The organism is Streptomyces sp. NPDC045967 (genome assembly GCF_056430495.1).
This window is the reverse complement of sequence record NZ_JBWKLE010000015.1, coordinates 46,051-161,393: the sequence shown is the minus strand read 5'-3', so window position 1 is coordinate 161,393 and position 115,343 is coordinate 46,051. Positions and strand designations below refer to the sequence as shown.

Sequence of the window (115,343 nt, the reverse complement as noted above, 5' to 3'; positions counted from 1 at the left end):
GCTCCAACACGACCACACCCACGCCCTCGGCCCAGCCCGTGCCGTCGGCCGCCGCCGCGAACGCCTTGCAGCGCCCGTCGGCGGCCAGGCCGCGCTGGCGGGAGAACTCGACGAAGGCGGCGGGCGTCGCCATGACCGTCGCGCCGCCCGCGAGGGCCATGGAGCACTCGCCCTGGCGCAGCGCCTGCGCCGCCAGGTGCATCGCGACCAGCGAGGAGGAGCACGCGGTGTCGACGGTGACGGCCGGGCCCTCGAGGCCCAGCACGTACGAGACGCGGCCCGAGGCCACGCTCGACAGCGTCCCGGTGACTCCGAAGCCCTCGGCCTCCGGCGCGTCCGCGCCCGCCCCGTAGCCCTGGGTGGAGGTCCCGGAGAACACCCCGACATCGCTGCCCTTCAGCGAGACCGGGTTGATTCCGGCGGCCTCCAGGGCCTCCCAGGAGGTCTCCAGCAGCAGCCGCTGCTGGGGGTCCATGGCCAGCGCTTCACGCGGCGAGATCCCGAAGAACCCCGCGTCGAACCGCGGAGCTTCGTGGAGGAATCCGCCCTGGCTGGTGTAGGAGGTGCCCGCGTTGTCGGGGTCCGGGTCGAAGAGGCCTTCGAGGTTCCAGCCGCGGTCGTCGGGGAAGGGCGTCATCGCGTCCCCGCCCTCGGACACCAGGCGCCACAAGTCCTCCGGCCCCGCGACGCCCCCCGGCAGACGGCACGCCATGCCCACGATCGCTATCGGCTCGCGGGAAGCACCGAGGAGCTGGCGGTTCTGCTTCTTCAGCGAACCGACCTCTTCGAGCGACTTCCTCAGCGCCTCGACGACCTTTTCATACGACGCACTCACTTCACTGCCCCAATCATTTCGCGGTTTCGAAGGACTTCAGTCGCCGAGCGCCATCTGGACGAGGTCGTCGACATCGAGATCGGCGATCGCCGTCTCCGCGTCGGCCTCGTCGAGGGCCCCGGCTTCCGGATCGCCGTCGCCGAGGGCGACGAGCTTGACCAGGGCATCCATCAATCCGGCTTCCCGGAACCGGGCCAGCGGCAGGGAGGCGAGCGCGTTGCGCAGCCGCTCCTCGTCCACGTCCCGGTCCATCGCGTCTCCGTCGGGGAGCAGTTCGTGGTGCAGGTGGCGGGCGAGGGCCTGCGGGGTCGGGTAGTCGAAGATCAGCGTGGCCGGGAGCTTCAGCCCGGTCGACGCGCACAGCCCGTTGCGCAGGGCCACCGACGTGAGGGAGTCGAATCCCGCTTCCTTGAACGCGGTCTCCGCCCCCACGCCGTCCGGTCCGGCATGGCCGAGTACGGCCGCTGCCTGGGCGCGGACCAGGTCGAGGAGCAGTGCCTCCTGGTCCGCCGTGCTGAGGCCGGTGAGGCGGCGGAGCAGTCCGCCGTCCGTGGCGGAGGCCGTCCGTGCCACCTGCCGGCCCGCACGTACCAGGCCGCGCAGCAGGTGCGGGACGTCCCCGCCGGCCGCCGCCTGGCCCCGCAGCGTGCGCAGGTCCAGCTTGATCGGCACCAGCAGCGCCTCGCCGGAACCGGTGGCGGCGTCGAAGAGCTCCATGCCCTCCGCGGCCGCGAGCCGCAAACCCTTCGAACCGGCCGTCTGCTGCCACTGGCCCCAGGCCAGCGACTGCCCGGGCAGGCCCGCGGCGCGGCGGGCGGCCATCAGGCCGTCCAGGAACGCGTTCGCCGCGGACTGGTTGCCCTGACCGGCCGAGCCCATGAGCGAGGCGGCCGAGGAGAACACGACGAACGCGTCGAGGTCCAGGTCCCGGGTGAGCTCGTCGAGGTGGTGTACCGCGTCGACCTTCGGGGCGAACACCGTCGCCAGCCGGTGCGGGGTGAGCGCTGTGATGACGTCGTCGTCCACCACGCCCGCGGTGTGGACGACGGCGCGGAGCGGGTGCTCGGCGGGGATCGAGGCCAGCAGCGCGCGCACCTGGTCGCGGTCGGACACGTCGTAGGCGACCACCGCCACGGCGGCGCCCAGCGCGCTGAGTTCGGCGACCAGTGCCTGCGTCGCCTCGGCCTCCGCGCCGCGACGGCCGGCCAGTACGAGACTGCGTACGCCGTGCCGGGTGACCAGGTGCCGGGCCACGAGCGCGCCCAGCGCCCCCGTGCCACCGGTGATGAGGACCGTTCCTTCCGCCCCGAACACCACGGAGTTGTCGGTGCTCTCACCATCGGCCCGGACCAGCCGGGGCGCGGAGAGGGTGGTTCCGCGGACGGCGACCTGCGGCTCACCGCCGGCCAGGACCGCGCCGAGGACCAGCTCGACGTTGCCCTCCGCGGCCGGGTCGGTGTCGAGCAGGACGATGCGGTCCGGGTTCTCGACCTGTGCGGCGCGCAGCAGGCCCCACACGGCGGATCCGGCCGGGTCGGTGACCGTGCCGTCACCGGCGGGGACCGCGCCCCGGGTGGCCACGACCAGCCGCGACTCCTCCAACCCGGTCCCGGCCAGCCACGCCTGGACGACCTCCAGCACGCGGGAGGTCAGCGCCAGTGCGGCGTCCTCACCGTCACCGCCGACCGCTTCCAGCAGCGCCACCGGCGGCACCTCGGCACCCTGCGTCAGCGCCACCACGTCCTCGGCCGTGGTCACCGGCACCCACCAGGGCGAGGGGTCGGCCCCGTCCGTCAGGGCGAGTTCGGCCCACTCCACCGCGAACAGGGAGTCGGCGAGTGCCGCGTCCGCCGCGGTGTCCAGCTGCTCGACGGACACCGCCCCGATCGCGACGGAGTCCAGCGTCAGAACCGGCCCGCCGGTCTCGTCGGCCGCCTCCACAGACAGCGTGTCCGCACCCGCCGGCACCCACCGCACCCGCAGCGCCGAGGCACCCACGGCGTGCAGCACCACACCGCTCCACTCCAGCGGCTGCCGCAACCCGCCGCCCACCGCGTCGATCAGTGCGGCCTGCCCGGCCTGCACCGCCGACTCCAGCAACGCCGGATGGACACCGAACCCACCGGCCTCCTTGCGCAACTCCTCCGGCAGCGCGACCTCGGCGAAGACCTCCTCGCCGCGCCGCCACACCGCCCGCAGACCCTGGAACGCCGGACCATAGCCGTACCCCTCCTCCACCAGACCGGCATAGAACTCCCCGACCTCCACCGGCTGAGCGCCGGCCGGCGGCCACACGGTGAAGTCGAACCCGGAACCGGACACCGAAGCCGACTCCGCCAGCACACCGCTCGCATGCCGCGTCCACACATCCCCGCCCGCGGCGTCCTCACGCAGCGCGTACACCTCCACCGGACGGCCACCGCGCTCACTCGGACCACCGACCGCAACTTGGATTCGGACCCCGCCCTGCTCGGGCACCACCAACGGAGCCTCGATCAGGAGCTGTGCCAAGACCCCGCACCCGGCCTCGTCACCCGCGCGCACCGCCAGCTCCACGAACCCGGAGGCCGGGAGGAGCGTCTTGCCGCCGACGATGTGGTCGGCGAGCCAGGGGTGCGTGCGCAGCGACAGCCGCGAGGTGAAGACCAGCCCGTCCGACTGCGGCAGCTGCACGACCGCGCCGAGCATCGGGTGGTCGGCGGTCACCTGCCCCAGGGACGCGGCGTCGGAGGCCGACGCGGTCGTCTGGAGCCAGTAGTGCCGGTGGTCGAAGGCGTATGTCGGCAGGTCCACGCGCCGCTTCGTCGCCGTCTGCGGGAGCACGGCGTTCCAGTCCAGCGCGACGCCACGGACGAACAGTTCGGCCATGGAGGCGAGGAGACGGCGCAAGCCGCCGTCCTCGCGGCGCAGGGATCCGGTCACCACGACATCGGCGTCGGTGGCGTCGACGGTCTCGGTGATGGGCTGGAGCAGCACCGGGTGGGCGCTGACCTCCACGAACACCCCGTGAGCCTGACCGGCCAGCTCCGCCACCGCCGGGCCGAAGCCGACCTGACCGCGAAGGTTGCGGTACCAGTAGTCACCGTCCAGGACACCGGCCTGCGCCACCCAACCGCCGGTGACGGTCGAGTAGAAGGGGATCCGCGGCGCCTGCGCCTCGATCCCGGCCAGCGTCTCGGCGAGCGCCTCGCGAATGTCCTCCACGTGCCGGGTGTGGGAGGCGTAGTCCACCGCGACCCGGCGGACCCGCACACCGTCGGCGGACAGGGCTGCCAGGGCCTCGTCCAGCGCCTGCGCGTCACCCGCGATGACCACCGACGACGGCCCGTTGACCGCGGCGACCTCCACCCGGCCGGCCCACGGCAGAATCCGCGCGACCGCATCGGCCTCGCTCAGCGCGACCGAAGCCATACCGCCCCGACCCGCCAGATCCTTCGCGATGGCCTGACTGCGCAGAGCCACCACCCGCGCCGCGTCCTCCAGGGAGAGCGCACCGGCCACGCACGCGGCCGCGATCTCACCCTGGGAGTGGCCGAGCACCGCATCGGCCTTGACACCGACCGACTCCCAGACCGCCGCCAGACCCACCATCACCGCGAAACTCGCCGGCTGGAGCACATCCACCCGCTCCATCAGCGCCGGATCCGTCTCCCCGCGCAACACCTCGACCAGCGACCAGTCCACGAACGGCTCCAAAGCCGCCGCACACTCAGCGATCCGTGTCGCGAACACCGGCGAGGAATCCAGCAGTTCACGGCCCATGCCCGCCCACTGCGCACCCTGCCCCGGGAACACCCACACGACCTTGCCCGGCCCACCCGAACCGGCGCTGCCGGAGACGACATCGGCCGCGCTCTCGCCCCGGGCCAGCGCCCGGAGCGCGGTCAGTGCCGCCTCGCGGTCGCCCGCGTCGGCCACGACCACCGCACGCTCACCGAAGACCGAACGCTGCGAGAGCAGCGCCCCGGCGACGTCCGCCGGCGTCACGGATTCCTCGGCGCCCCCGAGGAACGCCGCGAGCCGCTCCGCCTGACCGGCCAGCGAACCGGCGCTGCGCGCCGACACCACCAGCGGCACCGCCCCGGCGGGCGTCTGCTCCACCGCGAGGGACTCCGGCGCCTCCGGCGGTGCCTCCTCCAGAATCAGGTGCGCGTTCGTCCCGCTGATGCCGAACGAGGAGACGCCGACCCGGCGCGGACGGCCGCTCCGCGCCCATTCCCGGGCCTCGGTGAGCAGCTCGATGGAGCCCTCGGACCAGTCCACCTTCGTCGAGGGCTCGTCCGCGTGCAGCGTGGCGGGCATGATTCCGTGGCGCAGCGCCTGCACCATCTTGATGACACCGGCGACACCCGCGGCGGCCTGCGTGTGGCCGATGTTCGACTTCAGCGACCCGAGCCACAGCGGCTGCTCGGGGTCGCGGTCCCGGCCGTACGTGGCGAGCAGCGCCTGGGCCTCGATCGGGTCGCCGAGCGCGGTGCCGGTTCCGTGGCCCTCGACCACGTCCACCTCGGACGGGGAGAGCCCGGCGCTGGCGAGCGCCTTGCGGATGACCCGCTGCTGGGCGGGGCCGTTCGGCGCGGTGAGCCCGTTGGACGCGCCGTCCTGGTTGACGGCGCTGCCGCGCAGCACCGCCAGCACCCGGTGACCGCGCTCACGCGCCACCGACAGCCGCTCCAGGACCACCAGGGCGACGCCCTCGGAGAGGACCGTGCCGTCGGCGCCGTCCCCGTACGCCTTGACGCGTCCGTCGCCGGCCAGGCCCCGCTGCCGGGACATGCCGAGGACTCCGATCGGCGAGCCCATGACGGCGACACCGCCGGCGAGCGCCATGGAGCACTCGCCCTGGCGCAATGCCTGCGCGGCCAGGTGCATCGCGACGAGTGAAGAGGAGCACGCGGTGTCCACGGTCACGGCGGGACCTTCGAAGCCGAAGGTGTACGAGACGCGGCCCGAGGCCACGCTGCCCGCCGTGGCGGTGGTGACGAAGCCTTCGAGTTCGGCGGGGACGCTGGTGAGGGATTCGACGTAGTCGTGGATGGAGACGCCGGAGAAGACGCCGATGTTGCTGCCCTGTGCCGTGGTCGGGTCGATGCCCGCCCGCTCCAGCGCCTCCCAGGAAGCCTCCAGCAGCAGCCGCTGCTGCGGATCCATGGCGAGGGCCTCGTTGGGCGAGATGCCGAAGAACGCCGCGTCGAACCGGGCGGCTTCGTGGAGGAATCCGCCCTTGGTGGTGTAGGAGGTGCCTGCGCTGTCGGGGTTCGGGTCGTACAGGCCCTGGAGATCCCAGCCTCGGTCGTCGGGGAAGTCCGACATTCCTTCGCGGCGTTCCGCGAGCAGCTGCCACAGGTCTTCGGGGCCGGCGACGCCGCCCGGTAGCCGGCAGGCCATGCCGACGATCGCGATCGGCTCGTCGGGGTCGGCGACGGCCACCGCGGTCGTGCCGGCGGCGGGGGCGGTGTCCTGCGCGGCCTCGCCGAGCTCCTCGCGCAGGTGGCGGGCGAGGACCACCGGGGTGGGGTAGTCGAAGATGAGCGTGGCGGGCAGCTTCACGCCGGTGGCGGCACTCAGCCGGTTGCGCAGCTCGACCGCGGTCAGCGAGTCGAAGCCGATGTCGCTGAACCCCTTGGTTCCCTGCGCGAGTTCGGGGCCGCTGAAGCCGAGTACGGCGCTCGCCTCGTCCTGGACGATCGTCAGCAGGATGCTCTCCTGCTCGGCCTGGGGCAGTCCGGCGAGGCGGCGGACCAGGCCGCTGCTGTCACCGGAGGCGGCGCGGGCCGTGCGCCGGCCCGCGCGGACCAGGCCGCGCAGCAGGTGCGGGACTTCGCCGCCGGCCGCCGCCTGGCTCCGCATGGTCTTCAGGTCCAGCTTGATCGGCACCAGCAGGGCCTGGTCGGCGTGCAGGCCGACGTCGAGGATGTGCAGGCCCTCGGCGGGCGTCAGCGCCAGGACGCCGCCGCGGCTCATGCGCGCCTGGTCGACGGCGCTGAGGTGGGCGGTCAGGCCGCCCGCCTGCTCCCACAGGCCCCAGGCCAGCGAGAGGCCCGGCAGGCCCGCCGCGCGGCGGGCGGCCATCCGGCCGTCCAGGTAGGCGTTGGCGGCCGCGTAGTTGCCCTGACCGGCCGACCCCATCAGCGAGGCGGCGGACGAGAACACGACGAAGGCGTCGAGGTCCAGGTCGCGGGTCAGTTCGTCGAGGTGGCGCACCGCGTCGGCCTTGGGCGCGAAGACCCCGGCGAGCCGCTCGGGGGTGAGGGTGGCGATCACGCCGTCGTCCAGCACACCGGCCATGTGCACGATGCCGGTCAGCGGGTGCTCGGCCGGGACGGAGGCCAGCACGGCCTCGACCTTGTCGCGGTCGGACACGTCGCAGGCCGCGACGGACACCGCGGCGCCCTGCCCGGCGAGTTCGGCGACGAGTTCCGCCACGCCCTCGGCGTCCGGACCCCGACGGCTGGCCAGCAGCAGGTGCCGCACGCCGTGCCGGGTGACCAGGTGGCGGGCCACCAGGGCGCCGAGGGCGCCGGTGCCGCCGGTGACCAGGACGGTCCCGTCGGCGCGGAACACCGCGGGGGCCTCGGGGACCTCGCCACCGGCCCGGACCAGCCGGGGGGCGTACAGGGCCGCGCCGCGGACCGCGACCTGCGGCTCGCCGGCGGCGAGCACCGGGCCGAGGACGGCACGCAGGACGGTGTCCACCGGAGCGGCGGACGGTGAATCAGCGGACGCCGGGTCGGTGTCGATGAGGATGATCCGGTCCGGGTTCTCGGCCTGGGCGGCGCGCACCAGGCCCCACACCGCCGAGCCGGCCGGGTCGGTGACCGTGCCGTCGCCGGCGGGGACCGCGCCCCGGGTCAGGACGACCAGCCGCGACTCCTCCAGCCCGGTCCCGGCCAGCCACGCCTGGACGACTTCCAGCACGCGGGAGGACAGGGCGAGTACGGCGTCCTGCCCGTCGGTGTCGGCCACGGCCCGCAGGACGGCGGCCGCGGGCACCGCCGCGCTGCCGGCCAGGGCCGCCACGTCACCGGCGGTGGCGACCGCCGCCCAGGAGGGCGCGGGCTGCGTGCCCCGGGCCGCGGGCAGTTCGGTCCACTCGACCCCGAACAGGGAGTCGCGGCCGTCGTCCCCGGCCGCGGCGCCCAGCTGGTCGGTGGAGACGGGCAGGGACACCAGCGAGTCCATGGTCAGGACCATGTCGCCGGTCTCGTCGGCGGCCTGGAACGACAGGGCGTCGGGGCCGCAGGGGGCGACGCGCACCCGCAGGGCAGAGGCGCCGACGGCGTGCAGCAGCAGCCCGTTCCAGGCGAACGGCAGCACCTGGCGGTCGTCGTCGGGGTTGGCGAAGGCGTTGGTGTGCAGGGCGGCGTCCAGCAGCGCCGGGTGCATGCCGTACTTGCCCGCCTCCTCGCGCTGCTCCTCGGGCAGGACGGCCTCGGCGAAGACCTCCTCGCCGCGCCGCCACACCGCCCGCAGGCCCTGGAACGCCGGGCCGTAGGCGTAGCCGCGCTCGGTGAGGTCGGAGTAGAACGTCGCGATCTCGACCGGCTCGGCGCCGGCCGGCGGCCAGGCGGTGAAGTCGAACGTCGGGGCCGGGGCCGGCTTCGCCGAGGACTCCCCGAGGAGTCCGGTGGCGTGCCGGGTCCACTCGCCCGTGCCGTCCTCGCCGGCCGCGTCCTCGCGCTGCGAGTACACGTCGACCGTGCGCGAGCCGGTCGCGTTCGGGCTGCCGACGGCGACCTGGAGGCGTACGCCGCCCTGCTCGGGCAGCACCAGCGGCGCCTCGATCACCAGCTCTTCCAGGACGCCGTAACCGAACTCGTCACCGGCGCGCACCGCGAGGTCGACGTACATGGTGCCGGGGATGATCACCATGCCGCCGATCGCGTGGCCGGCCAGCCAGGGGTGCGTGCGCAGCGACAGTCGCGAGGTGAAGACCAGCCCGTCGGACTGCGGCAGCCGGACCACGGCGCCGAGCAGCGGGTGGTCGGCTCCGGTGAGGCCCAGGGACGCGGCGTCGGTGGCCGAGGCGGCCATCTCGATCCAGTAGTGCTGGTGGTCGAAGGCGTAGGTGGGCAGGTCCACGCGCCGGGCGGCCGCGCCGCCGGGCAGGACCAGGGTCCAGTCCAGCGCCACGCCGCGGACGAACAGCTCGGCCATCGAGGCGAGCAGGCGGCGCAGGCCGCCGTCCTCTCGGCGCAGGGAGCCGGTCACCACCACGTCGGTGGCGCCCTCGGCCCGGTCGACGGCCTCGGTGATCGGCTGGACCAGCACCGGGTGGGCGCTGACCTCGACGAAGACGCCGTGGCCCTGGTCGAGCAGGTCGGCGACGGCCGGGCCGAACCGGACCTGGCCGCGCAGGTTTCGGTACCAGTACGCGGCGTCGAGGACATCGGCGTCCTCGACCCAGCCGCCGGTGACGGTGGAGTAGAACGGGATCTTCGGGGCCTGCGCGCCGACTCCGGCCAGTGCCTCGGCGAGCGCCGCGCGGACGTCCTCCACGTGCCGGGTGTGCGAGGCGTAGTCCACGGCGACGCGGCGGACGCGGACGCCCTGGTCCTCCAGGGTGTCCAGGGCGTCGTCCAGCGCCTCGGCGTCACCGGCGATCACCACGGAGGCCGGTCCGTTGACGGCGGCGACCTCGACGCGGTCCGCCCAGCGCTCCAACCGCGCGACGGCCTCCTCCTCGGTCAGCGCGACCGAGGCCATGCCGCCGCGCCCGGCCAGCTGCCCGGCGATGGCCTGGCTGCGCAGGGCCACCACGCGTGCGGCGTCCTCCAGGGACAGCGCCCCGGCCACGCAGGCGGCCGCGATCTCGCCCTGCGAGTGGCCGAGCACCGCGTCGGGCTCGACGCCCACGGAGGCCCACACCGCGGCCAGACCGACCATCACCGCGAAGCTGGCCGGCTGCAGCACGTCGACCCGGTCCAGGAGTGCCGGTTCGGCGTCGCCGCGCAGCACGTCGATCAGGGACCAGTCGACCCAGCGCTCCAGCGCGGTGGCGCACTCGGCGATCCGCTCGGCGAACACCGGGGAGGAGTCGAGCAGTTCGCGGCCCATGCCCGCCCACTGCGAGCCCTGTCCCGGGAAGACCCACACGACCTTGCCGGGCGTGCCGGAGCCGGTGACCAGGCCGGGTGCGCTCTCGCCGCGTGCCAGGGCCCGCAGCCCGGTCAGCGCCTCCTCGTGGGAAGCGGCGAGCACCACCGCGCGCTCGCCGAGGACGGCGCGGCCGGCGATCAGCGTGGCGGCGACGTCGGCCGGCGGCACCGCGGCGGCGTCCTCGACGAACGCCGCCAGCCGCCCGGCCTGGGCACAGAGCGAGGTGGCGGTCGCGGCGGACACCACGAGCGGTACCGTCCCGGCCGGCCGGGCCTCCTCCGCGGCGGGCGCGGCCTCTTCGGCGGGGGCCTCTTCGATGATCATGTGCGCGTTCGTGCCGCTGGCTCCGAAGGCGGAGACGCCGGCGCGGCGCGGACGGTCGGTGCGCGGCCAGTCCCGCGCCTCGGTGAGCAGCTCGACCGCGCCCGCGGACCAGTCGACCTGCGGGGTGGGGGCGTCCACGTTGAGGGTCTTGGGCAGGGTCTCGTGCCGCAGCGCCTGGACCATGTTGATCACGGCGGCCACGCCGGACGCCGCCTGGGTGTGCCCGATGACGGACTTGACGGAGCCCAGCCACAGCGGCTGCCGGGGGTCGCGGGCCTGGCCGTAGGTGGCCAGGAGGGCCTGCGCCTCGATCGGGTCGCCGAGGACGGTGCCCGTGCCGTGGCCCTCGACCGCGTCCACGTCGGCCGGGGAGAGCCCGGCGCTGTCGAGCGCCTTGCGGATGACCCGCTGCTGCGAGGGGCCGTTGGGGGCGGTCAGACCGTTCGACGCGCCGTCCTGGTTGACGGCGCTGCCGCGGATGACGGCCAGGACCTGGTGGCCGCGTTCGCGCGCCACCGAGAGGCGCTCCAGCAGGACCACGCCGACGCCCTCGGCCCAGCCGGAGCCGTCGGCGCCGGCGGCGTAGGACTTGCAGCGTCCGTCGAAGGCGAGGGCGCGCTGGCGGGCGAAGCCGACGAAGCCGCCGGGGGTGGCCATCACCGTCGAGCCGCCCGCGAGCGCCATCGAGCACTCGCCGCGGCGCAGCGCCTGGGCGGCGAGGTGGATCGCGACGAGCGAGGAGGAGCACATGGTGTCGACGGTGACCGCGGGGCCTTCGAGGCCGAGGGTGTAGGAGACGCGCCCGGAGGCGACGCCGCCGGCGGTGCCGAGGGCCCGCTCCAGGCTGAGGTATCCCTCGAACCCGCTGAGGTCGGGCGCGTAGTCCTGGTGCACGACGCCGGCGAACATCCCGATGTCGCTGCCCCGGACCGAGTGGGGGTCGATGCCGGCCCGCTCGAAGGTCTCCCAGGAGACTTCGAGGAGCTGCCGCTGCTGCGGGTCCATGGCCAGGGCCTCACGCGGCGATATGCCGAAGAAGCCGGCGTCGAACTGCGCCGCGTCCTGCAGGAAGGCACCTTCGCGGACGTACGTCGTACCGGGGTTGTCCGGGTCCGGGTGGTAGAGGCCCTCGACGTCCCAGCCGCGGTCCTCGGGGAACGTGGAGTAGACGTCGGCGCCCTCGGACACCACCCGCCAGAAGTCCTCCGGGCCCCGGATGCCGCCGGCGTACCGGCAGGCCATGGACACGATCGCGATGGGCTCCGAGGCTGCCGCGACGAGTGTGCTGTTCTCCTGCTGGAGCCGGGCGTTCTCCTTCAGCGAGGCACGCAGTGCCTCGACGACCTGCTGGTCGGGCGCCGACATATCCATCCTCCACGATTCGTTCACAGGCGATCAGCTCGTCTTGCCCAGGGCCCGTTGCACCAGGTCGGCAACGTCCATGGCGTCGATCAGTTCCACGTCGGCGGCTGCCGCCGACGGTTCCGCTCCCGGCGCGTCCGCATCCGCGTCCGCGTCCGTCTCGGCGAGGCCGAGGAGGGTGTCCAGTACGCCGGCCTCCTTGAACCGGGCGAACGGCACGGACGCCAGGATGTTCCGGAGCTCGTCCTCCCGCCCGTCCAGGCCGTCGTCGGCCTCTTTGAGGAGTTCGGTGCGCAGGTGGCCGACCAGCGCCTCCGGCGTGGGGTAGTCGAAGATCAGCGTCGCGGGCAGCCGCAGTCCGGTGGCCCCGTTCAGGCTGTTGCGCAGGTTGACGGCGGCGAGCGAGTCGAAGCCGACCTCCTGGAACGCCTGGCGCGGGCCGATGCCCTCCGCGCCGCTGTGGCCGAGGACCGTCGAGGCGTGGCCGCGTACCAGCCGCAGCAGGATCCGGTTCTGCTCGCTCTCCGCCACCCCCCGCAGGGAGTCGGCGAGGGACGAGGCGGCCTCGCTGGTCCCGCCGTCGCCCTGCAGGGCCTGCAGCGCTTGCCTCGCCTCGGGCAGGTCGGCGAAGAGGGGGCTGGTGCGGACCGAGGTGAACGCGGGGATGAAGGCGCTCCAGTCCATGTCGGCCACGGCGACGAACTTCTCGTCGGCCCGCACCGCCTGCACCATCGCGGTCACCGCCAGCTGGGGTCCCATGGGCAGGACACCGCGGCGGCGGAGCTGGGCCAGGGCCGCCTCGTCCATGCCCACGCCGATCTGGTCGAGGGCTCCCCAGGCGATCGAGGTCGCCCGCAGGCCGCGGGCGCGGCGCCACTCGATCAGGGCGTCGAGGACGGCGTTGGCCGCCCCGGACGGGCCCTGGCCGCCGCCGCCCCACACTCCGGCGATCGAGGAGAACACGACGAACGCGTCGAGCGGCGTGCTCTCGAACAACTCGTCCAGCCAGACGGCCGTGTCCACCTTGGCCGCGAACACCCCGGCGAGGTCCTCCTCGCCGGTGTCGTCGACGGAGCTGGTCTGCTGGACGTCGGCGGCGTGCACGACGGCCGTGAGCGGCTGCTCCGCGGCCGTTTCGGCGACCAGTCGCGCGATCGTCTCCCGGTCGGTGTCCGCGCAGGACTCCACGATGGTGGCGAGGCCCAGCGAGGCGAGTTCGGCCCGCAGCTGCGGCACGCTCCCGTCGGCCGCCTGCTCGGTGGTCGTGACGAGCAGCCGTTCGGCACCGGCCTGGGCGAGCCAGAGCGAGACGTGCCGGCCCAGCCCCTCAGCGCCGCCGGTCACCAGGACGGTGCCCCGCGGCTGCCAGCCGCTGTCGCCGGTGGAGTCCGGTGCGGGCTTGCGCACCAGCCGCCGGCTGTACACGCCCGACCGGCGGACGGCGAGCTGGTCCTCGCCCGCGGCGGAGTTCAGCACCCCGAGCAGGTTCGCGGCCGTTCGCGGGTCCGCCACCACGGGCAGGTCGATCAGACCGCCCCAGCGGTCGAGGCGTTCGAGTGCGGCGGCCCGGCCCAGGCCCCACAGCGACGCCTGCGCCGGTGAGGCGAGCGTGTCGTGGATGCCGATGTTCACCGCGCCCCGGGTCAGGCACCACAGCGGCTGCGCGGCGTTGTTGTCGCCCAGCGCCTGGATCAGCGCGAGGGTCGGCGCCGCCACCCCGGTCGGGTCCTTCGGACCGCTTCCCGTCTGCTGGTCCAGGGCGAGCAGGGACAGCACACCCGTCAGGTCGTGCTCGGCCAGGACGCCGGCCAGCCGCTCCGCGAGCCGCTTGCGGGTGAGGTCGGCCTCGCCGGCCTCCAGCAGGACCGTGCCCAGTCCGAGGCCGGCCAGCTCCCGCAGCAGGGTGTCGGCCGGACCGCCGTCCGCCCGCCCGGACGGTACGACGACCAGCCAGCGGCCGCTCGGTACGCCGGCGGCCTCGCGGTCGAGCGGCTGCCAGGTGATTTGGTAGCGCAGTTTCTCCGCCGTGGACCGCTCGCGGCGCCTGCCCCGCCACTCGGCGAGCATCGGAACGACGGTGCCGAAGGCGGTGCGTTCGTCGGCCGAGGCCGTCTCCAGCAGCTCGCCGAGCGAGTCCAGGTCGGCTCCTTCGACGGCGGCCCAGAAGTCGGAGTCCGCGCCTTCGGCCGCGTCCGCGGCCCCGGTCGCCGATTCCGCTTCCCGCAGCCAGTAGCGCTGGTGGTCGAAGGCGTAGGTGGGCAGGTCCACCCGCCGTTCGGCGGAGGTCTGCGGCAGGACCCCGGTCCAGTCCACGGCCACGCCGCGGACGAAGAGTTCGGCCATGGAGGCGAGGAGACGGCGCAGGCCGCCGTCCTCGCGGCGCAGCGAACCGGTGACCACCGCGTCCGTATCGGTGTCGTCGGCGGTCTCCGTGATGGGCTGGACCAGCACCGGGTGGGCGCTGACCTCCACGAACACCCCGTGGCCCTGACCCATCAGGTCGGCCACGGCCGGACCGAAGCCCACCTGGCCCCGCAGGTTGCGGTACCAGTAGTCGCCGTCCAAGACGCCTGCGTCCTCGACCCAGCCGCCGGTGGCGGTGGAGTAGAACGGCACCTGCGGCGCCCGCGCCCCGATCCCGGCCAGTGCCTCGGCCAGGGTGTCGCGCATGTCCTCGACGTGCCGGGTGTGCGAGGCGTAGTCCACCGCGACCCGCCGGACCCGGACGCCGTCGGCGGTCAGGGCCGCCAGGGCCTCGTCCAGCGCCTCGGCGTCACCCGCGATCACCACGGAGGCCGGCCCGTTGACCGCGGCGACCTCGACGCGGTCGGCCCACGGTTCCAGCCGGGCCACCGCCCCGTCCGCGCTCAGCGCCACCGAGGCCATACCGCCCCGCCCGGCTAGCTCCGAGGCGATGACCCGGCTGCGCAGGGCCACCACGCGCGCCGCGTCGTCGAGCGAGAGCGCCCCGGCCACGCAGGCGGCCGCGATCTCGCCCTGCGAGTGGCCGAGCACGGCGCCCGGCTCCACTCCCACACTGCGCCACACCGCTGCCAGGCCCACCATGACGGCGAAGCTGGCGGGCTGGAGCACGTCCACCCGCTCCATCAGCTCCGGATCCGTCTCCCCGCGCAACACCTCGACCAGCGACCAGTCCACGAACGGCTCCAAAGCCGCCGCACACTCAGCGATCCGTGCCGCGAACACCTGGGATGAATCCAGCAGTTCACGGCCCATACCCGCCCACTGCGCACCCTGCCCCGGGAACACCCACACCACCTTGCCCGGCGCACCGGAACCGGCGCTGCCGGAGACGACACCGGGGGCGCTCTCACCGCGGGCCAGCGCCTTCAGACCGGCGAGGGCCTCCCCGTCCGAACCGGCCACGACGACCGCCCGCTCCCCCAGCGCCGCACGGCCCGACACCAGCGTCCCGGCCACGTCCGCGAGCGGCGCCTGCCCGGCGCCCTCGACGAAGGCCGCGAGCCGCCCGGCCTGGCCGGCCAGGGACGCGGCGCTGCGGGCCGACACCACCAGCGGCACCACTCCGGTGAGCGCCGGCTCCCGCGGGGCCGGCTTCTGAGGGGCGGGCTCCTCCTCGGCGGGCGCCTCCTCCAGGATCAGGTGCGCGTTCGTGCCGCTGGCTCCGAAGGAGGAGACCGCGGCCCGGCGCGGGTGGCCGTCCCGCTGCCATTCCCGTGCCTCGGTCAGCAGTTCCACCGCGCCCGCGGACCAGTCGACCTGACCCGTGGGCTCGTCCACGTGCAGCGTCGCGGGCATGACCCCGTGCCGCATCGCCATGACCATCTTGATCACACCGGCGACACCGGCCGCGGCCTGGGTGTGACCGATGTTCGACTTCAGGGAGCCGAGCCACAGCGGCCGCTCCGGGTCGCGGTCCCGGCCGTACGTGGCCAGCAGCGCCTGCGCTTCGATCGGGTCGCCCAGGGCCGTTCCGGTCCCGTGGGCCTCCACGACGTCCACGTCCGCCGGCGCCAGGCCGGCCTGGGCCAGGGCCCGGCGGATGACCCGCTGCTGCGAGGGCCCGTTCGGCGCGGTGAGCCCGTTGGAGGCGCCGTCCTGGTTGACCGCGCTGCCGCGCAGCACCGCCAGCACCCGGTGACCGCGCTCGCGCGCCACCGACAGCCGTTCCAGGACGACCACACCGACGCCCTCGGCCCAGCCCGTGCCGTCGGCCGCCGCCGAGAACGCCTTGCACCGGCCGTCGGCGGACAGGCCGCGCTGGCGGGAGAACTCCAGGAAGGCGTCGGGGGATGCCATCACCGTCGCGCCGCCGGCGAGCGCCATCGAGCACTCGCCCTGCCGCAGCGACTGGGCGGCCAGGTGGATCGCCACCAGGGAAGAGGAGCACGCCGTGTCCACCGTGACCGCCGGGCCCTCGAGACCGAAGACGTACGAGACGCGGCCCGAGGCCACGCTCGCGGCCGTACCGGTCATCAGGTAGCCCTGGACGTCCTCGGGCACCTGGCGCAGGCGCGTCACGTAGTCGTGGTGGACGATCCCGGTGAAGACGCCGATGTCGCGGCCCCGGACGGACAGCGGGTCGATGCCCGTCCGCTCCAGCGCCTCCCAGGAGGTCTCCAGCAGCAGCCGTTGCTGGGGGTCCATGGCGAGGGCTTCCCGCGGGGAGATCCCGAAGAGTCCGGCGTCGAACTGCGCGGCCTCGTGCAGGAACCCGCCTGAGCGGGTGTAGCTGGTCCCCGGGTGGGCCGGGTCCGGGTGGTAGAGCCCTTCGAGGTCCCAGTCACGGTCGAGCGGGAAGCCGGACACCGCGTCGCGCCGCTCCAGCACCAGCTTCCACAGTTCCTCGGGGCTGTCCGCTCCGCCCGGCAGGCGGCTGCTCATCGCGACGATCGCGATCGGCTCGTCGTAGACCGCCGCCGCCGTGACCGCAGCGGGCACCTCGGCCTGCTCGCCGAGGAGTTCGGCCCGCAGGTGGCCGGTGAGGACGGCCGGGTTCGGATAGTCGAAGACGAGCGTGGCGGGGAGGTCGATCCCGGTGAGGTCGCGCATGCGGGTGCAGAACTTGACCGCGGTGAGGGAGTCGAAGCCGAGGCTCTTGAACGACTGCTCCGGGTCGAAGCCGTCCGCGTCGCGGTGGCCGAGCACGAGAGCGGTGCTCTCCCGGACCAGGTCCAGCAGGATCCGCTGCTGCTCGGCGGCCGGCAGTCCGGCCAACCGGCCGGCGACGGCCTCGGCGGCGCCTTCACCGCGCGAGACCACCCGCCGGGTCGGCGCCGCGGAGACGGGCCGCGGCGCTTCGGCAGCGGCGGTGTCGGCGACGGCCGGGGTCGCGGTCGCGGTGGCGGCCAGGGTCAAGGGGCCCAGGACCGCGACGGGTTCACCCGCCGCGTCCGCGAGTTCGAGCAGATGGCGGCCGTCCTGCGCCGGGCTGATCCGCAGCCGCAGCACGGCGGCGCCCTCCGCGTACACGGCCAGGCCGGAAGCGGCGGCCAGGTCGCGGTGGCCGCCGGCGGCGGTCTCCGGGTCCGAGGACGTACGGGAGTCCAGAAGGCGCAGGGCGGTGTCGACGAGCACGGGGTGGAGGGCGAAGCGGGCTGCCTCGTCGGCCGGTTCCTCCGCGAGTGCGATCTCCGCGAAGACCTGCCCGTCCTGCTCCCACACCAGGTGTTCGCCCGGGAGGGGCGCATCGTGCTCCGCGGGCCGCGACCAGCTGCGCAGCTCGAAGGCCGGCTGCGGCATGCCGGGGACCAGCACGGCCCGTGCGTGACGGATCCAGGGGCCCGGCTCCGGGTCGAGGGACCTGGCGTAGACGGCCGCCGTCCGGCGCCCGTCCGGACCGGGACCCTCCACCGGCACCCGGACCTGCGTGCCGCCCCGCCCCGGCGCCGTCAGGGGCGTCTCGACCACGATCTCTTCCAGGCTTCCGCAGCCCACCGCGTCGCCGGCCCGGACGAGCATCTCCAGCAGGGCGGCGGCCGGGACCCCGCTCGCGCCGTCGGCGATCGCCCGGTCGGCGAACCGGCCCAGACTGCGCGGCGAGAGCTGCCCGGTGAGCACCACGCCGTTGTCGCCGCCCTCGCCCGGGATGTCGATGACGGTACCGAGCAGCGGGTGGCGGGCGTCGGCGGCGCCCAGGGCCTCGGCTCCGCCCGCCGGGTTCTCGTCGCCTTCGATCCAGTACCGCTGGTGCTGGAACGCGTACGTCGGCAGTTCGGTGCCGGCCGGCGTGCCGGGGACGCCGAGGACGGCCGCCCAGTCCAGGGCCACGCCCCGCACGTGCAGCTGCGCGAGGGCGGTCATGACGTCCGCGGCTTCCGCGCCGTTCCTGCGCAGGGTGGCGACGCAGCTCTGCTCCGGTGCGCCGAGCGTGCCGAGCGCCATCGCGGCGAGGGCCCCGCCCGGGCCGATCTCGAGGAATGTCGTCGCTCCCTGGCCGCTGAGCGAGGTGACGGCGTCGCCGAACCGCACCGCGTGGCGTACCTGGTCGACCCAGTACTCGGGATCGCCCAGGCGCCCGTCGCGGACGAGTTCGCCCGTCAGGGTGGAGACGACCGGGAGGGTGCCCGGCTGGTACGAGATGCTCCGCGCGACCGTGCGGAACGCGTCGAGCATGGGCTCCATGAGCGAGGAGTGGAAGGCGTGGCTGACGGTCAGCCTGCGCGTCTTGCGTCCGAGGCCCGCCAGTTCGGCGGCTGCGGCGAGCACCGCGTCCTCGGCGCCGGAGAGCACCAGCGTGTCGGGGCCGTTCACCGCCGCCACGCAGACCGCGCCGCCCGCCCGGGCCAGCAGGGGTTCCACGTCGGCCTCGGTGGCCTGGACGGCGACCATCGCACCGCCGTGCGGCAGGGCCTGCATCAGCCGGCCGCGGGCGGCGACCAGCTTGCCCGCCTCGGCCAGTGGGAGGACCCCGGAGACGTGCGCGGCCGTGATCTCGCCGATCGAGTGGCCGGCGAGGAGGTCCGGCCGGACCCCCCAGGACTCGAAGAGCCGGAACAGCGCGGTCTCCAGGGCGAACAGGGCGCCCTGCGTGTACACGGTCCGGTCGAGCAGTTCGCTGTCGGGCGTACCGGGCGCGGCGAACACGACCTCGTGCAGCGGCCGCGCCGTGTGATCGCCCAGGTGCTCCTCCACGGCGGCGCAGGCGGCGGTGAAGGCGTCGCGGAAGACGGGGAAGGCGTCGGCGAGTTCGCGCCCCATGCCGGCCCACTGGCTGCCCTGTCCGGTGAACAGGACGGCGAGCTTGCCCGGGACCGGGGTGCCGGAGACGACCGCGGGGCTCGTGTCCCCGCCCCCGAAGGCGCTCAGGTCGGCGCGCAGCCGGTCGCGGTCGGCGGTCAAAACGACGGCCCGGTGGTCGAGCTGGGCCCGCGCGGTGGCGAGGGCGTGGGCGGCGTCGGTGAGGGTTACGTCCGGCCGCTCGTCGAGGAACTGGGCGAGCCGCCCGGCCTGGCCGCGCAGTCCGGCCGCGGTACGCGCCGACACGGGCACCGGTACGGGGACGCCGGCGGGCCGGGAGAGGGTCCCGGGCGGCGGTACGACGGTCGCCGGCGGCTCGGGAGCCTCCTCCAGGACGACGTGCGCGTTGGTGCCGCCGATGCCGAAGGAGGACACCCCGGCCCGGCGCGGCCGGTCGCCGCGCGGCCAGTCACGGGCCTCGGTGAGCAGTTCCACGGCGCCTGCGGACCAGTCGACGTGGGTCGAGGGGCGGTCCACGTGCAGCGTCTTGGGAAGCGTCCCGTGCCGCATGGCCATGACCATCTTGATCACGCCCGCGACGCCCGCCGCACCCTGGGTGTGGCCGAGGTTGGACTTCACGGAACCGAGCCACAGCGGTTCGCCGCCCTGCCGGTCCTGGCCGTAGGTCGCCAGCAGCGCCTCCGCCTCGATCGGGTCGCCGAGCGTCGTTCCGGTGCCGTGCGCCTCCACCGCGTCCACCTCGGACGGGGAGAGACCGGCACCGGCCAGGGCCTTGCGGATCACCCGCTGCTGGGCGGGGCCGTTCGGCGCGGTCAGACCGTTCGACGCGCCGTCCTGGTTCACCGCCGAACCGCGGACCACGGCCAGCACCTGGTGGCCGCGGCGGCGGGCGTCCGAGAGCCGCTCGACCAGGAGCAGCCCGGCGCCCTCGGACCAGCCGGTGCCGTCGGCGCCGTCCGCGAACGCCTTGCAGCGGCCGTCGGGGGCCAGGCCGCGCTGCCGGGAGAACTCGACGAAGGTCTCCACGGTGCCCATCACCATCACGCCGCCGGCCAGCGCCATCGTGCACTCGCCCCGGTTCAGGGCCTGCGCCGCGAGGTGCAGGGCCACCAGCGAGGAGGAGCAGGCCGTGTCGACGGTGAGGGCCGGGCCCTCGAAGCCCAGGTGGTAGGCGATGCGTCCGGAGGTGACGCTGCCCGAACCGCCGGTGAGGCGGAACCCCTCGACGCCGGAGGCCCGGTGCATGCGCATGCTGTAGTCGTGGCTGTTGACGCCGACGAAGACGCCCACGTCCTCGCCGGCCAGCGTGGTCGGGTCGATCGCGGCCCGCTCGAAGGCCTCCCAGGAGGTCTCCAGCAGCAGCCGCTGCTGCGGGTCCATGGCGAGGGCCTCGTTCGGCGAGATGCCGAAGAACGCGGCGTCGAACCCGGCGGCGTCGTCGAGGAAGGCGCCGTGCCGGACGTACGTGGTGCCGGCGTGGTCGGGGTCGGGGTGGAAGAGCCGCTCGATGTCCCAGCCCCGGTCGTCGGGGAACTCGGTGACGGCGTCGACGCCCTCGGCCACGACCCGCCAGAGGTCCTCCGGACTGTTGACTCCCGCGGGGAAGCGGCACGCCATCGCCACGATCGCGATCGGCTCGTCCTCCGCGGCGGCCGGCACGGCGGGTCCGGAGGAGTGCTGCGGTGTACCGCCGAACAGCTTGGCGCGCAGGTGGTCGGCGAGGGTCGTCGGCTTCGGGTGGTCGAAGACCATCACCGGGGAGAGGGTCAACCCGGTCGCGGCGGCGAGCCGGTTGCGCAGTTCCACCGCCATCAGCGAGTCGAATCCGGCCTCCTTGAAGGTCCGGTCGGCGTGGACGGCGCCGGCGTCGGCGTGGCCGAGCACCTCGGCGGCGTGCCGCCGGACCAGCTCGACGAGCGCTTCGGCCTGCTCCGCCTCATCCAGGCCGGCGATGCGCTCGCGCAGGGACGCGGGCCCCGACGGAGCGGCGGCCCGGGCCGCCGGTCGCGGCGAGGGGGCCAGGCCCCGCAGCAGCGGGGGAACCGGGCCCTCGGCCGCCGCCGCCCGCAGCGCGGACACGTCGAACCGGGCCGCCACCAGGGCGCCGGTGGCGCCCGCGTCGGCGCCGCCCAGTGCGGCGTCCAGCAGGGCCATGCCCTGGTCGGCGGAGAGGCCGCTCATGCCGATGCGCTGGTTGCGGCGCAGGTCGGCGGCGCTCAGGTGCTCGGTCATGGCACTGACCGTCGCCCAATAGCCCCAGGCGAGGGAGACGGCCGGCAGGCCGAGCGCGGTCCGCTGCCGGGCCAGCGCGTCCAGGCAGGCGTTCGCCGCGGCGTAGTTGGCCTGTCCGGGATTGCCGAGGACGCCGGCCGCGGAGGAGTACAGCACGAACGCGGCGAGGTCCAGGTCGCGGGTGAGCTCGTGCAGGTGCAGCGCCGCGTCCAGCTTGGGCCGCAGCACGGTGTCGACGCGTTCCGGGGTGAGCTCGGTGAGCACCCCGTCGTCCAGGACTCCGGCGGAGTGCACCACGGCGGTGAGCGGGTGCTCGGCGGGTATCCCGCGCAGCAGCGCCTCGAGTTGGCCGCGGTCCGCGGTGTCGCAGGCGGCGACGGTCACGGACGCGCCCAGGGCGGTCAGCTCCTCGTGGAGCTCCGGCGCGTGACCCCGGCGCCCGGCCAGGACCAGATGCCTGATCCCGTACGCGGTGACCAGGTGCCGCGCCGTCATCGCACCCAGCGTCCCGGTGCCACCGGTGATCAGTACGGTCCCGTCGGTGTCGAGCCGACGCGGCGGCCGGGCGGCGGCCCCGGGCAGCGACCCGTCCGGCGCGGTGGCCACGCGCACGAGCCGCGGGACCTCCGCGACCCCGTCCCGCACCCGGATCTGCGGCTCGCCGCTCAGCACCACGGCCGGCAGGGCGGACCGGGAGGCGTCGTCGAGCTCGGCCAGGACGATCCGGTCCGGGTGCTCGGACTGCGCCGAGCGCACCAGGCCCCACACCGCCGCCGCGTCGAGTTCCGCGCAGTCCCCGGTGACGACGGCCAACCGGGTGTCCGCGAGGCCCGGTTCCGCCAGCCAGGTCTGGAGCACGGCCAGGGCCGCGTTGACCGCAGCGCGCGGGTCGGCGCCGCCCGGGGTGCCCCGGACCTCGTACAGGAGGACGTCGGGCCCCGAGCCGGGCTCTCCCGCCGAAGCGGTGACGTCCTCGGAGGTCCGGACGGCCACCATGTCGAAGGGGCGCTCCACGGCGGGCAGCGCGTGCCCGGTCCAGTCGACCCGGAACAGCGCGTCGTGGGCCGACGCGCCCGCGATACCCGCCTGCTCGGGGGAGAACGGGGTGGGGAGCACCGCCGCGACGGTCATGACCGGCTGCCCGGTGGGGTCGCTCAGCTCGAGGCCGGTCCCGTCCGCCGAGGTCCCGCCCGTCCGCACGCGCAGTGCGGCGGCGCCGGACGCGAGCAGGGACACCCCGGACCACACCGCCGGGACCATGCCGTCGGGGACGACCGTGCGCACGGCGGCGTCCAGCAGCGCGGGGTGCACCCCGTAGCGGGCCGCGTCACGCAGGGCGGCGCCCTCCAGGGCGACTTCGGTGGCGGGCCCGGAGAGGGGGGTCGTCACGGGGGTCGTCACCGTGGCTGTGGCGGGCGCCAGCACGCCGTGCGCGTGGCGCGTCCACGGGGCGTCCAGGGCGGCGTCCGCCGCGCGCGAGTAGATCTCCACCGGCCGCCGTCGTGCGTCATCGGGCTCGCCGACGACCACCTGGATGCTGCGGCCGCCGCGCTGCGGCATGACCACGGGCGTCTCGACGGTCAGTTCGTCGAGCAGGGGTGTGGCGGTCAGGTCACCGAGCCGGATGGACAGTTCGACCAGAGTGGCGTTCGGTACGACGACGACGTCGGACAGCAGGTGCTCCCCGAGCCAGGGGTGCGCCCGGAGCGACCAGCTCGACGTGGCCGTGAGACCGGTCGAATGGGGCGTGCTCACGATCGCACCGAGCATGGGGTGACCGGCCGCGGCCAGTCCGAGGGAGGCGGCGTCGGTGGCCGACTCGCCCGCCTCCAGCCAATAGTGCCGGTGGTCGAAGGCGTACGTCGGGAGCTCGACCCGAGCGGTGGGCTCGGGCAGGACAGCGCTCCAGTCCACGGCCACACCGCGCACGAACAGCTCGGCCATCGAGGCGAAGAGGCGACGCAGGCCCCCGTCCTCCCGGCGCAGCGAACCCGTCACCACGACATCGGAGCCACCGGCGTCGACAGTCTCCGTGATCGGCTGGACCAGCACCGGGTGGGCGCTGACCTCCACGAACACCCCGTGACCCTGACCTGCCAGCTCCGCCACCGCCGGGCCGAAGCCGACCTGACCGCGGAGATTGCGGTACCAGTAGTCACCGTCCAGGACACCGGCCTGCGCCACCCAACCGCCGGTGACGGTCGAGTAGAAGGGGATCCGCGGCGCCTGCGCCTCGATCCCGACCAGCGTCTCCGCGAGCGCCTCGCGAATGTCCTCCACGTGCCGGGTGTGGGAGGCGTAGTCCACCGCCACCCGGCGGACCCGCACACCGTCGGCCGACAGGGCTGCCAGGGCCTCGTCCAGCGCCTGCGCGTCACCCGCGATCACCACCGACGACGGCCCGTTGACCGCGGCGACCTCCACCCGATCGGCCCACGGCAGAATCCGCGCGACCGCATCGGCCTCGCTCAGCGCGACCGAGGCCATACCGCCCCGACCGGCCAGATCCTTCGCGATGGCCTGACTGCGCAGGGCCACCACCCGTGCTGCGTCCTCCAGGGAGAGCGCACCGGCCACACACGCGGCCGCGATCTCACCCTGGGAGTGACCCAGTACCGCATCGGCCTTGACACCGACCGACTCCCAGACCGCCGCCAGACCCACCATCACGGCGAAGCTGGCCGGCTGGAGCACATCCACCCGCTCCATCAGCTCCGGGTCCGTCTCCCCGCGCAACACCTCGACCAGCGACCAGTCCACGAACGGCTCCAAAGCCGCCGCACACTCAGCGATCCGTGTCCCGAACACCGGCGAGGAATCCAGCAGTTCGCGTCCCATGGCCGCCCACTGCGCACCCTGCCCCGGGAACACCCACACGACCCTGCCCGGCGCACCCGAACCGGCGCTGCCGGACACCACGCCCGGCGCGCTCTCGCCCCGGGCCAGCGCCCGGAGCGCGGTCAGTGCCGCCTCGCGGTCACCCGCGTCGGCCACGACCACCGCACGCTCACCGAAGACCGCGCGGTCCGACACCAGGGCCCCGGCCACGTCCGCCAGGGACACCGCGTCGGCCGCGGACTCCACGTACGCGCCGAGGCGATCGGCCTGACCGGCCAGGGAGGCGGCGGTTCCCGCCGTCACCACCAGCGGCAGCGCACCGGTGGGGGACGTTTGCTCCTCGAATGCGGTCCCCGTCTCCTCGGCGGGCGCCTCCTCCAGGATCAGGTGCGCGTTCGTCCCACTGACGCCGAACGACGACACACCGGCTCGGCGCGGACGGTCGCCGCGCGGCCATTCCCGCGCCTCCGTGAGCAGTTCCACCGCGCCCGCGGACCAGTCCACCTGCGGGGTGGGAGCGTCCACGTGCAGGGTCGCCGGCAGCACGCCGTGCCGCAGCGCCTGCACCATCTTGATCACACCGGCGACACCGGCAGCCGCCTGGGTGTGACCGATGTTCGACTTCAACGACCCGAGCCACAGCGGCCGCTCCGCATCGCGGTCCCGACCGTACGTCGCCAGGATCGCCTGCGCCTCGATCGGGTCCCCCAGGGCCGTACCGGTCCCGTGGGCCTCCACGACGTCCACCTCCGCCGGCGCCAGGCCGGCTTGGGCGAGGGCCCGGCGGATCACCCGCTGCTGCGAGGGACCGCTCGGCGCGGTCAGACCGTTGGAGGCGCCGTCCTGGTTGACGGCGCTGCCGCGCAGCACCGCCAGCACCCGGTGACCGCGTGCGCGCGCCACCGACAGCCGCTCCAACACGACCACACCCACGCCCTCGGCCCAGCCCGTGCCGTCGGCCGCCGCCGCGAACGCCTTGCAGCGCCCGTCGGCGGCCAGCGCCCGCTGGCGGGAGAACTCCACGAAGTGGCCGGGCGTCGCCATAACGGAAACGCCGCCCGCGAGCGCCATCGAGCACTCGCCCTGCCGCAGGGCCTGCGCGGCCAGGTGCATCGCGACCAGCGAGGAGGAGCACGCGGTGTCGACGGTGACGGCCGGGCCTTCGAGGCCGAGCACGTACGAGACGCGGCCCGAGGCCACGCTGGGCGCCAGGCCGGTGGTGGTGAAACCTTCCAGCTCCGGAGCCGCCGCCGCGGCGCCGGTGCCGTAGCCCTGGCCGAACAGGCCGGAGAACACTCCGACATCGGTGCCCTTCAGACCGGGCGGGTTGATTCCGGCGGCCTCCAGGGCCTCCCAGGAGGTCTCCAGCAGCAGCCGCTGCTGCGGGTCCATGGCCAGCGCCTCACGCGGCGAGATCCCGAAGAACCCCGCGTCGAAGAGCCCCGCGTCGTGCAGGAAGCCGCCCTGGTCGGTGTAGGAGGTGCCCGTGCGGTCCGGGTCCGGGTCGAACAGGCCCTCCAGGTCCCAGCCGCGGTCGTCGGGGAAGTCGGACAGGGCGTCCCGGCCCTCCGAGACCAGGCGCCACAGGTCCTCCGGTCCCGTCACGCCGCCCGGCAGGCGGCAGGCCATGCCCACGATCGCGAGCGGTTCGTCGGGGTCGGCCGCCATGACCGGCTCGGTCACCGCGCGGGTCAGGCCGAGCACCTCGGCCCGCAGGCAGGCGGCCAGTGCCGCCGGAGTGGGGTGGTCGAAGACGACCGTGGTCGCCAGCGGCAGTCCGGTGCTCGCGGCCAGCCGGTCGCGCAGCCGGACGACGGCCATCGAGGTGAAGCCCAGGTCGCGGAACGCGCGGTCGACGGGGACCTGTTCGGGTGCCGTCCGCTGCAGCACGGCGGCCGCTTCCGTACGGACCAGGTCCTGGAGCAGTGCCAGCTGTGCGCGCTCGTCCAGGCCGGCCAGCCGGTCGCGCAGGGCCGCCGTGACGGCCGGGTCGGCCCCGTTCGGTCGTGCCGGGTCCTCGACCAGCGCGTCGAGGAGGGCGGGGACCGGGGTGGTGCCGGCGGTCGGCGCCGCCCCCTCCAGGGCCACCAGCGAGGAGCGGTCCGTGGTCATGACGAGGTCGAACGCGGAGGGGAGCAGGTGGCGCAGCCGGCCGGTGTCGTCGTCCGGGGCGGTCTCGGCAGCGGCGCCGGGCCAGGCGCCGCAGGCCAGGAAGGAGCCCGGCAGGTCGCGCAGCCGGCGGTTGCGCACCACCGCATCGGCGAGGAGCTGGGCGACGGCCCCGTCCGGGCGGCCCGGTTCACCCAGCAGCCCGGCGGTGCCGGACACCACGATGAAGGCGGCGGGCGCGTCCCCCGCGGTCATGCCGTCGAGGAGGAGGGCCAGTGCGGGGTCGTCGGCGGCGTGGACCACCGTGGTCACCGGGCTCGGCAGGCCGGCCAGGGCGGTCCGCAGCGGCTGCGGGTCCTCGCCGTCAGCGGTCACCCGCAAGACGGCGGTCTCGGCGAGCCCCAGCTCGGCGCCGGAGGGAGCGGTGCCGGCGCTGCCGGGGGCACTGACGAGCAGCAGGTTCTGCGCCCCGTGGACGGAGACCAGCCGGCGGGTGAGGGCCGCACCGCGCCCGGTGTCGGCTCCGGTCACCAGCACGGTGCCGGCGACTCCCGGCCAGGACGCCACCTGCGGCGCCGGGACGACGGGCAGGTGGTGCAGCCGCGGCACCAGCAGGGCGCCCGAGCGCACCGCGATCTGCGGCTCGCCGGACGCGATCGCGGCCGGCAGGCAGTTCCAGCCCAGGTCTCGGCTCCCGTCGGCGTCGGGGGCGAGGGCGTCGGCGGCTTCCAGGTCGACAAGGGTGACCGCGGCCGGACGGGCCTCCTGGAAGGAGCGGGCGACGGCCCAGAGCGCGGCCCCGGCCAGGTCCAGGGCACCGTCCTGCGCGCCGGCGGCGACCGCACCGCGGGTGAGGACCACCAGTCGGGTGGCCGCCTGCTCCGTACGGGCCTCCCAGGCGGCCAACTGCTCCGCGAGGGCCGCGGCCCGGGCACGCCCGGCTGCCAACGCCTCGATCGGGTCCACCGCGCCGACCGCGTCCCTGATCTCGGACGGCTGGACGACGAGGATCACTGCGGGGGCCGCGTCACCGGCGGCCACGGCCGCCCCCGCCGCCCCCAGGTCCGGGTACTGCCGAACGCCGGTGATCCCGGCGGCGTGCAGCGCGGCCGCGAGGCCGGTGTCCGCCGGGCCCGCCACCGCCCAGTCGCCGGCCGGGGCGGCGGGCTCCTTCGCCGCTGCCGCCGGGATCCAGTCCAGCCCCAGGAGCCCGTCGTGGTGCCCGCTCGCCGCGTACCGCAGCCGGCTGGGCCGCTCGGCCAGCAGACGCCGCTGGGTCTTGCCGGACGCCGTCCGCGGGATGGCGGCGACCTCCCGGACCTCCTCCGGCACCTTGTAGGCGGACAACTGCTCCCGGCACCGGTCGATCAGCGCCGCCGCGTCGAAGCCGGCGGGCCCGGGGACCACGTACGCGACGGGTACCTCGCCGAGCGTGCCGTGCGGTACACCGGCCACCGCGGCGTCGGCGACGCCCGGGACGCCGCGCAGCACCGCCTCGACCTCCTCGGGGTGGATGTTCTCCCCGCCGCGGATGACGAGTTCCTTGATCCGGCCGCGGATGGTGAAGTAGCCGGCGTCGTCGCGCCGGGCCAGGTCTCCGGTGCGGTACCAGCCCTCGCTCATCGCCGCGGCGGTCGCCTCGGGGCTGTTGTGGTAGCCGGCCATGACGTTCGGGCCGCTGACCCACACCTCGCCCTCCTGGCCGGCGGGTACGTCGAGACCGGTGGTGGGGTGGACGATACGGACCCCGACGCCCGGCACGGGCAGGCCGCAGGACCCGTCGACGCGCTCGCCGTCCGGCGGGTTGATCGTGATGGCGCCGCAGGTCTCGGTGCTGCCGTAGGCGTCGACCAGCGGGACCCCGAAGACCTCCTCGAAGTCCCGGCGCAGCCGGGAGCCGGTGACCGCTCCGCCGACCAGGCCGATGCGCAGGGCGGGGGCGGTGAATCCGTGCCGGCGGGCGGCCGTCACCAGGTGGTGGTAGGTGGTGGGCACGCCGGCCAGGAAGGTGGAACCGTCCTCGGCCAGCACCCGGATCACGTCCTGCGCGGAACTGCCGTCCATGAGCCGGGCGGTGGCGCCGACCACGGTGACGGACAGCACGCACGCGATGTGCGAGAGGCTGTGGAAGAGCGGGAGGGGCCACAGCACCCGGTCCTGGTCCGTCAGACCGGGTACGGGCACGTAGCAGGAGGCGACGGACCAGAGGCAGTTGCGCTGTGTGGACAGCACGCCCTTGGGCCGGCCGGTCGTACCGGAGGTGTAGAACATCCAGGCGACCTCGTCGAGGCCGAGGTCGTCCCTGGCCGCCTGGGCCGGCTCGCTGACCGCGAGTGCGTCGTACGCGTGCGCGCCCCATCCCGCCGGGACTTCGCCCGTCACCACGAGCGTGACACCGGGCGCCACGGCCGCCGAGCCCCGGAGCCGCGCCGCCTGCACGGCGTCGGTGATGACCACCGTGGCGCCGCTGTCGGCCAGCAGGTACTCCAGCTCGGCCAGCGAGGAGGCGGGGTTCAGCGGAACGCCGATGCCGGCGGCGCGCACGATCGCGAGGTAGCTCTCGACGGTGGAGACGGTGTTGCCCAGGCAGAGGGCCACCCGGTCGCCGCGCTCGACGCCGAGGACCGCCAGATGACCGGCGAGCCGGCGCGTGCGCGCCTCGAGATCACCGTAGGTGACCACCCGCCGGTCGTCTGCGAAGGCGACCTTTCCGGGGAAGCGGGTCGCGTGCTCCATGACTGCGACAGGAAGTGGCTTGATCAGGTCGGTGCGCACTGTGCCGCAGTTCCTTTCGGGGGAAAGAGGAAGGATTACCAGGAGACGGGCAGGCTCTTGAGCCCGAACACGGAGCCCTTGGTGCTCAGCGGGACGTCGTCGAAGGCGACGGCCAGGCGGAGGTCGGGGAACTCCCGGAGCAGGGCGGACAGGCCGACCCGCAGGGTGACGCGCGCCAGGTTCTGGCCCAGGCACTGGTGGACGCCGTACCCGAAGGACATGTGGCCCGAGGTGTCCCGGTCGATGTCCAGCTGCGCGGGGCAGCCGAACTTGGCCGGGTCGCGGTTGGCCGCGGGCAGCGACACCGTGACGGTGTCGCCCTTCTTGACGGTCTCGCCGTTCAGCTCGACGTCTTCCACCGCGGTGCGGAAGATCTCGTACTGGTTGATGGTGATGTAGCGCAGGAGTTCCTCGACCGCGCCGTCCAGCTTGGCCGGGTCCGCGCGCAGCGCCGCCATCTGGTCCTCGTGGTGCAGCAGGGCGAACGCGCTCACGGCCAGGGCCGGGCCGGTGGTGCCGTAGCCCGCGAAGAGCAGCAGGGCGACCATGTTGCACACTTCTTCGTCGGTCAGCGAGCCGCCGGCGACGAGGCGGCTGAGGATGTCGTCCTCGGGCTGCTCGCGCTTCCTCGCGATGAGCTCGAAGAAGTAGCCCAGCGCCTGCTCGTAGGCGGGGCCGACCTCCTCCATCTTCGACTCCGGGTCGTGCATGATCTTCGGTGCGTGCGCGAACCGGTCGCGTTCGCCGTAGGGCAGGCCGACCACCTCGCACACCACCCGCAGGGCCAGCGGTTCGGCGAAGTCCTCCACCAGGTCCGCGGTCCCGCCGCGCTCGCGCATGACCTTGATCTGCTCGTCGGCCATCACCTCGACGCGCGAGGTCATCTGCGCCGCACGGCGGCCGGTGAACTCGCCCGTCAGCAGCCGCCGGTAGCGGGTCTGCTGGGGCGGGTCCATGTAGATGAACATCCCCGGGATGTCCGGGGAGTTCGGCGTCAGCTCACCCCAGTGGGTCGTCGGGAAGTGACAGGTTTCCATGGAATGGCTGAACCGCGGGTCGCTGAGGACCTTGCGTGCCAGTTCGTGACTGGTGGTGAGCCAGCCGACGTGCTCGTCGGGGTACACCATTTTCGCGAGCGGGCGCTCTTCACGCAGCGAGTCGAATATCGCAGGAGGATCGAACTGGTGGGTTCGCGCCCAGTGGTCCTCGAAGGAAATTGCGTCGCTCATGGAATCCTTCTCACTCGAGATGATGTCTGTAGCCCCGATGGGACCGCGCCGGTTTACGCGGCGAGCTTCTTGAGGGTTTCGTACGCGTTCGCCAGCGAGGCCTCGGCCAGCGGCCGGAGCTGTTCCATCTGCGGAACGGACGCGGCCATCGTCAGCTCGGCGCTCACGAACGTCAGGTCGTCCCCGAGGCCGACGGCCTCCAGCACCGCACGCAGGTAGGGCTCCTGGAAGTCGAAGTCCTCGCGGGGGGTGCCGGGCGCGTACGAGCCGCCGCGGGCCTGGATGACCACGACCGACTTCCCGCTCAGCGGGCTGGTCTTGCCGGGCATCGACATGTGGGCCGGGTGGACGATGCGGTCCAGCCACGCCTTGAACGTCGAGGGGATCGAGAAGTTGTGCATCGGGACGCCGACGACGATCGTCGACGCCTCGTACAGCTCGTTCGTGATCGCCGCGGTGAGGTCCCGCTCCTGCTCGCTCTGCCCGTGGTCGCCGTCCGGGTAGACGAGGGACTGGTGCACGGGGTGCGTGATGTGCGGGATCGGCTGCGCCGCGAGGTCGCGGTAGGAGGAGCCGCTGCCGGGGTGGCTGCTGCGCCATTCCTCGGCGAAGTAGGCCGACAGCCGCCTCGACACGGATTCCGTGCCGATGCTCGAGTCTATGTGCAGGAGGTGCGACATCCCGGAGTCCCCTTACCGATCGGAGCAGAATTTGGAGGTCCACGCGCCCCGGGGCGGTCCGCCGATTTCCTCGATGTATTCGATTCACCGGTTCGGTAATTCATCACGACGGGGCTGTCTTTGATCCTCTGGGGCCACACTAGATCCGGCCATTGCGGCAGGGCATCCCCCAGCCTGGTAGGGCCGGGGGGGCCGGAAGGCGCACTTCGAGCAGGCGTGTAGCGGAACTCCGGCATGCGCCGAGTGCATTCCGCCGGGAATTCGAAAGCCGTCGCCGCTTTCCGGAAAGCGGCGACGGCTCCGGCGGGGCCGGGTGGGTCAGGAGGCCGCGAGGTCGACGGGGCGGCCCGTGCGCGCCGATGTGCGGGCCGCCTCGATGACGCGCAGGGTCCGCAGGCCGGCCGCGCCGTCCGGGCCGGCCTGCTCCCCCTGCCCGGCGGCGGTGATGAACGCGCCGAGCATGGCCGCGTACAGGTCGGTTCCGCCCGGCTCCCGGCGCTCGGTACCCGTGGCCGTGTCGAACCCGCCGAGCAGCCGCGGCGCGGCGTCGAACTCCACGCTCGCCTGCTCCCCGATGAAGGTCATGGCCGGTCCGCCGCGGGCGGCCCGGTCCGCCGACGGGCTCCAACTGCAGTCGAGGGAGGCGACCGCCCCGTTCGCGTACCGCACGGAGACGACCGCCGCGCTCTCGACGTCCGGCTTCCCGCTCAGGACGCTGTTGGTCTGCGCGTACACCTGGAGTGCCGGTTCCCCGCCCAGCACCGCGTCCACCATGTCGAGCAGGACGGGGGCGTGGGCGTCCAGCGCTCCCCCGGTCGCGGGGGCGTTGTACGACCCGTGCAGGGTGGTCAGCGTCCCGATGGCCGCGCCGCCCGCGATCCCCTCGCGCACGGCGGTGAACGCCGGGCTGAAGCGGGCCGGTGACGCCACGGTCAGCCGCACTCCGGCCTTCTCGCACGCCCGCACCATGGCCCGGGCATCCTCCTCCCCGGCCGCCATCGGCTGCTCGACCAGGACGTGCGCGCCGGCTCCGGCCGCCCGCTCGACCAGCTCCCGGCGGCGCTCGACCTCACCGGCGACCACCACGGCTCCGGGCCGCAGCGCGAACACCTCGTCCCAGCCGCCGGCGTACACGGCGCCCAGTTCCGCGGCCACGGCCCGGCCCCGGGCCGGATCGTCCGGCGCGCCGTCCGGGTCCGCGATGACCAGGTCGACGCCGGGCAGGTCGCGCAGCAGCCGGGCGTACGTCGCGGCGCGCTCGTGGGCGAAGGACAACACGGCGACCTTCATGCGGCGGCCCCCTCGGCGGTCAGTTCCACGGCACGTCCTGTCCAGGCGGACTCCGCCGCGGCTCGGGTGATGCGGATGGCGGCCAGCCCGTCCCGGGCTCCCAGACGCGGTTCGGGCCCGCCGGTGAACCCCTGGGCGAACTCGCGGATCATGGAGACGAACGGTGTTTCCCCGAAGTGCGCGAGGTCCCCCGCCGAACCGCCGAACCCCTGGATCTCCTGGGGCCACTGCGAGTCGTACACCACCGTTCCGCCCGTCCCCGAGACATGGCAGGTGAGGCGGTAGGGGGGCACCGGCGAGGCCATCCAGCGGCTGACGACGTGGCTGATGGCGCCACTGGCGTGGGTGAGGACCGCGGTTCCCACGGCAACCGCCCCGGTGGGTGCCGGTGCGGCGATCTGCCCCTGGTAGTGGGCGTGCACCCGGACGACATCGCCGAAGACCCACTGGGCGAGGTCGACGCCGTGCAGCATCTGGTCGGTCACGATCCCGCCCGACCGCGCGGAGGCCTGTCCGCTCCAGGGCCGCGGGTGGTAGCCGGCCACGGTGAACCGGGCGACGCTCCCCGCGCCGACGCCACCCGCCGCGACCAGCTCGCCCAGCCGGCCGTAAGCCGGGGCGAACCGCACATTATGGGTCGGGTAGAGCCGCACACCGGCCCGCTCCGCCGCCGCGACGATCTCCTCGGCCTCTTCGGTGGTGGCGGCCAGCGGCTTCTCGCACACGACGCCGGCCCCCGCGGCGATCGCGGCCAGGGCCATCTCGTGGTGCGTGGCGGTCGGGGTGCAGATGTCGACGACGTCCACGCCGTCCAGCGCCTCCTCCAGCGAGCCGACGGCCTTGGCGCCGAACTCCCGCGCCAGTTCCTCGGCCCGCCCGTCGGTGGAGTAGACCCGCACGGACGCCCCGACGGTGACCCAGGCGTCCAGATGGAACCGCGCGATCAGCCCGGCCCCCAGCAACGCCACTTCGAGGTGCCGCATGGCATCCCCGCCCTTCTTCCCGATCGTCTTGACAGGCGACCCGGCTACGGGAGCCCTCGGCCGGGCACGGCACCGGCATGCGGCTGCCGCACACCCGGCGCGTCTGAAGTCCGATCAGTCTCACCCGCACCACCCGGCGGGGCCATCACCAGCGTGGGTAGTCTCAGCGGGGCAGGGCGGGGCAGGGCGGGGCAGGGCGGGGCAGGGCAGGCAGGGCCCGGGCCGGGTCAGCCGTGGTTGACGGGGAGCACGTCCGGGGAGAGCGCCCCCGCGCGGGCCGAGGCCGAGGTCATCCGCTTGCGGTGGTGGCGGCGGCACAGGACCTCGTAGCCGATCTCCTCCGCCGGCCGGTTCACGTCGCCGACGACGACCTGCGCACCCTCGACGACCATCTCCCCGCCCACCGTGCGGGCGTTGTGCGTGGCCCGCGCCCCGCACCAGCACAGCGCCTCGACCTGGAGCTGCTCCAGCCGGTCGGCCAGCTCGATCATCCGCTGCGAGCCGGGGAAGAGCTTCGTGCGGAAGTCGGTCGTGATGCCGAAGGCGAAGACGTCCATGTCGAGGTCGTCCACGATTCGGGCCAGTTGGTCGATCTGCTCCGGGGCGAGGAACTGCGCCTCGTCCACGATCACGTAGTCCGCCCTGCCGCCCTTCGACAACTGGGCGACGAGGTAGGCGTACAGGTCCATCCCCTCCGGCGCCTCGACCGCCTCCGTCACCAGCCCGAGGCGCGAGGACAGCTTGCCCTCGCCCGCCCGGTCGTCACGGGTGAAGATCACGCCCTGGAGTCCGCGCGCGTCACGGTTGTGGGCGATCTGGAGCGCCAGGGTGCTCTTTCCGCAGTCCATCGTTCCGGAGAAGAACACCAGCTCGGGCATGGGAGGTACGGGGCCTTTCGGGTCGTGGCCGACAGGGGCCGGGCGCAAGCGCGGCCGGCAGGGGCGGGGGCGAGCGGGGCGGGAACGGGGGAGGCGGGAACGGGGGGAGCGGGCGGCGGTCAGGTGCGGATCTCGAGCAGCGGGACGAGCTGCTCGGCCGCGGTCATCGAGCCGTGCATGCCGACCAGCGCGGATTCGTTGGGCTCGGACCGCGACGCGGTGATGGCGGCATCGGCCTGGGCGGCGGCGATCACGTCGCCGATCCGGCCCAGCACCCGCTCGTCGCACTCCCCCGGCGTCCCGAACCAGCCCAGTTCCAGGGCCTCTTCGCGGCTCGCGACCCAGAACCGGTCGCCGAGCACCTCGCGCCACACCGTCAGCACGTCGGCCTCGGCGCCCGGTACCGCGTACACGTGCCGGGCCCGGCCCTCGCCGCCGAGCAGGGCCACGCCCGCGCCCAGCTCCCAGTCGTCGTCGAAGTCGATCCGCGACTCCTCGTCGAAGGGGATGTCCACCATGCCGTGGTCGGCCGTCACGTACAGCGCGGTCCTCGGCGGCAGTTGCTCGGCGAGCCGCTGCACCAGCCGGTCGACGCACATGAGCTGGCCGCGCCAAGCGTCGGAGTCCACCCCGTGCCGGTGGCCGGCCCCGTCGAGTTCGCTGTAGTACGTGTACACGAGCGAGCGGTCCCCGGCCGCGAGGCGTTCCGCCGCGAGGTCCATCCGATCCTCGCCGGTCATCCGGCCGAGGAAGGTGCCGCCGCTCAGCGCGATCTTGGTCAGGGGGGTGGTCTGGAAGGCGGGCGAGGAGACCTGCGCGGTGGCCACTCCCGCCGCTTCCGCCCGCTGGAAGACCGTCGGGTAGGGCTGCCAGGGCTTCGGCGCCGTCCACGGGTGCCAGCGGAGCTGGTTCATCAGCTCGCCGGTGGCCGGGTTGCGCACGGCGTAGCCCGGCAGGCCGTGCCGAGCGGGCGGCAGGCCGGTGCCGACCGAGGCGAGGGAGGTGGCGGTGGTCGCCGGGAAGCCCGAGGTGACCGGTCGGCCGGTGCCGCCGCGCGAGGTGCCGAGCAGGGAGGTCAGGTACGGGGCTTCGTCCGGGTGGGACTTGATCTGCTCCCAGCCCATGCCGTCGACCAGGAACACGCAGTTGCGGTCGGCCGGGGACAGCTCCGCGATCGAGGCGGTGAAACCGGGGACGCCCTGCCCGGCCACGAGCGTGGGCAGCAGGTCGGCGAGCGAGCCCGTGCCGTACTCGGGGACGGGCGCGCCCGCGAGGTCCAGCAGCTCCGGCTCGTCCTGCCAGTTCTGCGCCGCGGGGTGGGCCATCAGCGGGCGGAGGGGGAGGACGTGGCCGCGGTGGCCTCGGAGAGGGCCTGCGCGAAGACCAGGGTCTGGCGGACGGCCTCCGGCCCGTCGCCCGCCTCGCTGACCCGCAGGCTGAGGTCGTCCGCGGTGGAGTTGCCGGTGTAGCCGTGGTCGGAGTCGCAGTTCGGGTCGCCGCAGGCGGCCGGCTCCAGGTCGATCCGGGAGACCGCACCCCATCCGATGGTCAGGACGACCTCGCGCGGCAGGGTGCCCGGGGTGTAGGACTCCGGGTTGGCGACGACGCGGCTGAGCACCACGGAGGAGATGCTGGAAAGCTTGACCGACTCGGTGGAGGTGGTCGCGTACGGCGAGGGGGACCCGGCGTCGGCGGCCTGCTCGTCGGTGTGGCTGACGATGAACCGGTTGCCGGTCAGGACCAGCACCGTGACGTGGCGGCGGACCTCGTTGGAGTCGAAGGTCGTCTCCTGGTGGACCAGGTACGACGAGATCGGCTCGCCGCCCACCGCGGCCTCCACGGCCTCGGCCACGAGGGCCGGGTAGTAGCCGCTGCGCTCGATCGCCGTGCGCAGCCCCTGGGTCGTCGTACCGGATTTCGCCATGAGGTCCATCCTAAGGCCCGTGCGGGCCGTCCCGGCCGCGCCGGACCGCTCAGTAACTGGGGAGGGTCCGCGGGCCGAGATCACCGCGGGCGGGAGGGTGCGCGACGCGGACGGTGGCGCTGAGCACGGAGAGCCCCTCGGTGGCGACGACCACGGGCTCCAGGGAGACCCCGATCACCTCGGGGTGGTCGTCGACGAGCCGGGACACCCGCAGGAGCAGCTCCTCCAGGGCCGGGGTGTCGACGGGGTCGCTGCCGCGCCAGCCGAAGAGGAGCGGTGCGGCCCGGATGGACCGGATCAGCCCGGCGGTGTCCCGGTCGGTGGCCGGCACCAGGCGGTGGGCGGTGTCCCCGAGCAGCTCGGAGGGGACGCCGGCAAGGCCGAAGGAGAGGACGGCGCCGGCGGCCGGGTCGATGACGGAGCGGACGACGGTGTCGACCCCGCGCGGCACCATCGACTGGACCACCGGCTGGAGCTCGGCGGGCTTGCCGAGCAGCGCGGTGAGGTCGTCGTAGGTGCGCCGCAGCTCGGCCTCGTTCCTGAGGTCGAGCCGTACGCCGCCCAGGTCCGCCCGGTGGCGCAGGTGCGGGGCGGTGGTCTTGAGGGCGACGGGGTAGCCGAGGATCCCGGCGGCGCGGACCGCCGCGTCGGGGCTGGGCGCGGGCAGGGCGGGCAGGACTCGGATCCCGTAGCGGGCGAGCAGCTCGCGGGCGTCCCATTCGGCCAGGGTGTGCACGGCTCCGCCGTCGACGTCCGCCAGCAGACCGGCGAGCTGGGCGGCGGCCCCGGCCTCGTCGATGTCCTCGAACTCGGGCACGTGCCCGGCCTCTGCGTTGGCCCGCCGCCACTGCCCGTACCGGACGGCCTCGGCGAGCGCCTTCACGGCCCGCTCGGCGGCGGGGTAGCTCGGGATCCTGCCGCCGGGGCCCGACGGTGCGGACAGGGCGCCGGCCAGGTCGGCGAGCTCCACGTGGACGACCGCCACCGGCTTGCCGGGCCGCGCGGCCACGGCGGAGCGCAGCGCGTCGGCCAGGTCCCGCGCCGGCGCCTGCTCGTTCACCCAGGGGATCGCGGTGACCACGACCGCGTCGTTGGCGTCGGAGGCGAGGGCCTCGGCCAGCGCCGTGCGGAAGTCCTCGGGCGAGGCGGCGGTGGTCAGGTCGAGCGGCGGCAGCGGCCGCAGGCCCTGGGTCAGGCAGGCGTCGTAGGTGAGGAACCCCAGGGACTCGGAGTTCCCGAGGACCGCGACGCGCGGTCCGGCGGGCAGCGGCTGCGACGCCAGCAGCAGTCCGACGTCCACCAGCTCCGTCACCGTGTCGACCCGGATGACGCCCGCCTGCCGCAGCAGGGCGGAGACGGTCTCCTCCGGCAGCCGGGTGCCGGGGACCACGTGTCCGGCCGGGGTGTGGCGGCCGCCCTTGGCGACGACCACCGGCTTGACGGCGGCCGTCCGGCGGGCGAGGCGGGTGAACTTGCGCGGGTTGCCGAGGGTTTCCAGGTAGAGAAGGGCGACGTCGGTCGCCTCGTCGTCGTACCAGTACTGGAGGATGTCATTGCCCGAGACGTCGGCGCGGTTCCCGGCGGAGACGAAGGAGGACAGTCCCTCGCCGCGGCGCAGCAGGGCGGAGAGCAGGGCGATGCCGATCGCCCCGGACTGCGTGAACAGGCCGATCCGGCCGCGCATCGGCATCGGCGCGGGCGTCAGTGAGGCGTTGAGTTCCACTTCCGGCGCGGTGTTGATCACCCCGAAGGCGTTCGGCCCGATCAGGCGCATCCCGTACGAGCGCACCTGCCTGACGAGTTCGCGCTGGCGGGCGAGTCCGGCCGGGCCGCTCTCCCCGTATCCGGCGGACAGCACCACGAGTCCCTGGACGCCGTGCTCGCCGCAGGCCGCCACGGCCTCGGGGACCCGGTCCGCGGGGACGGCGACCACCGCGAGGTCGACGGGGGCGCCGATGGCGTCGACGGTGGGGTAGGCCCGTACGCCGTCCAGCAGATCGCGCGTGACCGCCTCGTTGACCGCGTACAGGTGGCCGTGGAAGCCGCTGTCGCGCAGGGTGCGCAGGGCAGCGGCGCCGATGCCCGCTCCGGAGCGGCTGACTCCGATCACCGCGACCGAGCCGGGGGCGAGCAGCCGCTGCACCGAGCGGGCCTCCGCGCGCTGTTCGCGGGCGCGCTGCACGGCGAGGGATTCGGCGGTGGGTTCGAGGTCGAGGGTGAGGCGGACGGAGCCGTCCTCGAAGCTGCGCTTCTGTTGGTAGCCGGCGTCCGTGAACACCTTGATCATCTTGTTGTTGGCGGGCAGCACCTCGGCGGCGAACCGGCGGATGCCCCGCTCCCGGGCCACCGCGCCGATGTGTTCGAGGAGCGCCGAGGCCACTCCGCGGCCCTGGTGGGCGTCCTGGACCAGGAAGGCGACCTCGGCCTCGTCGGCGGGGCCGGTGGCGGGCCTGCCCTCGGCGCCGATGCGGTCGTAGCGGACGGTGGCGATGAACTCCCCGCCGATGGTCGCCGCCAGGCCGACCCGGTCGACGTAGTCGTGGTGTGTGAACCGGTGCACGTCGCGGTCGGAGAGCCGGGGATAGGGGGCGAAGAAGCGGTAGTACTTCGACTCGTCGGACACCTGCTCGTAGAAGCTGACCAGCCGGCCCGCGTCGTCCGGGCTGATCGGCCGGATCCGGGCGGTGCCGCCGTCGCGCAGGACGACGTCCGCCTCCCAGTGGGCCGGGTACGAGGGGTCCGACTCGGTGGTCATGGGGGCCAGCTTACGGCCGGGAACCGCCTGGCAGCGTGCGCGCGGCGCATCCGGCGGACGGGGGCGGAACGATGCAAGCTGGGGAAGGTCCGACGGCGGAGGACCGGGCCGGAGGTCGGTCGGAGCATTCCGGACGTCGTGAGAGACTGGTCTAGACAACCGTAAGAACCTGAAGGGCATCACCATGGCAGAGCGCCGCGTCAACGTCGGCTGGGCCGAGGGCCTGCACGCTCGTCCCGCCTCGATCTTCGTCCGTGCGACGACCGCTTCCGGCGTCCCGGTGACCATCGCCAAGGCCGGTGGCGACCCCGTCAACGCCGCCTCCATGCTGGCGGTCCTGGGCCTCGGCGCCCAGGGTGGCGAGGAGATCGTCCTCGCCTCCGACGCCGAGGGCGCCGACGCGGCGCTCGACCGTCTCGCGAAGCTGGTCGCCGAGGGTCTCGAAGAGCTCCCCGAGACCGTCTGACCCTTCGGGTTCGACCCTCGCGTCGTCCCCCGTGCGACCGCGGCGGGCCCACCGGCCCGCACGGTCCTCCGCGCGAAAGCCGCGGCCCCGCCACCCGGGGGCCGCGGCTTCCGCGTTCGCGCGGCGGAATTCAAGCGATCCGCCTCCCCTGGCGCGCCGGCACCGCATTCACGCCGCCCGAATTCAGGGAGAGGCGCCCGTGCGCATATCGCCCGCACACATGTCGTCCGTAGGCATATGGGCCGCGCACATATTCCCTCTTTGTATCCGGCCCCAGTTAATAGCGGCCGCCGGACATGTTTACGGCGCGTTGCGAAGTGCTCACGGCCGCCCCCGCGCGCGGCCGGTGCGCGCCCGCCGCCCGTTCGGCGTGGAGGGCCGTCAGCGTCCGCGCGCGCTCCGCGTCCCCCCGCGCCACCGCGTCCACCACCGCCCCGTGCTCCGCCCAGGAGTCCACCGGCCGGGCCGGCGCCTCCACCACGTACATCCACGCCAGCTTCCGCCGCGTCTGCGTCAGCAGCGCGATCAGACCGGGGCTCCTGGACGCCTGCGCGAGGGTCTCGTGGAACCAGCCGCCCAGGGAGCGCAGGTCCTCGCTCTGGCCCCGCCTGGCCCGCTCCTGGCCCAGTCTGACCAGGCCGCGCAGCACCTTGAGGTGAGACTCGGTGCGCCGCCGGGCCGCGCGGGCCGCCGCCAGCGGCTCCAGCAGCGTCCGCAGCTCGAGGAGGTCCGCCGCCTCCTGCTCGGTCGGCTCGGCCACGCAGGCGCCCGCGTGCCGGCGCGTGGTCACGAACCCCTCGGACTCCAGGGTCCGCAGCGCCTCGCGCACCGGGACCCGCGAGACCCCGTACCGGCGGGCCAGCAGTTCCTCGGTCAGCCTGCCGCCCGGCTCGAACACCCCGGAGACGATGTCGTCGCGGATCGCTGTGCACACCGCGTGCGCGGGAATACGCAAGACCGGACCTCCACCTTTTCCGCTTTTCGACTGCCACGCCGACGACACGAGCAGAACACTCATGACACTTGTGCGCGTACCGCGACTCTATTGCAACACACGATGATTTCCGAGAGCGGCCGGAAATGAGGGATGCCGAATTCGCCGGAGCAGCACGAAGGCCCCGGCTCGGGGAGCCGGGGCCTTCGGTGCTGCGGTGCGATGCGGGTCAGAGGCTGACGCCGTGCGAGCGCAGATAGGAGACCGGGTCGATGTCCGAGCCGTAGTCGGCACCGGTGCGGGCCTCGAAGTGCAGGTGCGGGCCGCTGGAGTTGCCCGTGGAGCCCGACAGGCCGATCTTCTGGCCGGGGGTGACCTGCTGGCCGACGGAGACGCTCAGCGAGGCCATGTGCCCGTACTGGGTGTACGTACCGTCGTTGTGCTTGATCACGACGTTGTTGCCGTACGCGCCGCCCCAGCCGGCCTCGACGACGACACCGGCGCCGACCGCGCGGACGGTGGTGCCGGAGGCGGCGTGGAAGTCGATGCCCGTGTGGCTGCCGGAGGACCACATGCCGCCGCCCGCCTTGTACTGCGTGCTGACGTACGAGCTGTCGAGCGGGGAGACGAAGGTGTTGAGGCGCTTGCGCTCCTCCTCGCGCGCGGCACGCTCGGCGGCCTCGCGCTCGGCCTTCGCCTTGACCTCGGCGAGGCGCTTGGACTCGGCGGCCCGCTGCCTGGCGTCGGCCTCGGCCTGCGCCTTGGCGGCGGCGTGCTCGGCGGCACGCTGCTGGGAGGCGGCCTGGTCCTCGATGTCACCCGCGAGGTCCTCGGCGACGACGACCGCGCCGAGCGCGTTGTCCGAGGAGGAGTGGTTGTCGCTGCTGTCCGCGGCGAAGGCCGGGGCGGCGAGGGAGCCGACGACACCAGTGGTGGCGAGGGCGGCTATACCGGCGTAGCCGGCGGTCTTGCGGCTCAAACGGCTGGAACCGCGGTGCTTGCCGGCGGCACGACTGCCAAACGCCATGAAGGGGCTGATCCTTTCCTTCCCTCTCGCCTACCGGGTTAGCTGACGGGTTCGGAGCAGGAAGGTCTCCTACGGGCCTCCTCTTGCGAGGCGGTCCGATTCACCCCAGGGACTGATGTGGGTCCCCGGCTCCCCAGGCTTGCGCCTGACGGGGACTCGGCGATCGCTGCCCGGTGCCGCGGGTGCGGCGCGTACAACTGACGGACAGCACAGGTGACGCTAGGCGGATCATCCGTCAATCGCCAAACAGAGACGCCTTTTTGTTGCGTACGCCACACCGCATAAAAGCTACCTCTCCACTAAACGGACAAAGGGGCTTCCGGCAGACATGTCCGCCGGAAGCCCCTTGCCGGGCCGCCCGGCACCGCTCGTGCAGCGCCGTGCCGCCCGTGGAGGTCAGTTGGTGACGACGCTCACGGGGCCGATTCCCAGGGCCCGCACCGGCTCCTCGATCTGCGCCGCGTCGCCCACCAGGACCGTCACCAGCCGGTCCGCGGGGAAGGCGTTCACGACCGCCGAAGTCGCCTCCACGGTGCCGGTTTCCGCGAGCCGCGCGTACAACTGCGCCTGGTAGTCGTCCGGCAGCTCCTGCTCGACCTGGTCGGCCAGGGTGCCCGCGACCGAGGCGGCCGTCTCGAACTTGAGCGGGGCCACGCCCACCAGGTTCTGCACGGCCACGTCCCGTTCGGCGTCGGTCAGGCCGCCCTCCGCGAGGGTGCGCAGCACCTTCCACAGGTCCTCGAGCGCCGGGGCGGTGTTCGGGGTGTCCACCGAGCCGCTGATGGCCAGCATCGAGGCGCCCTTGCCGTCGGCCGTGGAGCGCAGCACCTGACCGAAGGCGCGCACGCCGTAGGTGTAGCCCTTCTCCTCGCGCAGCACCTTGTCCAGCCGGGACGTCAGGGTGCCGCCCAGGCAGTACGTGCCGAGCACCTGGGCCGCCCACGCCGCGTCGTGCCGGTCCGGCCCGATCCGGCCGATCAGCAGCTGCGTCTGGACCGCACCGGGCCGGTCCACGATGACGACGCGGCCGGTGTCGTCGGCGGTCACCGGCGGCACCGGGAGGGCCTCGGCGGTGTCACCGGTCCAGGCGCCCAGGGTGTCGGCGAGGACCGCGTCCAGGTCGAGGCCGGTCAGGTCCCCGACGACCACGGCGGTGGCGGTGGCGGGGCGTACGTGGGCCTCGTAGAAGGCGCGGACGGCCGCGGCGTCGATCCGGGCGACCGTCTCCTCGGTGCCCTGGCGCGGGCGGGACATCCGCAGGCTCGCCGGGAAGAGCTCCTTGGAGAGCTGCTTGGCGGCGCGGCGCTGGGGGTTGGCCAGCTCGTGGGGGATCTCGTCGAGCCGGTTGCGCACCAGCCGGCCGACCTCGGCGTCGGCGAAGGCCGGTGCGCGCAGGGCGTCGGCGAGCAGGCCGAGCGCCTTGGGCAGCCGGGAGGCCGGGACCTCCAGGGAGACCCTCAGGCCCGGGTGGTCGGCGTGCGCGTCGAGGGTGGCGCCGCAGCGCTCCAGCTCGGCGGCGAACTCCTCGGCGGAGTGCTTGTCGGTGCCCTCGGACAGGGCGCGCGCCATGATGGTCGCCACGCCGTCGAGGCCCTCGGGCTCGGCGTCCAGCGGGGCGGCGAGGTTGACCTCGACCGCGATCACCTGCTGGCCCGGGCGGTGGCAGCGCAGCAGCGTCAGGCCGTTGGGGAGCACCGAGCGGTCGGGGGCCGGGAAGGCCCACGGCTGCGGCTCGCCGGCCTGCGGGCGCGGGTGGAAGGTCATCGTGACGGCTGCGGTGTCGCTCACTGCTCCGCCCCCTCGTTCTCGTCGTCGTTCCCGGCGGACTCGTCGGAGCCGGCCAGCGGCTCGTAGACCAGCACCGCGCGGTTGTCAGGGCGCAGTCGGGCCGCTGCCACCGCCTGCACCTCCTCGGCGGTGATGTCCAGGACCCGCTGGACGGCGGTCAGGGCCAGCTGCGGGTCGCCGAAGAGCACAGCGAACCGGCACAGTTCGTCGGCCCGGCCCGCGACCGTGCTCAGCCGGTCCAGCCACTCGCGCTCGAGCTGCGCCTGGGCGCGCTCCATCTCCTCGGCGGTCGGGCCCTCGGCGGCGAACCGCGCGAGCTCCTCGTCCACGGCCGCCTCGATGTCCGGGACCTCGACCCCGCCGGAGGTCTTGACGTCCAGCCAGCCCAGCGAGGGCGCTCCGGCCAGGCGCAGCATGCCGAACCCGGCCGCGACGGCGCTCTGGTCGCGGCGCACCAGACGGTTGTGGAGCCGCGAGGACTCGCCGCCGCCCAGCACGGTCAGCGCCACGTCGGCGGCGTCGCACTCGCGGGTGCCGTCGTGCGGGAGCCGGTAGGCGGCCATCAGCGCACGCGCCGGGACCTCCTCGACGATCTCCTCGCGCAGCTCGCGGCCGATGACCTCGGGCAGGGTGCCGTCCCGGGGCGGCTGCTTGCCGTCGTGCGAGGGGATGGTCCCGAAGTACTTCTCGACCCAGGCGAGCGTGCGCTCCGGGTCGATGTCGCCGACGATCGACAGGACCGCGTTGTTGGGCGCGTAGTACGTGCGGAAGAAGGCGCGCGCGTCCTCGAGGGAGGCGGCGTCCAGATCGGCCATCGAGCCGATCGGGGTGTGGTGGTACGGGTGGCCGGCGGGGTAGGCCAGCGCGGTCAGCCTCTCGAAGGCGGTGCCGTACGGGACGTTGTCGTACCGCTGGCGGCGCTCGTTCTTGACGACGTCGCGCTGGTTCTCCATGGACTCCTCGTCCAGGGCGGCCAGCAGCGAGCCCATCCGGTCCGCCTCCAGCCACAGCGCGAGCTCCAGCTGGTGGGTCGGCATCGTCTCGAAGTAGTTGGTGCGCTCGAAGCTGGTGGTGCCGTTGAGGGAGCCGCCGGCGCCCTGGACCAGCTCGAAGTGGCCGTTGCCCGACACGTTCGCCGAGCCCTGGAACATCAGGTGCTCGAAGAGGTGAGCCAGGCCGGTACGCCCCTTGACTTCGTGGCGGGAGCCGACGTCGTACCAGAGGCAGACCGCGGCGACCGGGGTCAGGTGGTCCTCGGACAGCACCACGCGCAGGCCGTTGGCCAGCCGGTGCTCGGTCGCTGTCAGGCCGCCGGAGCCGGCCTGGGCTGTGGCCGTGTGACCCATGGGCATGTGGTCCCTTCGATACGCGATGCAGAGATTTCCGTCAGACCTGCCACTGTATGCAAGCGCGACGGCGACCGGATAAGTTCCCGGGTCACCCCCTGGGGTCGGAGTCCGGGTTGTCGGTGCCTCGGGCCACAATGGTCCGCGTCAGACCCCCAGCACCCCCCATTCTTGGTTAAGGAGCCGCGCAGCGATGGCCCGCCGCAGCACGAAGACCCCGCCGCCGGAGGATTTCGAGGAGAAGATCCTCGACATCGACGTCGTCGACGAAATGCAGGGCTCCTTCCTCGAGTACGCGTACTCGGTGATCTACTCCCGTGCCCTGCCCGACGCCCGCGACGGCATGAAGCCGGTGCACCGCCGCATCGTGTACCAGATGAACGAGATGGGTCTGCGCCCCGACCGCGGCTACGTCAAGTGCGCCCGTGTCGTCGGCGAGGTCATGGGCAAGCTCCACCCGCACGGCGACGCGTCGATCTACGACGCCCTCGTCCGCATGGCCCAGCCGTTCTCCATGCGGCTTCCGCTGGTCGACGGCCACGGCAACTTCGGTTCGCTCGGCAACGACGACCCGCCGGCCGCGATGCGCTACACCGAGTGCAAGATGGCCGACGCCACGTCGCTGATGACGGAGTCGATCGACGAGGACACCGTCGACTTCACCGCCAACTACGACGGCCAGGAGCGGGAGCCGGTCGCACTGCCCGCCGCCTATCCGAACCTGCTGGTCAACGGCGCGTCCGGGATCGCGGTCGGCATGGCGACCAACATGCCCCCGCACAACCTGGGCGAGGTCATCGCGGCGGCCCGGCACCTGATCCGCCACCCGCAGGCGGACCTGGAGGCGCTGATGCGCTTCGTCCCCGGTCCGGACCTGCCCACGGGCGGCCGGATCGTCGGGCTCGCGGGGATCAAGGACGCGTACGAGAACGGCCGCGGCACCTTCAAGATCCGCGCGACGGTGGCGGTGGAGAACGTGACGGCGCGCCGCAAGGGGCTGGTCGTCACGGAACTGCCCTTCACGGTCGGCCCCGAGAAGGTCATCGCGAAGATCAAGGACCTGGTCGGCGCGAAGAAGCTCCAGGGCATCGCGGACGTCAAGGACCTCACCGACCGCTCGCACGGCCTGCGCCTGGTCATCGAGATCAAGAACGGCTTCCACCCGGAGGCCGTGCTGGAACAGCTCTACAAGCTGACGCCGATGGAGGAGTCCTTCGGCATCAACAACGTGGCCCTGGTGGACGGGCAGCCGCTCACGCTCGGCCTCAAGGAGCTGCTGGAGGTCTACCTCGACCACCGCTTCGAGGTCGTCCGGCGGCGCAGCGAGTTCCGCCGCGGCAAGCGGCGCGACCGGCTGCACCTGGTCGAGGGCCTGCTGGTGGCGCTGCTCGACATCGACGAGGTCATCCGGCTCATCCGGGACAGCGACAACTCCGCGCAGGCCAAGGAGCGGCTCATCGCGCACTTCTCGCTGAGCGAGATCCAGACCCAGTACATCCTGGACACCCCGCTGCGCCGGCTCACCCGGTTCGACCGGATCGAGCTGGAGTCCGAGCGCGACCGGCTCACGGGTGAGATCGACGAGCTGACCGGGATCCTGGACTCCGACTCCGAGCTGCGCAAGCTGGTCTCCGCGGAACTGGCGGCGGTCGCGAAGAAGTTCGGCACCGAGCGCCGTACGGTGCTGCTGGAGTCGGCGGGCACGGCGGTCGGCACGGTACCGCTGGAGGTCGCGGACGACCCCTGCCGCGTGCTGCTGTCCTCGACGGGCCTGTTGGCACGCACCGTGACCGGCGAACCGCTGCCCGAGTCGGAGGGCGGCCCCCGCGCCAAGCACGACCTGATCGTCTCGCAGGTCGCGGCCACCGCCCGCGCCGAGGTCGGCGCGGTCACGTCGTACGGGCGGCTGCTGCGGCTGTCGGTGATCGACCTGCCGCAGTTGCCGGACACGCACGCCGCGCCGAACCTGGCGGGCGGCGCCCCGGTCGCGGAGTTCCTCTCCGGGCTGGAGCCGGACGAGAAGCTGATCTGCCTGACCTCGCTGGACGAGACCTCGCAGGGCCTGGCGCTGGGAACCGAGCAGGGCGTGGTCAAGCGCGTGGTACCGGACTACCCGGCCAACAAGGACGAACTGGAGGTCATCACCCTCAAGGAGGGCGACCGGATCGTCGGCGCGGTCGAGCTGCGCACGGGCGAGGAGGACCTGGTCTTCCTCACCGACGACGCCCAGCTGCTGCGCTACCCGGCCTCGCAGGTGCGCCCGCAGGGCCGCCCGGCCGGTGGTATGGCGGGCATCAAGCTCGCCGGGAACGCCAAGGTGATCCACTTCTCCGCCGTCGACCCGGCGCGGGACGCGGTGGTGTTCACCGTCGCCGGCTCGCACGGGACGCTGGACGACTCGGTGCTGTCGGGGAAGCTGACCCCCTTCGACCAGTATCCGCGCAAGGGGCGCGCCACCGGCGGTGTGCGCTGCCAGCGGTTCCTGAAGGGCGAGGACGTGCTGGTGCTGGCCTGGGCGGGCAACGCACCGGTCCGGGCGGCCACGGCGAACGGCACTCCGGCCGAGCTGCCGGCCGTGGACCCGCGCCGCGACGGCTCGGGCACTGCGCTGCCCGCCACCGTGGCGGCGCTGGCCGGAGGCGCGCTGTAGGACGGACGCCGCCCTTCGGGTGGTACGCCCCGAGGGGGGACGTACCACCCGAAGGGCGACTAGTGTTTTCCCCCTTGGCACTGGCGGGTGGGGCGGGGAGAACAGAGCTGATGAGTCGTCGCGCGGGCGGAGTGATCGGGGACTGGGCCGAGGCCCAGCGCCGGGCGCAGCAGACGCAGGTGATCCAGCAACGGCAGGTGGAGCGCCGGCTGCGGGAGCAGCGGGCCGCCGACCGGCAGTACCGCGAGGGCGAGGCCCGGCGGCGTACGGAGGCGATCGAGGCGGAAGTCGCCGTCCTGCAGGGGCTGCTGGCCGCGGGGTGCCGGGCGCCGGCGTTCCGGACGGCCGGGCTGGTCCGGTCCGAGCAGCTCGAACCCTTCGCCCCGGGCACGCTGGCGCACCCCGTGCCGATGCCGCAGCTGCACCAGTTCCAGCAGCAGAGCACGGGCTGGACGCTCGGCTCGAACCGGCGGGCCCAGGCCGAGCGCGAGGCGCACGCCCGGTACACGCAGGCATGGCAGGCGGCGCACGCCGCGGAGGCCCAGCGGCAGCAGCGGTTGGCGGACTACCGGCGGAGCTACGACCGCTGGGCCGCGGACCAGCTCGCGGGGATCCGCGCGCACAACGCGGGACTCACCGCGCTGGCCGGGGCGCTGCGGGCGGGTGACGCCGACGCCGTGGTGGAGTACTTCTCGGCCGCCCTCTACGCCTCGGCGGCCTGGCCCGAGCAGGTGCCGAGGCAGGTGGCGGCCGCGTACGACCCGGCGGCGCGCCAGCTGGTGCTGGACTGGGAGCTGCCGGGGTACGCGGTGGTACCGCAGGCCAAGTCGGTGCGGTACGTGCCGAGCACGGGCCTGGACAAGGAGACCGCGCGCCCGGCCACGCAGCGGCGGGCGCTGTACCGGGACCTGCTGGCGCAGTGCGTCCTGCTGGTGGTGCACGAGCTCTACGCGGCGGACGAGTTCGGCGTGCTGTCCTCGGTGGTGGTCAACGGCTTCGTGGAAGCCCCCGATCCGGTGACGGGGCAGGAGGCGCAGCTCGTACTCGCCACCGTGTCGGCGGTGCGGTCCGCCTTCGAAGGGCTGCGGCTGGAGCAGGTCAGCGCCGTGGACTGCCTGGTCGAGGGACTGCGGGGGCAGTTGTCGGCGCGGCCCGACCAGCTGAGCGCGGTCCGCCCGGGGCGGCGGCCCGGCGAGGTCGGCGGTGGGGTCGTCAGCCACGGCGGTCAGGCGGGTGACGGCGAGGAGGAGCCCGACCTGTTCGAGATGGACCCCATCGCCTTCGAGAACCTGGTGGCGGAGCTCTTCCGGGCGATGGGCATGGAGGCCCTGACCACCCAGCGGTCGGGGGACGGCGGCGTGGACATCGAGGCGCACGATCCGTCCCCCATCACCGGCGGGCGGATCGTGGTGCAGGTCAAGCGCTACCGGAACACGGTGTCACCGACGGCGGTGCGGGATCTGTACGGCACGGTCCAGGACAAGGGGGCGAACAAGGGGGTGCTGGTCACCACCGCGTCCTTCGGGCCGGGGTCGTACACCTTTGCCAACGGCAAGCCGCTGGAGTTGGTTCCCGGCGAGAAGCTGGTGGAACTGCTGCACCGGTACGGGCTGCGCGGCCGCCTCGGCGGCGGTCCCGCCGGCGTCCCCGCGCAGCGCGCCCCCGAGCCCGACCCGTCCCCGGACCACAACGTGCTCGGCATGTCCTGGTCGGGTGCGGTCGCCCTCGACGTGTGCGCGCTGGTCTGCACGGGCGGCCGGGTCCTGAGCGAGGACCACTTCGTCTTCTTCAACAACCCCGGGACGCCGGACGGTTCGGTGCGCGCCCGCGCCCACACGGCGCCCGACAAGGCCGCCCTGGAGGTCACCTTCGAGGCCCTGCCCCGGGAGGCGGACCGGCTGGTCCTGGTGGCCGCGATCGACCCGGAGGCCGATCCGCACGCGGACCTCGCCGGTTTCACCGACGCCCGGATCCGGCTCCTCGACGCGGCGGGCGCGGAGGCCGGACAGCTGGAGGTCTCGGACGGCCGGGCGGGCGAAACCGCGCTCGTCCTCGGCTCCTTCCGGCGCCGGGCGAACGGCGACTGGGACTTCGTGATCGGCGGCAAGGGCTACCGGGGCGGGTTGGAGGACCTGCTGCGCGAGTACGGGGTCGAGGTCGCCTAGACCTCGGGCTCGTACGCGTCGTCCGGCCCGGGCTCGTACGCGTCCTCTGGGTCGCACCCGTACGCGTCCTCCGTCTCGGGCCCGTACGCGTCCTCCGGCTCGGGCTCCGGCTCCGCCTGGGGCGCGGCGTCGGCCTCGGCCGTTTCGGCCTCCGGCTGCCCGGCCTCGGCCGGCCGGGCCACGTAGCGCAGGATCCCCCACATGCTCTCCGGGCCCAGTGCTTGGGGTGCCTCCTCCCGGCAGGCCCCGAGGTCGCGCAGGAGGGCCGGGCCGTCGGTGCCGGAGCCGATCAGGACGAGTTGGGACAGCCGGGGTTCGCCGGGCCCCCAGGGCTGCGGGGCGAACCGGAGGAACCGGCCGACCGCGTGGAGCTCGTACTTCTCCTCGTGCCCGGGAACGCCGAAGTACACGAAGCCCTTGATCCGGTACAGCCCGGCGGGACGGCGGTCGAGGAAGTCGATGAACCGGCGCGGCGAAAGGGCTTGCTCCGAGACGAACTCGACGCTCTCGTAGGCCGCATGGACGTGGGATCCGTGGTCGCGGTCCTGGTCGTGGTCGTGGCCCTCGCCGCGGCCCTCCGCCTCCGCGATCAGGTCCTCGAAGGAGAGCTGCCCCCGGGTCTCGGTCCACGGCCGCCGGTCGAAGAGCAGCTCGGGATCGATCCGGCCGTGGTCGGCGCCGACGACCGGGATGCCCGGGGCACTGAGGGTGGCCAGCAGGCCCTCGATCCGGGCCCGCTCCACGGCGTCCACCCGGTCGGTCTTGTTGAGGACGACCAGGTCCGCGACAGCGAGGTGCCGGTCGGTCTCCGGGTGCCGGGACCGGGTCGCGTCGAACTCCGCCGCATCCACGACCTGGACCATGCCGCCGTATCGGACGTCGGGGTTCTCATTGGCCATGAGCATGCGGATCATCTCCTGGGGCTCGGCCAGCCCGCTCGCCTCGATGACGATCACGTCGATGCGGTGCGCGGGCGCGGCCAGCTTCTCCAGGTACGCGTCGAGCTCGCTGCCGTCGACGGCGCAGCACAGGCAGCCGCCGCCGAGGGAGACCATCGAGTCGCCGACCTGGCCGGCCACGGCCATGGCGTCGACCTCGATCGAGCCGAAGTCGTTGACAACCACGCCGATGCGGGTGCCGCCGCGGTGGGCGAGGAGGTGGTTGAGCACGGTGGTCTTGCCGGATCCGAGGAATCCGGTGAGGACCACGACGGGGATGGGCTGCCTGCTGTTCACCCGGTCGATCGTAGTCAGCCCGGGGTGGGCACCGGCTGCGGCGGGGTGGGACCCGTGTACCGGGCGGCCGGACGGATGATCTTGGAATCGGCGGCCTGCTCCAGGACGTTCGCGCTCCAGCCGACCACGCGGGCCGCGCAGAACGTCGGGGTGAACATCTCGCGCGGGAGGCCGCACAGCTCCATCACCACGCCCGCGTAGAACTCCACGTTGGTGTGCAGCTCGCGGCCGGGCTTGAGTTCGGCGAGGATCTCCTCGACCTGGCGCTCGACTTCGACGGCGAAGTCCACCAGCGGGCCGCCGAACCCGCGGGCGATGTCCCGCAGCATCCGCGACCGCGGGTCCTCGGTGCGGTAGACGGGGTGGCCGAAGCCCATGATCCGCTCCCCTGCCAGGACCCGCTCGCGGATCCACGGCCCGATCCGGTCGGCGGTGCCTATGGCGTCCAGCGTGTCCAGGGCCCGGCTCGGGGCGCCGCCGTGGAGGGGGCCGGAGAGCGCCCCGACGGCTCCGGTCAGGCAGGCGGCGACGTCGGCTCCCGTCGACGCGATGACCCGGGCGGTGAAGGTTGAGGCGTTGAACCCGTGGTCGATGGTGGAGATCAGGTACCGCTCTATCGCCCGGGCCTTGACCGCGTCGGGCTCCTGCCCGGTCAGCATGTACAGGTAGTTCGCGGCGTACGGGAGGTCGTCGCGCGGCTCGACCGGCTCCAGCCCCCGCCCCAGCCGGTACAGGGCGGTGAGCAGGGTCGGCACGGCGGCGCAGGCGGCCAGCGCGTCGGCAGCCCGGCGATCGGGGTCGAGGTCGTAGACCGGGCGGAATCCGGCGGAGGCACCGAGCAGCGACAGGGCGGTGCGCAGTCCGGAGAGCGGCCCGGAGAGCGCGGAGGCCCGGGCGAGGGCCGGTAGGGCGCCGCGCACCTCGGCGGGCAGCCGGCGCAGCGGAGCGGTCTCCGCGGCGAACGCGGCGCGCCGGGCCTCGTCCGCGGGCAGCGCGCCGCGGAACATCAGGTGCCAGACGTCCTCGAAGCTGCGGCTCTCGGCGAGCTCCACGGCCGAGTACTGGCGGTAGTGGTAGAAGCCCTCTCGGCCCCGGACGTCACCGAGTTCGGTGTCGGTGACCACGACGCCCGCGAGACCGCGGGGCACTGCGGTGGTGATGTTCATGCACCGACCATCAATGATTGATGCAATCCTTGTCAATGTTGATTGAATCAATCTATGTAGGCTGCGTCCATGTATGAAGAGCGACGGCTCACCACCCGGCAGGCGGCGGCACTGCTCGGGGTCAAGCCCGCGACCGTGTACGCCTATGTGAGCCGCGGCCAGCTCAGCAGCCGGCGCGACCCGGTCGGCCGCGGCAGCACCTTCGACGCGGCCGAGGTGGAGGAGCTCGCCCGGCGCAGCCGCCGGGAGGCCGCGGCCCCGCCCTCCGGGGAGCTCTCCGTCCGCACCTCCCTCACGCTCATCGAGGGCGACCGCTACTACTTCCGCGGCGTGGACGCCGTGGGCCTGGCCTCGCGCTACCACTACGAGGAGGTGGCGGAGTGGCTCTGGACGGGGAACCTCCTCCCCGGTGCACGCTTCACCGCTCCACCGGAGCCGCTCGCCGCGGCCCGCAGGGCGGTGGAGGCCCTGCCCGCCGACAGCGGCCCGGTCGACCGGCTGCGGGTGGCCGTCGCCGCCGCCGCGGTCGCGGACCCGCTGCGCTTCGACCTGTCGGAGGAGGCCGTCCTGGGCTCCGCCCGCTGCCTGATCCCCACACTGGTCGGCGCCCTGCCGGAGCTGGGCCCGGCCCAGTGGCCCGGGGACGCCCGCACCGCCCGGCAGCTGTGGTCGCGGCTCACCGGCCGCGAGCCCGACCCCGACTCCCTGGCCGCCCTCGACCTGGCGCTGGCCCTGCTCGTCGACCACGACCTGGCCGCCTCCACCCTGGCCGTACGGGTGGCGGCGTCGGCTCGGGCCCATCCGTACGCGGCGGTGTCGGCCGGACTCGGCGCCCTGGAGGGCCCCCTGCACGGCGCGGCCGGGCGTCTGGCGCACCGGATGCTGGCGGAGGTGCTGGAGCGGGGCGGCGCCGCGCCGGTGGTGGCCGAGTACCTGCGGGCCGGCCGCCGCGTGCCGGGCCTCGGCCACCGGCTGTACCGGGGGGAGGACCCGCGGGCGACGGCGCTGTTCGAGCGGTTGGAGGGCCTGCCGCAGGCGGCCCCCGCGCTGGCCGCGGCCCGGGAGGTGGCCGCGGTGATGGGCCGGCAGGGCGGACCGCACGCCAACGTCGACCTGGCGCTTGCGGTGCTGACGCTGTCCTGCGGGATGGCGGCGGAGGCCGGGGAGACGGTCTTCGCGGTGGCGCGCACGGCGGGCTGGATCGCGCACGCGCTGGAGGAGTACCAGGAGCGGCCGCTGCGGATGCGGCCGAGCGGGCAGTACCAGGGACCCCGCCCGCCACGGCCGATGCCGATGCCGTGACCCACCGGCTCCCCCGTGCGGCGCCGGCGGTCCGGCCGCGGTGTCAGGCCCGCAGCCAGACCGCCGTGTCCTGCGGGAGCAGTCCTCCGTCCCCCAAGGGTGAGCTGCCCAGCAGGAGCCGGGTGTGGGCCGGCGGCGGGACCGGCGCCTCGGAGAGGTTCACCACGCAGACCAGCCCGTCGGGGCGGGTGAACGCCAGCACTCCGGGCGGCGCGTGCAGCCACTCCAGCGAGCCGCCGCCGAAGCCCGCCGCCGCGCGCCGCAGCCGGAGCGCCGTCCGGTAGAGGGTGAGCATCGAGTCCGGGTCGCCCTCCTGCCGTTCGGCTGCGTAGGCCGGCCAGTTCGCGGGCTGCGGCAGCCAGGGGTCGCTCCAGGGCTGCGCGGTCCAGGGCAGCGGGACCCGGCAGCCGTCGCGGCCCGGGTCGGTGCCGCCCGAGCGGAAGTGCATCGGATCCTGGATCCGGCTGACCGGTACGTCGGCTTCCGGCAGGCCCAGTTCCTCGCCCTGGTAGACGTACACCGACCCGGGCAGGGCCAGTGTCAGCAGGGCCGCGGCGCGGGCGCGCCGGGTGCCGAGTGCCAGGTCGGTCGGGGTCCCGAACGCCTTGGCGGCGAAGTCGAAGCCGGTCTCCGCGCGCCCGTAGCGGGTGACCGTGCGGGTCACGTCGTGGTTGCACAGCACCCAGGTGGCCGGGGCCCCGACGGGCGCGTGCTCGGCGAGCGTCTCCTCGATGCAGGTGCGCAGCCGCCGCGCGTCCCAGGGGCAACTGAGGAAGGAGAAGTTGAAGGCGGTGTGCAGTTCGTCGGGTCGCAGGTAGCGGGCGAAGCGCTCGGAGTCGGGCAGCCAGACCTCGCCGACGAAGACGGCGCCGTACTCGTCGGCGATGGCGCGCCAGGAGCGGTAGACGTCGTGCAGTTCGTCGCGGTCGATGTACGGGTGGGTCTCGCCCGGCCGGGGTTCCGGCGAGCGCCCCGCGAGGTCGGGCAGGGCCGGGTCCTTCGCGAGGAGGGCCGCCGAGTCGATGCGGACGCCGGCCACCCCCCGCTCGAACCAGAAGCGCAGGACCTCCTCGTGCTCGCGGCGGACGGCGGGGTGGTCCCAGTTGAGGTCGGGCTGCTGCGGGGTGAAGAGGTGCAGGTACCACTCGCCGTCCGGGACCCGCGTCCAGGTGGCGGCGCCGTTGAACTGCGACGGCCAGTCCCCGGGCGGCAGTTCGCCGTGCTCGCCCCGGCCGGGGCGGAAGTGGAAGAGCTTCCGCTCCGGGCTGCCGGGACCGGCCGCGAGGGCGGCCCGGAACCAGGCGTGCTGGTCGGACACGTGGTTCGGGACGATGTCGACGAGGGTGCGGATGCCCAGCGCGCGGGCCTCGCAGATCAGCTTCTCGGCCTCCGCGAGGGTGCCGAAGGCGGGGTCGATGGTGCGGTAGTCGGCGACGTCGTAGCCTCCGTCGGCAAGCGGGGAGAGGTACCAGGGCGTGAACCACAGTGCGTCCACGCCGAGTTCCGCGAGGTAGGGCAGGCGGGCGCGGACGCCCGCGAGGTCACCGGTGCCGTCCCCGTCGCCGTCGGCGAAGCTGCGTACGTACACCTGGTAGATGGCGGCCGTACGCCACCAGTCGGCGGCGTCTTCGGGCAGGGGGAGGTCAGCCACGAGGGCTCCTTTCACGGGGGCGGCCGGGCGTGGCGGTGCGGGCGGCGGTGCGCGGGCGGTGATGCGCAGGTGGGGTGGCGTACGGCCGGTGGCGTACGGGCGGGTGGCGTACGGGCGGCAGGCCCCCGGCGCTGGTGTGCCGCCGCCGGTCAGCCCTTGAGGGAGCCCGCCGTCAGGCCGCTCATGATGTTGCGCTGGAACAGCAGGAAGATGAGGAGGGTGGGCGCGGAGGCCATCGCGAGTGCGGCGATGAGGTGGTTCTCCGGGACTCCCGAGGCCAGCGAGTAGATCCCGACGTTCAGCGTCTGCAGCGCCGGGTCGGGAAGGGTGAGCATCGGCCAGAGGAAGTCCTTCCAGACGCCGACGATCGCGAAGATCGACACGACGCCCAGGACGGGCCTCGACATGGGCAGGACGATCGAGCGCAGCGTGCGGACCGCGTTCGCCCCGTCGATGGCGGAGGCGTCGAGGATCTCCTGCGGGATGGAGTCGAAGAACCGCTTCAGCAGGAAGATGTTGAAGGCGTTGGTGACGGACGGCAGCCAGATCACCCAGGGCGTGTTCAGCAGGTTCCGCTCGATGAGCGGCATGTCGAGCACGGTGAGGTACTGCGGGACGACCAGGACGGTGGCGGGGATCATCAGGGTCGCCAGCATCATGCCGAGGACGGCTTTGCCCAGGACGGGGCGCAGCTTGGACAGCGAGTAGGCGGCGGCCACGTCCAGGACGAGCTGGAAGGCCAGCGCCCCGAAGGCGTAGTAGAGGGTGTTGACCAGCAGCTTGGCTAGGTCCATCACCTTCCAGGCGGCCGTGTAGTTGGCGGTGTGCAGCGAGTCGGGCACGAGGGTCGGAGGGACCTGCGCGAACTCCTCGGTGCTCTTGAGCCCGTTCGAGACCATCCAGTAGAGGGGCCCGAGGAAGACGAGGGTGAAGCCGGCGAGGACCAGGGCGAGGGCGGTCCAGTACAGGACCCTGCCCCGGGTGCTGCTCCGCTTCATCGGGGAGATCAGGGTGCGCTCTGCCATGGGACGGGCTCCTTGTCAGCTCTCGTTGTCGCGGCTGAGGCGGACGTACAGCGCGGAGAAGCCCGCGAGCAGGACGAGCAGGCACAGGCCCAGGGCCGCGGCGCCGCCGTACTGGTTGAAGCTGAACGCGTACTGGTAGATCAGGACGACGACGGTGGTGGTCGAGCCCTCGGGGCCCGCCCCTCCGGTCAGCAGGAACGGTTCGACGAACACCTGCATGGTGGCGATGATCTGCATCAGCAGCATCAGCGAGAGGATCAGCTTGGTCTGGGGGATCGTGACGTGCCAGACCTTGCGCAGGAGCCCGGCCCCGTCGAGTTCGGCGGCCTCGTACAGCTCGCCGGGTATCCCCTGGAGGGCGGCCAGGTAGATCAGGGTCGCCCCGCCCATGTTCATCCAGGTGGAGGCGAGGACGACGGAGAGCATCGCGGTGTCGGTGGACTGGAGCCAGTCCTGCGCGGGGAGGTGCAGGAATTCCAGCGCCCTGTTGAAGAGTCCGTGACCGGGGTCGTAGAAGTACTTGAAGAGCAGGACCGAGGCGACCGGCGGCAGCATCACCGGCAGGTAGACGAGCAGCCGCAGATAGCCCTGCCCGTGCCGGAACTCGTTCAGCACCAGGGCGACCACGAAGGGGACCGCGAAGCCGAGGAGCAGGGCCAGCCCGCTGAAGAGCAGGGTGTTGCGCCACGCCTGCCAGAAATTCGGATCCCCGAAGACATAGGCGAAGTTTTCCCAGCCGACCCACCGGGTGGTGCCGTCCTCGGTCTTCTGGAAGGCCAGCAGGAACTCCCGGACCATGGGGTACCAGGAGAAGAAGGAGAAGCACAGGACGGCGCCGATCACGAAGCCGTGGGCCGTGAGGTTCCGCTTGAGCGCCCGGAGGAACTCCGCGCGCCGGGGCCGGGGCACGGCTCCCGCGCGCGGGGACCGGGGCACGGCTCGGGTCAGGGTGGGGGCCGGCATCGCCGCTCGCTCCTCGATGGTCGTCGTCTTCGCTGTCCGGGAGGCGGGGGTCCCCGGCGGGGACCCCCGGCCGCCGCTACTGGTTCCCCAGCACCTGGTTGACCGCCTTCTCGGCGTCGCCGAGGAGTTGCGCGGGATCCGCGTCCTTGTTGGTGAGGACACCCGACATCACCTTGTCGAGGACCTTGTAGACCTCCTGCGCCTTCACCGGTTCCGGCTTGCCGGGCACGGGGTTGTCCAGGAACGCCTTGAAGTTGGCGACGGGCATGGTGGCGCTCGCCGCCTTGAGCTCGTCGTCCTTGGCCTTGCTGGCGCCGGTGAAGAACGCGGGCTGCGGAAGGCCGACCGGGAGGCCGTCGGCCTTGCTGCGGTCGTACTGGAACTGGCCCTTGCCGACCGAGAGGGTCTTGAAGTTCAGCCAGGCGATGGCGGCCTTGACCTTGTCGGGAGAGCTGCCCTTCTTGATCATGTAGCCGTTGCCGCCGGCCAGGGTGGCGGCGCCGCCGGGGATCGGCCCCATGCCGAAGTTGTCGTACTCCGCACCGAGCTGCTGGACCATGTAGGTGATGTCGTCGGGCGCGGCGAGGAACATGCCGAGCTTGTCCGAGGCCATCTGCTTCTGCAGGTCTCCCCACTTGAGGAGTTGGGTCCGGCCCATGCTGTCGTCCTCCCAGCGCATGGCGCGCAGGTTGTCGACGATCTGCCTGCCCGTGGGGTTGTTGAAGGCGGCCTTGCCGTCGGCGCCGACGACATCGCCGCCCATGCCGTACAAGGTGGCCGTGAAGTGCCAGCCGCCGGTGTTCTCGACGCTGTACTCGCCGAAGCCGGCGACCCCGTTGCCCAGCGAGGCGATCTTCTTCGCGGCCGCCCGGACCTCCTCCCAGCTGCGCGGCGGGGTGTCGGGGTCGAGGCCCGCCTGCTGGAAGAGCTTGCGGTTGACCAGCAGGCCCATCGTGTAGTTGCTGGTCGGCACGCCGTACAGCTTCCCGTCCCGCTTGAGGACGTCCAGGACGTTCTTGTCGATGTCGCCGAGCGCGGGCACCGAGGCGGGGGTGACGTACGCCGTGATGTCCTCGGCCCCGTCGTGGTCCAGCACCTGCTGGAGGTCGGTGAAGTACGCGTAGAAGACGTCCGGCTGGGACTTGGCCTTCAGCATCGCGGTGAAACGCGGCGGTTCCAGGCACTGGCCGGGGGTGGAGCGGCCCTCGATCGTGACGTTCGGGTAGGTCTTGTTGAACTCCGCCACGTCCTCCTTCCACTCCTTGAGCTCGGCCGCCTTCGCCGCGGGCGGCATGCAGTCGATGGAGAGCGTGACCTTCGTCTTCGGGTCGAGCGGGGCGGAGGCGTCGGCGGAACCGCCGGCGGACCGGGGCCGGTCGTCACCGCTGCTGCTGGTGCCACAGGCCGCGAGGGCGGTCACGGCGAGTGCGGAGGCGAGAGCGGCCGCGGCGGTACGGCGGACGTGGGATCTCATCGGTGGTCCCCTTCGAGCATCGGGCAGGAGGCGTGGGGGCGAGCGCGGCACACTCAACCACCGCCGACAGATGTACGCAAGATCTCGCGCAGATTTCGTAATACATCGACAGACCGCGCGCGGGCACCCGTCGAGGAACGCAAAAAGGGCTCCGGAAACGTCGGAAGGACGTTCACGGAGCCCTGGGCACCGCCGTCGCCGGCGTTGCCCCGGCGCAGGGTGGCTAACCGCGCGGTGCCTGCGCGGTGGAGCCGCGGACCACCAGCTCGGGTTCGAAGAGCAGCTCACCCGGCTGTACGGCGGCCCCCTGGATCTGCGCGGTCAGCAGTTCCACGGCGGCCCGGCCCATCGCCTCGATGGGCTGGCGGACGGTGGTCAGGGGCGGCTCGGTGCAGTTCATGAAGGCCGAGTCGTCATAACCGACGACGGAGACCTGCCGGGGCACGGCCAGCCCGCGGCGGCGGGCCGCCCGCACCGCGCCCAGCGCCAGCGGGTCGCTCGCGCAGATGATGCCGGTGACCCCCCGGTCCAGCAGTCGTGAGGCGGCCGCATGGCCCCCTTCCAGGGAGAACAGCGCCCGCTCCACATGGTCGGCCGGCAGTTCGGCGCCGGCCGCGGTGGCCACCGCCTGGGCGGCCACCAGCTTACGCAGCGAAGGCATGTGGTCGGGCGGACCCAGCACCAGGCCGATCCGCTCGTGGCCCAGGGAGGCCAGGTGCCGCCAGGCCTGTTCGACCGCCACCGCGTCGTCGCAGGCCACGCACGGGAAGCCGAGATCCTCGATCGAGGCGTTGATGAGGACCACCGGAACCTTGCGTTCGGACAGCAGCCGGTAGTGCTCGTGCGGTGCGTCGGCCTGCGCGAAGAGACCGCCGGCGAAGACGACCCCGGACACCTGCTGCTGGAGCAGCAGTTCCACGTAGTCGGCTTCCGAGACCCCGCCGGTGGTCTGCGTGCACAGCACCGGGGTCAGCCCCTGCTGGGCCAGCGCGCCTCCGATGACCTCGGCGAAGGCGGGGAAGATGGGGTTCTGCAGCTCCGGCAGGACCAGCCCGACCAGGCGGGCGCGCTCGCCGCGCAGCTGGGTGGGGCGCTCGTACCCGAGGACGTCCAGCGCGGTGAGCACGGACTGGCGGGTCGCCTCCGAGACGCCCGGCTTGCCGTTGAGCACCCGGCTGACCGTTGCCTCGCTGACCCCCACCTTCTTCGCCACTTGAGCAAGTCGTCGCGTCATGTGCGCAAGACTAGCGCAAGCCATGCAAGTTCCTTGCAGGCCGATTGCAGCCAGTTTGACGTACGCGGACCGGCTCCGAAAGGGGTCGGGCGGACGGCAGGGCGGGACACCCCACGGGTGCCCCGCCCGGGCGCAGGCCCCGCTAGGGCAGCCGGTTGATCCGGAACGTCGAGGTCGTGTTGCGTATGTCCACGGCGTTGTCGCTCGTCTTCAGGTTGTGGAACGTGACCTCACCGACCGCCGGTCCCTGCCCCGCCTCGGGCATCTCGTTCGCCCAGACGCCGAAACCGGACTTCGCATCGAAGGCGTCGCCGCTCTTCTTCGCCCCCGTGATGGTGATGTCCCGCAGGACGGTGTCCTTGATGGGGTTGACCGGCTGCCCGCCGACGTACTGCGTCTGGAACATGATTCCGCTGTAGGTCGGGTCGACGATGTCGACGTTGTTGATCCGGATTCCCTGGAACACCTTCGACGCCGAGAACAGCCAGATGCCGGGGAAGGTCTGCGCCCCCCAGAAGTGGCCTCCCGACCGGACGACCGAGATGTTCTCGAAGGTCGTCGGATCCGTGCCGAAGCCGTTCATCGGGTAGCCGAAGTCCAGCGAGCTGATGGTGATGCCCGAGTAGACGAGGGTGTCGGCGATGTGGATGTTGCGGAAGGTGTTGTTGTAGCCGCCGTAGACGGCGATACCGGCCGCGCGCCAGGTCAGGATCGTGGTCAGGTTCTCGTAGACGTTGTTCTTCATGTCGGCGCCGCCCGCGTCGATCGCGGAGAACAGCGCGAAGCTGTCGTCGCCCGTGGCCCGCGCCTCGTTGTTCGTCACGAGGTTGTCCGTGGAGCCGTTGGTCATGTTGATCCCGTCGGCGAACATGTTGCGGATCCGCGCGTTCTTGATGGTCATCCGGTCGGTGTTGGCACCCCAGTACAGGCACACCATGTGCTCGTTCCAGATGTTGTCGATCGTGATGTCGGAGACGTTGGAGAAGTCGAAGACCTTGCCCGGGCCGTCGATGCGCGAGGTGTAGTTGCCGAAGTAGCCGAAGCCGGAGAAGGACGAACCCTTCGCCGTGCCCTCCGCCCGCCAGCCGATGTCCGTGTTGTCCTGCGAGGACGGGGCGTGGAAGCGGGTGAACCACGGCCCGGCGCCCGCCACCTGCACGGCCTTGCCGTAGACCTGGAACTTGCTCGCCGTCTGGTAGTCACCCGGCGGCAGGTAGACGCCGACGAGCTTGCCGGTGGGGTCCATCCGGACCTTGTCCAGGGCGTTCTGCACGTCCTGGTGGGTGAAGCCGGCGGGCACGGCGTAGCTGGTCGGGTCCGGGTTGGGGAGCTGGACGGCCAGCTCCAGGCTGACGAAGTCGATCGCGTAGGTGGAGGTGTTCGCCGCGTCCTTCTGCAGGCGGATCCTGCTCCCCTGCGGGACGGTCTCGCCCAGCAGGATGTTGGCCTCGTCGTAGATGTGGCGCGGGGCGCCCGAGCCGGGCGAGTTGCCCGGAGAGGCCTCCGCGCCGTACAGCCAGGCGTACTTGGAGGTCAGCGGCAGCGCCTTCTTGAGCGTGCCGTTGACGTAGACGTTGATGGTGGAGTCGATGCCCCCGCCGCCCGGGGCGTCCGGGATGGAGAACCGCGTGACCAGGGTGTTGGTCGCGGCCCGGGTGGTGAACTCGACGTACTCGCCGGTGGCGTCGAGGTTCACGGCCTTGCGGCCCGAGGCCTCGCCCGCGATGTCACCGATCGTACGGTTGGGGCCGACCACGGCGGCCCCGCCGCCGACGGCCGCGTCCTCCGCCTCGTACATGTCGAAGGGCATGTTCGCCCCGCGGCCCACGAAGAGCGGCTTGGTGGAGACGTTGTTGCCGCGCTTGACCGGCAGTTCGTTGGCGTCGTCGGCGAGGACCACCTTGACGGTGTACTTGCCGTCGGCGGCCGGCCAGCTGCCGAGCGCGACCGGGGCCGAGGAGGCGCCCGCCGCGAGGGGGCCGCTGAAGGAGCCCGCCAGGGTACGGACGGTGGCGCCGGCCGCGTCCTGCAAGGTGAGGGTGATCCCGTGCGCGCCGGCGGCGGCCGCCACCGTGCCCTGGTTCTTCACCGTGACGGTGAAGCTCACCGGCTGCCCCGCGGAGGGGGCGCCGGGCGACCAGCCCACCGCGGAGGCGACCAGGTCGGAACTGTCGACCGGCCGAACCACCAGCGGCGGCCCGGTGAAGGAGTTGTTGCTGTCGTTCTGCTCGACGACGGTGTTCGCCTCGTCCACCACCGCGCCGAGCGGGTACGTCCCGGCGTCCCGCGGGCCGATCCCGGCGGTGACCGTGGTCGTCGCCCCCGCGGCGAGCGCGGGCACGTTCGCCGTGCCCGCCCGGGCGCCGCCCAGCTGGAACGAGACGGAGGTGGCCGCGGCCGCGGCCGGCCCGCTGTTCTTGACGGTGGCGGAGAGGGTGACGGCGTCCGACTCGACCGGGTTGGCCGGGGCGGCGCTCAGCGCGCTGACCTCCAGGTCGGGGTTGGGCGCCGGGACGCCGATGACCTGGAACTCGGCGAGCTGCCCGTTGGACGATCCGGTGTTGGCCGTGAAGCGCAGTTGCACGTCCGCGACGCGGGCGGTCAGCGGGATGGTGACGGTGTTGCCGGAGGCCGGGTCGAAGGCGTAGTCCCTGGCCGCGACCAGGGAGGTGGCCCCGGAGGCTCCCTGCTCCCGCCCGAGGACCTGGATGGTCTGGGTACGGGCGCCCCAGGCGCTGTCCGGGTTGAGCCTGAGGACGAGGCGGCTGAGGTCGGCGTTGGCTCCGAGCTTCACCGTGAGGGTGCTCGGGTAGGCCCCCGCCGCACCCTCCCAGTACGTGCTGGTGCTGTTGTCGTTGGCGTTCTCCGCGACGAAGGTGTGGATCACCGAGGAGCCGGTGATCGGCTTGCCGACGGCGAGGTTGGACCCGCCGCCTCCGTTTCCGTTGCGGGTCACGGTGTTGCTGTTGCCGGAGCGGTTGCCGGCGGCGTCCTTGGCGCGCACGAAGTAGCTGACGGTGGCGCCCGCGGGCTGGGTGTCGGTGTAGGTGGTGGCGCTTCCGGCGACGGTGGTGCGCAGCTGGTTGTCGGCGAAGACCTCGTAGCCGGTGACGCCGACGTTGTCGGTGGCCGCCTGCCAGGTCAGCTTGATCTGGCCGGTGGCGGGCTCGGTGAGGGCGAGCGAGCCGGGAGCGGTCGGTGCCTGGGTGTCACCGGTGTTCCCGGTGCGGGTGACGGTGTTGCTGTTCGGGGACTGGTTGCCGGCGGCGTCCTTGGCACGCACGAAGTAGCTGACGGTGGCGCCCGCGGGCTGGGTGTCGGTGTAGGTGGTGACGTTCCCGGCGACGGTGGTGCGCAGCTGGTTGTCGGCGAAGACCTCGTAGCCGGTGACGCCGACGTTGTCGGTGGCCGCCTGCCAGGTCAGCTTGATCTGGCCGGTGTCGGGCTCGCTGTGCGCGAGCGCGGCCGGAGCCGTGGGTGCCTGGGTGTCACCGGTCTGCGGGCCGTAGATCTCCAGCTCGGAGAGCTGGCCGCCCGGCTGGGCGGAGTTGAGCGAGATCAGCACGCGGACGTAGCGGGTGGTGGCCGGGTCGAAGGTGAGGGTGGCGGCGTTGCCGCCGGCCGCGTTGAAGTCGTACCCGCGCGAGGCGGTCAGGTCGGTGAACTCCGAGCCGTTGGCGCTGCCCTGGAGTTTCAGCGTCTGGGTGCGCGGCCCCCAGCCCTCGGGCAGCCGCAGGACCACGCGGTCCACGCGGACGGAGGCCCCGAGGTCGGCCTGGATCCACTGGGGCAGGGCGTTGTTGGCGCTCTCCCAGTAGCTGGCGGTGTTCCCGTCGTTGGCGTTCGCCGGGAGGTAGACCTGGGTGCTGCTACTGGCGGTCAGGGTCTTGCCGAGCGCCAGGTTGGCGGAGGAACCGCCGGGGGTGCGGACCTCCAGTTCGGACAGCTGCGCGGCCTGCCAGCCGGTGTTCGCGGTGATGTCGATCCGCACGTACCGGGTCTGGGTGGCGGGGAAGGTGAGGGTCACCGCGTTGCCGCCGGCCGGGCTGAAGGTGTGGGAGGCGGAGCCGACCAGGGTGCTGAAGGAGGTGCCGTCGGCGCTGCCCTGGACAGACAGGGTCTGGTTGCGGCTCTCCCAGGTCGCGGGCAGTTTGAGCACGACCTGGTCGACGCGGGTGGTCGCGCCGAGATCCGTCTGCACCCATTGCGGGAGGGTCCCGCCGGCGCTCTCCCAGTAGGTCGACTGGTCGCCATCGGTGATGTGAGCGGGCCCGTAGGCGCCATTGCTGCTGCTCGCGGTCGCGGGGCGGCCCGCGGCGATGCTCGGACCACCGGCGGCCACCGCGGTCAGGGCGGGCCAGCCCGTCGTCAGCAGGAGTGTGGTGAGGACGGCGGCGAGTGCCCGCCACCTCCAGGTGAGCCTTCTCATGTGTCCTCGTCCCTCGGCATGGGTTTTCTGAACCAGGTGAGACAGGAATTTGCGGAGTGCCGTGCGAGAATTGCAGAGCAGTGCCCAGTCGTCTACCACTCTGACCGCACATTCCTGGCCTCATCCTTTGCGCAAGCTGCACGCAAACCACGCAAGTGATTTGCGTGCACGAGGGAATTCCGCTGGTGGCCCAAGCCGACCTACCGTTGCTTCTCATGCGGTTCCCCCTCATGAGCGCTCGGCGCCTCGGGCTGCCCAGACGGGCCGTCTCGCAGATCCTGCTGACCCAGCTGGCCATCGCCGGCGGGGTCGTTCTGCTGGCCACCGGGCTGTTCCTGGCGCCACTGAGCGCGCAGCTGGACGACCAGGCCATGCGCCGCGCCCTGGCCATCGCGCAGAGCGCGGCGGCCGACCCCTCGCTCGCCGCCGACCTACTGGCTTCCCGGGCCTCCGAGGACAGCCCTGTGCAGTCCACGGCCGAACGGGTCCGCCGCGCCACCGGCGCCGAGTACGTGGTCGTCCTCGACCTGGACGGCATCCGCCGCTCGCACCCCAGCCCCGACCGGATCGGGCTGCCCGTCTCCACCGATCCCGGGGACGCCCTGGCGGGCCGCGAGGTCATGGAGATCGACGACGGGACCCTGGGCCGCTCGGCCCGCGGCAAGGTGCCGCTGCTGGCCGCCGACGGCGAGATCGTCGGCGCGGTCTCGGTCGGCATCGCCTACGACGGCGTCCGCGACCGGCTGCTCGGAGCCATCCCCGGCCTGCTGGCCTACGCGGGCGGAGCACTCGCGGTGGGCGCCCTCGCCGCCTACCTGCTGTCCCGCAGGATCCACCGGCAGACCCGTGACCTCGCCTTCTCCGATATCGCGGGCCTGCTCGCCGAGCGCGAGGCGATGCTGCACTCCATCCGCGAGGGTGTGATCGCCCTGGACCGCACGGACCGGATCCGGCTGGTCAACGACGAGGCCGCCCGCCTGCTCGGCCTGGCGCCGGAGTCCGCCGCCTCCCTCGCCGGGCGCCCGCTGGAGGAGGTACTGGGCGCGGGCCGCACCGCCGACGTCCTTGCCGGCCGGGTCACGGGCCGCGACCTGGTCGCCGTCCAGGGTCCGCGGGTCCTGGTCGCCAACCGGATGCCCACGGAGGACGGCGGCGCCGTCGCCACCCTGCGCGACCGCACCGAGCTCGAGCACCTGGGCCGGGAGCTCGACTCCACCCGGGGCCTGATCGACGCCCTGCGCGCCCAGGACCACGAGCACGCGAACCGCCTCCACACCCTCCTCGGCCTGCTGGAGCTGGGGTTGCACCAGGAGGCCGCGGAGTTCGTCACGGAGGTCGTCGGGGTGCACCGCACCACCGCCGAACAGGTCACCGAGAAGGTCCGCGACCCCCTGCTGGCAGCCCTGCTCGTGGGCAAGGCGGCGGTCGCGGCGGAGCGCGGCGTCCCCTTGCGCCTGGCCGCGGCCACCTTCCTCCCCGACCGCGTGGTCGCCCCCGGGGGGCTCGTCACCATCCTCGGCAACCTGGTGGACAACGCCTTGGACGCCGCCGCCGGATCGGCGGCGCCCCTGGTCGAGGTGGAGCTCAGCGCGCAGGGCCGCACCGCCGTCCTGCGGGTGCGCGACAGCGGCCCCGGCGTTCCTGCCGCACGGCGCGAGGAGATCTTCACGGAGGGCTGGTCGACCAAGCAGCCCACAGCCCACCGCGAGCGCGGGCTGGGCCTCGCCCTCGTACGGCGTCTCGCGGAACGCCAGGGCGGCAGCGCCCGGGCCGGCGGGGCAGCGGACGGAGGGGCGGAGTTCTCCGTCGTACTCCCGGAGGCCCTGCGGTGAACGAGTCCCCGATCCACGTATTGGTCGTCGACGACGACATGCGTGTTGCCCGGATCAACGCGGCTTACGTGGCGAAGGTTCCCGGTTTCCGGGTCGCCTCCCAGGTGCATTCGGCGGTCGAGGCAATGGAGTTCCTCACGGCACAGCCCGTGGACCTGATCCTCCTCGACCACTACCTCCCGGACGGCCACGGCCTCGACCTCGTGCGTCGCCTGCGCGAACGGGGCCTGAACACCGATGTGATCATGGTGACGGCCGCCCGCGACCTGGCCACCGTCCAGGCCGCCATGCGCCTGGGCGCCCTGCAGTACCTGGTCAAACCCTTCACCTTCGCGGGTCTGCGCACGAAGTTGGAGGCGTACGGGACACTGCGCCGCACGCTGGAGACCGGCGGTGAGGCCGAACAGGCCGAGGTGGACCGCATCTTCGGCGCCCTGGCCGCGGCCGCGTCCCTCAACGACCTCCCCAAGGGCCACTCCCCCACCACGGCGGAAGCCGTCCGCCAGGTCCTGCTGACGGCCGAGGGCCCGCTCTCCACCCAGCAGATCGCCGACCGCGCGGGCATCAGCCGCCAGACCGCCCAGCGCTACCTGAAACTGCTGGACCGCACCGGCCGCGTCACGCTCGCCCTGCGCTACGGCGAGACCGGCCGCCCCGAGCACCGCTACGCCTGGCGCCCCTCCGACCCCTCCTGAACCGCACTCACACCGCCCCGGCTCCGGTCAGCGAACGCACCTCTGTCTCCGCGTGCCTGCGCTCATCCGCCTCCTCCCCGGAGGTGAGGGTGCCGAGCCAGCCCGCCACGAACCCCAGCGGGATCGAGACGATGCCCGGGTTCTGCAGGGGGAAGAGCTGGAAGTCCACGGCGGGGAAGAGGGATTCCGGGCTCCCCGAGACCACCGGCGACAGCACGACCAGCAGGACCGCCGGAACCAGGCCCCCGTACACCGACCAGACGGCCCCGCGCGTGGTGAAGGACCGCCAGAAGAGCGAGTACAGCAGCACCGGCAGGTTGGCAGAGGCGGCCACCGCGAAGGCCAGCCCCACCAGGAAGGCCACGTTGAGGTCCTGGGCGAGCAGCCCCAGCGCGATCGCCACCGCGCCGATCCCCACGGCCGCCGCCCGGGCCACGGCGACCTCGCTGCGCTGCCGGGCGTGCCGCCGCTTGAGGGAGGCGTACAGGTCGTGGGCCACCGACGCGGAGGAGGCGAGGGTGATCCCGGCGACCACGGCGAGGATGGTGGCGAACGCGATGGCGGCCACGAAGGCGAACAGCACCGCGCCCCCGGTGGAGCCGGCGCCGCCGCCGAGGAAGGCCGCGAGCAGCGGGACCGCCGTGTTCCCCGAAGCGTTGGAAGCCCGCACCTGATCCGGTCCCAGCAGGGCCGCCGCACCGAAGCCGAGCACGATGGTCATCAGGTAGAAGCCGCCGATCAGCGCGATCGCCCACACCACCGACCGGCGGGCGGCCCGGGCCGTGGGCACGGTGTAGAAGCGCGACAGGATGTGCGGCAGCCCGGCGGTGCCGAGGACCAGCGCGAGGCCCAGGCTCATGAAATCGAAGCGGGCGGTCCAGTCCCCGCCGTACTTCAGACCGGGGGCGAGGAAGCGCGGCCCGTGCCCGCTGCGGTCGGCGGCGGTGGTGAGCAGCTGGTCGAAGTTCCCGTGGAAGCGCAGGAGCACGAGCACGGTCAGGGTGACCGCCCCGCCCATCAGCAGCACGGCCTTCACGATCTGGATCCAGGTGGTGGCGCGCATCCCGCCGAAGGACACGTAGACCACCATCAGGGCGCCGACGCCGATCACCGCGAGCGTACGGGCCGTGGCGGTGGAGCTCCCGAGCAGCAGGCCGACCAGGCTGGCCGCGCCCACCATCTGCGCGACCAGGTACAGCACGGACACGACGACCGAGGAGGTGCCCGCCGCGATGCGCACGGGCCGCTCGCTCATCCGGGCGGCGACCACGTCGGCGAGGGTGAAGCGCCCGCAGTTGCGGACGAGTTCGGCGACCAGGAAGAGCACCACCAGCCAGGCGACGAGGAACCCCACCGAGTACAGCATTCCGTCGTAGCCGAAGAGGGCGATCAGTCCGGAGATGCCGAGGAAGGAGGCGGCGGACATGTAGTCGCCCGCGATGGCGAACCCGTTCTCCATGGGGGAGAACAGCCGCCCGCCCGCGTAGAACTCCTCCGCCGAGCCGTGCCGGTTGCGGCTGACCCAGGTGGTGATGCCCAGGGTCACCGCGATGAACACACTGAAGAGGATCAGCGCGAGCGTCTGGTGCTCGGTGGTCACCGGCCGGCCCCCTTCGCCCGGTTCCGCTCCTGGCCCCGCTCCTGCTCGAAGACGGTCCAGCGCAGGTCGAGGGCGGCCCGGTCCCGGCGCAGCCGCGCATGCCGGGCGTAGGCCCAGGTCAGCAGGAAGGTGCTGAGGAACTGGCCGAGCCCCGCCACCATGGCCACGTTGACCGCACCCGCGACGGGCCGGGCCATCAGGCCGGGCGCCGCGGTGGCGGCGACCACGTAGGCGACGTACCAGAGGAAGAAGCCGGCGGTCGCCGGGACGACGAACCCTCGGTAGCGGCTGCGGACTTCCTGGAAGGCCGCGCTGCGCTGCACTTCGAGGTAGATGTCGGCCGCGCCGTGCGCGGGGTGCCCGCCGGGGGCCGGGTGGGGCGGGGCGCTGTCCCCGCCCTCGCCCCATCCGACGGCCAGCGCGTCGTACCAGGGGTCGTCCAGCCGGATCGTTCCGGCATCGCGACCTGCGTGCTTGTCCACCGAACTCTCCTTGTCCGCCGCCGCAGTGGCCGCGTGCTCCCAAGGATGTGCCGGGTGGTCGCTTTCCGGACTGGCGTCCCGTCGCTCTTCACTCCTTCAGGTGATGGAGCGAAGAGCGGCGGTGTGCGAGGAACCCCCGCCGTGTCAGGCGTCGATGCGCGAGCGGTCCAAGGTGGCCGCGGAGCTGGTGATGAACTCCTTGCGCGGGGCCACCTCGTTGCCCATGAGCAGGTCGAAGACCGTCTCGGCCGAGTCGAGGTCGCCGATGTTGATCCTGCGCAGGGTCCGGAAGCGGGGGTCCATCGTGGTCTCCGCCAGCTGGTCCGCGTCCATCTCGCCGAGGCCCTTGTAGCGCTGGATCGAGTCCTTGTACCGGATGTTCTTGCGCTGGTACTCGAGCAGGGTCTGGCGCAGTTCGTTGTCCGAGTAGGTGTAGACGTACTTGTCCTGGCCCTTCTTCGGCTGGACCAGCTCGATCCGGTGCAGCGGCGGCACGGCCGCGAACACCCGGCCCGCCTCGACCATCGGACGCATGTACCGCTGGAAGAGCGTGAGCAGCAGGCAGCGGATGTGCGCGCCGTCCACATCGGCGTCGACGAGCAGGACGATCTTGCCGTAGCGGGCGGCGTCGATGTCGAAGGTCCGGCCCGAGCCCGCTCCTATGACCTGGATGATCGCCCCGCACTCGGCGTTCTTGAGCATGTCGGAGACCGAGGACTTCTGGACGTTGAGGATCTTGCCGCGGATGGGCAGGAGCGCCTGGAACTCGGAGTTGCGGGCGAGCTTCGCCGTGCCGAGGGCGGAGTCCCCCTCGACGATGAAGAGCTCGCTGCGGTCCACGTCGTCGCTGCGGCAGTCGGCGAGCTTGGCCGGCAGCGAGGAGGACTCCAGCGCGGTCTTGCGGCGCTGCGCCTCCTTGTGCTGGCGGGCGGCGATCCTGGTCCGGGCCGCCGCGACGATCTTCTCCATCACCGAGCGCGCCTGCTGCTTGTCGTCGCGCTTGGTGGAGGTGAGGAAGGCCTTCAGCTCCTTGGCGACCACGGCGGAGACGATCCGGGTCGCGGCCGAGGTGCCGAGGACCTCCTTGGTCTGGCCCTCGAACTGGGGCTCGGCGAGGCGGACGGTGACGACGGCCGTCATGCCCTCCATCGCGTCGTCCTTGACGACGTCGTCCTCGGCGACGCGCAGCAGCTTCGCCGAGCGCAGCACCTCGTTGACGGTCTTGGTGACCGAGCGCTCGAAGCCGGAGACGTGGGTGCCGCCCTTGGGGGTGGCGATGATGTTGACGAAGGACTTGACGTTGGTCTCGTAGCCCGTGCCCCAGCGCAGGGCGATGTCCACGCCGAGCTCGCGGGTGACCTCGGTGGGGGTCATGTGGCCGCGGTCGTCGAGGACCGGGACGGTCTCCTTGAAGGTGCCCGTACCAGTCAGGCGCAGGACGTCGCAGACGGCCTTGTCCTGGGCGAGGTAGTCGCAGAACTCGCTGATGCCCCCATCGAAGCGGAACGTCTCCTCGGTCTTGCCCGCCCCGTCGATGCCCCGCTCGTCGCGGACGACCAGGGTCAGGCCGGGAACGAGGAAGGCGGTCTGGCGGGCACGCTGGTAGAGCGTCTCCAGGTTGAGCCGGGCGTCCTTGAGGAAGATCTGCCGGTCGGCCCAGTAACGGACCCTGGTCCCGGTTTTCCCCTTGGTGATGCGCTTGATCTTGCGCAGGCCGTTCGCGGGGTCGAAGGGGCTGTCGGGGCCCTGCTCGGTGAACATCCCCGGAACGCCGCGGCGGAAGCTGATCGCGTGCGTGGAGCTGCCGCGGTCCACCTCGACGTCCAGCCGGGCCGAGAGGGCGTTGACCACCGAGGCGCCGACGCCGTGCAGGCCGCCGGAGGCCGCGTAGGAGCCGCCGCCGAACTTGCCGCCGGCGTGCAGCTTGGTCATGACGACCTCGACGCCGGACAGGCCGGTCTTGGGCTCGACGTCCACGGGGATGCCGCGGCCGTTGTCGCGGACCTCCACGGAGGCGTCCTCGTGGAGGATCACCTCGATGTGGTCGCAGTAGCCGCCCAGGGCCTCATCGACGGAATTGTCGATGATCTCCCACAGGCAGTGCATCAGGCCCCGGCTGTCGGTGGAGCCGATGTACATGCCGGGGCGCTTGCGGACTGCCTCCAGCCCTTCGAGGACGAGCAGGTGCCGCGCGGTGTAGTTGGAGCCGTCCCGGTCTGCTCCGGACAGCAGCGCGCTGGAAGGCACGGACGTGTCGGCGGTCACGCAGTTCGCTCCTCGCTGAATTTCTTTTCTGGCCCGGTGGGGCGCAGGGGTGGCTCGGTTGCCCGTCGAAGGGTACCGAGGCCAGGTAGAGCCGATGCAACGCCACCCTCGCGCGTTGGGCAGCCTAGTGCAGATCCGCACGGTTGTTCGATCCCCCGTGGGGGTGAAGGAAACATCACGTTCCCTTCCAGGCATGAACCATTTAGTGTTCGGGCACGTCCTCATGAACAACCTGGCGCTTCGCCGGGGGAGGATGGAACTGCAACGAGCGAACGACTGACAACGCGAAACCGTAAAGCAACGCAATACGGCTCCTTCGCCGCCAACCGGCAGCAGCCGGCCAGCTTCGGAAGGAAGTTTCGAGGAAAAGCCGCGAGCGGGAACGTTTTCGGCCTGGTTGGATGTTGACCCTGGTACGACAGCTCGTCGAGCTAGAGAAGAGGCGACGTGACTACTGTTCTGACACCCGCGACCCCGCTGACGGCCGCTGACCGATGCGACCGTTGCGGCGCCCAGGCATATCTGCGCGTCGTCCTGCTGAGCGGTGGTGAACTGCTCTTCTGCGCCCACCACGGACGCAAGTTCGAGCCGGAACTCAAGAAGATCGCCGCGGAAATACAGGATGAGACCGAGCGGCTTACGTCCGCTCCGGCCGCCCAGGCCGAACCCGAGGACCGCTGACACAGGCCTGTTCCTCGCATCCGACGAGCCAGGACCGGCCAGGCCGGTCGACGGGCGGCACCCCTGAGACCCAGGGGTGCCGCCCGTCCTCACGTCCGGATTCCGCCGCGGCTCCCCCGCGGCCCCTCGCTACGGCGTCCGGGCCGCCCGATACCCCTCCACAGGCCCTGTACCGGGCCGGGAGGGCCTCTCGAGGGTCGCCCCGCCCTCCCGGACCCCGGCAGGCTGCGCGCCCCTCTCCGAGCCCGTCACGAAGTCGACGAGCGGAGCGATGCGCGTGTACACCCCCGGGCTGTCCGCCCGCCCGCAGCCGCGCCCCCACGACACCAGGCCGATGAGCCGCCCCTGGGCCACCAGCGGACCCCCGCTGTCCCCCTGGCAGGCGTCCTTGCCGCCGCCGTCGTCGCCCGCGCACACCATCGATTCCGCCCGGTACTGCCCGCTCTCGTCCCCCGGATAGGCCCGCTCGCAGACCTCGTCCGCCAGGACGGTCACCGGGGCGGCCCGCAGCCCGTACGCGTAGTCACCGAAGCCGCTCGTGTCGCCCCAGCCGTACACGGCCGCCGCCGTCCCCGGCGCGTAGCCGGAGTGCCCAGCCGTGGCCATGGGGAGCACATGGTGCACGGGCAGTGACTCGGCGAGTTCGAGGACGGCCAGGTCACCGGCGTTGCTCGCGGCGTCGTACTCGGGGTTCACCCGCGCGCCACGGACGGCGATCTCCCGACCGTCCCCCGCCCGCAGCTCCGTGCGACCGGCGACCACCCGGAAGTCGCGGACCGACTCGACCGGCCCGCCCAGCACGTCGCGGCCCAGGCAGTGGGCCGCTGTCAGCACCTTCGAGGGGGCCACGACGACGCCGCCGCAGAACTGGCCGCCCCGCGTACCCCCGAACCGGTCACGGCTGGCGAGGGCCACCACCCAGGGGCTCTCGCCGACCTTCACCGGCTTGCCGCCGATCACGACGCTGTCGGCGGCCGCCCGGGGCGCCTGGGCCAGGGGCGCAGCGGCCGCTCCCGCCGCCAGGGTCAGCGCTCCCGCCAGGGCGCGGACAATGGGACGACGCATGAGGCCTCCTGACTCCGAGTGTGCATGACTCCACCCAGAGTGGGATGCCCGGCGGCCGAGCGCACCCGCGAGCGCGAGGCCCGTGGCGCCCCCGGCGCCGGGCGCGCGCCGGCGCCGGTGCCGCCGCTCGGAGGGCCGGTCAGTCGAGGTAGTCGCGCAGGACCTGGGACCGCGAGGGGTGGCGCAGCTTCGACATCGTCTTCGATTCGATCTGGCGGATGCGCTCGCGGGTGACGCCGTAGACCTTGCCGATCTCGTCGAGCGTCTTGGGCTGGCCGTCCGTGAGGCCGAAGCGCATCGAGACCACGCCCGCCTCGCGCTCGCTCAGGGTGTCGAGCACCGAGTGCAGCTGCTCCTGCAGGAGCGTGAAGCTGACCGCGTCCGCTGGGACGACGGCCTCGGAGTCCTCGATGAGGTCGCCGAACTCGCTGTCGCCGTCCTCACCCAGCGGGGTGTGCAGGGAGATCGGCTCCCGGCCGTACTTCTGGACCTCGATGACCTTCTCGGGGGTCATGTCGAGTTCCTTGGCCAGCTCCTCCGGGGTGGGCTCGCGGCCCAGGTCCTGGAGCATCTGGCGCTGCACGCGGGCGAGCTTGTTGATGACCTCGACCATGTGCACCGGGATGCGGATGGTGCGGGCCTGGTCGGCCATGGCGCGCGTGATCGCCTGGCGGATCCACCAGGTCGCGTACGTGGAGAACTTGTAGCCCTTGGTGTAGTCGAACTTCTCGACCGCGCGGATCAGGCCCAGGTTGCCTTCCTGGATCAGGTCCAGGAAGAGCATGCCGCGGCCGGTGTAGCGCTTGGCGAGGGAGACCACCAGGCGGAGGTTGGCCTCCAGCAGGTGGTTCTTCGCGCGGCGGCCGTCCTCCGCGATGATCTCCAGCTCGCGCTTGAGCTTGGGTGCCAGCTTGTCGGAGTTCGCCAGCTTGTCCTCGGCGAAGAGACCGGCCTCGATGCGCTTGGCGAGCTCGACCTCCTGCTCGGCGTTGAGCAGGGGGACCTTGCCGATCTGCTTGAGGTAGTCCTTGACGGGGTCGGCGGTGGCACCGGCGACGACCACCTGCTGGGCCGGGGCGTCGTCCTCGTCGTCCGAGATGACGAAGCCCTTGTTCTCGCCGCCCTCGTCCTCCTCCTCGGCCTCCGCCTTGACCGCTTCGGGGCCCTCTTCGGGGGTCTCCTCGCCGCCGGCCTCGTCGGTGTCCTTCTTGGCGGAGGTCTTCTTCGCCGCCGTCTTCTTCGCGGCGGCCTTCTTCGCGGGAGCCGCCTTCTTGGCCGCCGTCTTCTTGGCCGCCGTCTTCTTCGCGGTGGGCTCGGTTCCGGGCTCCTGCTCGAGGACGTCCGCCGGCTCCGGTTCCGCCGTCTCGACCGTCGGGGCCGCGCTCGCGGTGGGCGAGGGCTGGGCCGTCGCCGTCGCCGTCTTCCTGGCGACGGGCTCGGTCGCCGTCCGCTTGGCCGGGCTCTTCGCTGCGACGCTCTTGCGGGTGGTGCGCTTGGGCGACTCCGCGGCACTGACCATCAGCGTCACACCCTCTTCCTCGAGGATCTGGTTGAGGCTGCGCAGAACATTCTTCCACTGGGTCGCAGGAATCTGGTCAGCCTCGAAGGCCCGACGCACGTCATCGCCGGCGATCTGCCCCTCGGCCTTGCCCCGCTCGATGAGCGCCATCACAGACTCGGAATCGGCGATCTCCGGCGGGAGCGTACGGGATGTGCTGGCCGACACGAACAACCTCTCGGAACGATGGGAACGGCTTCCGACCCCGGCCTGGTGGTGCTGGACCGGAGCCGACGACCACCGACTGGGGATGGGCCGGGGGCGCGGGCAGGGGCCGGGGAGCTGCACAGCACCCGCAAGGGCTGCTGTCTTCCCTCCGTCGGCCATCACCTCTTAGGTCATCGCGTGACCTCGCAGAGCGTTACGCCCAATATTCGTGGCCCGAGTCACACCCCGTATGCGCCAATGCCGCTCATAGGGTCATACGCACGGTTCCTGCCGGACCGGGATGCGGCGCCGCACGCCGGTGTCGCCGGCCCCTGCCCGGACTCCGTCCGGGGACCTCAGGGTCCGGCGACACCTCGTGCACCCCCGCGCCCCCGCGCGTGGGCCCGTCAGTGCTCGCGCGGGGCGGGGACCACGCGCTCGACCTCCGGATGCACCGTCAGGAGCTGGCGCATGGCACTCTCGGCGCCCGTCGCGTCGCCGGCGGCGAGGGCCTCGACCATCCGCGCGTGGTGGGCCACACAGGTTTCGCCCGGACGGTCGCACGCCGTGAGGGGGGTACCGGAGACCTGAAGTGCGGAGGAGACGATGCCGTGCAGGTGTTCGAGCATGCGGTTGCCTGCGACCTGGATCAGGAGCGCGTGGAACTCGTTGTCCGCGCGGGCGAACGTGATCGAGTCACCCTGGCCGAGGGCGTGGCCCATGATCTCGACCATGTCGGCGAGGCGCTGCTGGACGTCCGGGCGGCCGTGGCCGGCGGCGAGGCGGGCGGCCAGCGGCTCGATGGTCCAGCGGAGCTCGTTGAGCTCGCGGCGCTGGTCGTCGCGCTGGGGGCCGAAGGCCCGCCATTCGATGATGTCGGGGTCGAGCAGGTTCCAGTCGGCGACGGGGCGGACCCGGGTGCCGACGTTCGGGCGGGCGCTGACGAGGCCCTTGGCCTCCAGGACCCGCAGCGACTCGCGGACGACGGTCCGGGAGACCTCGAAGCGCTGGCCGATCTCCTCGGGGACCAGCGGGCGGTCCGCTCCGAGGTCACCGGAAACGATCATCTGGCCGAGCTGCTGGACGAGTTGGCCGTGCAGGCCCCGGCCTCGGCTGCCGGCCGCGCGACGGCCGACGCGGCTCAACTCGACGTCGGCGCCGTCCCAATGGGGCGCTGCGACGCGGTCCGGCCCCGGGGTCTCCGCGTAGGGGTAGCGATCGAGTTCGCCCGGGCCGGCGAGGCCGGAGTCGGCGTGGCGGGCGGCGGTCATCATGGTGTGCGCAAGGGTACTCACGAATCCTTTGTCGGTCGTGCCCCCATCACCCTTGAGGTCTTTGGTGAAAAGCACACGAAAGGGTGATCGGTGCCACCTGCGCAATTGACGACTTATCGTAAAGAACCGGACCTTCTGAGGGAAGTTGTGGTCCGCGACGGCCGAGGTGGACGCCAAAGGTCCTTAAAGGACCTTCTCCGCACCGGAACGATCACCAACGGACTCGGCTGCGCAGTCCGGTGAACCCATAGGCGCACAACAGGACCATCAGCGACAACACCAGTGCCGTGCCGACGGGTTGGGCCATCACCCGTAGGGCTCCCAGGACCAGCCGGTCCGCTTCGGGCGGCCACTGCATCCAGCTCAGACTCCGCAGCCGGTGCCCGAGTCCGGTGACGGGGTAGGCAGACGACCCCTCCAACACCTTGCGCACCAGCGGCACCACCAGCACCGGTACGGCGACCACCGCGGCCAAGCCCGCGGTGGCGGACCGGAAGACACCCGAGGCCAGGACGCCGGCCCAGGCGCAGCCGATGAGCAGTCCGGCCCAACTCACCGCCGGGGAAAGCCACTCCACCGGGGTGCGCAGCGGACCGCTGTCGAAGACGAGGGCCAGCGCGGCGGCGTCCGCCACCACCACCAGGGCGCCCAGCAGCAGGGCGAGGACGGCGCAGACGCCGAGTTTGGCGGCGAGCAGTCCCAGCCGGCGGGGCACGGTGCCGCGGTCGGCGGCGAGCGCGGGGTAGCGGTACTCCTCGCCGAAGGCCAGCGCTCCGAGCAGGCCGGCGCCGAGGGCGGCGGGCGGCAGTGGCAGCAGCCCGGGCCAGGCGGCGAGCAGCCGGCTCTGCGGGGTGTGCCCGGCCCGGGCCAGCACGAGGGCGGTCACGACGGAGACCACCGCCACGAACGCGGCGGTGAGGGGCAGCGTGGCGGTGCCGAGGACCCGGATCAGCTCGTAACGCAACGGCCGCGCGGGCCCTCCGACGCGGCGCACCGCCGAGGCGGGCCGCCGGGAGGGTGCGTGCCGGGTTCGCCCGCCCCAGGCGGCCCCGTCCGCCGTCTTCCCTGCGGCCGCCTCGGGCGTCTCACCCGAAGTCGCGCCGGACGCGGCGCCGTCACCGGCGGCGGCTCGGGCGTGTGGAACCGGCGGAGGGGAGACGCCGGTGTCGCCGGTCTCGTCGGCGAGCCGGTGGACCAGCACGCCGTGCCGGAACGCCGCCTCCCCGACCTCCGCGCAGCTGCTGCCGTACACCGCCAGGCGGCTGCCGCTCTCCTCGACGATCTCCACGGCGCGCTGGGCGGCCCGGGCCTCCCGCCCCAGCACGTCGGCCAACCGGGCCGCGTGCGGGGTGCGCACCGCCACCCGCGGCCGCAGCCGGGTCCTCGCGAACTCGGCGGCGTCCTGGTCGGCGACGAGCCGCCCCGCCGCGACGCTGACCACCCGGTCGGCGTGGCGGGCGGCCGCTTTGGCGTCGTCGGTGGTGAAGAGCACCGCTCCGCCGAGGGAGGCGTGTCCGCGCAGCAGCCCGTACAGCCAGCCGCTCTCGCGGGGCGAGAGGCCGGCGGCCGGCTCGTCCAGCAAGAGGGTGCAGGGGTCGGCGAGCAGTGCGGCGGCCAGCGCGACCCGGCGTTCCATACCGAGCGAGAGCGAACCGAGCCGCTGGTCCCGCAGCCCCGCGATCCCGACGACGTCGAGCATGGTGTCGGCCCGGGAGGCCGGCACTCCCGCGGCGGCGCAGAGCATCCGCAGCTGGTTGCGTACGGTACGCGCGGGATTGCCGGGGACGTCGCCGAGCAGTACGCCGACCTCGCGGCTCGGATGCGGGATCCGGTGCAGCGGGCGGCCGCGGAAGTAGGTGACGCCGCGGCCCCGTTCGAGTTCGAGCATGAGCCGCAGTGCGGTGGTCTTGCCCGATCCCGGCTCTCCGAGCAGGGCGGTCACGCTCCCCGGGAGGACCTCGAGGCTGAGGTCGTCCACGAGGGGCGGGGCGTCGCGGCGGGGTGTGCTGGTGAGTCCGATGGCCTGGAGCATCGCTTCTCTCGCGGGAGGTGAGACCGCTGTGCGGCAGCGTGAGTACCACAAGCAAGATAACGCGATATGTCCGATTTGCGGCGCAACCGGTCCGATGGAATGCCGATATTCCCGCCACCTTCGCCGGTGGCGGAGCGTCAGACTTCGGGACGCAGCATCGGCGGGTTGAGCAGGGTGGCCCCGCCAGCCCGGAAGAGCTGCGCCGGACGCCCTCCCTGACGGGTCGTCGTACCTCCGGCCGGCACCAGGAATCCCGGCGTGCCGGTGACCTTGCGGTGGAAATTGCGCGGATCGAGGGCCACGCCCCACACCGCCTCGTAGACCCGGCGCAGCTCGCCCACGGTGAACTCCGGCGGGCAGAAGGCGGTGGCGAGGGAGGAGTATTCGATCTTCGAACGGGCCCGTTCGACGCCGTCGGCGAGGATGCGGGCGTGGTCGAAGGCGAGTCCCGCGGCGGTCTCGTCCTCGGATGACAGCAGCTCGTCGACGGGGGCCCAGCGGGCGCTGTTGGCATCCCCGCCGGCGCGGGGCGCCGGCAGGTCCGGAGCCAGTACCAGGTGCGCCACGCTGACCACACGCATGCGCGGATCGCGCTTCGGATCACCGTAGGTGGCCAGTTGTTCCAAGTGGGCCCCGGTGCCCGCGCCCGGCACGGCCGGGTCGTGTGCGCACAGGCCGGTCTCCTCGGAGAGCTCGCGGGCCGCTGCTCCCGCCAGGTCCTCTTCCCCGCGGACGAACCCGCCGGGCAGCGCCCATCGCCCCTGGAACGGCTGCTCACCCCGCCGGACGACCAGCGCACACAGCGCGTGGCGCCGCACGGTGAGCACGACCAGGTCGACGGTGACGGCGAAGGGCGGGAAGGCCGACGGGTCGTAGGGCGACATGCCGCGATCATAGTCGTCTGCCTGACGATAAACAGCGCTTTGGTGACCTTGCGGACGGCGTCCTGCGGGCCGGCGGCGCCTCCGCCGCCCGTCCGGACGCCGTCAGCCGCCCAGTTGGAGCGCATCGGCGGCCTCCTCCACCATGCCGAGGCCGAGCCTGCTGACGCGGACCGCGAAGGGCTCCCCGGCTACACGCAGGCCGGAGAGCCGCAGCGCGCCGAGGGGTGCGCCCGTGAGCGGGGCGAGCGCGACCGTACCGGCGGGGGCGTCCGGCCTGATCCCCACGAGGGCGGTCAGAGCGTGGATCCCGGCCGCCGCGGCCACGGCGGCCGGCCGGCACGCCGCCGGGTGCGGGAGCGGGGCGCTGTGCGAGACGCGCTGCTCGGCGGCGAACATCTCCGGCAGCCGGTACCCGAAGGCTTCCGCCGCGTCCAGCAGGCCCCGGAGCAGGCCCGCGGCCTCCTTCTCGAAGCCGGCCTGGGCCAGCCCGGCCACCGCCACGGCGCTCTCGTAGGCCCGCACCGCACCGGAGCGGTGCCCGAACGGATTGTGCCCGGGCTCCTTGGCGGCCATGCTCCGCAGCCCCCATCCGCAGTCCATGGCGGGCGCCCCGAGCAACCGCGCCACCTGCTCGGTTCCGGCCCGGTCCAAGAGTCCGGGGGCGAGCCGACCCCCGCTGAGGAGACCGGTGTCGAGCAGGTGCGCGGCGGCCACCGTGAGCCGGGGCAGCGGCCGGCCGTCGGGATGCAGGGCGGCCGCGGGACGGCCCCCGTCCGGGCCGTCGATCCAGAAGCCGGTCCGGAACCCCTCCCGCAGTGCGGCCGCCCGCTCCCGCCATTCCTCGGCTCCCGGCCGGCCGCATGCGGCGAGCAGATCGGCTCCGAGCAGGGCGGCGCGGTGTGCGTGCGCCTGGGTCTCGCAGCGCCGGGGGCCCGGGACCGGATCGGCCAGGAATCCGTCGTCGCCCAGGGCTCCGCGCAGCCAGTCGAGGCACCTCTCGGCGGCGGGCAGCAGCCGGGCCACCTCGTCCTGCGGCATCCCCCACAGCCGGGCCTCGGCGAGGAGCGCGGGGAAGGCGAGGGTCGCCTCCGTGCCGGTGCACCCGGGCGGGAGCTGCGGGCCCGCCCCCCGCAGCGGGCCCGGGATCTTTCCGGCCTCGGAGCCGTTCCCGCCGATCTGACCGCGGGCGAGGATCCGCAAGGGGCCTCGGCCAGCCCCGTCCCGAGCGGCAGGGCCATCCGCGCGGCCCAGAGCGACTCCGCGGGGGCCAGTCCCACGCGCCACGGCACCCCCGCGGCCACGAAGGTGTCGCCGGGCATCGCCGGATCCCTCATCAGAAGCGCCCGCAGGTCCGCGACGCTGGTCCGGAACCACGCCTCGGCCCTGGGATCGTCCCCTTCGGCCCGGGCGTCGGCGAGCGGGTTCGCCACCTGCCCGGCGGGGGCCCGCGTGACGCGGTCCGGTGTGGTCCGCAGCTCGATGGTGCGCGACTCTCCGGGGCCCAGTTCGAGCACCCAGCGCAGCAGCCCGGACGAGGCCAGCGCATCGTCCGGCGGCGGGTCGGCGGCGGTGACGGCCTGCGCCTCACCGGTGCTCCACCGCAGCCCCGCGGCGTGGACTCCGGCAGGCACCTCGGGCCCGGCAAGCCCGGCGGCGACGGCGGCGAGCTCCGCCAGGTCGGATCCGAGCAGCACCTCCACCGGCAGCCGGACCGGACGGGGCGCGAAGCTGCGCAGTGTGATCCGCTCGGTGCCGTCGGCGTGCCGGACCCGCTCCACGCCGATGTCCGGATCCGGGCCGGGCTCGGCGCCCGTGCGCACGGTCGCGGTGAAGGCGGCCCGGTCGGCGCCGAGGCTGCGCCCCTGCACGGCCACCGGGTCCCGCCCGCCCACGCGCAGCACGCAGCGGGACAGCAGCCGGCGACCGGCGCGGTAGATCCCCTCGATCCCCCGCCCCGTCAGCTGCCCGTGCTCGGGCGAGATGACCAGGCAGGGCACGGCGACGCAGATGAGGGCGCCGTGGACGGGCGGCAGCTCGTGCCTGCGGGCGGCAGGCACGCCGGGTGGTCGGGGAGGTGCGGGGTGAGACATGCGTGGCCCTGTCTGCGCTCCGGTCGGTTCAGCGGGGCGGCGGCGCGGCCGGGCCCCCGCCGCCGTCCAGAGGAACGCCCTCACCCCGGCCCGGGTCACGGGCCGCGGCGCCGACCGCCTGCGGCGGCCCGGGCCCGGCCGCCGCAGGGCGGCCGCCCCCGCGGAACTCCGAAAGCGCGGCAGCAGGGCGCCGCACCGCAGCGGGCGGGCGCTCACTGCCCGCTCCCCGCGGTGCGGCGGGGCTCACGGCTGAGAGCCGGCTTGCTCCGGCGGCTGGGGGGACGCTTGCCCGCCGGGCGGCGGCCCCGCCGCGGTTCGCGGCGCCGCCGCTCCTCCCGCAGGCACTCACGCAACCCTTCCGGGTCGATGCCCTCGTTGCACGCGTGCTGGAGCAGCTGCGCGAAGCGGTAGTCGGCGTCCGCCCGCAGGGCCATCCCCAGAATGATGCGGGCGGTCGGCTCGTCCCCGGTGGACCAGGAGACCCAGCCCGCGAGGGTGAGCGGAGCCGCGGCGTGCTCGGCGTAGGCGCCGACGCAGCGCCGGGCGAGGGCCCGCCACAGCCGCAGGGCGGGGGCCGCCTCCTCGTCCTCCATCCATTCGGCCGCGACGTCCCGGATCTCGCGGTCCTGGAGGCCGAGGATCAGCGCGGCCGCCTCGTCGTGGTCGAGCAGCGCGTCGTCCCGGTCGTCGGCGTACGTCCCCTCGGCCGGCGGGGCGAGGGTGATCCGCCGCATGAGCGCCCTGGCCAGTGCCAGGGTCTCGGCTCCGACCTCCTCCCGTGTGGCGCCGTCGAGGATCCTCGGTACGAGGGCGGCGGCCGCCCGGTCCAGGGCGCGCTCCATCTCCGCGCCCACGGCGCCGCCCAGGGGCGCCAGCCGACCCTCGATCTCCTTGAGCGAGCCCCGGACCTGCAGGCCGGCGAAGGTGGCCGCGGCGGCCATCACGGAGGTGCCGACCGCCGCCAGCGGACTGCCCTCGGCGGGGCAGCAGCGCGCGTCGGGGCAGATGTAGGACCAGAAGCGGCCCGCGGAGAGGCACAAGGCCTCCAGCACCGGCACGTCCAGCGCGCCGCAGGCCAGCCTGATGCGCTGGGCGAGCGGCCGCAGCCGGGTCATCACCCGCTGCCCGCTGTCGCCGCCCTGCGGTTCCTGGCAGAGGAAGAGGACGATGCCGTCGGGCTTGACCCCGCGCCGTTCGCTGCTGCGGATGAGGCACTCGGCCACCTGCCGGGCGGTGTCCTCCCATTCGGCGGTGGTGGCCGGGATGCCGACGCGGAGCCGGCCGCCGAAGCGGCCGCCCTCCCCGTGCACGGCGACCATGACCAGGGAGTCGGTGGGGTGGAAGCCGAGCATGTAGGGCAGCGCGTCGGCCAGTTCGGCCGGGCTGCGCAGGGTGATCCTGGAGTCGGTGGTGGAGCCGGCCGTGCTGGTGGACGGGCGGTCGGACGGGTTGCGTGATGCGCGGTCGTTCGTCATGTCCCGAAGGTCCCGCGCACGATCCGATCGCGACAGCCCTGTGGATAAGTGTTTACGTTTCAACATCCACAGGTCCGGGGCGGCATTGGCGCGATGTCACAGGCATCGGGTTGCATGGGGGCATGAACGCAGACCTGAGGTCCTCGGCCGACTCCGTACTGGCCCGGCTCGTGGGCGACCCCACGGGCACGGCCCGGCTGCGCGAGGACCAGTGGCGGGCGATCGAAGCGCTCGTCGCACACAAGCGCAGGGCGCTCGTGGTCCAGCGCACCGGCTGGGGCAAATCCGCCGTGTACTTCGTCGCCACCTCGCTGCTGCGGGCGGCGGGCGCCGGACCCACCGTGATCGTCTCCCCGCTCCTCGCGCTGATGCGGAACCAGGTCGAAGCCGCCGCCCGTGCCGGAATCCGCGCCCGCACCATCAACTCCGCCAACCCCGAGGAATGGGAGGGCATCCAGACCGAGGTGGCGGCGGGCGAGGTGGACGTCCTGCTGGTGAGCCCGGAGCGCCTGAACAACCCCGACTTCCGCGACCAGGTCCTGCCCAAGCTCTCCGCTGCGACCGGCCTCCTCGTCGTCGACGAGGCCCACTGCATCTCCGACTGGGGGCACGACTTCCGACCGGACTACCGCAGGCTGCGCACCATGCTGGCCGACCTCCCGCCGGGCGTACCGGTGCTCGCCACCACCGCCACCGCCAATGCCCGAGTCACCGCCGACGTCGCCGAACAACTCGGCACGGGCGCCGGCACGGACGCGCTCGTACTGCGCGGACCGCTGGACCGCGAGAGCCTGAGCTTGGCCGTGCTCACCCTGCCGGACGCCGCGCACCGGCTGGCCTGGCTCGCGGACCATCTGGGCGACCTGCCCGGCTCGGGAATCATCTACACGCTGACGGTCGCCGCGGCCGAGGAGGTGACCGCCTACCTGCGCCACCGGGGGCACACGGTGTCCTCGTACACCGGCAAAACGGAGAACGCCGACCGGCAGCAGGCCGAGGACGACCTCCAGGCCAACCGGGTCAAGGCCCTGGTGGCCACCTCGGCCCTGGGCATGGGCTTCGACAAGCCGGACCTCGGCTTCGTCGTCCACCTGGGCTCGCCCTCTTCCCCCATCGCCTACTACCAGCAGGTCGGCCGCGCCGGCCGCGGCGTGGAGCACGCGGAGGTCCTGCTCCTGCCCGGCCGGGAGGACGAGGCGATCTGGCAGTACTTCGCGTCGGTGGCCTTCCCGCCCGAAGACCAGGTGCGCCGCACGCTGGACGTACTCGCCCAGGCGGGCCGGCCGTTGTCGCTGCCGGCCCTGGAACCGCTGGTCGACCTGCGCCGCACCCGACTGGAGACGATGCTCAAGGTGCTGGATGTCGACGGCGCCGTGCACCGGGTCAAGGGCGGCTGGACCTCGACCGGCGAACCCTGGGCGTACGACGCCGAGCGCTACGCCTGGGTGGCCCGCCAACGGGCCGCGGAGCAGCAGGCCATGCGCGACTATGCGGCGGCCACCAGCTGCCGGATGGAATTCCTGCGCCGTCAGCTCGACGACGAACAGGCCGCCCCCTGCGGCCGCTGCGACAACTGCGCCGGCGCCCGGTTCACGGCGGACGTGTCCACCGCGGCACTCGACACCGCCCGTGGTGAACTCGGCCGCCCCGGCGTGGAGCTGGAGCCCCGCAAGATGTGGCCGACCGGACTCGCGGCGGTCGGTGTCGACCTCAAGGGCCGCATCCCCGCAGGGGAACAGGCCGCCACCGGCCGGGCGCTCGGGCGGCTCTCCGACATCGGCTGGGGCAACCGGCTGCGCCCGATGCTCGCCCCGCAGAGCCCGGACCAGCCGGTCCCCGATGACGTCGCCCAGGCCGTGGTCGCCGTGCTCGCCGACTGGGCCCGCGGCCCGGGCGGTTGGTCCTCGGGGGCCGTGGACGCTCCCCCCAGGCCGGTCGGCGTGGTCGCACTGCCCTCGCGGAGCCGGCCGCAGTTGGTCGGTTCGCTGGCCGAGCGCATCGCGGAGGTCGGGCGGCTGCCGCTGCTGGGCACGCTCGCGTACACCGACCAGGTACCGGAGTACGGTCTGCCCTCCTCCAACAGCGCCCAGCGGGTCCGCGGACTCCACCAGGCCTTGAGCGTGCCCCCGGCCCTGGCGGCGACGCTGACCGAGGCAGCGGGCCCGGTGCTCCTCGTGGACGACCGCGCGGAGAGCGGCTGGACCCTCGCCGTCGCCGCCCGGCTGCTCCGACGGGCGGGCGCGAAGGAGGTGTTCCCGCTGGTGCTGGCGCTCCAGCCGTAGCCGCATGCGTCATCTCCCGCGTGACGGGGCAAGGATATGAACGGCATACCGGCGAATTCCGGTCGGCGGCTCCAATTGCTCGTTGCCGCATGCTCGCGGGCCGCGCGAGAATTGGAGTGCTCCCGCCCGGCTCCCCGGCATCCTCCTGGGCCGTGCTGCGGCGCGCCCACACTCCAGCCGTGCCCCTCAGCGGGCGTGTACCCGAAGGGAGGACCATGACCTTCGGATTCGCCCCGCTCTCGACGACGTCCCTGAGAACGGCCACCGGCGCCGCGAGCCGGCACGGCCGCCTGCTGGAACCCGCCGAGTGGACGGCCGCGGGCATCCCGCTGCTGCGCAGTCCGCGCGAGGTCGTCAGCGGGCTGCACTCCCGGCACAGCCCCGTGCCCTCCACCGCGGTCATCGCCGTGCTCGGTCCGGAGGAGCAGCTCGTCGCGAGCGCCTCCTTCGTGCAGCGGTCGGCCTCGGGCGACGGCTGGGAGTACCGCAACGCCCTGCTGTCCCACCTTCGCCGGGTCCTCCCCCACGATCTGCGGCGCCGGACCCCGGTGCGCACCGCGGTGCTGCTCTACTGCCGCGAGGGCGACGAGCGGTGGACCGAGGAGGACGGCGCCTGGATGTGGGGGCTGCGGGACGCCTGCACCCTGCACGGGCTGCGCTGCGGTGCGTACATCACGCTGACCCGCGGCGGCTGGCAGGTCCTGGGCGAGGGCAGGGGCGGCCGGCGGCCCAGCTCGGACTCACGCCCCGAGCGGCTCGGCGACACGGCGGCCGAGTTCGCCCCGATCGCCCTGCACACCGGCGGCGGCGCGGCCGAGGCACTGCGCCGGACCGCCGCACGCTGACCCGTGGGACCGAAGGGCCCGGCGGGTGCGTACGGCGCACCGGCCCTCGGACCGGGGCGTCAGCGGGGCCGTCCCTCGGCCCGCCCCGCCGCCCTGCCCTGGGTGCCGCCCCACCCGTCGGATGGGCCGGCACACAGGGCGTCAGACTCCCGCGCCCAGCACGGAGTTGATCTGCTCCGTGTCGCCGCACACGATCAGCAGCGCACCGGCCCGCGTGAGCGCGGCCGGCAGGCAAGCCGCGACCGCGTCGACCGCTCCGCCGTTGACGGCGAAGACGACGACCGGACGGCCGCCGGCCCGCTGGACCTGAGCGGCGTCCGCGTAGAAGACGTCGTCCGCGGCGTCGTGCAGGGCCCAGTAGGCGGCCTCGCCGAAGGACAGCTCGTGGGCGGCCCACGGGTGCGGGTCGCCGGTGGTCAGGACGAGGATGTCGCCGGGCGCGCGCCCGGTGTCGAGCAGCAGGTCCACGGCCTCTTCGGCCGCGTCGAGCGCACCGTCGGCCGAAGCCGGGATCAACTGGACCTGCGGCACCGCCGCCGAGACGGACGGCGCGGCGGGGGCCGCGGGAGCGGCGGGAACAGGGACGGGTCCGGGGGCGGCCTGCGGCGCACGCGGGGCGGGCGGGGCGGGCCTGGGGACGACACCCGCGCGGCCGGCCGCCGCGGGGGAGGGACCGGGGCGTCCGGGCCGCGGGACGGCTGCGGGACGCGGACCAGGTACGGGGCGGGGGGTCTGCGCGCTGCGGCTCGGCGCCGGCGTGACGCGGGGACCCTGGGCACTCTCGTGAATCTGAGGCTCCTCGATGGCGTGGTGAGAGGCGTGAGGTGGTCTGTTTCAAACACCGGTACGAAACGTACCGGCCGGTGGCACGTGCGTGCGATCAGAAATCGAAGCCGAGTTGGCCTCCGTCTTCCAGTTCCATCGACTCCTCGCTGCGGCGCACCTTCTTCAGATGGCGCCACCTGGGGAGCCCGTCGAGGTACGCCCACGAGAGCCGGTGGTGCGGGGTGGGCCCCAGCTCCCGCAGCGCCGCCTTGTGCACGGGCGAGGGATAGCCCGCGTTGGCGGCGAAGGCGAACTCCTCGAAGCCGCCGCCCTGTCCGCCGAGTTCGGCCATCATCCGGTCCCGGCGGACCTTGGCTATGACCGAGGCCGCCGCCACGGCGACGCACGACTGGTCGCCCTTGATCACCGTGCGGACCTGCCAGGGCGTGCCCAAGTAGTCGTGCTTGCCGTCGAGGATGACCGCGTCGGGCCGCACGGGCAGGGCCCCCAGGGCGCGCTCGGCCGCGAGCCGCAGGGCGGCGGTCATCCCCAGCTCGTCGATCTCCTCGGGCGAGGCGTCTCCGAGTGCGAAAGCCGTCACCCAGGTCTCCAGGACCCCGACGAGGGCGTCACGGCGCTTGGGTGTGAGCAGTTTGGAGTCGGTGAGTCCGGCGGGCGGCCGGCGCAGGCCGGTGATCGCCGCGCATACGGTGACGGGACCGGCCCAGGCCCCTCGTCCGACTTCGTCGACCCCGGCGATGACCTTGGCGCCGGTGGTCGCTCGGAGGGAGCGTTCGACGGTGTGGGTGGGTGCTTCGTACGGCATGGCGCCAGCAAGGTTACGCCGCCCCGCGACGCCTGCACACCCCGCCCCGGTTCCGGGCCGGTTCCGGGAGCCCCGCCGGTCTCGATCCACCGCCGGCCCCGCCCCCTTTCCGGGCCGGCGCCGCCGGCGCTCGCCGCGACGTGCGCACCGCGTGACGGCGTCCCCCCGCCACACCGGCCTCGACAGCGAGACCTCGTACATCCTTGCTCCTGCACACCTTCGGAAGGGTGCCCCGGCAGTACCGCGTCACCGCCCTGCCGGGCCGCACCACCCCCCTCACCCCCACCCGAACCGGGCTCCTGCTCGCAGACGGGCCCCTCGCACAAGATCCGGAGCAGGCGACTCCGTGCGCCGCCGCCCCCCTCACGTCGCAGTCGCGAAGGAGCGCTCCCGGAGCCGTACGGCGAAAGTGCGCGGCACCCCCACCGCCGACGCTCCCCCAACACCGGCCTGGATATCCCCCGTTCGAGTCCCCCGGTGCAGGCGCGCAGCCCGGGCACTGACGCCGCCGACCGCGGCGCGGTGCTAGAACTCGCTGCGACCCGAGAAGGCACCCAGGCGCGAGCACACCTCGTACGTGGCCGTCACCGGCCGCTCGCGCAGGATCTGCCGGGCCCTGTGCTCACCCAGGCTCACGGCGTACCAGGGAACGTCCCCGGTCCTGGAGATCTGCTCGCCGATCCCGCGCAGGGCGCAGGAACGCTGCGGTTCGGGCAGCCGGTCGAGCGCCGGGGCGGCGTCCGCCGACAGGCTCTGGAAGTAGGCGAGGTCGATCTTGCCGTCCGCCTGGAAGCGGGCCACGTTGCGCTCGGCGACCATCCCGTCGGGTGACAGCAGACCGAAGACCAGGACGGCGGCCGCCGCGCTCCCGGCGATCGCGCGCGGCAGCCAGCGGGCGCCGAAGACCCCCGCCGCCATGATCAGTACGAGGACCAGGCCCAGCCAGATCTCCATCGCGGTGACGGACACGCGCAGGACGGTCAGCCCGTACGCGTCCACGTAGAGGTCCATGCGGCGCAGCGCGGAGGCGACGACCACCAGCGTCAGCGCGCAGAGCACCCCGAGGACCGCACGTACGAAGCGGCGGTCGCCCGCGCCGGAGCGGGGGGCCCAGCGCAGGGCCAGTGCGATCACGGCGAGGGTGAACAGGGTGGCCCAGAGCAGCTGCCAGAAGCCCTGCCGCGCGTACTCGGCATAGGTGAGGCCGGTGCTCTCCAGGACCTTGTCGTACCCGCCGAAGAGCACGGCCAGCTGTACGGCGTTGAAGCCGGCGAAGAGCAGGTTGAGGACGACGAGCGGAAGCGCCCATTCGAGGCGGGAGCGGGCCTTGCCGGGGGTGACCTGGATCCGGTCCCAGCGCAGCGGTGCGGCGGCGGCGCGGGCGGCGGCCAGCGCGATGAGGGAGCCGAACAGGAAGAGGACGATCCGGATCGGTCCGTCCTCGATGGAGATGTCGGGCGTCAGTCCGCCCAGCAGGTCGGCGAAGGCCGCGTCCGCGGAGGCGAACAGCGTGCCGAACAGGAGCAGGAGGACCACGGCCACGATCACGGCCTTCGCCACGGGCAGCCAGCGGTCCTTCCTGCCGCCGCCGCGCGAGCGCAGGCCCGCCCAGGCCCAGCCGAGCCCGGAGACGGCGGCCTCGAAGACGCCGAGCGGGCTGAGCAGGACGCCGGGCCAGGTGCGGCTGCCGTGCAGTGCCAGCGCTCCGAGCAGCAGGGCGGCGAGGATCGCGAGGGTGGACGGCCACGCCGAGTCGCGCAGGGCGGGCACGGCCAGGAGCGCGAGGCAGCCGATCGCCCAGACCAGGGTCCACGGGCGGGCACCGCGGCGGGCCGCGCGGGCCGCGGCGTAGGCGGCGACCACGGCGGGTACGACGGTGAGCAGCAGCCCGGGTCCGAGTCCGTCGCCGAGGAGCAGGGCGGCGCAGAGGCCCGCGATCAGCGTCGCGGCGAGGGTCACCGTCCCGATCGGGGCGGCTTCGGCGGGCCGGATCAGGACGACCCAGGCGGGCGGCGCGGAGGCCGCGGCCCGGGCGGCCGCGGCTCGCTCCCACGCCTGCTGCCGCTGCCAGGCGTGCGAAGCGCCGGCGTCGGCCGGGCCCCCGGCGCCCGTCGGCGGTACAGGAGCGGCCTGGCCGCCGGCCCCCGTCGCCGTCGCGGATGCGGACGCGGATGCGGCCGGTCCGGTGTCCGTCGGCGGTACGGAAGCGGCCGGGGCTCTGTCGTCCGTCGGCGGTTTCACCGCGGCGGATGGGGCCTGTTCGCCGGCAGGCTTCCCGGGCACCGCTCCGGCAGCCCGGTTCGCGGCCTCGTCCACCCCGTCGGTGTCTGACATCGGGTTCCCCTCCCCTGTCGATCCGCCCCGGGTTCAGGCGGGGCGGCGGAGCGGACAGGGTAGGCCGATGCCAGGCAGTTTTGAACAGGATCAAAAGAGTCCTGTGGCAGGACCGTGACAATCGACAGGAGGGGTGTCGGCCGGGGCGGGACCGCGCGGCCCCACCCCACCAGCTCGCGGCCGATGGCCGGCTAACGCGCCGCTGTCTCCGGCAGCCAGGCCGGCAGGGCCTCGGTGCGCGCCAGCCACGCGGCCGGCAGCACCGCGTCGCCGCGCGCGCCCAGCACGCCGCCGACGATGGCGCAGGTCGTGTCGACGTCGCCGCCCACCTGCGCGGTGGTCCAGAACGCCCGCTCGTAGTCGTCCAGCGACCGCGCCGCGGACCACAGGGCGAACGGCACGGTGTCATGGGCACTGGTGCGGCGCCCGCAGCCCAGGACCGCCGCGACCGTGGTCGCGTCACCGTAGTCCAGCATGTCGCGCGCCCGGCGCAGCCCCGCGCCCACGGCGCTGCGGGGCACCAGGGCGATCACCCCGTCCAGCAGGTCGGCGGCTTTCGGCGGGCCGGCCGGGTCCGCCGCGAGCGCGGCCGCCGCGGCGACGGCCATGGCCCCGCAGACCGCCTCGCGGTGCTGGTGGGTGGTGTAGGAGGAGATCTCCGCCTGGTGCGTGGCCTGCTCGGGATCGTCCGCGTACCAGGCGCCCAGGGGCGCGATCCGCATGGCGGCGCCGTTGCCCCAGGAGCCCTGCCCGTTGAAGAGCTCGGCGGCGAGCGTGCGCCAGTCCTGGCCCTCCCGGACCAGACGCAGCATCCGGTTCACGGCCGGCCCGTAGCCCCGGTCGAAGTCGTGGTGGTGGGCGAAGGAGCTCGCCAGCGCGTCCTGGTCGATGCGGCCGTGCCGGGCGAGCACGGCCACGACCGAGCAGGCCATCTCGGTGTCGTCGGTCCACTGCCACGTCTCGGCGCCGACGGGCAGTTCACGCCGCTTGAGCAGCGGATAGTTCACGGGAACGAAGTACTGGGAGCCCAGGGCGTCCCCCAGGGCCAGCCCGCGGAGGCTGGACAGGGCGCGTGCGTAGCGCCGTTCGGGAGTGGAATCAGAGGTCATCCCGGGTCACTCTAGCCGTCGAGGTCGTAGGGCTCGGGTGTGGTCCAGCGCTCAAACGGGCGGTCCATCCGGTACCGGCCGTCCGGGCCCAGCACCAGCGTCCGGAATTCGCCGTTCTCCGGGTTGGACAGGGCCTCGAACTCCGCGACCGACCAGTGGAACCACCGCATGCAGAACAACCGCATGGTCAGCCCGTGCGTCACCAGCAGCACGTTCTGCGGATGGTCCGGTGCCTCGAAACTGCGGTAGAGGCTCTCCAGGAACGACCCGACCCGGTCGTACACATCGGCTCCGGACTCCCCTTGGGCGAAGCGGTAGAAGAAGTGCCCGTAGGCGTCCCGGTAGGCCTTCTGGAGCCGTACGTCGTCCCGGTCCTGCCAGTTGCCCCAGTCCTGCTCGCGCAGCCTCGGCTCCTCGCGCATCCGCACCCGCGTGGGGTCCAGCCGCAGCTCCCGGAAGGTCTGGAGGGTACGGCGGTACGGGGAGACGTACGCGCTGATCGTCTCGTCGCCGAAGAGCTCGCGCAGCCGTACGCCGACCGCCGCGGCCTGCGCCCGCCCGGTCGCGGTCAGCCGCAGGGCGTGGTCGGGCTCCCGCTCGTACACCGAGTCGTCGGCATTCCCCTCGGATTCCCCGTGCCGGACGAGGACGATGCGCCGTGGTCGAACCATCCCACGACCCTATTCGGCCATCGGCGCGGCCACCGACCGGGCACGCCGGTCAGGCCGGCAGGTCCTCATACGATCGCACCGGCCAGGGCGGTGCGGCGGGCGGGGGGCGCCTTTATCCGCTTGCCGCCGAGCGGTGCGGCCGGATAGGAAGATCACATGCTTAGAGGCAGCAAGGTCGCGCTCAGGGCCCGGCACGAGGACGACGTTCCGGCCCTGCGGTCCGAGCTCTACGACGACGTGGAGAACTCCTCGCGGGCCGAAAGCCGTCCGTGGCGGCCGATCTCGCCCGGCTCGAAGGACCCGCGGCTCGTGGTGGACGACACCGAGCAGGGGCACGTCACGTTCTCCGTCGTGGAACGGGACGGCGGCACGCTGGTCGGCACCGCGACGCTGTGGGGCATCGACAACCACCACCGGTCCGCGCACATCGGGCTGGGGCTGCTCCCGGCCGCCCGCGGCAAGGGCTACGGCACCGACGTGGTCGCCGTACTGTGCCACTACGGTTTCGTCGTGCGCGGCCTGCAGCGGCTGCAGATCGAGACGCTCGCCGACAACGTCGCGATGCTGCGCTCCGCCGAACGCAACGGCTTCGTCCGCGAGGGCGTGCTGCGCTCCTCGGCCTGGGTCATGGGCGAGTTCCTGGACGAGGTGCTGCTCGGGCTCCTCGTCCGGGACTGGAAGCGGGACCCGAAGGGCTAAGGCGCCGGCTCACACGGTCCAGGAGGGTTCGAGGTCGACGACGTCACCGGTCAGGGCCTCGACGTCGGCCTGGATCTGGGCGCGCAGGGAGAGCCGCTCGACCCGCTCCTGCCGGTACTTGCCGTGTTCGGCTGCCGCGCGCCACATCGACAGGACCAGGAACTCCCGGCCGGGTGCCTCGCCGAACAGGCCGCGGACCATGCCGGGAGAACCGGCCATGGCGGGGTTCCACACCTTCTCCTGCATGAGGGCGAAGTGGTCGACCCGGCCCTCACGGACGCGGGTGTGCGCGACCCGGACCACGTCGGCATCGGTGAAACGCGGCTGGAAGCCGGTCTTCACGTCGAAGCGGTGGTCGAAGAGCGTCACGCGCAGATCGGTGTAGGTGCCGTTCTGTGCGGCGGCGAGCCGGTCGTGGCTGCGGGCCATGAACGAGTCGTAGAAGGACCGGCTCTCCCAGAACGCGAAGACGTGCGCGACCCCCTGCCGGCCCCGGCTCCAGCCGCCGCCCTGCCCCCGGAATCCCGGCTCGCCCGGCAGCCCCGCCCATTTTCGCTGCCCCCGCTCGAACCCGCGTCGGTCCGTCACCGTGCAGCGAATCCACTTGACCAGCACGGCGCCATCGTACGGTCCGAGGGGTTGCCCGGGTCAGTCCTTGGCACGGTCGCTCCCTACCAGTTCGGCGCCATCCCGTTCCGGCGGCCGGAGGCCGAACTCCCGGTCGAGAACGCCGGGCAGCGCGCGCCAACGCCGAGGGCGGCGGAGCCCGTTACGAGCCACGCCGCCCTCGACCACCGTTTCACGCCCGGTCGGCGCGCTGTCAGCTGCAGCCGCTGGTGGAGCCGCAGCCCTCGCAGATGTAGCAGGAGCCGGCACGCTGCATCTTCGTGCCGCAGGAGAAGCAGAGCGGGGCGTCGGCGGACACGCCGAGCTGCATCTCGACCAGTTCGGCGCTGCTGTGCGCGGTCTTCGGCGCCGGGACCGGCGCCGCGGGCGCGAGCGGCTTCGGGGCCGAGGGCACCGCGGCGAGCGGGGCCGACTGCGCCAGCGACTCGGTGTCCAGCTCCTCCTCGAGCGGTTCGTAGGAACCGGTCTCCAGGTGGCGCTGGCGCTCCTCGGCGGTGTGGATGCCGAGGGCCGAGCGGGTCTCGAAGGGCAGGAAGTCCAGCGCCAGGCGGCGGAAGATGTAGTCGACGATCGACTGCGCCATCCGCACGTCAGGGTCGTCCGTCATACCGGCCGGCTCGAAGCGCATGTTGGTGAACTTCGAGACGTAGGTCTCCAGCGGCACGCCGTACTGCAGACCGACCGAGACGGCGATCGAGAAGGCGTCCATCATGCCCGCGAGGGTCGAGCCCTGCTTGGACATCTTCAGGAAGACCTCGCCCAGGCCGTCGTCCGGGTAGGAGTTCGCGGTCATGTAGCCCTCGGCGCCACCGACCGTGAAGGAGGTGGTGATGCCGGGGCGGCCCTTGGGGAGGCGCTTGCGGACGGGACGGTACTCGATGACCTTCTCGACGGCGGCGCGGATGGTCTCCTCCGTCTTGGCGGTGACCTCCTCCTTCTCCTCCTCCTTCTTCTTGGCGGAGAGGGGCTGGCCGACCTTGCAGTTGTCGCGGTAGATCGCGAGCGCCTTGACGCCCATCTTCCACGCCTCGAAGTAGATCTCCTCGATCTCCTCGACGGTCGCCGTCTCCGGCATGTTGACCGTCTTCGAGATCGCGCCGGAGATCCAGGGCTGGATCGCGGCCATCATGCGGACGTGGCCCATCGCGGAGATGGAGCGCTCGCCCATCGCGCAGTCGAAGACCTCGTAGTGCTCGGTCTTCAGGCCCGGGGCGTCGACGACCACACCGTGCTCGGCGATGTGCGAGACGATCGCCTCGATCTGCTCTTCCTGGTAGCCCATGCGGCGCAGGGCCTGCGGGACGGTGCCGTTGACGATCTGCATCGAGCCGCCGCCGACGAGCTTCTTGAACTTGACCAGGGCCAGGTCCGGCTCGACACCGGTGGTGTCGCAGGACATCGCGAGGCCGATGGTCCCGGTCGGCGCCAGGACGGAGGCCTGGGAGTTGCGGAAGCCGTTCTTCTCGCCGAGGCGCAGGACGTCCTGCCAGGCCTCGGTCGCCGCGGCCCAGATCGCGTTGTCCAGGTCGTCGGTGCGCGGCGCGACGGCGTTGGCGTCGGCGTGCTGCTTCATGACGCGCTTGTGGGCGTCGGCGTTGCGGGCGTAGCCGTCGTACGGGCCGACGATGGCGGCCAGCTCGGCGGAGCGCCGGTAGGCGGTACCGGTCATCAGCGAGGTGATCGACGCGGCGAGGGTGCGGCCGCCGTCGGAGTCGTAGGCGTGGCCGGTCGCCATCAGCAGGGCGCCGAGGTTGGCGTAGCCGATGCCCAGCTGGCGGAAGGCGCGGGTGTTCTCGCCGATCTTCTGCGTCGGGAAGTCCGCGAAGCAGATGGAGATGTCCATCGCGGTGATGACCAGCTCGACGACCTTGGCGAAGCGCTCGGCGTCGAAGGACTGGTTGCCCTTGCCGTCGTCGTTGAGGAACTTCATGAGGTTGAGCGAGGCGAGGTTGCAGGACGTGTTGTCCAGGTGCATGTACTCGCTGCACGGGTTGGACGCGGTGATGCGGCCGGACTCGGGGCAGGTGTGCCAGTTGTTGATCACACCGTCGTACTGGATGCCCGGGTCGGCACAGGCCCACGCGGCCTCGGCGAGCTTGCGGAAGAGCGCCTTGGCGTCGACCTCCTCGATGACCTCGCCGGTCATGCGGGCCCGCAGGCCGAACTTCGTGCCGTTCTCGACGGCCGTCATGAACTCGTCGTTCACGCGGACGGAGTTGTTGGCGTTCTGGTACTGGACGGACGTGATGTCGTCGCCGCCCAGGTCCATGTCGAAGCCCGCGTCGCGCAGGGCGCGGATCTTCTCCTCTTCCTTCACCTTGGTCTCGATGAAGGCCTCCACGTCCGGGTGGTCCACGTCCAGGACGACCATCTTGGCCGCGCGGCGGGTAGCGCCGCCCGACTTGATCGTTCCGGCGGACGCGTCGGCGCCGCGCATGAAGGAGACCGGGCCGGAGGCGTTGCCGCCGGAGGAGAGGAGCTCCTTGGAGGAGCGGATGCGGGAGAGGTTCAGGCCGGCGCCGGAGCCGCCCTTGAAGATCATGCCCTCTTCCTTGTACCAGTCGAGGATCGACTCCATGGAGTCGTCGACGGCCAGGATGAAGCAGGCGGAGACCTGCTGCGGCTGGGGCGTGCCGACGTTGAACCACACCGGGGAGTTGAAGCTGAAGATCTGGTGCAGGAGGGCGTAGGTCAGCTCGTGCTCGAAGATCTCCGCGTCGGCGGGCGAGGAGAAGTAGTCGAAGTCCTCGCCGGCCTTCGTGTAGGTCTTCACGATCCGGTCGATCAGCTGCTTCAGACCGGTCTCCCGCTGCGGCGTGCCGACCGCGCCGCGGAAGTACTTGCTGGTGACGATGTTGACCGCGTTCACCGACCAGAAGTCGGGGAACTCGACACCGCGCTGCTCGAAGTTGACCGAGCCGTCGCGCCAATTGGTCATGACGACGTCACGGCGCTCCCAGCTCACCTCGTCGTAGGGGTGCACGCCGGGGGTGGTGTGGATGCGCTCGATCCGCAGGCCGCCCTTGGCGGTCTTGGTCCCCTTGGCGCGGGAACCGCGTGCCGAGCTGCTCGCCGTCTCTGTCATGCCAGGCCTCCCATATGCGGGCAAAAACGCCCTAAAGTGCCAGCGCTATTCCGCGGCACGGTGCTGTTCTCTGTATCTACGTCTCTTCGCACGACTCACCGGCCACACCGCGGCGCGCGAGCACCGCGGGGAGGGCCGTCCGGTCAGTCGGCGGCGGAGGCGGGCACGGGGACCGAACCGGCCCCACCGTGCTCGCACCCCTCGGGGCGAGAACGCCGTTCGCGCAGTTCCGCGATGGCGGTCTCGAAGTCTTCAAGGGTGTCGAACGCTTTATAAACGGACGCGAACCTCAGGTACGCGACCAGGTCGAGCTCCTGCAACGGGCCGAGTATGGCCAGACCCACGTCGTGGGTGGTCAGCTCGGCGCTCCCGGTGGCGCGCACCGCCTCCTCGACCCGCTGGCCGAGCTTGGCGAGGGCGTCCTCGGTGACCGGCCGTCCCTGGCACGCCTTGCGCACGCCGGAGATGACCTTGGTACGGCTGAAGGGTTCGGTCACCCCGCTGCGCTTGATCACCATCAGTGAGGCCGTCTCCACCGTCGTGAAGCGACGGGAGCAGTCGGGGCACTGGCGGCGCCGGCGGATCGACGTGCCGTCGTCCGTGGTGCGGCTGTCGACGACGCGGCTGTCGGGGTGCCTGCAGAAGGGGCAGTGCATGGTTCCCTCACCCTCCCTCTTGGCACGACTGGATCACCTCACCAGACCCCTGAACAGCAGAGGCGGACTCTGCCGGGGGCCGGTGAAGCAGCCCCCAGCATATGCGATCCCGGGACCCTCAACGGACCCGAGGACCACAACTTCTGGGCGGCCGCGCCCATCCAACCACTAGATCTTGGGTTGCGGCGGATTTACCCCACTCCGCGTGTCGCGGCGTCCGATAGGCGGATACGGGGCCCCGCGGTGCCACAATTGGGCCCGGCCCCGGAGGGCCCCGACCCGACCGGGAAGGGTACCGTAAGCAGCGGCTGCCCGACCGAACCCGCGTTCGGCGAACCGATCGCCTATACACCGCTCGATTTCCCCGCGCGGGACGATCTGCGTTTTTTCACTCGAACGTGTGTTTGGCGCAACCTTTCGAAAGCTACTACCGTTGTCCAGCTAGGGAGAACATTTCGAGAGGGGCCGACGTGACCACGACCGCAGACAGTGCCGCCATCACTGCCCAGAACCGCTCCCAGAGCCGACTTGAGCCGGTGCATGCCATGAACGAAGCACACCTGAACCCGGAGGCGGAGGCCGTGCGCCCCGCCCGCTCGCTGCCAGGTCGACCTCCAGGCATCCGCGCCGACAGCTCCGGGCTCACGGACCGGCAGCGGAGGGTCATTGAGGTCATTCGCGACTCCGTGCAGCGCCGGGGCTACCCGCCGTCGATGCGGGAGATCGGTCAGGCCGTCGGCCTGTCCAGCACCTCGTCCGTCGCCCACCAGCTGATGGCCCTGGAACGGAAGGGCTTCCTGCGCCGCGACCCGCACCGCCCCCGGGCCTATGAGGTGCGCGGCTCCGACCAGCCCAGCTCGCAGCCCACGGACACCACCGGCAAGCCCGCCGCCTCCTACGTTCCCCTGGTCGGCCGGATCGCGGCCGGCGGCCCGATCCTCGCCGAGGAGTCGGTGGAGGACGTGTTCCCGCTCCCCCGCCAGCTGGTCGGCGACGGCGAGCTCTTCGTCCTCAAGGTCGTCGGCGACTCGATGATCGAGGCGGCCATCTGCGACGGCGACTGGGTCACGGTCCGTCGCCAGCCGGTCGCGGAGAACGGCGACATCGTCGCCGCGATGCTGGACGGCGAGGCCACCGTCAAGCGCTTCAAGCGCGAGGACGGCCACGTCTGGCTCCTCCCGCACAACGCCGCCTACCAGCCGATCCCCGGCGATGAGGCGACCATCCTCGGCAAGGTCGTCGCCGTACTGCGTCGGGTCTGACCCCGCCGCCTCCGTCCAGCCCTCGGGATCCACTGCGCCGGTCCCGGGGGCTGCCGTTTGCCCAGGGCCGGGACCGCGCGTGCCGTGCACCGAGTAACGCCCCGCTCAGAGCCGAGGCGCGCACTGCTCAGGGCTGGGGCAGGCCGCCGCTCAGGGCTGGGATGCCGCTACTTGCCGTCGGCCTGCGCCGACGCGTCGATGGCGGCCAGGGAGCGGCGGGCTTGGTTCCGGTCCGTGGTGTACCAGAAGTCGGGCAGCGTGGCCCGCAGGAAGCTTCCGTACCGGGCCGTGGCCAGGCGGGGATCCAGGACCGCGACGACACCCCGGTCGCCCATGGCCCGTACGAGACGCCCCGCACCCTGGGCCATCAGCAGCGCGGCGTGCGTGGCCGCCACGGCCATGAACCCGTTGCCGCCGTGCTCCTCCACCGATTTCTGCCGGGCGCTCATCAGAGGGTCGTCGGGGCGCGGGAACGGAATCCTGTCCATCACCACCAGCTGGCAGCTGGGGCCGGGCACGTCCACCCCCTGCCACAGCGACAGTGTTCCGAACAGGCAGGTCTTGGGATCGGCCGCGAACGCCTTGATCAGCTCGCCGAGCGTCTCCTCGCCCTGGAGCAGGATCGGGTTGTCGAGTCGGCCGCGCAGCTCCTCTGCGGCCGCCTTGGCGCCGCGCATGGAGGAGAACAGTCCGAGGGTACGGCCGCCGGCCGCCTCGATCAGCTCGGCGAGCTCGTCCATCATGTCGCCGCGCGTGCCCTCGCGGCCCGGCGTGGCCAGGTGCTTGGCGACGTAGAGGATGCCCTGCTTCGGGTAGTCGAAGGGAGAGCCGACGTCCAGGCCCCGCCAAACGGGCGCGTCCTCCCCCTCGACGCCTTCGGGCGAGAGGCCGAGGGACGCCGCCACACCATTGAAGTCGCCGCCGAGCTTGAGGGTCGCCGAGGTCAGCACGACGGAACGGTCTTCGAAGAGCTTCTCGCGCAGCAGGCCCGAGACCGACAGCGGGGCGACCCTCAGGGTGGCCCCGAAGCGGTCGTGGCGCTCATACCAGACGACGTCGTACTCGGAACCGGCGGTGATCCGCTCCGCCACGGCGTGGACGCTCTCCACCGCGGCGAGGGCCTGCTTGCGCACCGCGTCCTCGTCCGGGACGGATTTGTCGCGGGTCGCGCCGATCGCCGAGATCACGTTGCGCGCGGCGTCCCGCAGTGACATCAGGGCGTAACCGAGGTCCTCCGGGACCTCCTCCAGCCGCCCCGGGAGCGCCAGCTCCATGACCCGCTCGAAGGACTCCGAGGCCGTCTGCAGGGAGTCGGCCGTCTTCTCGTCGACCAGCTTGGCGGCCCGCTTCACCGCCCGGTTGACCTGTCCGGGAGTGAGCTCGCCGGTGGCGACCCCGGTCACCCGGGAGACCAGTTCGTGCGCCTCGTCCACGATCAGCACCTCGTGCTGGGGCAGCACCGGCGCGCCCTCGATGGCGTCGATGGCGAGCAGGGCGTGGTTGGTGACGACCACGTCCGCGAGCTTGGCCCGCTCGCGGGCCGCCTCGGCGAAGCACTCGGCCCCGTACGCGCACTTCGTCGCACCCAGGCACTCCCGGGAGGACACCGAGATCTGCGACCAGGCCTTGTCGGAGACGCCCGGCGTGAGGTCGTCGCGGTCGCCGGTCTCCGTCTCGTCCGCCCAGTCGCGCAGGCGCAGCAGGTCCTGGCCGAGCTTGCTGGTGGGGGCGGCCGCCTCGAACTGGTCGAAGAGGCCCTCCTCCTCGTCCTGGGGCGCACCCTCGTGCAGGCGGTGCAGGCACAGGTAGTTGGACCGGCCCTTGAGCATGGCGAACTCCGGGCGGCGGCGCAGCTGCGGATGCAGCGCCTCCACCGTCCGGGGCAGGTCGCGCTCGACGAGCTGCCGCTGCAGCGCGAGCGTGGCCGTGGCCACGACCACGCGCTCACCGTGGGCGAGCGCGGGCACCAGGTAGCCGAGGGACTTTCCGGTGCCGGTGCCGGCCTGGATGAGCCGGTGGGTGTTGTCGTCGATCGCTTCGGCGACGGCTTCGGCCATGGCCACCTGGCCGGGGCGCTCCGTGCCGCCGACGGCGGAGACGGCGGCGTGCAGCAGGTCGGGGAGGGAGGGCTTCGTCATAGCACTGCCAACCCTACGGGGCGCCACCGACAACGACCGCACCCTCGGGGGTTCACGGCCGGTACAGGGGGTTGGGGACGGTGCCGTGCCGCACGGCGTGCGGGCGGGTGGGTCGGTCCCGGTAGCCGTCCTCGTAGAGCCGGTTCCGGTTGAGGCAGAGCCGTCCGATGCGCTCGCCGAGCAGGTCGAAGAGCTCGAAGCGGTCCAGCTCGGGGAACCGCGCCTGGTGGCGGAGGATCTCCGCCCGTACGAGCGACCAGAACTCGTTCTCGGGGACGCCGAGGCGGTCCTCGCACAGGGCCGAGAGGTAGCGGAAGACACCGACGAAGAGGCCGGAGTGGATGAACTGGGGCAGGGAGTCGGCGGGCTCGGTGAGCAGTACCGCCCGGATCTCGTCGGGCAGGGAATCCAGCTCGGGCAGCGGTTCGGCGGTGATGTTGACGTCGTCCACGAAGTCCTTGACCGCGAGCCTGACCGGGATGTCCTGCTCGTCGAAGATCACGACGGCGTTCTCGCCGTGCGGGGAGAAGACCGTGCCGCAGCGGTAGAGGAAGTGCAGGAGCGGGGGCAGAAGGGCGGCGAAGAGGCGCTGGAGCCAGGCGACGGGGGCCAGCCCGGACCGGGCGACGAGTTCTGCGGTGAAGGACCGGCCTCGGGAGTCGGTGTGCAGGAGGGAGGCAAGCGTGCGGGCGCGCTCGCCTGGCGCCAGGCGCCCGGTCAGGGGCTCGCGCCAGACGGCGCCGAGGAGCTCCTTGTACTGGTAGGGGACCTCGGGGAGCGCGTCGTAGACGGGGTGGCGGACGGTGACGGAGGCGACCTCGCCCAGCAGGATGACCCCGCACTCCTCGCGGAGGAAGGGGTCGGCGTCGCGGAGGGAGTGGATCCACGCGGTGACGGCCGGGGCGGCGAGGGTGAGGTCGCTGGGCAGTCCGCGCCAGACCATGGTGTCGAAGACGGACAGCGGGAGCTTGACGCTGTGCCGGTCGGGCCGGGTGCGCTTGAGGAAGGTGCGGATCGACTGCTGGGGCAGGCGCTCGTCGGGGTCGGCCGGCAGGGGGACGAGGGCGCCGGGGGCGAGGGCGGGGCCAAGAGGGGAAGGACCACCTCGTCCCCCTGCCAGGGGTGCACCGGCACGTAGAGGTAGTGCTGCGGGTCCAGGCCACGGTCGCGCAGCGCCCGGTCGAAGCCGGTGCGGGTCACGGGGTCGAGCTCGGCGGAGTAGAGCCGGGCCCGCCGAGGGTGGCTCCGTCGAGGCCGAGGAGTGAGCGGGAGCGGATGAGGAAGGCGTACGGGTCCCCGAAGGCGGTCGGCGGCTGTATGGCGGTGACCGGCGGGGTGAGGGTGATGGTGTCCGGGTCGACGTGCCCGCTGCCGTACGAGCAGCGGCGGGCGCGGAAGCCGAGGAGGCTGCCGTCGTCCAGGGTCAGGTTCCACGCGTCTGCGGCGGCGGCCGGGGCGGGGACCGGGCTGATGATCTCCTCGTAGGCGAACTCGGCGAGCATCTTCGCGAGCAGGCGCCGCGCGGCGGACGCCCAGGTCGCGGCGGTCAGTTCGGGCGGGTGCAGGGGTGTTGGGGCGATGGCGGCAGCGGCGGTGCGGTGGAGTCGGGGGGCTGCGGGGAAATTCGGCACGGGACTCCCCGGAGATCGGGAACTTTCTGCGTGGCGCAGAGTTTTCCAAGGGAGAGGTGCGGAGCGGCGATGCGGCATTCAGAGGAGATTGCGCAGCGCCCGCTCCCGGATCATCAGGGCGGCGCGCTTCTCGGGGAGGTCGATTTCGGTGTGGCAGCGGAAACCAGAACCAAGGAAGGCCGATACGGAGGGGGTGTTGCGGATGTCCGGTTCCGCGACGACACGTGTGCAGCGAGGGCGGTGGTCGAGCACCAGGTCGGAGACGGCACGCAGCAGGGCGGTGCCGAGACCGCGGCCGCGGTTCGTGCCGTCTCCGATGAGCAGGTGGATACCCGTGTCGTGGGGGCGCGCCGGATAGTGGCGGGAGAGCGGGTCGAGGTCGGCCCGGTAGATCTCCCAGTAGCTCATCGGCGTGCCGTCGAGGAGGCCGAGGCAGGGGATGCTGCGGCCGTCCCCGTCGAGTTGGGCCCGCAGGTGGGCGGCGGTGACGCCGGCGGGGCCGGCGAGTTCCCAGTAGGCGGCCACCTCGGGGTCGTTCATCCAGCCGGTGAGGAGCTCCAGGTCGCGGTCCGGCCGAACGGCTTCGAGGCGGAAGGCTCCGACGGGTGTGTCGGTGCCGCTCCAGGTGGCCGGGGAGTCGAGCAGTTCCGCCTCGGCGAGCAGGGGCAGCAGGCCGGCGGGCAGGCGTAGTTCGAGGGTGTCGTCGGCGGCGCGGGTCGTGCCGGTGGCGTGGGCGGTGGATCCGGGGGAAGCGGCCGGGGCAACTGGGGCGTTCGTGGTGGGCATGGGTTCTTCCCCGCGTCGGTTCCGACGCGTCAATCGTGGAGGGGGTTGGTGATGGTGACGTAGACGGATTGGGTGTCGACGGGTCCGACGAGTTCGTCGAGGCCGCCCAGGCGGGTGAGCAGGTTCGCCTTGCAGCGCAGGGTGGGCGAGTCGAGCAGCTTCGCCGGGAGGGGGCCGAGGGCCGCGGCCTTGCCGAGGAAGCGGCGGAAGGCGGCGAGGAGAACGCGTTCGTCGGCGAGCCGCTGGGCCCCGAAGGCACCGATGAGGCCGAGCACGTTGTTGATGCCGAGGTAGTAGGCGAAGCGTTCGTCGGTGACGGCGTCGGGCACGAAGGTGTCGCTGAGGCTGCCGATTCCCGGAAGCCGGAGCTCCAGTTCCGCGCGATGGGACTCGCGGAAGTAGTAGCCCTGGTTGTCGCGGTAGCGGCCGCCGGCCGGCCAGCCGGCCGGGTCGAGGAGGACCAGCGTGTTCTGCTGGTGCGCTTCGAGGGCGATGCCGGCGAGCGCGTCGAAGGCGAGGACCGGCTGGACGACGTGGTCGAGATAGCGCAGGAACCACTCGGCAGCGACGGCGGTGGTGGTCTGTCCGGTGGCAGCGGCGAGGGCGCAGACGATCTCGGCCAGCCGGGAACGCATGGTGCTCCGGCCGGGCCATGGGCGCAGGGAGGTCAGCGCGGCGATGCAGACGGCGTCGTCGCCGGAGCGGAAGGGGTTGTGGCGCAGCACGACATCGAGTCCGGGCACGGGGGTGCCGTCCGGTGCGTCGACGGCGACCCACGCGGGGTCGCGGACGATGTCGAAACCGGGGTGGGCCGCCTGCCACTGCTCGGCGAGGCCGGTGCGGAGCAGCCGGTGCACTTCGACGCCTCGGTGGAGTTCCTTGCGGAGGTTCTCGCGGCGCGAGTTGGTGATGCGCAGGCCCAGGGAGAGCTTGAGCATCGCGGGTGAACCGGGCCGGTGGACGGTGCGGACGGAGGAGGTGGGATACCACGGGGCGCCGTGGGGGCCCAGGTCGTGGAGGAGTCCGGCGTCGCGGAGGGCGGTGACGGCGGGGCGCTGGAGCAGGTCGCGGGCCTGCCACGGGTGGAGGGGGAGGGGGGTGGTGCCGTCGGGGAGGGGGATCGCGGGGGCGAGCCGGCCCAGGAGCCGGGCGGCGGAGACGGGGCGGCCCCGCTCGGTCCAGGCCGATGCGGTGGCGAGCGCGGGCGGTTCGACGGCGAACCAGTGCAGGGGGAAGGAGCCGTGGAGTTCGGGTGAATAGCGGCGTGCTTCGGATTCCGAGAGTCCTTCGCGGCTCTTCGGGTCCGGTTGGAGGGGGTGACCGAGGAGGAGGGACTGTTCGGCGGTGAGGAAGCGGTCCACGCCGATGTGGGCGGGGGCGCCCGGGCGTTCGCGCCGGTCGGCGATGAACCGGGCGGTGTGGCGGACCGAATCGGCGACCCTGCCGACGAGACCGGCGCTGCCACCCGCCGGGGTGGTTCCGGGGATCGTGCCCTCGCGGGCGATGAGTGCGGCCAGGGTGACGGAGTCCAGGGCGCGGGCGGTGGCCGGGGCGCCGGCCAGCCTGGCGGGGCCGAAGCGGTGCCAGCCGGTGGCCGACCAGTACCGCACCGGGACGATCAGCGCCGTCCCGGATGCGGGGAGCGGAATGCGCAGCGGGGCGTCGGCGGGGCCGTCGGGCGGGCGGATCGCGGTTTCCCGCACCCAGCAGCGGAGGAGGTTCTCCACCGCCGCCGCCTCGGCGGCGACAGCCGGGTCGGGGTGGTCCAGCAGGTCGGGCCAAGCCGTCGGCGCCATTCCGGTGGGGGCGGCGGACCCGGTCCGGGGTCGGGGCGTGCCGTCCTTCTGGCGCGGCACGGTGGCCGCGGCGGGCTCCTGCGGGAGCGGCGTCGCGGCGGGCGCCGGCGGGGGTGGGGCCGCGGCCGGGGAAGTCGCTGCCGGAGGCCCGGCGGCTTCCGACGGCGACAGCGCGGGCCCGTCCCCGTGAGCGCCGGCCCACGCCGATGCCGAAGCCCCGGCCGAGTCATGGGGCTGCGGCGAGGCCGAAGCCGAGGTGATGGGCTGGGCTTTGCCGGGTGCCGGGTCGACGAAGGCCGCCGAAGCCCGGGCTGTGGCGGGCGGCTGCGCGGGAGCCGGGTGCTGGGCGGGGGCCGATGCCGCCGGGGCCGCGGTGGCTGCCGGAGGCTGGGCCTGGTGCTCCTGTACCGGGTCGGCGTCGGCCGCCGGAGAGTGGGCCGCGGCGAGCGGCTGCGGTGGAGCTGGGGGCTGGGCGGGGTCAGGGGCTGGGGACGAGGGGGATGTAGGGGTGGGCGGAGGCGGGGGCTGAGGAGGGGTGGGGTGTGTGGCCGGGGTGGGGCGGTGGAGGTTGGACATGGTGGGTCCTCGGGGGTGGTCAGGAGGTCCGGCGGGCGGCGGACGGGATGGCGTCGGCCAGGCGGTCGAGGACCGCCGCGGCCTGCTCGTCGGACAGGGTCAGCGGGGGCAGCAGGCGGACCACGGTGTTGTGCCGACCGCCGAGTTCGACGATCAGGCCCCGGTCCAGGCACTCCTGGCGCACGGCCGCGGCCAGGGCCGGGGCGGCGGTCCCGGTGTCGGGGTCGACGAGTTCGAGGCCGATCATCAGTCCTCGGCCGCGTACGTCCCCGATGCACGGGTGGGCGGCGGCCAGCCCGCGCAGGGCCGTCAGCATCCGCCCGCCCAGGACCGCGGCGCGCTCGGCGAGTCGGTTCTCGCGGACGAAGGCGAGCGTGGCGGTTCCGGCGGCCATGGCGAGCTGGTTGCCGCGGAAGGTGCCCGCGTGGGCACCCGGGGCCCACACGTCCAGGGCTGCCCGGTACACGATCACCGCGAGCGGCAGGCTGCCCCCGATCGCCTTGGACAGGACCATCACGTCGGGTACCACCCCGGCGTGGTCGACTCCCCAGAAGGCGCCGGTCCGGCCGACGCCCGTCTGCACCTCGTCCGCGATCAGCGGGATCCCCCGGGCCGCGGTGATCTCCCGCATCCGGCGCAGCCAGGCGTCCGGGGCGGGGATGACCCCGCCCTCGCCCTGCACGGGTTCGAGGATCATGCCGGCGGGGGCGGGCACCCCGCCCTTGGGGTCGTCCAGCAGGTGCTCCGTCCAGCGGGCCCCCAGTTCGGCACCCTCGGCCCCGCCGACACCGAAGGGGCAGCGATGGTCCTGCGGATACGGCAGCCGGGTCACCCGTACGTCCTGGGCGCCGCCCGAGGCGTCCAGCGCGCCGGAGGTCATCCCGTGGTAGGCGCCGGTGAAGGCGAGCAACCCGGAGCGGCCGGTCGCGGTGCGGACCAGTTTGAGGGCGGCCTCCACGGCGTCGGTGCCGGCCGGTCCGCAGAACTGGATGCGGGCGTCGGCGGCCAGTTCGGGCGGCAGGTTGGCGAACAGCTCGGTGGTGAAAGCGTCCTTGACCGGGGTGGCGAGGTCGAGCACGTGCAACGGGGCCCCGGAGTCGAGGACTCGGCGGATGGCCTCGAGGACGACGGGGTGGTTGTGCCCGAGGGCGAGGGTTCCGGCCCCGGAGAGGCAGTCGAGGTAGCGGCGCCCGTCGGCGCCCTCGATCGTCAGCCCGCGGGCCCGGACCGGGACGATGGGCAGCGAGCGCGCGTACGTCCGGGCGGCGGACTCCCGTTGGGCCTGCCTGCGCAGGATGCCGTTCGCGAGGAGCGTGCCGCCGGCTCCTGCCGACCGTCCTCCCTGCCGGGGCTCTTGGGGCGGGACCGCCGCCCGGTCCTGCGGTGGGGCCACTCCGGTCACCCCGGTTACCCCCGCCCCGGCCACTCCGGTCACCCCTGCCACTCCGGTCACCCCTGCCGGAGCCCCCTCCGGCGGGAGAGGCTGCCCCGGCGGCGACGGCGGGACGGGTGGAGGCGCCTGGTCCGGCGTCGTCTGCGCGGCGGCCTCGGCCGCCGCCGGCTCGGTCAAAGCCACAGGTGTCGGTCCTCCCGCACGGAGTGCTCTTCCGGATTGCGCCTCGAACACGAGCGCTGCCCGCCCATCCCCCGTACGTCCCAACGACGTCGGCGGCGGCGGATCACGGGCGGGGGCCAAGATCCTTGCCGGCGCGGCACGGAGGGCGGCGGAACCGCCGCCCCGGCCTGTGCCGTCCCCCACCTCGGCGGCATAGTGGGGGGCTGCACTCCACGCCTCGAATCCACCAGGGGGACGAACGACATGCGACCGAACCGACCGGTCACCGCGATCCTGTGCGCGGCCGCGCTCGCGCTGACCGCCGCCTGCGGGCCCGGCGACGGGGAGGCCGGCGGCGACGCCAAGCCGACCGTGGCGGCGAGCCTCCCGGGCACGGACGGGATCAAGATCCCGGACCAGCTCAAGGACAAGCTCAAGGAGCACGGCATCGACATGGAGAAGTGGAAGGGGGGTGAGTGGAAGAACTGGAAGAAGGAGGACTGGCTCCGCGAGGCGGGCGACTACATCAACCCGATCATCGAGGACCTGTGGGATCCGGAACGCATGCGTGACGCGGAGCAGCCCAAGCGGCCCTCCGTCGACCCGGATGCGGGCAAGGACCAGGGCGTCACCGACCCGGCTCCGGCGCCGGTGGCGGCCAAGGCCGCGAACACCCCCTACCACCAGAGCGTTCCCGAGGCGGGGAAGGTCTTCTTCGACGGTCCCGAGGGCTCGATGGTCTGCTCGGCGACCGTGGTCAAGGACCCTGCGCACCCCGGCAAGTCCAACCTGGTGTGGACGGCGGGCCACTGCGTGCACGCGGGCAAGTCCGGCGGCTGGTACCGCAACATCGCCTTCGTCCCCTCCTACAACAACGCGGGCAAGCCCGCGGCGCAGCTGAAGGGTGCGCCGCGCGAGCAGGTGGCCCCCTACGGCGTGTGGTGGAGCGACTGGGCGCAGACCTCCGACCAGTGGATCGCGACCGGCGGTCCGACCGGCGGCGCGGGCGCCCCGTACGACTTCGCGGTGCTGCACGTGACCCCGGAGAAGGGCGGCGGCAAGTCGCTGGAGGAGACGGTCGGTTCGGCGCTCCCGGTGGAGTTCGCCGCGCCCGCGGTGCAGAAGGTCGCGGGCATCACGGCCACCGGCTACCCGGCCGCCGCTCCGTTCGACGGGCAGAAGGCCTACCAGTGCGCGGACAGGCCGGGCCGGCTGTCGCTGACGGCGAACGAGCCGGTGATGTACCGCATCGGCTGCACGATGACGGGCGGCGCCTCGGGCGGCGGCTGGGTCGCGGTGGGCGCGGACGGCAAGCCGGCGCTGGTGTCGAACACCTCGATCGGCCCGGCCAAGGCGGGCTGGCTGGCCGGACCGCGACTGGGTCCGGAGGCGAAGGGCATCTTCGACGCGGTGAGCGCCAAGTTCAAGAAGTAGCGACTCCACGTCGAAAGGCCCGGGGCCCCCTGCGTCACAGGGGGCCCCGGGCCTTTCGCGTGCGTCGCGTCCGTCAGCGCTTGGCGAGCGCGTACGGCGCCAGGTCCGCCGCCAGCTCCTGGTGGACCCGCACCTTGATGAGGGTGCCCTCGGGGGTGTGCTCCTCGGAGAGCATCTCGCCCTCGGCGTGCGCCTTGGCGACGAGCGATCCGAGGGTGTACGGCACCAGGGCCTCCACCTCGACCTCGGGCCGCGGAAGCTCGGAGTCGATGAGCGCGAGGAGTTTCTCGATGCCCTGGCCGGTGCGCGCCGAGACGGCGATGGAGTGCCGCTCGATGCGCAGCAGCCGCTGGAGGACGAGCGGGTCCGCCGCGTCCGCCTTGTTGATCACCACGATCTCGGGCACGTTCACCGCGCCGACCTCGCGGATGACCTCGCGGACCGCGGCCAGCTGCTCCTCCGGCGCCGGGTGGGAGCCGTCCACGATGTGCAGGATGAGGTCGGAGTCGCCGACCTCCTCCATCGTGGAGCGGAACGCCTCGACGAGGTGGTGGGGCAGGTGCCGCACGAAGCCGACGGTGTCGGCCAGGGTGTAGACCCGGCCGCTCGGCGTCTCGGCCCGGCGCACGGTCGGGTCGAGGGTGGCGAACAGCGCGTTCTCCACCAGCACGCCCGCGCCCGTGAGGCGGTTGAGGAGTGAGGACTTTCCGGCGTTGGTGTAGCCGGCGATGGCGACCGAGGGGACCTTGTTACGGCGGCGTTCCTGCCGCTTGATGTCGCGGCCGGTCTTCATCTCCGCGATTTCCCGGCGCATCTTCGCCATCTTCTCGCGGATCCGTCGCCGGTCCGTCTCGATCTTGGTCTCACCGGGGCCTCGGGTGGCCATGCCGCCACCGCCGCCGCCGCCCATCTGCCGGGACAGCGAGGCACCCCAGCCGCGCAGGCGCGGAAGCATGTACTGCATCTGCGCGAGTGCGACCTGTGCCTTGCCCTCTCGGGACTTGGCGTGCTGGGCGAAGATGTCGAGGATGAGGGCGGTCCGGTCGACCACCTTCACCTTGACGACGTCCTCGAGGGCGATGAGCTGGCCGGGGCTGAGTTCGCCGTCGCAGACGACGGTGTCGGCACCGCTCTCCATGACGATGTCGCGCAGCTCCCGTGCCTTGCCGGAACCGATGAAGGTGGCCGGGTCCGGCTTGTCGCGGCGCTGGATCACACCGTCGAGTACGAGGGCACCCGCCGTCTCGGCGAGCGCGGCGAGCTCCGCGAGGGAGTTCTCCGCGTCGGTCACCGTGCCGGAGGTCCAGACGCCCACGAGGACGACGCGCTCCAGGCGGAGCTGTCGGTACTCGACCTCGGTGACGTCTTCGAGCTCGGTGGAGAGGCCCGCCACACGGCGCAGTGCCGCGCGCTCGGAGCGTTCGAACTGCGCCCCGTCGCGGTCTCCGTCGATCTCGTGGCTCCAGGCGACGTCCTCTTCCATCAGGGCATCGGCCCGAAGGCTCTCGGTGAAGCTCTGCGCCTCGCGCACGTCCTGTGCGTCCCGCGCGTCCTGGGAAGGGGAAGAGGAGGAGGTCATTGGATCCTTACGTCGATTCGGACAACTGACACGTTCAACGTGTCAGACCGCTCCGGGATTCCCGAACGGCCCTGTCGATGGTGACATGCCCGTTCCTCGGGGGTCACACGCTTTTCCCGCTCCATTCCGGGTGGCCGGGCATCGCGGGGGTCGTCGCGCCGTAGAGCCACGGCTCGAGGAAGCCCGCCAGGTCCCGTCCCGCCACCTGGGAGGCCAGGCGGACGAAGTCCGCCGTGCCCGCGACCCCGTCCTTGTGCTCCGCCACCCAGCGCCGTTCCAGGCGGTCGAAGGCCGGGGCGCCGATCTCCTGGCGCAACGCGTAGAGGATCAGTGCGGCGCCGTCGTAGACCGCCGGGCGGAACAGGCCGATCTTCTCGCCCGGCGGGGCCGGCTTCGGCGCGGCCGGAGGGCCGCCCGCGGCCCGCCACTGGTCGGAGCGCTGGTACGCCTCGCGCATGCGCCGCTCCAGGGAGTACTTGCCGAGACCGTCGGCGTAGAGGGCTTCGTACCAGGTGGCGTGCCCTTCGTTGAGCCACAGGTCGGACCAGCTGCGGGGGGCGACGCTGTCGCCGAACCACTGGTGGGCGAGCTCGTGGACCATGACGGCCTCCACGTACCACTCGGGGTAGCCGTCGCCGGAGAACAGGCCGTGCTCGAAGAGCGAGAGGGTCTGCGTCTCCAGCTCGAAGCCGGTGGTCGCCCGTGCGATCAGTACGCCGTAGTTCTCGAAGGGGTAGCGGCCGACCCGCTCCTCCATCCAGGCGATGTGCCCCGCGGTCTTCTTCAGCCAGGGGTCCAGCCGCTGCCGGTCGGCGGCCGGCACCACGTGGCGCAGGGGCAGGCCGTGCGGTCCGGTGCCGTGGACCACCGAGGAGCGCCCGACGGAGACCTGGGCCAGTTCGGTGGCCATGGGGTGCACCGTGCGGTAGGTCCACGTCTTCGAGGGTCCCCTCCGCAGGGGCGCCGCGATCGGCACCCCGTTGGTGACGACCGTGAGCGCCTCGGGCGCGGTGACCCGGAAGGTGAAGAACGCCTTGTCGGCGGGGTGGTCGTTGCAGGGGAACACCCGGTGGGCGGCGTCGGCCTGGTTGGCCATGGCCAGGCCGTCCGCGGTGGGCACCCAGCCGCCGTCCGTGCGGCCCCGCGGGTCGCTGGTGTGCCGGACGGTGATGCGCAGCGGCGTGCGCGCGGCGACCGGTCGCGCCGGGGTGAGGACGAGGTCCTCCCCCGCGCTCTCGAACCGGGCGGGCTCGCCGTTGACCTCGGCGGAGGCGACCTTCCCGTGGGCGAAGTCCAGGTTGACCCGCTCCAGGGACTGAAGGGCGCGGGCGTCGATGACGGTGACGGCGTCAAGGGGGGTGCGGTTGTCCTTGTAGGTGAAGGACAGGTCGTACGAGAGCACGTCGTAGCCGGGGTTCCCGAGCTCGGGGAACAGCCGGTCGCCGATGCCGAGCGGCTTCGGCGGCGGCAGGACGGCGGCGACGAGGGTGAGGGAGGCCGCGGCGAGCAGGGCGGCCCGTAGGCGCGGGGAGGTGAGCTGCATCCACCACCGCATATCAGCGCCCGCCGTCGGCCCGGGTACGGCGCGCGACGGGGCCACCCGAACGGGACCTTCCGGCGGACGGCCGGGCCGCACCCGGCCGTACGCCGGCGGCGCCGTCCCGAAGGGCGGCTACGCGCGGCTGACGTCGTACACGCCCGGTACGTTGCGCATCGCCCGCATCAGGGCGGGCAGACCGGCCGCGTCGGGCAGCTGGAGGGTGTAGCTGTGCCGGACCCGCTGCTCCACGGGGGGTTCGACGGTCGCGGAGACGACCTCGACGCCCTCGCGCGCGATGGCCTCGGTCAGGTCGGCCAGCAGGTGGGGTCGGCCGAACGATTCGGCGAGCAGGGTGACCCGGCAGTCCGCCGTGGCCCGCCAGTGCACGGCGACGGAGGTGCGCCCCACCGCCCGCATCTGGGCGACCGCGGCGCAGTGGACGCGGTGCACGGTGACGGCGCCGCCCCGGACCAGGAATCCGGCGACCGCGTCCGGCGGTACGGGGGTGCAGCAGCCGGCGAGCCGTACGGGGGCGTCCGGCAGGTCGGCGACGGCGTTGGCCCCGCCGCCACGCGCCCCGACCACCGACAGCGGTGCGCGGGCGGCCGTGGTGGTGGCCATGGCGCGGTCGGGGTGGGTTTCGAGCCAGCTGCTGATGGCGATCCGGGCGGCCGGGGTCCGCGCGTGGTCCAGCCACTCGGCGGAGGGGCCGGAGGAGGCGTCCTGGGCGAGCAGCAGCTGCACGGTGTCGCCGTCGGACAGGGGGGAGGACAGGGAGGTGAGGCGCCCGTTGACGCGGGCGCCGATACAGCCGTGGGCCGCCTCGCCGTGCTGCGCGTAGGCGGCGTCGATACAGCTGGCGCCGGCGGGCAGCCCGAGCGTCCCGCCGTCCGCCCGGAAGACGGTGATCTCGCGGTCCTGCGCCAGTTCGGCGCGCAGGACGCTCCAGAAGGTGTCGGGGTCCGGGGCGGACTGCTGCCAGTCGAGCAGCCGGGACAGCCAGCCCGGCCGCGTGGGGTCCACGCGCTCCTCGTACGGGTCCGCGGTGGGCGCGGTGGGCGCGGTGGCGTACGGATTGCCGAGCGCGACCACGCCCGCCTCCGCCACCCGGTGCATCTGCCGCGTCCGCACGATGACCTCGGCCACATGGCCCTCGGGCGTGGCGAAGGCGGTGTGCAGCGACTGGTAGAGGTTGAACTTGGGGGTGGCGATGAAGTCCTTGAACTCCGAGACCACCGGGGTGAAGCAGGTGTGCAGCTCCCCCAGTACCGCATAGCAGTCGGCGTTCTCGCCGACGAGTACGAGGATGCGGCCGAAGTCGGATCCGCGCAGCTCGCCGCGCTTGAGGGAGATCCGGTGCACCGAGACGAAGTGCCGTGGCCGGACCTGCACTTCGGCGGTGATGCCCGCCTCGCGCAGGACGGTGCGTACGGAGTCGGCGATGGCGGGCAGCGGGTCGCGCTCCCCCGCGTGGGACGCGATGAGCGCGCGGGTGCGCTCGTACTCCTCCGGGTGCAGGATGGCGAAGACCAGGTCTTCCAGCTCGGTCTTGAGGGCCTGGACGCCGAGCCGTTCGGCGAGCGGGATGAGGACGTCCCGGGTGACCTTGGCGATGCGGGCCTGCTTCTCGGGGCGCATCACTCCGAGGGTGCGCATGTTGTGCAGCCGGTCGGCGAGTTTGATCGACATCACGCGCACGTCGTTGCCGGTCGCCACGAGCATCTTGCGGAAGGTCTCGGGTTCGGCGGCGGCGCCGTAGTCGATCTTCTCCACCTTGGTGACGCCGTCGACGATGAAGCGGACCTCGTCGCCGAACTCCGCGCCGACCTGATCGAGGGTCACATCGGTGTCCTCGACGGTGTCGTGCAGGAGCGAGGCCGTCAACGTGGTGGTCTCCGCGCCGAGTTCGGCCAGGATCAGGGTGACGGCGAGCGGGTGTGTGATGTACGGCTCACCGCTCTTGCGCATCTGGCCGCGGTGCGAGGTCTCCGCGAGCAGGTAGGCGCGCCGCAGAACGGACAGGTCGGCGTCCGGATGGTGGGCACGGTGCGCCTCCGCGACGTGCCCGATGGCGTCGGGGAGCCGGTCGCGGGATGTCGGCCCGAGCAGGGCCGCGCGTCCGAGCCGACGCAGATCGAGCCTGGTCCGGCCGCGTCTGCGGAGCTCAGGGCGCGCTTCGGGGTGTGCTTCGGGGTTCGTGGCCTCTGCACTCATGGGCACCTCCGGCGGCTTCGACCGGCGGTGGTGGGCATGGGGTGAGCCCTCAGGGCCGGTGCCTGATGTTACCGACCCCACCACGTGGCGCAGTCCACCTCTCGCACAGCGTGAAATGGATCACCCATGAGAGGGAACCTTCAGCCGAAAGTCGTTTCGGCGAGCCAGGCCGCCTCGAACTCACCCGCGGCCACGATCACGGCCGGTCCGGTCATGTCGACCCGCCCGTCAGGGTGCTCGGTGACGGCCAGGGTCCCGCCGGGGAGGTCGACGGTGTAGGTGACCGGGTCACCGGTGACCGCCGGGTCCGCGCCGTCGCGGCGGATCGCGGCCACGGCGACGGCGCAGGCGCCCGTCCCGCAGGAGCGGGTCTCGCCGGAGCCCCGCTCGTGCACGCGCATGGCGACGTGGCGGGGTCCGCGGTCGACGACGAACTCGACGTTGACGCCGGTCGGATAGGCGGACGCGGGGCTGAAAGGCGGGGCGGTGTACAAAGTCCCGGCATCGTCGAGGCTGTCGACGAAGGCCACGGCGTGCGGGTTGCCCATGTTCACGTTGCGCGCGGGCCAGCTGCGCTCGCCCACGGAGACGGTCACCTCGCCCTCGGGGAGCACCGCCCGGCCCATCGAGACCGTGACGTCGCCGCTCTTGGCGAGGTGGACGTGCTTGACGCCGCCCCTGGTGGCGACCGCGAAGTCGCCGGGCTCGACGTGGCCGGCGTGCTGGAGGTAGCGGGCGAAGACCCGGACGCCGTTGCCGCACATCTCGGCGACGGAGCCGTCGCTGTTGCGGTAGTCCATGAACCACTCCGCCTCGCCGGCCAGCGCCGCGGCGTCGGGGTGCGCGGCGGACCGCACCACGTGCAGGACGCCGTCGCCGCCGAGCCCGGCCCGCCGGTCGCAGAGCTTCGCGACGGTGGCCGCGGACAACTCGATGGCGTTGTCCGGGTCCGGAATGATCACGAAGTCGTTCTCGGTGCCGTGGCCCTTGAGGAAGGAGAGCGTGGGGTGCGTCACCCGCTCATGGTACCGAGCAGCTGGTCGCGGGCGTTCAGCGGAGCCGCGCCACCCGGTACACGGCGAGGGCGACGAGGGCCAGCGCGGCCACGGCGTACAGCGCGGCCACGCGCCAGTCGGGGCGGCGGCCGCTGCCCCGGGCCGGGAGCCCGGGCCAGGTGTAGCCGACGCGGCGCGCGGCCATCATGCCCCAGCCGCCGGCGCAGCAGCTGATGAGGAAGCCGAGCATGGCGACCACGGCTCCGCCGTCGCCGAACTCGAAGGCGAGCGGGAAGGCGAACATCAGCGAACCGGCGGCGGCGAGCATCACGATGGGGGCGATCTGCCACAGGCGCAGGCGGCGCTGCGGTCGCAGTTCGACCTCGAACTCGGGCCCGCCGGCTGCGAGGTCCGCGCTGTCGGGCGCGTCCGGGCCGTCGGGCGTCAGCCGCGCCGGGTCGGCGGGCAACCCCAGCCCGGCCGGTTCGGAGCCCGCTCCGGCTCCGTCCTGCCGGCCGAGAAGCGTCGGGTCCGCTTCCCGCCGGGTGTCGTCCCGCCCGGTGTCACGAGGGCCGGCCTCCATCGCCACGCGCCCTCCCCACTCGGACCCAGTACGCCGCCATGCACTGGCGGCGATGACACCGCCAGGAGTTTGATGATGGCACGCCGCCGACCCCGCGACGGGCGCCCGGGGCGTCCCGATGCCATCACGTGATCAGGCTGTGACCGCTCGTTCGACCAACGTCTGCGCAATGCCGGGGAGTTCCCCCCGGTCGGCGGCGGCTCCGCTGAGCCAGTGCACCCGCGGATCGCGGCGGAACCACGAATCCTGCCGCCGCGCGAACCGTTTGGTGGCGCGCACGGTCTCGGCCTTGGCCTCCTCCTCCGTGCAGTGGCCGGCGAGCGCGGCGAGCACCTGCTGGTAGCCGAGCGCCCTGGAGGCGGTCACTCCGTCGCGCAGCCCCCGGGCCTCGAGGGCGCGGACCTCGTCCACCAGCCCGTCGTCCCACATCCGGTCCACGCGCCGTGCGATCCGCTCGTCGAGCTCCGGCCGGGCGACGTCCACGCCGATCTGCACGGTGTCGTAGACGGACTCGTGGCCGGGGAGGTTGGCGGTGAAGGGGCGGCCGGTGATCTCGATGACCTCCAGCGCGCGGACGATCCTGCGGCCGTTGCTGGGCAGGATCGCGCGGGCGGCGACCGGGTCGGACGCGGCGAGGCGGGCGTGCAGGGCGCCGGGGCCGCGCAGGGTCAGCTCCTCCTCCAGCCGGGCGCGGACCTCGGGGTCGGTGCCGGGGAACTCCATGGCGTCCAGGGCGCCGCGCACGTACAGGCCGGATCCGCCGACGAGGACGGGCGTACGGCCCTGCGCGAGCAGCCTGTCGATCTCGATGCGGGCCAGGCGCTGGTACTCGGCGACGTTGGCGGTCTCGGTGACGTCCCAGACGTCCAGGAGGTGGTGCGGGACGCCGCCGCGCTCCTCGGTCGTCAGTTTGGCAGTGCCGATGTCCATCCCCCGGTACAGCTGCATGGAGTCGGCGTTGACGACTTCGCCGTCGAAATGACGGGCCAGGGCGACGCCCAGATCGGACTTTCCGGCCGCGGTGGGTCCGACGACGGCGATGACCCGCGGTGCGGGGGCTGCTTTCCTCACTGCCCCAGTCTCGCAAACCCGGCGGCGTGTACCCGATCGGGTGAGGTGACGGGGTGAGAACCGGGTCGTTGCCCTGGCGAGGTTCCGGCCGGAGCGCGCCCTGGGGCGTGTGCCCGGGAGGCCGGTCCGGCCAGGGCGGAACTTCACTCGCACGCGTAACGTTATGGGAGTAGACATGGGCGTTTTTGATCGGTTCTTTCGTCGTAAGGACGAGGTCGCGACCGAGGAGGTCGCGGCCGAGACCGTGACGGCGGAGTCCGGTACGGCCGAGCGGGCCGAGGCAGAGCCGGCGGTTGCGCAGGCTCCGGCGGCGGAAGCCGTCGACATTCCGAAGCAGCAGTCGGCCGATGCGGCCGCGGACAGCGAAGCCGGCGAGGGCGCCCGCACGTAGCGACCGCCAACGAAAGGTGACCCATGGGCCTGCTGGACAATCTGAAGGCCAAGCTCGGTCCGGCGAAGGACAAGGTCGGCGACCTCGCCCACAAGAACGAGGGCAAGATCGCCGAGGGTCTGGAGAAGGTGGCCAGGGCCGTGGACTCCAAGACCCATGGCAAGTACAGCGACCGGATCACGAGCGGTACGGGCAAGGCGAAGGAAGCCCTGGGGAAGATCGCGCACAAGGACGCCGGCGGGCCGGTGACGCCGCCCGCCGCCGGTGGGCCGACGCCGCCCCCGACTGCCGGCGGCACGACCCCGCCGCCCACCGCCTGACGCGGGACCGGAAGAGGGGCGGGGGGGGGGGGTTCCCCCCCCCCCCCCCCCCCCCCCGCCCCCCCCCCGACCGGGTCACCACCAGGCCGAAAAGAAGGAGCCCCCACCCAAAGGGGAGTGCTACTAGGCGAACCACCCTCCAA

Annotated in this window: 64 protein-coding genes, 2 pseudogenes and 1 riboswitch (1 of these 67 running past the window's edge); of the genes and pseudogenes, 14 read left to right on the top strand and 52 right to left on the bottom strand. The window is 73.0% G+C overall.

Annotated features, from left to right (window positions below):
* From AC07FY_RS25140 to AC07FY_RS25090, 11 genes are all read right to left on the bottom strand, one after another.
* The coding region annotated (locus AC07FY_RS25140) for a type I polyketide synthase (RefSeq protein ID WP_479010008.1) crosses the window boundary (this coding region is incomplete at its 3' end): on the bottom strand, nt 1-835 show 835 of its 2,807 nt. The annotated region extends 1,972 nt beyond the left edge of the window.
* A gap of 36 nt (nt 836-871) precedes the next feature.
* A complete protein-coding gene (locus tag AC07FY_RS25135; protein ID WP_479010006.1) occupies nt 872-11,647 on the bottom strand; it encodes a type I polyketide synthase in 10,776 nt (3,591 codons plus the stop codon).
* A gap of 6 nt (nt 11,648-11,653) precedes the next feature.
* Nucleotides 11,654-28,717, bottom strand: a complete 17,064-nt coding sequence (locus AC07FY_RS25130; protein WP_479010004.1) for a type I polyketide synthase — start codon at nt 28,715-28,717, stop codon at nt 11,654-11,656.
* A 74-nt stretch (nt 28,718-28,791) separates the two neighbouring features.
* Nucleotides 28,792-29,985 (bottom strand): cytochrome P450, encoded by a 1,194-nt coding sequence (locus AC07FY_RS25125; protein WP_479010002.1) that lies wholly within the window; start codon nt 29,983-29,985, stop codon nt 28,792-28,794.
* 53 nt (nt 29,986-30,038) lie between these two features.
* The gene (locus AC07FY_RS25120; protein WP_479010000.1) at nt 30,039-30,665 is read right to left on the bottom strand and encodes an FMN-dependent NADH-azoreductase; all 627 of its coding nucleotides are present in this window, start codon (nt 30,663-30,665) and stop codon (nt 30,039-30,041) included.
* Nucleotides 30,666-30,983: 318 nt separating this feature from the next.
* Nucleotides 30,984-31,955 (bottom strand): Gfo/Idh/MocA family protein, encoded by a 972-nt coding sequence (locus AC07FY_RS25115; RefSeq protein WP_479009997.1) that lies wholly within the window; start codon nt 31,953-31,955, stop codon nt 30,984-30,986.
* Nucleotides 31,952-32,938 carry a Gfo/Idh/MocA family protein gene (locus AC07FY_RS25110; protein ID WP_479009994.1) on the bottom strand — a complete coding sequence of 329 codons (987 nt, stop codon included), beginning with the start codon at nt 32,936-32,938 and terminating at the stop codon, nt 31,952-31,954. Before AC07FY_RS25110 ends, AC07FY_RS25115 begins: the two co-directional genes overlap by 4 nt.
* 227 nt (nt 32,939-33,165) lie before the next feature.
* On the bottom strand, nt 33,166-33,816 hold the full coding sequence (locus AC07FY_RS25105) for a thymidine kinase (protein WP_479009991.1): 651 nt from the start codon (nt 33,814-33,816) through the stop codon (nt 33,166-33,168).
* Nucleotides 33,817-33,935: 119 nt separating this feature from the next.
* Nucleotides 33,936-35,141: an alkaline phosphatase family protein gene (locus AC07FY_RS25100; RefSeq protein ID WP_479009988.1), complete on the bottom strand. Its 1,206-nt coding sequence runs from the start codon at nt 35,139-35,141 to the stop codon at nt 33,936-33,938.
* The gene (locus AC07FY_RS25095; RefSeq protein ID WP_069924106.1) at nt 35,141-35,740 is read right to left on the bottom strand and encodes a DUF5998 family protein; all 600 of its coding nucleotides are present in this window, start codon (nt 35,738-35,740) and stop codon (nt 35,141-35,143) included. The genes AC07FY_RS25100 and AC07FY_RS25095 overlap by 1 nt, the downstream gene beginning before the upstream one ends.
* Before the next feature lie 49 nt (nt 35,741-35,789).
* Complete coding sequence (locus AC07FY_RS25090; RefSeq protein ID WP_479009985.1) at nt 35,790-38,495, bottom strand: bifunctional acetate--CoA ligase family protein/GNAT family N-acetyltransferase; 2,706 nt, start codon at nt 38,493-38,495, stop codon at nt 35,790-35,792.
* Nucleotides 38,496-38,679: 184 nt separating this feature from the next.
* On the opposite strand from AC07FY_RS25090, the gene AC07FY_RS25085 reads away from it, so the two are divergent.
* A complete protein-coding gene (locus AC07FY_RS25085; RefSeq protein WP_007267025.1) occupies nt 38,680-38,961 on the top strand; it encodes an HPr family phosphocarrier protein in 282 nt (93 codons plus the stop codon).
* Between the two features lie 277 nt (nt 38,962-39,238).
* Here AC07FY_RS25085 and AC07FY_RS25080 read toward each other — a convergent pair whose 3' ends face one another.
* From AC07FY_RS25080 to AC07FY_RS25065, 4 genes are all read right to left on the bottom strand, one after another.
* Nucleotides 39,239-39,916 (bottom strand): GntR family transcriptional regulator, encoded by a 678-nt coding sequence (locus AC07FY_RS25080; RefSeq protein WP_479009982.1) that lies wholly within the window; start codon nt 39,914-39,916, stop codon nt 39,239-39,241.
* 208 nt (nt 39,917-40,124) lie between these two features.
* Nucleotides 40,125-40,922 (bottom strand): M23 family metallopeptidase, encoded by a 798-nt coding sequence (locus AC07FY_RS25075; protein WP_479009980.1) that lies wholly within the window; start codon nt 40,920-40,922, stop codon nt 40,125-40,127.
* Nucleotides 40,923-40,934: 12 nt separating this feature from the next.
* A riboswitch (cyclic di-AMP (ydaO/yuaA leader) is annotated at nt 40,935-41,094 on the bottom strand.
* A gap of 224 nt (nt 41,095-41,318) precedes the next feature.
* The gene (locus AC07FY_RS25070; RefSeq protein WP_479010025.1) at nt 41,319-42,686 is read right to left on the bottom strand and encodes a M16 family metallopeptidase; all 1,368 of its coding nucleotides are present in this window, start codon (nt 42,684-42,686) and stop codon (nt 41,319-41,321) included.
* 20 nt (nt 42,687-42,706) lie between these two features.
* Complete coding sequence (locus AC07FY_RS25065) at nt 42,707-44,062, bottom strand: M16 family metallopeptidase (protein ID WP_479009977.1); 1,356 nt, start codon at nt 44,060-44,062, stop codon at nt 42,707-42,709.
* A gap of 187 nt (nt 44,063-44,249) precedes the next feature.
* On the opposite strand from AC07FY_RS25065, the gene AC07FY_RS25060 reads away from it, so the two are divergent.
* The gene (locus AC07FY_RS25060) at nt 44,250-46,706 is read left to right on the top strand and encodes a DNA gyrase/topoisomerase IV subunit A (RefSeq protein WP_479009974.1); all 2,457 of its coding nucleotides are present in this window, start codon (nt 44,250-44,252) and stop codon (nt 46,704-46,706) included.
* 110 nt (nt 46,707-46,816) lie between these two features.
* A complete protein-coding gene (locus AC07FY_RS25055; protein WP_479009971.1) occupies nt 46,817-48,871 on the top strand; it encodes a restriction endonuclease in 2,055 nt (684 codons plus the stop codon).
* On the opposite strand, the gene AC07FY_RS25050 is transcribed toward AC07FY_RS25055, so the two are convergent.
* Nucleotides 48,868-50,106 (bottom strand): CobW family GTP-binding protein, encoded by a 1,239-nt coding sequence (locus AC07FY_RS25050; protein ID WP_479009968.1) that lies wholly within the window; start codon nt 50,104-50,106, stop codon nt 48,868-48,870. The genes AC07FY_RS25055 and AC07FY_RS25050 overlap by 4 nt on opposite strands.
* Nucleotides 50,107-50,120: 14 nt before the next feature.
* Complete coding sequence (locus tag AC07FY_RS25045) at nt 50,121-51,272, bottom strand: citrate synthase (RefSeq protein WP_479009965.1); 1,152 nt, start codon at nt 51,270-51,272, stop codon at nt 50,121-50,123.
* A 69-nt stretch (nt 51,273-51,341) separates the two neighbouring features.
* Between AC07FY_RS25045 and AC07FY_RS25040 the strand changes: the two genes are divergently transcribed.
* Nucleotides 51,342-52,574, top strand: coding sequence for a citrate synthase (locus tag AC07FY_RS25040; protein WP_479009962.1), 1,233 nt, complete (start codon nt 51,342-51,344; stop codon nt 52,572-52,574).
* 43 nt (nt 52,575-52,617) lie between these two features.
* On the opposite strand, the gene AC07FY_RS25035 is transcribed toward AC07FY_RS25040, so the two are convergent.
* The 6 genes from AC07FY_RS25035 to AC07FY_RS25010 all read right to left on the bottom strand — a co-directional run bounded on the left by AC07FY_RS25035 (nt 52,618) and on the right by AC07FY_RS25010 (nt 63,350).
* Entirely contained in the window at nt 52,618-54,225 is a 1,608-nt protein-coding gene (locus tag AC07FY_RS25035) for a glycoside hydrolase family 13 protein (RefSeq protein WP_479009959.1), read from the bottom strand.
* Between the two features lie 149 nt (nt 54,226-54,374).
* Nucleotides 54,375-55,250: a carbohydrate ABC transporter permease gene (locus AC07FY_RS25030; protein WP_479009957.1), complete on the bottom strand. Its 876-nt coding sequence runs from the start codon at nt 55,248-55,250 to the stop codon at nt 54,375-54,377.
* Between the two features lie 15 nt (nt 55,251-55,265).
* Nucleotides 55,266-56,213: a carbohydrate ABC transporter permease gene (locus AC07FY_RS25025; RefSeq protein WP_479009954.1), complete on the bottom strand. Its 948-nt coding sequence runs from the start codon at nt 56,211-56,213 to the stop codon at nt 55,266-55,268.
* A 76-nt stretch (nt 56,214-56,289) separates the two neighbouring features.
* Nucleotides 56,290-57,687, bottom strand: a complete 1,398-nt coding sequence (locus AC07FY_RS25020; RefSeq protein ID WP_479009952.1) for an ABC transporter substrate-binding protein — start codon at nt 57,685-57,687, stop codon at nt 56,290-56,292.
* Nucleotides 57,688-57,910: 223 nt separating this feature from the next.
* Nucleotides 57,911-58,921: a LacI family DNA-binding transcriptional regulator gene (locus AC07FY_RS25015; protein ID WP_479009949.1), complete on the bottom strand. Its 1,011-nt coding sequence runs from the start codon at nt 58,919-58,921 to the stop codon at nt 57,911-57,913.
* A 142-nt stretch (nt 58,922-59,063) separates the two neighbouring features.
* A complete protein-coding gene (locus AC07FY_RS25010; protein ID WP_479009946.1) occupies nt 59,064-63,350 on the bottom strand; it encodes a galactose-binding domain-containing protein in 4,287 nt (1,428 codons plus the stop codon).
* A 230-nt stretch (nt 63,351-63,580) separates the two neighbouring features.
* Here AC07FY_RS25010 and AC07FY_RS25005 point away from each other — a divergent pair, with 230 nt between their 5' ends.
* Both AC07FY_RS25005 and AC07FY_RS25000 read left to right on the top strand, forming a co-directional pair.
* Nucleotides 63,581-65,182, top strand: coding sequence for an ATP-binding protein (locus AC07FY_RS25005; protein ID WP_479009943.1), 1,602 nt, complete (start codon nt 63,581-63,583; stop codon nt 65,180-65,182).
* The gene (locus AC07FY_RS25000) at nt 65,179-65,877 is read left to right on the top strand and encodes a DUF7342 family protein (protein WP_479009941.1); all 699 of its coding nucleotides are present in this window, start codon (nt 65,179-65,181) and stop codon (nt 65,875-65,877) included. The genes AC07FY_RS25005 and AC07FY_RS25000 overlap by 4 nt, the downstream gene beginning before the upstream one ends.
* Nucleotides 65,878-65,884: 7 nt before the next feature.
* Here AC07FY_RS25000 and AC07FY_RS24995 read toward each other — a convergent pair whose 3' ends face one another.
* The 3 genes from AC07FY_RS24995 to AC07FY_RS24985 all read right to left on the bottom strand — a co-directional run bounded on the left by AC07FY_RS24995 (nt 65,885) and on the right by AC07FY_RS24985 (nt 70,224).
* Nucleotides 65,885-67,477, bottom strand: a complete 1,593-nt coding sequence (locus AC07FY_RS24995; RefSeq protein WP_479009939.1) for a solute symporter family protein — start codon at nt 67,475-67,477, stop codon at nt 65,885-65,887.
* On the bottom strand, nt 67,474-67,959 hold the full coding sequence (locus AC07FY_RS24990) for a DUF485 domain-containing protein (RefSeq protein WP_479009936.1): 486 nt from the start codon (nt 67,957-67,959) through the stop codon (nt 67,474-67,476). The genes AC07FY_RS24995 and AC07FY_RS24990 overlap by 4 nt, the downstream gene beginning before the upstream one ends.
* Before the next feature lie 144 nt (nt 67,960-68,103).
* A complete protein-coding gene (locus tag AC07FY_RS24985; RefSeq protein WP_479009933.1) occupies nt 68,104-70,224 on the bottom strand; it encodes a DNA gyrase/topoisomerase IV subunit B in 2,121 nt (706 codons plus the stop codon).
* Between the two features lie 447 nt (nt 70,225-70,671).
* On the opposite strand from AC07FY_RS24985, the gene AC07FY_RS24980 reads away from it, so the two are divergent.
* The gene (locus AC07FY_RS24980) at nt 70,672-70,905 is read left to right on the top strand and encodes a DUF7455 domain-containing protein (protein ID WP_073909852.1); all 234 of its coding nucleotides are present in this window, start codon (nt 70,672-70,674) and stop codon (nt 70,903-70,905) included.
* A 129-nt stretch (nt 70,906-71,034) separates the two neighbouring features.
* On the opposite strand, the gene AC07FY_RS24975 is transcribed toward AC07FY_RS24980, so the two are convergent.
* The 7 genes and pseudogenes from AC07FY_RS24975 to AC07FY_RS24945 form a co-directional block, all read right to left on the bottom strand.
* Nucleotides 71,035-71,970, bottom strand: a complete 936-nt coding sequence (locus AC07FY_RS24975; RefSeq protein WP_479009929.1) for a serine protease — start codon at nt 71,968-71,970, stop codon at nt 71,035-71,037.
* Nucleotides 71,971-72,109: 139 nt separating this feature from the next.
* Nucleotides 72,110-73,702 (bottom strand): RNA polymerase sigma factor, encoded by a 1,593-nt coding sequence (locus AC07FY_RS24970; RefSeq protein ID WP_479009928.1) that lies wholly within the window; start codon nt 73,700-73,702, stop codon nt 72,110-72,112.
* Nucleotides 73,703-74,082: 380 nt separating this feature from the next.
* Nucleotides 74,083-75,024 carry a FadR/GntR family transcriptional regulator gene (locus AC07FY_RS24965; protein ID WP_479009925.1) on the bottom strand — a complete coding sequence of 314 codons (942 nt, stop codon included), beginning with the start codon at nt 75,022-75,024 and terminating at the stop codon, nt 74,083-74,085.
* 136 nt (nt 75,025-75,160) lie between these two features.
* Nucleotides 75,161-76,981, bottom strand: coding sequence for an ATP-binding cassette domain-containing protein (locus AC07FY_RS24960; RefSeq protein ID WP_479009922.1), 1,821 nt, complete (start codon nt 76,979-76,981; stop codon nt 75,161-75,163).
* A gap of 137 nt (nt 76,982-77,118) precedes the next feature.
* Complete coding sequence (locus AC07FY_RS24955) at nt 77,119-77,865, bottom strand: NUDIX hydrolase (RefSeq protein ID WP_479009919.1); 747 nt, start codon at nt 77,863-77,865, stop codon at nt 77,119-77,121.
* A gap of 102 nt (nt 77,866-77,967) precedes the next feature.
* Nucleotides 77,968-79,955: pseudogene (locus tag AC07FY_RS24950) on the bottom strand (glycogen debranching N-terminal domain-containing protein).
* Nucleotides 79,956-80,167: 212 nt separating this feature from the next.
* Nucleotides 80,168-81,430, bottom strand: a complete 1,263-nt coding sequence (locus tag AC07FY_RS24945) for a DUF4192 domain-containing protein (protein WP_479009917.1) — start codon at nt 81,428-81,430, stop codon at nt 80,168-80,170.
* A 122-nt stretch (nt 81,431-81,552) separates the two neighbouring features.
* On the opposite strand from AC07FY_RS24945, the gene AC07FY_RS24940 reads away from it, so the two are divergent.
* Both AC07FY_RS24940 and AC07FY_RS24935 read left to right on the top strand, forming a co-directional pair.
* On the top strand, nt 81,553-83,712 hold the full coding sequence (locus tag AC07FY_RS24940; protein WP_479009914.1) for a RecQ family ATP-dependent DNA helicase: 2,160 nt from the start codon (nt 81,553-81,555) through the stop codon (nt 83,710-83,712).
* Between the two features lie 215 nt (nt 83,713-83,927).
* Nucleotides 83,928-84,557, top strand: a complete 630-nt coding sequence (locus AC07FY_RS24935) for a hypothetical protein (protein ID WP_479009911.1) — start codon at nt 83,928-83,930, stop codon at nt 84,555-84,557.
* A gap of 141 nt (nt 84,558-84,698) precedes the next feature.
* On the opposite strand, the gene AC07FY_RS24930 is transcribed toward AC07FY_RS24935, so the two are convergent.
* The 5 genes from AC07FY_RS24930 to AC07FY_RS24910 form a co-directional block, all read right to left on the bottom strand.
* Entirely contained in the window at nt 84,699-85,361 is a 663-nt protein-coding gene (locus AC07FY_RS24930; protein ID WP_479010022.1) for a hypothetical protein, read from the bottom strand.
* 76 nt (nt 85,362-85,437) lie between these two features.
* Nucleotides 85,438-86,148, bottom strand: a complete 711-nt coding sequence (locus AC07FY_RS24925; RefSeq protein ID WP_479009909.1) for a ribonuclease HII — start codon at nt 86,146-86,148, stop codon at nt 85,438-85,440.
* Nucleotides 86,149-86,673: 525 nt separating this feature from the next.
* Nucleotides 86,674-88,482, bottom strand: a complete 1,809-nt coding sequence (locus AC07FY_RS24920) for a DUF4153 domain-containing protein (protein ID WP_479009906.1) — start codon at nt 88,480-88,482, stop codon at nt 86,674-86,676.
* Between the two features lie 191 nt (nt 88,483-88,673).
* Complete coding sequence (locus AC07FY_RS24915) at nt 88,674-89,591, bottom strand: ADP-ribosylglycohydrolase family protein (RefSeq protein ID WP_479009903.1); 918 nt, start codon at nt 89,589-89,591, stop codon at nt 88,674-88,676.
* 11 nt (nt 89,592-89,602) lie between these two features.
* Nucleotides 89,603-90,262, bottom strand: a complete 660-nt coding sequence (locus AC07FY_RS24910) for a histidine phosphatase family protein (protein ID WP_479009900.1) — start codon at nt 90,260-90,262, stop codon at nt 89,603-89,605.
* Between the two features lie 156 nt (nt 90,263-90,418).
* Here AC07FY_RS24910 and AC07FY_RS24905 point away from each other — a divergent pair, with 156 nt between their 5' ends.
* On the top strand, nt 90,419-90,961 hold the full coding sequence (locus AC07FY_RS24905; RefSeq protein ID WP_479009898.1) for a GNAT family N-acetyltransferase: 543 nt from the start codon (nt 90,419-90,421) through the stop codon (nt 90,959-90,961).
* Nucleotides 90,962-90,970: 9 nt separating this feature from the next.
* Here the strand turns inward: AC07FY_RS24905 and AC07FY_RS24900 are convergent, their stop codons facing one another.
* The 3 genes from AC07FY_RS24900 to nrdR form a co-directional block, all read right to left on the bottom strand.
* The gene (locus tag AC07FY_RS24900; RefSeq protein WP_479009896.1) at nt 90,971-91,576 is read right to left on the bottom strand and encodes a YdbC family protein; all 606 of its coding nucleotides are present in this window, start codon (nt 91,574-91,576) and stop codon (nt 90,971-90,973) included.
* Nucleotides 91,577-91,781: 205 nt separating this feature from the next.
* Entirely contained in the window at nt 91,782-94,673 is a 2,892-nt protein-coding gene (locus AC07FY_RS24895) for a vitamin B12-dependent ribonucleotide reductase (protein ID WP_479009894.1), read from the bottom strand.
* Nucleotides 94,674-94,816: 143 nt separating this feature from the next.
* Complete coding sequence (nrdR, locus tag AC07FY_RS24890) at nt 94,817-95,329, bottom strand: transcriptional regulator NrdR (protein ID WP_479009892.1); 513 nt, start codon at nt 95,327-95,329, stop codon at nt 94,817-94,819.
* A 470-nt stretch (nt 95,330-95,799) separates the two neighbouring features.
* On the opposite strand from nrdR, the gene lexA reads away from it, so the two are divergent.
* Nucleotides 95,800-96,591 (top strand): transcriptional repressor LexA, encoded by a 792-nt coding sequence (gene lexA / locus AC07FY_RS24885; protein WP_479009889.1) that lies wholly within the window; start codon nt 95,800-95,802, stop codon nt 96,589-96,591.
* Between the two features lie 167 nt (nt 96,592-96,758).
* Here the strand turns inward: lexA and AC07FY_RS24880 are convergent, their stop codons facing one another.
* From AC07FY_RS24880 to AC07FY_RS24860, 5 genes and pseudogenes are all read right to left on the bottom strand, one after another.
* Nucleotides 96,759-98,729, bottom strand: a complete 1,971-nt coding sequence (locus AC07FY_RS24880) for an ATP-dependent DNA helicase (protein WP_479009886.1) — start codon at nt 98,727-98,729, stop codon at nt 96,759-96,761.
* A gap of 52 nt (nt 98,730-98,781) precedes the next feature.
* Nucleotides 98,782-100,360: pseudogene (locus AC07FY_RS24875) on the bottom strand (IucA/IucC family protein).
* A 78-nt stretch (nt 100,361-100,438) separates the two neighbouring features.
* A complete protein-coding gene (locus AC07FY_RS24870) occupies nt 100,439-101,146 on the bottom strand; it encodes a GNAT family N-acetyltransferase (RefSeq protein ID WP_479009883.1) in 708 nt (235 codons plus the stop codon).
* Nucleotides 101,147-101,175: 29 nt separating this feature from the next.
* Nucleotides 101,176-102,942 carry an IucA/IucC family protein gene (locus AC07FY_RS24865; protein ID WP_479009880.1) on the bottom strand — a complete coding sequence of 589 codons (1,767 nt, stop codon included), beginning with the start codon at nt 102,940-102,942 and terminating at the stop codon, nt 101,176-101,178.
* Between the two features lie 595 nt (nt 102,943-103,537).
* A complete protein-coding gene (locus AC07FY_RS24860; RefSeq protein ID WP_479010019.1) occupies nt 103,538-104,815 on the bottom strand; it encodes a diaminobutyrate--2-oxoglutarate transaminase family protein in 1,278 nt (425 codons plus the stop codon).
* Between the two features lie 522 nt (nt 104,816-105,337).
* Here AC07FY_RS24860 and AC07FY_RS24855 point away from each other — a divergent pair.
* Entirely contained in the window at nt 105,338-106,507 is a 1,170-nt protein-coding gene (locus AC07FY_RS24855) for a trypsin-like serine peptidase (RefSeq protein ID WP_479009877.1), read from the top strand.
* Between the two features lie 73 nt (nt 106,508-106,580).
* Here AC07FY_RS24855 and hflX read toward each other — a convergent pair whose 3' ends face one another.
* From hflX to miaA, 6 genes are all read right to left on the bottom strand, one after another.
* Complete coding sequence (hflX, locus tag AC07FY_RS24850) at nt 106,581-108,086, bottom strand: GTPase HflX (RefSeq protein ID WP_479009874.1); 1,506 nt, start codon at nt 108,084-108,086, stop codon at nt 106,581-106,583.
* A gap of 103 nt (nt 108,087-108,189) precedes the next feature.
* Nucleotides 108,190-109,629 carry a M1 family metallopeptidase gene (locus AC07FY_RS24845; RefSeq protein WP_479009871.1) on the bottom strand — a complete coding sequence of 480 codons (1,440 nt, stop codon included), beginning with the start codon at nt 109,627-109,629 and terminating at the stop codon, nt 108,190-108,192.
* Between the two features lie 129 nt (nt 109,630-109,758).
* On the bottom strand, nt 109,759-111,840 hold the full coding sequence (locus AC07FY_RS24840; protein WP_479009868.1) for a RelA/SpoT family protein: 2,082 nt from the start codon (nt 111,838-111,840) through the stop codon (nt 109,759-109,761).
* Nucleotides 111,841-111,980: 140 nt separating this feature from the next.
* Nucleotides 111,981-112,856: a diaminopimelate epimerase gene (dapF, locus tag AC07FY_RS24835; RefSeq protein WP_479009865.1), complete on the bottom strand. Its 876-nt coding sequence runs from the start codon at nt 112,854-112,856 to the stop codon at nt 111,981-111,983.
* Between the two features lie 34 nt (nt 112,857-112,890).
* On the bottom strand, nt 112,891-113,418 hold the full coding sequence (locus AC07FY_RS24830; RefSeq protein ID WP_479010016.1) for a hypothetical protein: 528 nt from the start codon (nt 113,416-113,418) through the stop codon (nt 112,891-112,893).
* Between the two features lie 132 nt (nt 113,419-113,550).
* Entirely contained in the window at nt 113,551-114,489 is a 939-nt protein-coding gene (gene miaA, locus AC07FY_RS24825; protein WP_479009862.1) for a tRNA (adenosine(37)-N6)-dimethylallyltransferase MiaA, read from the bottom strand.
* A 175-nt stretch (nt 114,490-114,664) separates the two neighbouring features.
* Between miaA and AC07FY_RS24820 the strand changes: the two genes are divergently transcribed.
* Nucleotides 114,665-114,880, top strand: a complete 216-nt coding sequence (locus AC07FY_RS24820; protein WP_479009859.1) for a gliding motility protein — start codon at nt 114,665-114,667, stop codon at nt 114,878-114,880.
* Nucleotides 114,881-114,903: 23 nt separating this feature from the next.
* Entirely contained in the window at nt 114,904-115,200 is a 297-nt protein-coding gene (locus AC07FY_RS24815; protein ID WP_479009856.1) for an antitoxin, read from the top strand.
* The last annotated feature ends 143 nt before the right edge of the window (nt 115,201-115,343 follow it).

Excerpts from the sequence above, each read along its gene's own strand:
- AC07FY_RS25010 (WP_479009946.1), bottom strand. The coding sequence starts at position 63,350 with ATGAGAAGGCTCACCTGGAGGTGGCGGGCACTCGCCGCCGTCCTCACC.
- AC07FY_RS24830 (WP_479010016.1), bottom strand. The coding sequence starts at position 113,418 with ATGGAGGCCGGCCCTCGTGACACCGGGCGGGACGACACCCGGCGGGAA.
- AC07FY_RS24915 (WP_479009903.1), bottom strand. The coding sequence starts at position 89,591 with ATGACCTCTGATTCCACTCCCGAACGGCGCTACGCACGCGCCCTGTCC.
- AC07FY_RS24855 (WP_479009877.1), top strand. The coding sequence starts at position 105,338 with ATGCGACCGAACCGACCGGTCACCGCGATCCTGTGCGCGGCCGCGCTC.
- AC07FY_RS24925 (WP_479009909.1), bottom strand. The coding sequence starts at position 86,148 with ATGCCGTACGAAGCACCCACCCACACCGTCGAACGCTCCCTCCGAGCG.
- AC07FY_RS25070 (WP_479010025.1), bottom strand. The coding sequence starts at position 42,686 with ATGACCTTCCACCCGCGCCCGCAGGCCGGCGAGCCGCAGCCGTGGGCC.
- AC07FY_RS25040 (WP_479009962.1), top strand. The coding sequence starts at position 51,342 with ATGTATGAAGAGCGACGGCTCACCACCCGGCAGGCGGCGGCACTGCTC.
- hflX (WP_479009874.1), bottom strand. The coding sequence starts at position 108,086 with ATGACCTCCTCCTCTTCCCCTTCCCAGGACGCGCGGGACGCACAGGAC.
- AC07FY_RS25125 (WP_479010002.1), bottom strand. The coding sequence starts at position 29,985 with ATGAGCGACGCAATTTCCTTCGAGGACCACTGGGCGCGAACCCACCAG.
- AC07FY_RS24845 (WP_479009871.1), bottom strand. The coding sequence starts at position 109,629 with ATGCAGCTCACCTCCCCGCGCCTACGGGCCGCCCTGCTCGCCGCGGCC.
- AC07FY_RS25045 (WP_479009965.1), bottom strand. The coding sequence starts at position 51,272 with ATGAACATCACCACCGCAGTGCCCCGCGGTCTCGCGGGCGTCGTGGTC.
- AC07FY_RS25115 (WP_479009997.1), bottom strand. The coding sequence starts at position 31,955 with ATGAAGGTCGCCGTGTTGTCCTTCGCCCACGAGCGCGCCGCGACGTAC.
- nrdR (WP_479009892.1), bottom strand. The coding sequence starts at position 95,329 with ATGCACTGCCCCTTCTGCAGGCACCCCGACAGCCGCGTCGTCGACAGC.
- AC07FY_RS25100 (WP_479009988.1), bottom strand. The coding sequence starts at position 35,141 with ATGGCCCACCCCGCGGCGCAGAACTGGCAGGACGAGCCGGAGCTGCTG.
- AC07FY_RS25120 (WP_479010000.1), bottom strand. The coding sequence starts at position 30,665 with ATGTCGCACCTCCTGCACATAGACTCGAGCATCGGCACGGAATCCGTG.
- AC07FY_RS25110 (WP_479009994.1), bottom strand. The coding sequence starts at position 32,938 with ATGCGGCACCTCGAAGTGGCGTTGCTGGGGGCCGGGCTGATCGCGCGG.
- AC07FY_RS25060 (WP_479009974.1), top strand. The coding sequence starts at position 44,250 with ATGGCCCGCCGCAGCACGAAGACCCCGCCGCCGGAGGATTTCGAGGAG.
- AC07FY_RS25090 (WP_479009985.1), bottom strand. The coding sequence starts at position 38,495 with ATGACCACCGAGTCGGACCCCTCGTACCCGGCCCACTGGGAGGCGGAC.
- AC07FY_RS24960 (WP_479009922.1), bottom strand. The coding sequence starts at position 76,981 with ATGCTCCAGGCCATCGGACTCACCAGCACACCCCGCCGCGACGCCCCG.
- AC07FY_RS24910 (WP_479009900.1), bottom strand. The coding sequence starts at position 90,262 with ATGGTTCGACCACGGCGCATCGTCCTCGTCCGGCACGGGGAATCCGAG.
- AC07FY_RS24975 (WP_479009929.1), bottom strand. The coding sequence starts at position 71,970 with ATGCGTCGTCCCATTGTCCGCGCCCTGGCGGGAGCGCTGACCCTGGCG.
- AC07FY_RS24935 (WP_479009911.1), top strand. The coding sequence starts at position 83,928 with ATGACCTTCGGATTCGCCCCGCTCTCGACGACGTCCCTGAGAACGGCC.
- AC07FY_RS25065 (WP_479009977.1), bottom strand. The coding sequence starts at position 44,062 with ATGCCCATGGGTCACACGGCCACAGCCCAGGCCGGCTCCGGCGGCCTG.
- AC07FY_RS25005 (WP_479009943.1), top strand. The coding sequence starts at position 63,581 with ATGAGCGCTCGGCGCCTCGGGCTGCCCAGACGGGCCGTCTCGCAGATC.
- AC07FY_RS24820 (WP_479009859.1), top strand. The coding sequence starts at position 114,665 with ATGGGCGTTTTTGATCGGTTCTTTCGTCGTAAGGACGAGGTCGCGACC.
- AC07FY_RS24905 (WP_479009898.1), top strand. The coding sequence starts at position 90,419 with ATGCTTAGAGGCAGCAAGGTCGCGCTCAGGGCCCGGCACGAGGACGAC.
- AC07FY_RS24870 (WP_479009883.1), bottom strand. The coding sequence starts at position 101,146 with ATGCCCACCACGAACGCCCCAGTTGCCCCGGCCGCTTCCCCCGGATCC.
- AC07FY_RS25075 (WP_479009980.1), bottom strand. The coding sequence starts at position 40,922 with ATGGCGTTTGGCAGTCGTGCCGCCGGCAAGCACCGCGGTTCCAGCCGT.
- AC07FY_RS24955 (WP_479009919.1), bottom strand. The coding sequence starts at position 77,865 with ATGTCGCCCTACGACCCGTCGGCCTTCCCGCCCTTCGCCGTCACCGTC.
- AC07FY_RS24880 (WP_479009886.1), bottom strand. The coding sequence starts at position 98,729 with ATGACGAAGCCCTCCCTCCCCGACCTGCTGCACGCCGCCGTCTCCGCC.
- AC07FY_RS24865 (WP_479009880.1), bottom strand. The coding sequence starts at position 102,942 with ATGGCGCCGACGGCTTGGCCCGACCTGCTGGACCACCCCGACCCGGCT.
- AC07FY_RS24840 (WP_479009868.1), bottom strand. The coding sequence starts at position 111,840 with ATGAGTGCAGAGGCCACGAACCCCGAAGCACACCCCGAAGCGCGCCCT.
- AC07FY_RS25015 (WP_479009949.1), bottom strand. The coding sequence starts at position 58,921 with ATGACGCGACGACTTGCTCAAGTGGCGAAGAAGGTGGGGGTCAGCGAG.
- AC07FY_RS24920 (WP_479009906.1), bottom strand. The coding sequence starts at position 88,482 with ATGTCAGACACCGACGGGGTGGACGAGGCCGCGAACCGGGCTGCCGGA.
- AC07FY_RS24940 (WP_479009914.1), top strand. The coding sequence starts at position 81,553 with ATGAACGCAGACCTGAGGTCCTCGGCCGACTCCGTACTGGCCCGGCTC.
- AC07FY_RS25030 (WP_479009957.1), bottom strand. The coding sequence starts at position 55,250 with ATGGCAGAGCGCACCCTGATCTCCCCGATGAAGCGGAGCAGCACCCGG.
- AC07FY_RS25025 (WP_479009954.1), bottom strand. The coding sequence starts at position 56,213 with ATGCCGGCCCCCACCCTGACCCGAGCCGTGCCCCGGTCCCCGCGCGCG.
- AC07FY_RS25020 (WP_479009952.1), bottom strand. The coding sequence starts at position 57,687 with ATGAGATCCCACGTCCGCCGTACCGCCGCGGCCGCTCTCGCCTCCGCA.
- AC07FY_RS25130 (WP_479010004.1), bottom strand. The coding sequence starts at position 28,717 with ATGGAGCACGCGACCCGCTTCCCCGGAAAGGTCGCCTTCGCAGACGAC.
- AC07FY_RS24945 (WP_479009917.1), bottom strand. The coding sequence starts at position 81,430 with ATGACGAACGACCGCGCATCACGCAACCCGTCCGACCGCCCGTCCACC.
- AC07FY_RS24895 (WP_479009894.1), bottom strand. The coding sequence starts at position 94,673 with ATGACAGAGACGGCGAGCAGCTCGGCACGCGGTTCCCGCGCCAAGGGG.
- AC07FY_RS24815 (WP_479009856.1), top strand. The coding sequence starts at position 114,904 with ATGGGCCTGCTGGACAATCTGAAGGCCAAGCTCGGTCCGGCGAAGGAC.
- AC07FY_RS25085 (WP_007267025.1), top strand. The coding sequence starts at position 38,680 with ATGGCAGAGCGCCGCGTCAACGTCGGCTGGGCCGAGGGCCTGCACGCT.
- AC07FY_RS25055 (WP_479009971.1), top strand. The coding sequence starts at position 46,817 with ATGAGTCGTCGCGCGGGCGGAGTGATCGGGGACTGGGCCGAGGCCCAG.
- AC07FY_RS25095 (WP_069924106.1), bottom strand. The coding sequence starts at position 35,740 with ATGGCGAAATCCGGTACGACGACCCAGGGGCTGCGCACGGCGATCGAG.
- AC07FY_RS25105 (WP_479009991.1), bottom strand. The coding sequence starts at position 33,816 with ATGCCCGAGCTGGTGTTCTTCTCCGGAACGATGGACTGCGGAAAGAGC.